We start from the raw sequence: 115343 nt of genomic DNA, 5'->3' as shown, positions 1-115343 counted from the left end.
TGTACTGATTGTTTCCTCAACAAGCGCTTTCGGAAGCAATGATATAGTTGATATTATCCCGTTGACAGATACCGGCAGCAATTATGAGGTATGGTATGATTTCGACGGTACTAAATTTTTCAGCTTTGGAGTTTCCAACCAATTTGACAACAAATACAGACTTGACAACCAAACCGGAGATTTTGTACTGGGAGAAAAAAACATTAACCTCAACTCCGGTTTTACCGTATCAGGTTGGGTTAGACACACCAGCGGAGGCGGAACTGTTTTGGCAAAAAGCGGTGCCTACCAGTTCTATATCAACGGCTCCAATAAATTCGTAGGAAACTGGAATGGCGGAGATAGAATTACAAGTACAACTTCTGTCAATAACGGAAAATGGCATTATGTAGCCGTTGCTTTCAACAGTGGCACTGCCAGCCTTTATATTGACGGCGTGTTGGATGCTACCGCAACAGGTCAGCCAACTCCTGTGTCTAATACAGCTAATTTTTCTATTGGTGCAATGTGGTCCAACAAATCAGCAATCTCCAGTGTATTTTCAGGTGATATCGATGAAATCAGGATTTGGAACAGCGCTTTGACAGCTGCTCAGATTCGTTATATCATGAATCAGGAAATTGAAAAAAATGGTACGAATACGTATGGAAAAGCCATTCCTAACACCATTACCAAAAACGATATTGCAAGCATTCCGTGGAATAATCTTCAGGCTTATTATGACCTGAATACTTTTTACGGTACATCCATAAAAGACAAATCCGATAATAATCGTTGGGCAAGAATCAAATACCTTACAGTAGACAAGAATATTGTAGCTACACAAACGGCTCCACTTCCTTATGTTTCTGCAACAGACGGAGCATGGGCAACCACAACAACCTGGACGAACGGTAATGTACAGGAACTTCCTAATAATGTTTCCATAGTGAATGCCGGCATTCCGGTAGATTGGAATATTGTACAGACATCACACAATGTTACTTCCGTAGGCAATAAAACCTTATTGGGACTCAATGTTAGCAGCAATACATTAAGCGCCCAAAACGACACTAAGATAGAGGTATCTCATTACCTAAAAGTAAACGGAAAAATTGACCTTGTAGGAAAATCACAGCTGATACAGACATTAAACAGTGACCTTGACCCTACCAGTTCAGGAACTCTGGAAAGAGACCAACAAGGCACCAGCAATAAATACAATTACAATTACTGGTGTTCGCCGGTGAGTACTCAAAATGCGACGACAAATAATATCGGATATACCATAAATGGTGTATTGAGAGATGGTACAACAAGCACACCACAAACCATTATGTGGACCTCCGGTACTGACGGAGCTCCGGGTTCGCCTATCACTTTGAGCAGTAAATGGCTTTATAAATTCCAAAGCGCCTCAAACAATTATGCCAACTGGATTTATGTAGGCCATACCGGAGGATTACTGGCCGCACAGGGCTTCACAATGAAAGGAAGCGGAGCTGCTACTCCAACACAGAACTATACTTTTGTGGGCAAGCCTAACAATGGAAGAATCCAGTACAACATAGGTCCAAACTTACTGAACCTGACCGGAAATCCATATCCATCCGCGCTGGATGCCACTGCATTTATTAATGACAACCTGGCTACTACAACCGGAACACTCTATTTTTGGGACCATTTTGGCGGTGAAACCCATGTATTGTTATCCTATTTAGGAGGTTATGCGGCAAGAAATCTCATTGGCGGTGTTGTAGCGATGTCACAGCCGGAACTTCAGGATGTAGGTCCGGGTACCAAAATCCCGAACAGATATATACCTGTTGGACAAGGATTCTTTGTAACTTCAAGTAACATTGGTGGCGATATGGTGTTTAACAACAACCAAAGACAATTCGTTAAGGAAGATAATGCCAGTTCAAACCTGATGTTTAGAAACCAGGCGGGCACTATTCCAAATGCCAGTCATTTTGAAAAAAATTCGGAAGATTTGGAAGAAGAACAGGATGATTTCATCAAAATACGATTAGGATACAATTCCAGAAACAATTACCACAGACAGGTTCTTTTAGGTTTTATGAACGAACTTGCCAGCAGTGAAATTGAACCGGGCTATGATGCCATCCACATTGACAATCAGGTTAACGACATGTATTTTGTCCATAACGGCACTAAACTGGTCATTCAGGGTGACGGTTATTTTGATGTCAACAATATCTATCCTGTAGCAGTAAAAGCAGACGTGGCAGGAAATGTAAAATTCATGCTTGACAAAGTAGAAAATCTGGACGAAAACCAGGGTATTTATATTTTTGACAACATGACCGGAATCTATCACAACATCAGGAACAATGCCTTTGAAATCAATCTTGATGCGGGATTGCACGACCGAAGATTTTCGCTACGATTCTCACCACGTGAAAACTTAGGGATTGAAAACCCGACCCTGGAACAAGGAGTTGATATTGCCTTTACAAGCAACAACAATACGTTACACATCAAAAACAAATTATTGGATACTACGGTAACTTCAGTTACTGCATATACAATATTAGGTCAAAGCCTTACCACATGGAATGTGGAAAATCAAACACAGCAAAACATCCAGGTTCCGGTTTCAGGTTTAAGCGCCGGAGCTTATATTGTCAAAATAATCACTACAGATGGTGAGCTAAGCAAAAAAATCATCGTAAAATAATTATAATAATGGGGATTATAATTATTTAGGTTGGTTTAATAAAAAAGTCCCGGGTTTCCGGGACTTTTTTTATTGGTATTTTAATTATTGTAACATCTTTTTCAGGCCTTCAAAATCTAAAGTGTGTTTCTCACCCGTTATTAAATCTTTTACACTGTAGCTTCCGGTTGCAATTTCATTAGAACCTGCCATTACAGCAAAAGAAATCTGGCGTTTTTCGGCATATTTGAACTGCTTGTCTAATTTCGCCTTGTCAGGATACAATTCTACTTTTATGCCTTCATTTCTTAATCTTGTAATGGCCTGCATCGCATAAAAAGCTTCGGCCTCTCCATAGTTAAAAAAGATGGCTTTGGAAGTAGCCGTAACCGTTTGTGGAAAAAGCCCCAATTCTTCCAATACGAGATAGATTCTGTCAAGTCCGAAAGAAATCCCGACACCACTCACATTTTTCAATCCGAAGATTCCGGTCAGGTCATCATACCTGCCACCACCACCAATAGAACCCATGGCAACGGTTTTTGGAGCAGCTACTTCAAAAATAGCTCCTGTATAATAGTTCAATCCACGAGCGAGTGTAACATCCAAATCCAGATTTGATTTTTTCAAGCCTAACTTAGTCACCGTATCACAAATAAATTGCAACTCCGCTACTCCTTTTTTCCCTTCTTCAGACGACTGCAAAAGTTCTGAAAGCTTCTCAATCTTTTCTGCAATTGTTCCGGTAAACTGAAACAAAGGCTGGACCTTTTCGATAGCTTCGGGCGAAATTCCTTTTGCAAGCATTTCTTTTTTCACGCCCTCTTCGCCAATTTTATCCAGCTTATCCAAAGCCACGGTAAAATCAATAAGTTTATCGCTTGCACCAATAACTTCTGCAATACCGGACAAAACTTTTCTGTTGTTAATTTTTATGGTAACACCTTCCAGACCTAATTCGGTAAAAACTGCATCATACAACTGTACCAATTCCACTTCCTGCCATAAAGAAGTCGAACCAACCACATCGGCATCACATTGGTAAAATTCCCTGAAACGTCCTTTTTGCGGATTATCGGCTCTCCAAACAGGCTGAATCTGATACCTCTTAAACGGAAATTCTATCTCCGCCTGATGCTGTACAACATATCTGGCAAAAGGCACTGTCAGGTCATAACGCAATGCTTTTTCTGATAATGAATTGGAAAATTTGGCAAGATTATTTGCCTCCAAAGCTGCTAAATCCGCTTTTCTGACCTTATCGCCAGAATTTAAAATCTTAAAAATCAAACGGTCGCCTTCTTCTCCGTATTTTCCCATAAGGGTTTCAGAATTTTCAAAAGACGGCGTTTCAATAGGCTGATAGCCATATCGTTCAAAATTGGTTTTTATAATCTGGATAATATACTGTCGCTTCGAGACCTCGATTGGTGAAAAATCTCTGGTCCCTTTTGGAATTCCCGGTTTGGCCATTTTTTAGACTTCTTATATTGTAATTTAAACTTATGCAAATATCTTATTTTTATTTGGGATTTGGGAAAATAGAATCGGGTTTCAACTTCCCTCCCCGACTTTCGACTTTCAACCTTCCACTTTCAACCTTCGACTTTCGACTTTGGACTTACAACTTTCAACCTTCGACCAACAACTTTCGACTTTCAACTTGCAACTTTCGACTTAAAATTCATACTTTAGAGCCATAAAACGGAGACATGTTCAAACTGCTGAAAGAAAACGTGCATATCGCCATGGGTTCCATCCGAACCCAATTATTGCGTACCATCCTGACGGTACTTATTATAGCTATCGGAATCACGGCTTTGGTTGGAATCCTTACATTAGTATCTGCTTTGGAGAATACCATTAGCGGTAATTTTTCCTCTATGGGTTCCAATACGTTTTCCATGAGCCAATATGATTCATCGGCTCAAATCAACAGGAATAACAATACAGAAAAAGTCAACCCGATTATAAGTTATCCGCAGGCAAAAGCATTTCAGGAAAAATATTCCTATCCTTTTACTACAACCTCTTTGTCTTTTACGGCAACCTCAACTGCTGAAATCAAGTTTGAAAATAAAAAGACTGACCCGGATATTTCCGTTTTGGGTGTAGATGAAAATTTCCTGGTGAATTCAGGACTGGAGACACAAACCGGAAGAAATTTTACCGGTTTTGATATTCAAAACAACAATTATGTATGCATTGTGGGTTCCGATTTTTTAAAAGGAATTCTAAAAGACGTCAATCCAATTGATAAAGTACTTTCCATTCGGGGGGCTAAATTCAAGGTAATTGGAGTACTTAAAGAAAAAGGCTCCACCTTTGGAAACAGCCAGGATTTGCGCGTATTGATTCCAACCCAGATTGCACGTTCCCTGTTTACGGCACCCAACATCAATTATGACCTTAAAGTACTTGTAGGAAAAAAAGAATTATTGGATTCGGCTGTTGATGATGCCATTATTACCATGCGTAGAGTACGTAAACTGAATCCGGTTGAAGAGAATAATTTTGGAGTTACCAGAAGCGACGAACTTTTAGAAATGCTACGCTCCCAAACAGAAATTATGGGCTATGCCGCCTGGATTATTGGCATCATTACCATTTTTGGTTCCTCTATTGCCCTGATGAACATCATGATTGTTTCTGTGACTGAAAGAACGCGTGAAATTGGCGTTCGGAAAGCACTTGGAGCAAAACGTTCCACCATCGCCTTCCAGTTTTTCACAGAAAGTCTTGTTATTGGGCAAATTGGAGGTTTTGTTGGAATTTTTCTGGGAGTACTGATTGGCTATTTAATTTCTCTCGGTCTGAACTTTGAATTTGTTGCTCCGTGGATGGCAATCATCGCTGCTGTAATTATCAGCTTTATCGTCGCCTTATTCTCCGGACTCTACCCTGCCATTAAAGCAGCCTATCTGGACCCGATAGAAGCTTTAAGATACGAATAACAGTCTATTTTCTTCCGAAAATCATCCTGTCATTACCATAAATATCTTTTCTTAATTCGATTTCGTTAAAGTTTTTCGCTTCTAACAAATCAATCATTTCAGTCCCCAGGTATTGATTAATTTCAAAATACAGCGTTCCGTTTTCTTTTAGGTTGTTCTGTGCCAGTTCAGAAATCTTTCTGTAAAAAAGCAAGGCATCATCATCTTCCACAAACAAAGCCAGATGGGGTTCATACTCCAAAACATTTTTTTTGATTTCGTCCTTTTCAAGGTTTCTCACATAAGGCGGATTGGAAACAATAAGGTCAAAATTCTGTTCCAAATCTTCTGTTTTTAGTATATCCCTTTGCATAAAAACAACATTGACTTCATTAGTAAAGGCATTCTTTTTTGCCGTTTCTAAAGCTTTTTCAGAAACATCAATGGCAAAAACTTCAGCATCGGGAAGATTTTTCGCCAGTGAAATCGCTATACAGCCACTACCTGTTCCTATATCCAGAATTTTGATTTTTCCTTTGAATTCGTTCTTTTTGACAATCCATTCCACCAATTCTTCGGTTTCCGGCCTTGGTATTAATGTATTTTCATTGACTTCAAATTCGAGTCCGTAGAAATGGGCCTTACCCAAAATATATTGTATCGGAATTTCTTTTTCGAGCTTTTCCAAAACCAGATCCCACCTGCTTACTTCCTGGTCTGTAAAAACAAAATCAGGTTGCAACGCCAGGTCAATACGTTTCATTTGGTAAAAATCTTCTAAGAGGATATAGAAAAAACTTTCTGCTTCAAGCACATCATACAGAGGTGCCAGCTTTTGTATAAAACGATTCCGGTAATCTTTGGCTAACATTTTTGATTGGTTTTTGCAGATTTAGCAATCGAACTGGATAGCAATTTCAGCAACTTTTTTGACATTGCTTCCGGGTTCGGCTTTGGAAGAAAGGAACAAAATTACTCTTTCCTCTTCATAATCCCTATTGGCACCAAAAATAAAATCCAATTTGCCATCGCGGTCAATATCGCCTGCAAAAAGTAATTCAACAAAAGTATCATTAAAAGAAGGTTCCTGTAAAAGTAGCTTTTCGGGAGTATTTTTCGTGGAAATATACAATTTGTAGTTTTTCACATTCTGAAAAAGCTCTTCTTTCCCGTCATCATTAATCACTTTTTCAGATGCCAGCACTTCTCCTTCTCCTCTCAAAACATATTCCGTGCCATTAAAAGTAAGTGTTATTTTTTTGTTTGGCCAAATCTTATTCCTGTCCATTTTCAATGATTTGATTTCCCCTGATTTTAATTCCGGCAAGTCAATAAAAAGAAGCGTTTTTGTAGCAGAGTTGATAATTCTGGTAGAATCGCCTGCACATTCGTCATAGCCGTTTTCTATCTTAAAATCAGCTTTTCCCAGATAAAACCTGCCATTCTTCTCATACAAATCTGCCCAGTTTTTAGTCAAGGAAGTGGCCGGATTTTCATTCTCCCAGGTGCGATAACTTGTAGCCCTTAAAATATCAAAATCGTTTTTGAAATCAGCTTCATCAGCAGGCATCTCCACCGGAGTTTCTTTTTCTACCACCGGAACATTAACCGTATCAACGGTTTTTTCCTGTTCTACCACTTCTGCTTTCTTACAGGAAAACAATATAAAAAAGACGAAAAAAGGGAATAGTATTCTTTTCATTTTTCAGATTCTGGATTTCAAGCCCTAAAAATTTTAGCTTATTTTTGTTCCGTGAAGATACACGAAAAATACATATTACGATGCATTGAGCTTGCCAAAAACGGACTTGGAACAACTTATCCGAATCCTTTGGTAGGGAGCGTTATCGTATATGACAATAAAATCATAGGCGAAGGCTGGCACAAAAAAGCCGGAGAACCCCATGCCGAAGTCAATGCGGTCAATTCTGTAAAAGACAAATCACTGCTCGAAAAAGCAACCATTTACGTCAGCCTGGAACCCTGTAGCCATTTTGGAAAAACGCCTCCTTGTTGCGACCTGATTATACAGCAAAAGATCCCTAATATTGTCATAGGAACAATTGACCCTTTTGCAAAAGTATCCGGAAACGGAATCAGGAAACTCGAAGAAGCCGGCAGGAACGTAACGATTGGCATTTTGGAAAAGGAATGCAACGAACTGAACAAGCGTTTCTTTACATTTCACCAAAAGAAAAGGCCCTATATTATTTTAAAATGGGCTGAAAGCGCTGACGGTTTTTTAAGTCCGGACACCCGGGACGAACAAAAACCGGTATGGATTACCAATACCTATTCCCGACAATTAGTCCATAAATGGCGAACCGAAGAACAGGCCATTTTAGCAGGAACACAAACTGTATTGGACGATAATCCGAAGTTAAATTCCCGCGATTGGAAAGGCAATAACCCTATCCGAATTGTATTGGACAGAACCGGAAAAATCCCAAATCACTATGCCGTCAAAGACAATACGTCCAAAACGGTTATCATTACAGAACAGGAAAAAACGACAAATTCTGAAAATATTATTTTTGAAAATACTATCTTTGATAGTAGCCTCCCCGATTCTATTTTGAAAATTTTGCACAAGAACGATATTCAGTCCGTGATTATCGAAGGCGGCAAAATGACATTGCAAACTTTTATAGATGCAGGACTTTGGGATGAAGCCAGAGTCTTTAAAGGAGCCATTTCATTGGTTTCAGGAACGGCGGCTCCAAAATTTAAAGGAGAATTGATAGACAGGAAAAACATCCTGAATGACGAACTTTTAATTTTCAAAAGCCATGATTAATACAATAATTTTCGATTTTGGAGATATTTTTATCAATCTGGATTTCGAAGCCATGCAAAAGGCGTTGAAATCATTGGGATTAAAAGAGTGGACAGAAGAACTGGACAAATTGAACTATAAATTCGAAAAGGGAAACATCAAAGAAGAAGCTTTCCTGAAAGGAATCCAAAGCCATATTCCTAATGCTTCGCTGGAAGAAATCAAAAATGCCTGGAGCAAAGTGCTTTTGGATTTTCCCTTATACCGATTGGAATTTCTCCAAAAGCTCTCGCACAATTACCGTTTATTTTTGCTAAGCAATACCGATTCCATCCATGTGGAGCAATTTGAACATATTGTTGGCGAATCGTTCAGCCGGGATTTTTACCAATGCTTCGAGAAAGTTTATTTTTCGTTTGAAATCGGACAGCGCAAACCGGAACCGGAAGCCTTTAACTATATTATCAACAAACACGAATTATCACCCAAACGCACTTTATTTGTTGACGACCGGAAAGACAATACAGATGTTGCCGAAAGCCTCGGGTTTCAGGTATGGAACTTAAAAGTTGGCGAAGAAGATGTTGTAGATATGTTCGACAAAAAAATTATTTCATTATAAATCTTGGAAGTAAAAGATACTTACAGAACGCTTGATTTTCCTTCGGAAGAAGTCTTATACAAAGAAAAAAACAGCAAATTTTTCGGTTATGCATTCCCGATTTCCTCTGAAGAGGAAGCCAAAGAAATCCTGGACAGCCTGCGCAAGCAGCATCACTCTGCCAGACATTGGTGTTATGCGTTCCAGATTGGAACAGAAAAAATACATTTCAGGGCTAACGATGACGGCGAACCCAGCAATAGTGCCGGCATGCCCATTTACGGACAAATTCAATCGTTTGAAATCACAAACGTACTGGTTGTGGTTGTTCGTTATTTTGGAGGAATCAAATTGGGCGTTGGCGGATTGATTGTTGCCTACAGGGCTGCGGCACAAATGGCGCTGGAAGCTTCAGAAATTGTAGAAAAAACGATTGACATTCATTACCTGATTTCTTTTGACTACAAAAACATGAATAAGGTAATGCGGGTCATCAAGGAAAAAAATCTGGATATCGTTTCACAAAAAATGGAAATGAGCTGCGAGATTGAAATAAAAACCCGAAAAAAAAATGCCGAAATGGTATTCGACATTTTTTCTAATTTATATGAAATCGGCATCAAATTGAAAGAATAAATACCGATTTGATATTATTCTTCCTCAAGCGCTAAAAGCTTCTCAACAATATAGTCCGGAGGAAGTGTTGGACGTCCGGTTTTCATGTCAACAAATACTAACACCGAATTACCGATTGTTAATAACTCATTCTTTTCATTATAAATTTCGTAGTCGAATTCTATCTTGACAGACGTCTGGCTTTTAAAGATCGTTTTTACCCGAATCAGGTCGTCATATCGAGCCGGTTTTTTATAGTTCATAGAAAGTGAAACTACGGGAAGCATAATTCCGTTTTCTTCCATCCATTTATAAGAAACCCCTAGATTTCTGAGCCATTCCACACGCCCCATCTCAAAATATTGGGCATAATTTCCATGATAAACAACCCCCATTTGGTCCGTTTCAGCATAACGAACTCTTACTTTAAACTCATATTCCCGCATACCTTTTTTTGTAATTTAAATTTAAGGTTAAGTCAATGTATTTTTACTGTGTACTTACAACAATATTTTTACAAAATCAACATGTAATTAATTTTTTTTTACAGATTTTTGTCACATATTTGTTCTCCCAAAGAAGTTACGAAAGAGGCTCTTTTTCTTTTGTAGGAATAACTTTAAAAACATAATAATTTATCAGGATAATATGAACAAAACTGCGCAATCGGTATGGGAAAACTGTCTCTCTTTTATAAAGGACAACATTCAAGATCAGGCATACAAAACTTGGTTTGAACCTATTAAATCGGTTGAGCTAACAGACAATGCTTTATACATCCAGGTTCCTAGTAAATTCTTCTATGAATGGTTGGAGGAACACTATGTTAAATTATTAAAAGTTGCGTTGACAAAAGAACTTGGAAAAAACGCAAAGTTACTCTATAAAATTAAAATGGAAAACACTTATGGCAATAAACAACCGTTTACGGAACAATTGCCTAGTGCGCACCGCCAACCTGTAAAAGCACAGGATGTTGATGTTCCGTTACAAAATAAAAATCCTGAACTGAAGAATCCTTTTGTTATTCCGGGAATCAGGAACGTCAAAATCGAATCCCAGCTGAATGCCAATTATAGTTTTGACAACTTTCTGGAAGGTGATTCCAACCGATTGGCCCGTTCAGCAGGTATGGCCGTTGCCAATAAACCAGGCGGTACTTCCTTTAATCCTTTGTTGATTTTTGGCGGCGTTGGTTTGGGTAAAACCCACCTGGCACACGCAATAGGTGTCGAAATAAAAGACAAATACCCTGAAAAAACCGTACTATATATTTCTGCCGAAATATTCACGCAGCAGTATATTGATTCCGTAAAGAAAAATACGCGTAACGATTTCATCCATTTTTACCAATTAATAGATGTACTTATTATTGACGACGTACAGTTCTTATCCGGAAAAACAGGAACACAGGATGTATTTTTCCATATATTCAATTACCTGCACCAAAACGGAAAACAGGTAATCCTTACTTCTGACAAGGCTCCTGTTGATATGCAGGATATTGAGCAAAGATTGCTTTCCCGTTTTAAATGGGGACTTTCTGCAGAATTGCATCAGCCGGATTACGAAACAAGAATTTCCATCTTAAAGAACATCCTTTATCGTGATGGAGTTGAAGTTCCGGAAGAAATCATAGAATATGTTGCCCGAAACATCAAGACAAACGTACGCGAACTCGAAGGAGCTATCATTTCATTGATTGCACAATCTTCTTTCAACAAAAAAGAAGTAACCCTGGATCTTGCCAAGCAGATTGTAGAAAAATTCGTGAAAAACGTAAAACGCGAAATCTCAATCGACTATATCCAAAAAGTCGTGTCGGATTATTTCCAGCTAGATTTGGATATGCTTCAATCAAAAACAAGAAAGCGACATGTGGTACAGGCAAGACAGCTGGCCATGTTCTTTGCTAAAAAATACACCAAAGCTTCTTTGGCCAATATTGGCTCACAAATTGGAGACCGTGACCACGCAACCGTGCTTCACGCGTGCAAAACTGTTGACAACCTGGTTTCAACAGACAAGCAGTTCAAAAAATTTGTAGACGATATCAACAAGAAATTATCTTTATAAGAATCCGGAAACTTCCCGAAGCCTGAATTCTGATAACTGACATCTTTTAAAATTATGCCCGTAAAAATATTGATGGTCTGTCTCGGAAACATCTGCCGTTCACCATTGGCAGAAGGAATCCTGCAGTCCAAACTTCCGCGTGACAGGTTTGTTGTAGATTCTGCAGGTACCGGTGACTGGCATATAGGCAGGCAACCCGATTCCCGATCGATAGCCATAGCCAAATCAAACGGACTCGATATTTCAAGACAAAGAGGAAGACTGTTTACCGCCACAGATTTTGAGACCAACGATTATATTTTTGTAATGGACAATTCCAATTATAAGGATGTGATGCGTTTGGCTCCGAATGCAGAAGCAAAATCAAAAGTCAGCCTGATTCTTAACGAACTTTTCCCGGGTGAAAATGTAGATGTTCCGGATCCTTATTTTGGATTGGAAGACGGATTTTCAAATGTTTATGGAATGTTGGACGAAGTTTGTGAAATCATAGCCGATAAACTCAAAGCAAAACACCAATGAAAGTCTTAGGAAAACTATACCTGATTCCGACCACGCTTGGCGAAAGCGACCCGATGGACGTATTGCCGCAAACCGTGAAAAGAGCCATTGATTTCATTGACTACTATATTGTCGAAAACGAAAAAACAGCCCGAAAATCCATAAAAGCTATACACCCTGAAAAAAAACAGCCGGATTTAAAAATAAGCCTGCTTAACAAACATACTGACAGTCGCGAATACGAACAGATGATTAAACCCTGCCTGCAAGGAATTAATGTAGGATTAATGTCTGAAGCCGGATGTCCCGGAGTTGCAGACCCGGGTGCTGTAATCGTCAAGATTGCACATGAAAGAGGAATTCAGGTTGTGCCGTTAGTAGGCCCTTCCTCCATCCTATTGGCTCTTATGGGTTCGGGAATGAACGGACAGAGCTTTGCCTTTAACGGCTATCTCCCTATTGACAAGTCAGAAAAAAAATCGGCTTTAAAAAGCCTGGAAAAACTGTCGTACGACAAAAACCAGTCACAGCTTTTTATAGAAACACCTTACAGAAATAACAAACTTCTGGAAGACCTGCTCCAGACATTGCAAGGCAACACCTTATTATGCATTGCGTGCGATATTACGTTACCTACTGAGTACATTAGGACCCTGAGGGTAGCCGACTGGAAAAAGACAAAAACAGACCTGCATAACAGACCTTGCATTTTTATCATCCACAAAATCAATTAGAAAATTATTAGCATAAAAAAAGGAAGACTTTCGTCTTCCTTTTTTATTTTCTGTAAGCTTTTAATTCAGCTTCACCTTTGCATTCATATTAGGAATGATATGCGAAGTGTCATAGCCACCAAACAGCTTAAAATAACTCTTCATTGAGGTACCAAAACCATCTTTAAATTTGCGTTTGCCATTGCTGTGCAGATAATTCTTTACAGAACCGGCCCCACCTAAATGTGCCGCTGCCAGAATTCCGGATTCGGTAATTTTCACACCATTGATAATCTTTCCTTCAAATTTTTCAATTTCAGCAGACAATTGTGCCTTGTTGATGGACAATAGCGCCTTGAAAGCTTTTTCCTGAAGTCTCGGATTGTTTAAGAATTCGCTTCGGCTTTTAATCCCGATAGAACGCAGAGCCGACATACCAAACTGGTATTTGCCCATGTATCCAAAAGGATTCACTAATTTGTATTGGCCTTGAGATTCTCGGATAGCTATGGCTTGTTTAAAGCCGGTGTACGATTTCCCGGTGTAAGGGAGTTCCAGGTTGACATATTGGCTTTCATCCAGTGTAGGAACGGTGCTAATGATTTCTTCATCATCCCCTACATAAAACCAAGAGTCTTTTTCAGATTCTTTAGAGGTAAACCCTAATGTAATGAACGCAACGGACAGTATCAGTCCGCCAAAAAAATAATACTTTCTTAACATAAATTTGATTTCTCAAGCGCTGTCACCATCTTGAAATTTCTACGCGGCAAATATACAACAAATAATATTAATCTGAAAATCAGCCTGTTAATGTTTTCTAAAAATAGATAAAGTGCCACTTTATACCGCCTAACTCCCTGAATTCTATAGTTGGTGCAGGAATTTTTACAGAATTAAAAACAGAGAAAAGCGTCTTTAAAAAATGTGAATTGGTATTAATTTTTGTCAAATCAACGTCAAGACTAAGATAAAATTGGCGCGTTCTTTCCTTTTCGGGTAGGAAAATCGTATTGACCAATTCGTCATTTGCCGTAATCATTCCTTCGCCTCCATAGCCAACAGCCACATTGAGCCATTTTGGGATTTTTGATTCCTTAAAAAAAGAATGGATATTGGCTGAAAGCCAGTAGGTCTGGCCGTTATAATCTTTTAGAATTTCTTCAGAAAAAGAAGCGCCCAACACTTCCGGTCTTGCCTTGGCATAAGGAGTCCTGTGAAAAGAAAACTTAGGAACAATTCGCTGTTCGTTCCAAAGCAGTTCCTGCGACACATATAACAAAGTTCCCGAGGCATTTGCCGCAGCATCACCCCAGGAAAATCCCCATTCAGAAGAATAGCCGTCAAGGACTTCCACGGCGGTCAGGAAAACAAAACCTGTGGTGGCTCCGTAAATTAGCTGGTCCTTTTTTGAAACCCCACTCCAGTTCAGAAGTTCTGCCCCAAAACGGCCAATATGATAAGAAGAATAGACATGCCCGGCTTTGTCCATCTGAAGCCAGGAAGCATTGTCATTTTTGAAATGGAAGCCGGATTTGTCGTAATCATTGTACCACAATTGGCTCAATCCGACTAAGGCTCCGGTTATGGCTACACCTTCCGAAATAACAACGGCATTTCTTCGCGGTATATTTAAACTATCAGATGGCCTGAGAAAATCCTGAAATTGATTTTGCGCCAGGCCATCTGTAAATAGCAGCAAGAATAAAAAATATAATGCGCTATGATATTTCAAAACTATCTTTTGATTCCTTGTTTGTTCACCCAGGCTACATATTTCTGACGGTTTACCTCATGCTGAGCAGGTGTCACTGCAAATTCATGATAACCAAAATTAGTAACGCTTGCACAGAAATAGATGTAATTGTGTTTTTCCGGATTCAATACGGCATCAATTGCTGACACGTCAGGCATAGCAATAGGTCCTGGAGGCAACCCAAAATTTCGGTAGGTATTGTATGGCGATACCGTTTCAAGGTCTTTATACAAAACTCTTTTTATGACACGGTTAAAATCATTGGCTTCTTTTTTCACGGCATAGATAACCGTAGGGTCCGCTTCCAGTTTTATTCCTGATTTTAATCGGTTTAGGTAAACACCCGCTACTCTTGGTCTTTCGTCTGTCTTTACCGTTTCCTTATGCACGATTGATGCCAAAGTAGAAACTTCCAATGGTGTAAGATTTTGGGCTTCAGCTTTTGCCTTTCTTTCATCATTCCAGAAAGCACGGTATTCTTTTGCCATCCTGTCACGGAATTTCTCTGCAGAAGTATTCCAGAAAAATTCATACGAATTAGGGATAAACATACTCAGTACATTTTCTTCCGTAAATCCGTTTTCATCCAAAAATGCCTTGTCTGTAAAAGCTTTCATCAGAGAAGTACTGTCCGCTTCAATCTGCGAACCGATTCTTCCCGCAAAATCCTCCAGTCTTTCCTGGTTATTGAATGCCAGTTTTACCGGAAGGCTTATACGTAACGAATTGATGATATCATTATTATTCATTCCTTTTTTCAAAAGAAATTTACCCGGTTTTACATTAGTAATGTATGATTTCTTTTCTGCAACCATCCTGAAGTTATCCAGATTTTCAACATAGGGTGCTACAATTTTTTCTGCAGTTTCATAATTTGCATCTGTCGGAATATAGACATACACCTCTTTTTCTGAGAAATTGGTATTGGCAGAAAAGATTTTTCTGTACAACATATAACCATAGACAGATAATGCCAGCACTAAAAGCACTGAAAATATGGCAACGATTTTTTTAATTTTCACGTAATACTTTTTTTTAAGATTGTTGATTGATTAGCTGAAACATCGCTTCGTCTTTATAAACGCCATCGATGAGATTCCATTGTTTTTTTATTCCAATTTTTTCAAAGCCAAAATTAGTAAAAAGAGCTATACTTGCTTCATTCTCCGGATTGATATTTGCGAAAAGCTGTTTTAAATTTAACTGGCGAAAAGAATATTGGATAAGCAGTTCCAATGCCTGCGAGCCTATGCCCTGATTCCGATTCCCTTCGTTTTTGATTACAACCCCTATTCCGGCACGATTGTTCCTTGGGTCGTATTCAAAAAGGTCAATCAGTCCGACAGCCTCGAATGTATCATTTTTGCAAATAGCCAAACGCAGTTGTTTGGCTTCATAAATATCCTGATGGGCATTTTCGAGATACTGACGGATAAGAAACCTACTATAAGGAGTCTGCGTATTGCTGAATTCCCATATCGATTCATCGTTCTCAACGGCGAAAACAAATTCAAGGTCTTCGGGTTCGAGAGCTCTCAGATAGATGGTTTTTCCTTGCAGCGTTATCATCAGGAGTTTTTATTAAATTGTAATATTTCCGCCAAAGACAAAAGTGGCAGGCCCTTTTAAGAAAACGTCTGTATATTTTCCGCCTTCTGGAACAAAGGAAACTTCAAGTTTACCGCCTTCAACATTTAGCTGGATTTTATCTGAATTTGTTTTGCCCAAAGCATGCATCGCAATGGCTACCGCAGTTGCACCGGTTCCGCAGGAAAGTGTCTCATCTTCTACTCCTCTTTCATAAGTGCGTACTGAAAAAGTGTCAGCTGATTCCTGATTTACAAAATTAACATTACTTCCCGCCTGTCCGTATAATGCTCCATATCGAATTGCAGCACCCTTCCCTTTAACGTCAAAATGTTTTAAATCTTCTACCAGCTCCACATGATGCGGTGAACCCGTATTTAGAAATACATAACCTTCTTCTATTTTCACCTCATCTACATCTTTCATCTGCAACGAAACTGTTCCATCTTCAAAGACAGTAGCATGGTGCAATCCGTCTGTGGCTACAAACGTAGTTTCATCGCCAATAACACCAAGTCGCTTTGCGAAAGCAACAAGACAACGCCCTCCGTTTCCGCACATAGAACTCTCATTGCCGTCTGAATTATAATAGACCATTCTGAAATCTGTCGAATTGTCATTTTCAAGCAAAATCAATCCATCGGCACCAATCCCGAAACGCCTGTCACACAGACTTTCCACCAATTTGGTATTGTTTTTGGAAAATAATCCCTGACGATTATCAATCATGATGAAATCGTTTCCGGTTCCTTGATATTTATAGAAGTTGAGTTGCATTTTTTGTTTGTTTATTAACCCTGGCAGGGTGTTGAAACACCCTGCCAGGGTAGAAAATTAATCAGAACAAAAATAGGAATATTTAATGAAAAGTTAATCATTGTTAATCGGGAGTTAAACTTAAAATCATGGCACAATTTTCAATATATATTTACGATTAAATAACTTAATTACAAATACTATGAAACGATTTTCCGGTTTATTCTTAGTGTCCCTATTAAGTGGCGCAACCACTTTGGGCGCTTACAAGCTGTTTATTGAAAATGACGGCTTATTTTCTGACAATCAAAAATCAGTTGTGACAACTGCCCCCGTTAACTATACGAAAAATGTAGGATTGGGCGCAGAAGCAGTTGATTTCACCGCGGCAGCGGATAATGCAGTACATACTGTAGTCCACGTTAAAAATCTTTCTTACAGAACCATCAGCAATCCGATGCTGGAATATTTTTACGGCTATAAAGGAGGCCAGCAACAGGCACAGGTAGGAACCGGTTCCGGGGTTATCATTTCTGAAGACGGCTATATTGTTACCAATAACCACGTAATACAGGATGCATCTGAATTGGAAGTGACCCTGAACAACAAAGAAACCTATAAAGCAAAATTGGTAGGAACCGATTCCAAAATGGACATTGCCCTACTTAAAATTGATACCGGTAAAAAACTTCCCTATGCCATTTTTGGAGATTCAGACAATGTGAAAGTGGGTGAATGGGTACTTGCAGTAGGAAACCCATACAATCTGACCTCAACAGTTACGGCAGGTATTATTTCTGCAAAAGCCAGAAATCTGGACCAAAGAGGCATTCAGTCTTTTATCCAGACTGACGCGGCTGTAAATCCTGGAAACAGCGGAGGAGCCTTAGTCAATACAAGAGGTGAACTGATTGGAATCAATACTATGATTTCTTCAATGACCGGTTCTTATGTAGGATATTCTTTTGCAGTTCCTTCTAACATTACGCGAAAAATCATCGAAGATATTATGGAATACGGAAATGTACAGCGTGGTGTCTTTGGTGTGGAAGGTTATGAATTGAACAGCACTATCACAAAAGATATGGGGCTTTCTACCTCTCAAGGTTACTATGTAAAGAAAGTGGTTAAAAATTCCGGTGCTGCCAAGGCAGGAATACAGGAAGGCGATATCCTTATTAAATTAGACAACACCAATATTTCAAGTTATGTTGACCTGTCCAGCTACGTAAATACCAAACGTCCAAATGATGTGGTAAAGGCAACATTTATCAGAAACGGAAAAGCAATGCAGGTGCCGGTAACCATAACCAAAAACGAATTTGTCAATGCAGAACTCAACGGAATTATTTTTGAAAACCTTGACGCTTCCGATAAAAAACGATTCAACATTGACTATGGAGTAAAGGTAAAAGACATTACTAATAAACATTTCATGCGTTACTATAATGCTTTGAAAGGAAACATTCTTATAGGTATTAACGATGCCAAGGCTGTCGATACCGAAACAGTCGCAAATATTCTCAACGAAAAACTCTCAAACGAATCAGTGGTCGAACTGACCATGATTAACAAGCAAGGCGTACTGGTGAAATTTTTTGTTGAAGTAAATTAAATTTTGACAATTTATTATCCCGAACATGCAAGTATGCCTTAAAATATTTGCCACAGAAAGCCAGTTATCACAACTGGCTTTTTTTATGTAAATTTTTTTAATAAAATACTTTACGAAAACGTTTGAAATCTATACTTTTGCGCCATCAAAATATGCACAACACACTAAACTACATTTTTTTACATTATGACAAAGACCGCATTATACGAAAAAGAGCTTTCTTTTCAGGCAGACAGAAGAAGAGCTGGCGTAGAATTCATTAAAATCATTAGTGATTTATGGTATGACAAGTCTATTGAATTGGTTCTTTTCAAAAATCAGCTAATCAACACGAATGTAAGCGACATTATCAATCTTCACGAATATGCCGGAGAATTTGTCGGAAAACCTATTAATGTTTTTGACTCTGTTGAAATTGCACGTGCCATCTTATCTTTAGACCTTCCTCCTGCGAAATTGGATATTGGTAAACTAACTTACGAATACCATCTGGAGGACAACAAATACAATGATGCGAAGGCTTTTGTTATTGACAAATTGAAAAACGCAAAAGATTTTCCAAACAACAAGCCGAAAGATGTTGTATTATACGGTTTTGGGCGTATTGGAAGACTACTCGCACGTGAATTGATGTCTAAGACAGGAAAAGGAACACAGTTGCGATTGAGAGCGATTGTGGTTCGTGAAAAAAATGATGCTACAAGCTTAGAGAAAAGAGCTTCTCTTTTGAGATATGACTCTATTCATGGTGACTTCCAGGGTTCTGTTGCTGCAGACCCGGAAAACAATTCCCTGATTATTAACGGAACTACTGTTCACGTTATTACGGCAGGAAGCCCGGAAGAAATCGATTATACAACTTATGGAATTTCTGATGCCCTGGTAATAGACAATACAGGTGCTTTCACAACACAGGAAGCTTTGGCCAGACACCTGAAATCAAACGGTGTTGATAAAGTTTTACTTACGGCTCCAGGAAAAGGCGTTCCAAACATCGTTCATGGTGTTAACCACAACGAATACAATCCGGACGAAGTAAACATCTTCTCTGCCGCATCCTGTACTACAAATGCTATTACTCCAATCTTAAAGGCAGTTGAAGATACTTTAGGCGTTGTAAAAGGACATTTGGAAACTATCCATGCCTATACAAACGACCAGAATCTGGTTGATAACATGCATAAAAAATACCGTCGTGGCAGAGCCGCTGCCTTAAACATGGTTATTACTGAAACAGGCGCCGGAAGTGCAGTTGCAAAAGCATTGCCTAGCCTTGCCGGAAAACTGACTTCCAATGCTATCCGCGTTCCTGTTCCAAACGGTTCGCTTGTAGTGTTGAATCTTGAAGTAAACAAAGAAACATCTGTTGAAGAAATCAACAATATTATGAAGCATTATGCTTTGGAAGGAGAACTTGTTGAGCAGATTAAATATTCGCTTAATAACGAACTTGTTTCTTCTGACATTGTAGGAACTTCTGCTCCATCAATTTATGACAGTAACGCAACCATAGTTTCTGCCGATGGAAAAAATATCGTTCTCTACATCTGGTATGATAACGAATATGGCTATAGCCACCAGGTAATTCGCTTAGCGAAATACATCTCTAAAGTAAGAAGGTATTCTTACTATTAGTAGTTTTTTGAATTTTAATTTTGGTAAAAAATCCGTCATAGCAATAAGGCGGATTTTTTTATTTACATAATTCACGAAATGAAACTTATTAAATATTAACATTCTCATTTTGCGATTTAATGTATTGTTTTATAACTTTGATAGTACCCAAATCTAAAATGTTATGAAATCAATACTACTCCATCTCATGATGCTACTGCCAGTACTTGGATTTTCGCAGGTAGGAATAGGCACAACCGACCCAACTGCTATGTTAGACGTCAACGGTAATTTCAGGTTACGAAGCACTACCAGCAATACGCGTGCAACGGCTGCAAAAGACTCTATACTTGTAGTAGATGCTATGGGCAATGCACAAAGAATATCATCGAAAAGTGTTATTGAAAGTCACCTTAAGACTTTTATCAAAGGTGGATTTGCATCAGGCAGTCCGGCATTAATCAATATAAGTATTTTAGCAAATGCATACACTACAATACCTTTCAATACAATAGAATTTGATACCAATAACGAATACAACACTACAACCAATACCTTTACTGCAAAACAGCCCGGAATCTATTCCGTATATGCTGCTATTAAAGCCAGTCCGGGTCTTGTAGCTGCCGGAGATTTTGGCCTGGCTATATTTAAAAACGGCGTCGTCAATGTAAGGGAAAGCTATATGAATGTGCAGCTGCTGGGAATAAACATCAATCCGCCTAACCGATCCATACAGACCTTAATGCAGCTGAATACTGGCGATACAGTGACCTTCAGAGGTTTTAGCGGAGGAGTTCTTACCGTGGGAATATTATCTGGCGGCGAAGAATCCTATTTTACTATTCATCAGGTAAGATAAAGAAGCTATATTAAAAATGGTTAAATTTGTGAGACAATGATTTTTAAACTTCACAAATGCACCCAGAACACAACTACAAACTGACTGTCCGCTGGACCGGAAACAATGGTACAGGAACATCCGGTTACAGGGCTTACGAAAGAAGCCATGTAATTCTTATTGACAACAAAGTCGAGATAAAAGGTTCGTCTGACCCTGTTTTTCATGGCGATAAAACCGTTCATAACCCCGAAGATCTTTTGCTGGCTTCACTTTCTGCCTGCCACATGATGTCATATCTGCATGTATGCGTCAATGCAGGAATAGTCGTAACCGATTATGAAGACAATGCTACCGGAAAAATGACCGTGAACAATGATGGTTCAGGACATTTTACGGAAGTCACTTTAAATCCAATAGTGACAGTTAGCGACTCTTCCATGCTGGAAAAAGCAAATGAGTTGCACAAAATGGCCAACAAGCTTTGTTTTATTGCCAATTCGGTCAATTTTCCGGTAAAACATATTCCTCAGAGCAAAATATAAACAGGCTAATCAAAAATATGGCAAAGTCAAAACTTAGCGAACAAGAACAAGTCACTGAATACATTCAAAAACTTGACCCTTCAATTTCCGAAACGATTACATTTTTAAGACAAGTTATTCTTGCAATCAATAATGAGATAAGCGAACATATCAAATGGAATTCTCCCAGTTTTTATTATTCGGGTGAAATGAAACCTTTTGACCCTAAAGAATACAAAAGGGATATCCTGGTTATGAATATCCGCCCCGGCAAGCCAATTTTACTTGTTTTTCCAACCGGAATCAAAATAACTGACACTTCTGGGCTATTGGAAGGCAATTATTCTGATAGCAGAAAAATAGCCACGATAAAAAATTTGGAGGAAGCAAAAAGCAGGCAAAAGGATCTAGAGAATGCAATCAGAAACTGGATGGACCAGATAGAAAAATAAAAAACTCCCGATAAATCGGGAGTTTTTTTTATAAATGATTGGCTATGAATTAAGCCTTTCCTGCTGCTGCAATCAGGTTTAATGCAGAACCGGCAACAAACCATCCAATCTGCCCTTCGTTATATGTATGGTTTGCCAGGATTGTTTCTGTTGTTCCGTTATCGTGGAAAATCTCAATAGTAAGTGGTTTTCCCGGAGCAAATTCTTTCAGGTCTACGAAATTGAAAGTATCGTTTTCCTGGATTTTATCGTAATCTGCTTCATTTGCAAATGTAAGTGCCAACATCCCTTGTTTTTTCAGGTTAGTTTCGTGAATACGTGCAAATGATTTTACCAATACTGCTTTTACTCCAAGGAAGCGAGGTTCCATTGCAGCGTGCTCACGGGAAGAACCTTCACCATAGTTATGGTCACCCACAACAATAGTAGGAACTCCTGCCGCTTTGTATTCTCTTTGAACCGCAGGAACTGAATCGTATTTTCCATTCATTTGGTTCTTCACAGAATTTGTTTTTTGGTTAAAGGCATTCACCGCACCAATAAGCATATTGTTTGAAATATTATCCAAGTGTCCGCGGAAACGCAACCATGGACCTGCCATAGAGATATGGTCTGTCGTACATTTTCCGAAAGCTTTGATTAGCAATTTAGCACCCATGATATTTTCTCCATTCCATGGCTCAAAAGGAGCTAATAACTGCAATCTTTCTGAAGTTGGGCTAACAATAACCTGAACTCCTGAACCGTCTTCAGATGGTGCCTGAAAGCCAGGGTCTTCTGCATCAAATCCTTTTGGAGGCAGTTCGTTCCCTGTTGGCTCGTCAAGCATTACTTCCTGACCGTCTTCATTGATTAATTTATCTGTTATAGGGTTGAATCCTAAATCACCGGCAATAGCCAAAGCTGTCACCAATTCCGGAGAACCTACGAAAGCCAAAGTATTTGGGTTACCATCCGCACGTTTTGAGAAGTTACGGTTGAAAGAGTGAACGATAGTATTTCTTTCTTCTTTTTCAGCTCCTTCTCTATCCCACATTCCAATACATGGTCCGCAAGCGTTAGCAAAAACAGTCGCACCGATTTTATCAAACGTATCGATAAAACCATCTCTTTCGATTGTATAGCGAACCACTTCAGAACCCGGAGTAATGGTAAATTGTGCTTTGGTTTTTAAATTTTTATCGGCTACCTGTTTTGCCAAAGAAGCAGCACGTGAAATATCTTCGTAAGAAGAGTTCGTACAAGAACCTATCAAACCTACCTGAATTTCCAAAGGCCAGTTGTTTTTGATAGCCTCTTCTTTCATTTTAGAAATTGGCGTAGCCAAATCCGGAGTGAAAGGACCATTCAAATGCGGCTCTAATTCAGAAAGGTTGATTTCGATTACCTGATCAAAATATTGTTCCGGATTAGCATATACTTCAGCATCACCTGTAAGATATGGCGCTACTTTATCTGCAGCTTCTGCCACATCCGGTCTTCCGGTAGAAATCAGGTAACGGCGCATTGAATCGTCATAACCAAAAGTTGAAGTAGTGGCTCCGATTTCTGCTCCCATGTTACAGATTGTACCTTTTCCGGTACAAGACATAGCGGTAGCACCTTCACCAAAATATTCAACAATAGCTCCGGTTCCTCCTTTTACAGTAAGGATTCCGGCTACTTTCAGGATTACGTCTTTTGGAGCTGTCCAACCAGACAATTTTCCTGTCAATTTAACACCAATCAGTTTTGGAAATTTCAATTCCCAGGCCATACCCGACATTACGTCTACAGCATCAGCACCACCAACACCAATGGCAAGCATTCCTAAACCACCGGCGTTCACCGTGTGAGAATCCGTACCAATCATCATACCTCCAGGGAAAGCATAATTTTCAAGAACTACCTGGTGGATAATACCTGCACCCGGTTTCCAGAAACCAATTCCGTACTTGTCAGAAACTGATGAAAGGAAATCAAAAACTTCATTGCTTTGTGTTTTTGCTCTGGCCAAATCGGTTGCAGCATCCACTTTCGCCTGGATCAAGTGATCACAGTGAACCGTTGTAGGAACGGCTACCTTATTTTTTCCGGCGTGCATAAACTGCAATAATGCCATCTGTGCCGTAGCATCCTGGCAAGCCACTCTGTCCGGGGCAAAATCAACATAATCTTTTCCTCTGGTGAAAGCCTTAGAAGGCATTCCTTCCCAAAGGTGTGAGTATAAAATCTTTTCTGAAAGCGTTAATGGACGACCAACCAATTGACGTGCCTTATCAACACGCTCTGCCATTGTTCCATACGCTTTTTTAATCATTTCAATATCAAAAGCCATAATCAGTAATTAGTCTATTTTATTTATATTTTAGTTTGTTTCTTTGCAATGCAAATTTACTCATTTCCCTCCATATTTGAAAGATTTTTAAAAAAAGCGGTGTTTCGAAACATTATTATTCCCAAAATCTGATTTTTAATGATTATTATTAAATTATAATTAAAAACCAATTAATTTTTTCCGTTTTTGTTAATTTAAAATCTTTTTTTTGTCAAATTCGAAATTTAGGCCAACCTAAAGAGCACCCTATAAATTAAGAATGTTTCTAAATTACAGACAGAGCATGAAAAAGGCGAAAAAATGCTTCGTAAAAATGTTATTTTTTTGACTTTTCTCTCAGGTCCATCATCGGCTTTTCATACCAAACATAGAGCCCATAACTGAAAAATATTGTGAGCAGCAGATAGACAATAGTAAATATATGTTTTTGCAACATCGGATAGTTTTCAATATCAGTAAAATATTTCATTAACTGTAAGATCACACTGTAATGCAGCAGGTATACAGAATAGGAAATCAGGCTTATAAAGACAATCGGATTTTTCAATTTTGATTTTTCCGATTTCCAACCCGATAAAAAAGGCAGAAAAAATGCGATAGAAATAGAGACGACAGGAAGGTAAACAATATAGAGAAACCTGTTCAGGCCTTCTTCTGTAAAAGGTATTTTTCCAAATCCGAAAAAGATAAACAGGAAACAGAAAATGCCTGCGATTAAAAAAAATGATTTGCCTTTTTGCCAGAAGTTATTGTGACAGCAATATATCCAACTTGCCAGTACACCATAAAAAATCGCATCTAAACGGTATATCACTACCGCTTTCAACGACAGATTCCAGTCGTTCAGATTGGCATGAACCGTGTTTTGATAGCAAAAGATTTTTGCCAACAAAAAAAACACCAATAACACAACCAAAAGGATTATAAAGAATTTGGATTTGTTTTTAGACGCAACAAAAGGTGTTATTAGTAATAAAAGCAATGGCAGTACAACATAAGCCCATTCTTCTACGGCAAGACTCCAGGATTCCGGAAAGAAAGCAGGCATGGCGCCGCTAAAATTCTGGACAAAAAAGAAATACTTCCACAGCGACTCTATTTTGTAACCGATAACAGATGCTATGAGTATATTGACAAGCAGAATCAGAAAATAATTCGGAAATGTTCTAAACCATCTTCTTTTTAAAAAATCCCTGACCCGTGAAAAAGAAAAGTCATCCTTGAGATACGACTGCAAAAGAATTCTTCCGATAAGAAAACCACTGAGAACGAAGAAAATTTCAACCCCTAAAAACCCGAAAAGTTTTAAAAGTTGCGCAATAAAGCTGTTGCTTTCAGGATAAATCCAAAGGCAATGCGAACTGAGAACCATAAGTATGGCTACAGCCCTCATGAGGTCCAAACCGAAAATGCGTTGCGGATTGTTGAGTTCTTGCTTTAGCAATGTGTTTGTATTTCTGTCAAATATAGAAATACAATTCGTGAATAGTTTCTACAGAATATAAATTTTAATGACTATCGAGTAGTTTATACCAAATAAAAGAATAGTGGAGTTAGCCACAGATTAAAATAATTAGACAGATTTAAAGAATCCATATAAAATAAAAGTAAACCCGAAAAGGCTCACTTTCATAATTTTTTTTTGATAAGACTTAATACTTTTGTGACTCTGCGCCTTTGTGAGCAATTATTTCACGCAGAGTCGCAAAACATGACAAGCTATAAAATCTACATATAAGAATCTTTTGGTGTAAAGTTCCTGATAATCAATTAAATTTTACAACTTACATTAATTTCTGGATAATCATTTCTTCCGAAATTCCTTCCGCATCTGCTTTGTAGTTCTTGATAATCCTGTGACGGAGAATGCCCGTTGCAACTGCTTTTACATCTTCAATATCCGGGGAAAATTTACCATTAAAAGCAGCATGTGCTTTTGCAGCCAATATCAGGTTTTGAGAAGCTCTGGGTCCTGCTCCCCAGTCTAAATAGTTTTTCACGTAATCATTTGATAACGCATTATCCGGACGTGTTTTACTTACCAACGTCACGGCATATTCAATTACATTATCTGCTACCGGAATACGGCGAATAAGGTGTTGGAAATCGATAATTTCCTGTGCTGTGAAAAGCGGATTTATTTTTTCTGTCTGATCTGTCGTTGTACTTTTCACAACCTGTACTTCTTCAGAAAATGACGGATAGTCTAATTTAATAGCAAACATAAAACGGTCAAGCTGGGCTTCCGGAAGCGGATAGGTTCCTTCCTGCTCAATTGGGTTTTGGGTTGCCAATACGAAATAAGGCAGGGATAATTTATAATGCTGTCCGGCTATTGTTACCGCCCTTTCCTGCATGGCTTCCAAAAGTGCTGCCTGTGTTTTAGGCGGTGTCCTGTTAATCTCATCTGCCAAAATGATATTTGAGAAAATAGGCCCTTTTATAAATTTAAACTGACGGCTTTCATCAAGAATTTCACTACCAAGAATATCAGAAGGCATCAAATCCGGCGTAAACTGAATACGTTTGAAATCCAAACCAAGAGCCTGAGAAATCGTATTGACCATCAGCGTTTTTGCCAATCCGGGAACTCCAACCAAAAGGGCATGCCCTCCTGAAAAGATGCTCAACAAGATCTGGTCAACCACTACTTCCTGTCCAACAATTATTTTTGAGATTTCTTTTTTAAGCTCTATTCTTTTCTGAACCAGATTCTGTATTGCAGCTACGTCTGACATTCTATAATTGTTTGGTTATTAAAATTCGATTCGGTTAAATGTGTCTGATTATTTTTTAAGCCAGTTGTTTACAAAAACGCAATCTCTGTACTCGCCATTAATCTTGATGTATGTTTCCTTGATTTTTTCATCTGTCCATTTGCTGATAGCTTTGATTTGTTTTTCTTTCAAAGCCAAATCTTTAATTTTCAGATAATCCTGCGCATAGTCTGCTGTATGGGCATCATAACGTTTTGTAACGGTAATCAGCTTGAATGTCTTACGTCCCAACCTGTCTTCGTCAACCATTGGTTGTGATACCTGACCTTCATTAAGATCTGAAATCTGTACATATAATGACGGATCCATTTTAGTCAGGTCAAAACGAGGATCAAGCGTTTGAGGATTAATCAATACACCTCCATTGGCTCTTGTTTCTTTTTCATCAGAAGAATTTCTTGCGGCATCAGCAAATGAAATTTCGCCGTTAACAATTTTATTTCTGATTCCAATAATCTTGTCTTTGGCTTCCTGCATGGCTTCCTCAGATATTTTCGGAATCAGCAATATGTGTCTTAGGTCAACATCCTGTCCGCGAATTTTTTCAACCAGAATAATATGCCATCCGTATTCTGTCTGAAAAGGTTCTGAAATTTGTCCTTCTTCAAGACTAAAAGCTCTTTCCTTAAATTCTTTTACCAGATTTGTTTTTCTGTTGACACGCATAAAACCTCCATTAGATTTTGTGCCCTCATCTTTACTGTACAACACCGCCTTACTAAAAAAGCTACCATTACCGGCCATTACATCATTCCTGAATTCATTCAGCTTGTCAATTACTTTCTGACGTTCTTCTTTGGTAACTTCCGGATTGATTACAATTTGGGATACTTCTACTTCCGCACCAATCTGTGGCAATTCTTCTTTAGGAAATTTTCTAAAGAATGTCCTTACTTCTTCCGGAGTAATTTCAACATTTTCAATGATTTTATTTCTCATTTCCGAAGTCAGCTTACCCATTTTCAAGATATCAAAGAAATAGGTTCTGAATTCTTCCTCGTTTGGCCTGTTGTAAATCTTTAATAATTTTTCCATCGAACCGGCACGCTCTACAAAAGCATCGATTCTTTCCTGCATCATACTATTGATTTCAGCATCTGTCACAACAATACTGTCCTGAACAGCCTGGTGTGCATAGAGTTTATCTTCCAGCAATTTTCCAAGCAACTGACATCTTGTAATATCTTTTACAGGGTTACCCTGGTTTGCAATTTCAATATAGGCAATATCGATATCAGAGTCTAAAATCACATAATCTCCCACAACGCCAATCACTCCATCAATCTTCTGTTTCTGGCTTACAGGCTTCGGAACGACCTTTTTTACAGTATCGTTCTGAATGATTTCCTGTGCATTTACGGCATTAAAAAATGCTGCAAAGCCAAAAATCAGACAGGCATTCTTAATTATAGATTTCATACTTCTCATTTTTAATGGCATCATCAGTAATGTCTTTTTCAATTTTTTTTATTAATTCTAATTTTCTTTTGTTTAAAATCACCTGTTCCAGTGTCGGCTTTATATATTCGTATGGGCTCACTTGATTTTTATCCAAAACGTTTGTGACTTTCACAAGATATACTTCTAAAGAATCCTGTTTTTCTATTGCTTTCCCTGCAGCAATATATTGCGACCTGTTGTCTGGAGTAATGAAAGGCAGTTTACGATACACCTGATTCATTTCAACCCAGACAGAATCATTCAACACAAAACTTTTGAACTGCATTCCATAAGTATCCCAAAATTTCCTGTCTGATTTTCTGTAGTCAAAAAATTTGCTTTTTATGGTTTGAAATTTCGGGTGGTCTTTTGGCAATTGTATATAACGCAGTTTTACCAAAGTTCCGTCTGTCTTGAAATTTTCCTTATTCTGTTTATAATATTCTTTTAGCTCTGCTTCAGTAATTGTTGTGTCTACTGTAGTCTTTACTAATTCTTCCAAATAACCTTTTGTATAAAGATCAATTTTATACTGCCTGATAAGTCCATTATATTCTGCCTGCTTGTCAGCACTCAAATTAAGCTCTGCCGCATTCATCATCAATTTCTGTGATGCCCAACGGTCGATGAAATTCCTGACAATTACTATACTGTCTTCTTTTGAAGTTCCCGGCGGCACCAGGTCCTTAATTTCATCCTTAAACAAGTATGAGTCATTTACTCTGGCAATGGCTTGTGGTTTTGCTTCCGGTTTGGTATTACATGAAGCAAAAAACGACAGCAATCCTATGACTGCATACTTCTTCATTTACGACTTTATCTGCTTTTTCACCTTTTCAAAAGCAGGCTGGTTAACATCTACCTTGAATTCCTGTTTCAAATCACTAACCCATTTTTCTTCAAGATATTGTTGGTAATCGTTCACAACTTTTCCTTTTGCCTCTTCCAATGTTTTTGGACCAGCTTCAAGATGCTTGTTTATTTTGACAACAAAATAATACTCACCATCTTTTATAATTCCGGAAACACCGTCTTTCTTTTCAAGGCCTTTTGGCAGAGCATCACTGTTTTCTTCAAATATTCCGGCATTTGACATTACCTCAACTTTGCCGTTCTGGTTGAATTTTTCCTTGATAAATTCAGCTGATTTTCCTTGTTTCAACAATTTTTGTGCTTTTTTAGCCATATCCATTTTTGTTGAAGAAAGAATCAGTGCATCTACCCTATTCCCCCAACGGTAATTATTTTTTCTGGCTTCATAAAAATTCTGCAAACCAATCGTATCCGTTTTTGCCTTTTCCCAGATTTCTTTTTCCATCAGGTCAAAAAGCAACAGTCCGTCACGGTATTCTTCCATCACAGCAGCAAAATCAGGGAATTCATTTTCAAGATTGTTATTGTACAACTCATTGACTTTCGCATCTACATACTCCTGGTATTTTTTCTCTACCAGTTTACTGATTGGTCTGATTGTGTTTTCACCTCTTTGTTGTGCAACCAAATATTTAAGAAATTCATCTCCTGATATTGTCTTCTTATCTATTGTAACCAGGTTTCCTTCAAAAGGCTTCATGTTTTCCGGAAGTTTCCAGTCACCCGTATAGAATTTATCATTTACTGTTTTTGAAATTGCAGCAAACAGCTTGTCATTTCTTTTTATTGAGTATTTCTTTTTCAGCTTTTCAGTCAGTGAATTTGTAATCAGTCGTGAACGCTCGTCTTTTCTGATTTTACCATCCAGTTCTGACTGCATTTCCTGCGCTGTTTTAAGCGGATGTTTTTCGATTAGCTTAATGATGTGCCATCCAAAATTACTTTCTACCGGAGCTGAATAATCGTTCGGGTTTTTCAATGCGAATGCTGCGTCTTCAAATTCTTCAGAACTTAATTGTCCTGAACCAAAACGATTCAGCACTCCACCTTTTGAAGCCGACGATTTGTCTTGAGAAAATTGCTTGGCAAGGCTTTCGAAGTTTTCGCCCTGCTGTAGTTTTTTATAGATATCCTGAATTGTAGCCTTTGCTTTTTCTGCTTCTTCAGGGTTTTGGTTGTTTGGTTTTAAAATCATGATATGGGCAACTGTAAGTTCGCCACGGTTATCTCTGATGTCTTCCACTTTTATTATGTGGTAACCAAAACGGGTTCTCACAATTTTTGATATGTGCCCTTTTTGAGTTTTGTAGGCTGCAGATTCAAATGGATATACCATTCTGAAAGCTGAAAAATAACCTAACTCTCCTTTATTTTCTTTCGCTGAAGGATCTTCGGAATATTTAACAGCCAGGTCACCAAAGTTTTCACCTTTCAAGGCTTTTTCCCTAACCTCAACTGCTTTTTTATAGGCTTTAAGAGTATCTTCCGGCGAAGCATTCTCATCTACCATAAACAAGATGTGGGCTGCCTTGATTTCTTTCTGTGACCTTTGGTAGGCTTCTTCGATTAATTCCTGTGTAACCTTGGAATCCGTAAGATAATTTTTTGAAAGTTGGTTTCTGTATGACTTTAATTCCGCCTGATAGGCCTGTCCGTTTTGAAGTCCCAGCTTATTGGCTTTATTAATTTTCAACTTATAACCTACAAATAAGTCCAGATATTGATTTAAATCTTTTTGGGATTCGTCTTTTACCAAATCAATATTTTTATTGTAAACCCTTGCAAATTCGTCGGTATAATAAGGCTTACCGTCAATTGTAAATAAAACTTCCTTATTGTTATTTTGAGCAAAACTCGTAAAACTTGCGGAAAGCAGTACTCCGAAGAACAATTGTTTTAATTTCATTATGTAAATTCTATAAGTTGGGAATTAATTTAACGCCTGAATAGCAATCAACAAAAGTAACAATTCAAACGCATTAAACAAGTACGGGCCTTACTATTAACAAAAATTTATTAACAAATTATTAGCGATATTTTCATGTATTGGGACGCCGTATTTATAAAAAAGCATAACTCCGGTTTCTTGTTATTATTATACGCTGATTATTTGTTGAATAAATAGTATTTTTGCAATCCATTTTTATACAGGATATGAGTTTTCAAAAAGAAATAGAAAGAAGAAGAACTTTTGGGATTATTTCGCATCCCGATGCCGGAAAAACAACACTGACTGAAAAATTACTTTTGTTTGGAGGAGCGATTCAGGAAGCCGGAGCCGTAAAAAACAATAAAATTAAGAAAGGTGCCACTTCCGACTTTATGGAAATTGAGCGCCAGAGAGGAATTTCGGTTTCGACCTCGGTTTTGGCTTTCAACTATAAGGATAAAAAAATCAATATTCTCGATACGCCGGGACACAAGGATTTTGCGGAAGACACTTATAGAACGCTTACTGCAGTTGACAGTGTTATTGTTGTTATTGACGTGGCAAAAGGGGTTGAGGAACAGACAGAGAAATTAGTTGCTGTTTGCCGAATGAGAAATATCCCGATGATTGTTTTCATCAACAAATTAGACCGCGAAGGAAAAGATGCTTTCGACCTGATGGACGAAGTGGAGCAAAAATTAGGATTGACGGTTACTCCGTTGAGTTTCCCAATTGGAATGGGGTATGATTTTCAGGGAATCTATAACCTGTGGGAGAAAAACATCAATCTTTTTAGTGGCGACAGCCGTAAAAACATTGAAGAAACCATTGCTTTTTCTGATGTCCAGAATCCTGAACTGGAAAAAATCATCGGCCAAAAACCGGCAGATAAACTGCGTGAGGAACTGGAACTGATTGAAGAAGTTTATCCAAGCTTTAACAGGGAGGCCTATCTTGAAGGAAAACTACAGCCTGTATTTTTTGGTTCTGCCCTGAATAACTTCGGAGTTCGTGAGCTTTTGGATTGCTTTATAGAAATTGCACCTTCGCCAAGACCGAAAGAATCAGAAACAAGATTGGTTGACCCTTACGAAAGTAAAATGTCGGGATTTGTATTTAAAATACACGCCAATATGGACCCAAAACACAGGGACAGACTGGCTTTTGTCAAAATCGTATCGGGTACTTTTGAAAGAAACAAGCCTTATTTGCATGTACGCCAGAATAAAACTTTAAAATTCTCAAGTCCGAATGCTTTCTTTGCCGAGAAAAAAGAAATTGTCGATATCTCTTATCCGGGTGACATTGTAGGTCTGCACGATACCGGGAATTTTAAAATTGGTGACACCTTAACGGAAGGCGAATTGATGAGCTTTAAGGGAATTCCTAGTTTTTCGCCGGAACATTTCCGTTATATCAACAATGCCGATCCGTTGAAATCGAAACAGCTTGAAAAAGGAATTGACCAGCTGATGGATGAAGGTGTAGCCCAGCTTTTCACTTTGGAAATGAACAACAGAAAAGTAATCGGGACCGTGGGAGCTTTGCAGTATGAAGTTATCCAATACAGATTGGAGCATGAATACGGGGCTAAATGTTCGTATGAAAACTTTCCGGTACATAAAGCATGCTGGGTAAAACCTGATGATGCCCGAAATGAAGAGTTTAAGGAGTTCAAACGTATCAAGCAAAAGTTTTTGGCCCATGACAAATACGGGCAATTGGTATTTCTTGCCGATTCTGATTTTACTATCCAGATGACACAAAACAAATACCCAACCGTGAAATTGTTTTTTACTTCAGAATTTGATTAATCCAAAAACATCAATAAAAAAAGGCTGTACAATGTACAGCCTTTTTGTTTTTGAGCTTCTAACAATTAAGCCTTTTTCGCTTTTCCTTTAATAAAAGTGTAACCTAAAACCACTCCTGCCAAAAGCATTGGCACGATATAATCGTTGATTGGCGCTGGCGTTACATCCTCATCCTCTGGTGCTTCAGTTGGATCTTGTGCGAAAGATGCCGTGCTTAGGAATAACAAAAGCAACAGGCTCGATATTTTTGTTGTAATTGAGTTTTTCATATCTGACGGGGTAATATTAGTAAACAATTTTTTTGTTGGCAGTTCCATTTTCAGCCGTAGTAATTTTCACTACCAAAACCTGGTTTGCAATAGGAAGATTCGCTATTACTGCTGATGAAGCGTCGATATTATTTTTGGTATAAATCAGACGGCCGCTCATATCGTAAAGCTCAATGTTTTCCATAACATAGTTTCCGGAATTGATAACCAAAGAACCGTTTTGTTTGTATGCTACAATATTATTAGAAGAAATTGTAGGCACTTTAACACCAAGTGCTGCTCTGTAAACTATCTCAAAACGATTGTTAAACACTCCTGTTTCAGACGCAAATGAATAAGCACCTGATTTAAGATTATGAAGTTGTCCTGTCGTATTATCTTTTAAGAAAACTTCCTGGCTGCCCGCAAAAAGTCCATCAACATGATCAATTGCAATAGTATAGTTTCCTGCAACATCTGTTTTAAAGCTCATTGGAACCACATCATCAGATGTAAAAGGAAGACTTCTTCCCTGAATTGCAAATTCCTTGTTTTCGATATAAGAAGTGAATGCGATGGCACTATCATTAAAGTAGCTACCTTCAATACCATAATCAACACCTGAAGTAGCACCTGTCATATAACCTAATAAAGTCTGACCTACAACCTCTGTTCCGTTAGAAAGATTCAACCATATTCTGTGTCTTTCTACTTCGGTTGTATTTGCATTTCTAAAAAATGCACCTCCGGTAGTTGCTGAACGAAGCGCATTGCTAAAATTCAATGTATTTTGAGTCGCTCCCGATTTCACTTTTACGAAGAATCCTTGTCCGGCATTGATTACACCATTTGGGTTAAGAGCTGCTGCTTCCGGCTGGGCACTTGTTACTCCCATTCCTGTTGAAGTAGCGTAACCGCTACCTGAAGCTCCGTTTCTTTTTCTCCAGAACCAGATTGTTCCGTCAATTGCATCTGAGTTAGAAGAAAACAATTGAGCAATTGAAATTGCAGATGGATACGGGTTTCCAACAAGATTGAAACCTGTATTTGCATTTGAAAGTGCCACGTTTACACTTTGGTTATATGGAACACCTGTAAATTCTGCATTGATAACAGTTCCAGGATTACCTGCAACATAAGCCGGATGTGAGTCCGGAGTTCTGATCAGGTATCCTTTTCCTGATTCAAAATTATAAGACCCTTCACTTTGCGTTGGAAAAACAGCTTCGTAATCACCATTTGTACCCGTAGCAGTGTTGTATGTATAAAACCTGTTGGAAAGCGTTGCTGAAGAAAAACCTTTCAGATTTTGCCCGATTAATGGAGACGACCATAAAGTGTAGTCAAAACGGTATAACGGATTACTGTTTCTTTTTACCTTGATTGATCCTGTATTGGCTACAGCATTTGTCTGAATCAGATTCGCATTATTCTCTACAATAAAGTTGCTTGAAGCCGCATTGTTTACAATTGCATTTTCAACAGTTACCGAAGTTCCTGATGCCACTGTAAATATTCCTGAATTTACCGTAAGCGATTTAGCTGTAAATGCCCCTTGTGGCGCAGCTGCACCCGTAGAGTAATTTCCTGCTATAATAGCGTCAAGGGAAGATGTTGGTGTTCCGTTTGACCAGGCCGTTCCATCCCAGGTTGTTGAAGTTGGAGCAGTACCAATAGATGCCGGAACCGCATTATAGACAACCACATCGTCAACAAAAATATTTGCAGCATTGGAAGTACTACTAATCCCTATAAATGTTGTACTGTTAACATTAGATCCGCTAGACAGTCCACCCAAGGCAATATCGTTACCAATTAAAACCCCGTCAATATACAAATCATGTTTTTGAACGGCTACACTCGCAGGTGAACCATTATATGTATAATTAATTACACCACTGGATTTATTGTTACCAATAATCTCAACCGTATGAACATCCAGTTGCGTCAAAGAAGTCACAGTTAGTCCTGTAGTGACCCAGTTAGAACCTTGTCTTGAAGTGATACTTACATTCCCTGCTCCATTATATGTAAATCGAATACCCATACATACTGCAGCACTACTTAAATCATTCGCATCAGAATACATCGAACCAGATCCTTGATAAAAGGACCAGCTTCCTGTAGCAGCTGCGGCAGTAGCAGTAGAATTCCCAAATATCACTTTAAAAGAAGTATAAAACTCCGTGCTTCCGGCATATCCTACCATAGGAGAAAATTTTGCAACTGAACCTGAACTAGATGCCGTTCCTCTTACATAACTTCCATCAGTCCCTAAAGGATTTGTTCCATTCAACAGACTAATTGGAGCATTAGGTGCTGTCGCCCCTCCTCTTACCCAAGTAGTTCCGGAAGTTGGATTAGGTATAATACCTGTAGATCCTGTTTGTGATGTGTGGTTTGCTGTTCCAGTACCAAAGTTTTGAACTGAAGTTTGCCCCCATACTCCATTAAAAAATAATCCAAACACCAAAACCATCAGTGTCCGTAAGGATGTAAATAGTAAAGTTTTTTTCATTATAAATTTGTTTTTCACAAAGTTAAGAATTCGTTAATAAAATATTAAACAAACGCATTATCTTTTTGTTAAGAATTAACATTTTATGTTATTCATCGAAACTAATTGTGTTTTAAACGATAACAAAAAATATTTTTAACAATAAAATTCTTTATAGAAATTTAAAAATTTACTTTTCAATAACTTTTTTACAACAAAAAAGCCTCCCGAAGGAGGCTTTTCATTTTACCAATAAAAATTGATTATTGATTCTTCAATAGTTTAACCATCTTAGACTTGTTACCTGCAGATACTTCTAACAAATAAGATCCTGCCGGCAAATGAGACATATCAATCTGTGTTTCATTTGCATTTACTGATTTAGTAATCAGCTGCTGACCTACCATATTGTAAAGCTTAAGACCTGTTATGGCTTCGCTGTAAGATACAGTTAAAATATTGTTTACTGGGTTTGGATAGTACTTAAAGTTCGTATTGTCGAAACCGTCTACTTTAAGTGCCGTACCAGCCTGTATTGCTACTCTTTGAATACTTTCGCAACCACCTACTGTTTGTGAAGCATAGTAAGTAGTTCCAGAAACTATTGGAGTTGTAGCTGGCAATACGTTTCCAGCTGCACTTGAGTCATACCAGATAATTCCAGTACCATTCACAGTCAAACTTGCCAATGTTGCACCAGCAGGGAAATCTTGTGGAGAAGTAGCTGTTGGAGCTGGAGTAACCGTTACAGTTACATTTAACGTTTGAGTTGTAGCACATTGTCCTGCAGTTGGCGTAAACACATAAGCTCCACTAGCCGTATTACTGATTGTTGCAGGACTCCATGTTCCTGTAACTCCATTTGGAGAAGTTGTTGCCAATGTTGGAGCTGTTGAGCCCTGACAAATATCTGCAATTGGTGCAAAGTTAGGAACAGTCTGTGGAGTAATAACCACATTCAACGTTTGGGTTGTAGCACATTGCCCGGCAGTTGGTGTGAAAACATAACTTCCGTTTGCACTCATATTAACCGTTGCAGGAGACCATGTTCCTGTAATTCCGTTTGGAGAAGTCGTAGCAAGTATTGGAGCCGTAGATGACTGACAAATTGTTCCAATTTCAGCAAAGTTAGGAGTAACAGTTGGCGTAACAGTTACCAAAGTACTGTCTGTTGAAGAACAGGTTCCAATAGTAGCAGTGGCTGTATATGTTGTGTTACCAACAGGTTTCACATATATTCTTCCTGCTGCACTACCGGCTACGTATGGAATTGTACCTGCTGCGTCAGTAAACAAGTCACCTGTTCCAGTTGATGTCCAGGTAATTGCAGGAGCAATTATTTCAAACGTAACATCATTTCTAGAGCTATAAGTAAAACTTGAAGTTCCAACAAATGCATCTATTGCTGTACCAGTCACATTATCTGCTCTATAGAAAATAGTACTTACAAAAGTTGTAGGGCTATGTTTAGCCGTGTTATAAGTAGTACTATTACCTCCGTTATTATTGCTATAGTTCATTTCAATAATTAAGTTATCAGTACCGTTCCAGGTAAAAGGAGCGTCTAACACAAAATTATTCAAGCCTACAACCGGAGTATAGTTAGCAGCAGCCTTAACCGTTGTCATACCCGCCTCCCATGAAGTAGCTGTAGCAAAACTTGCTGTAGCAGAGTTTTTCATTTTTACAACAAGATTGTTAAGTGCATAAGTAGTATTGGCTGTAGCTAAATCTAATTTTATAGCACTAATCTGCGTATTAGGAATAAAGCCTAAAGCCGTCAATTCAGCTGCAGTATAAATCCACTGTTGTTTTGTACCACCATAATATGCCTGGAATGGATTTGGACCTAATGTTGCATTAGTAGCGTTAGTACCTGAAGTAGCAGCTCCCGTTCCGGAAACAAGAGTTGGTGAGGTAGGCACACCTGACACTGTCAATTGCTGTACACTTCCGGCGCAAACTGCAGGCGCATCAGGCGTCACAGTAATTGCAGGAGGAGTTGTATTTACAGTAACGTTCACTGTTGCGGTATTAGAACATCCACTTGTAGTGTTGGTTGCAGTAAGCGTGTATGCAGTAGTTGCCGAAGAAGTGAATGTCCATCCTGAACCAGCATTTCCGGAAACACCTGTAGAAGGCGACCATACATACGTATCATAATCTGAAGCACCAGCAGTAATTGTTACAGCTGTAGTAGCAACACCTCCACAAACCGCGGCCGGGTTTCCACTCAATGTAAGAGCCGGAGCAGTTGTTACTGTAGCAACAACAGGAACTCTTGGCGAAGAACAGATTGACTGTCCGTTAATTATAAATTTAGGTCTGAAATTAGTTGTACCGCTTACATCCGTTTCAGCTAACATCGCTGCAGGAGTAACACTATCTCTCTGTCTGTAAGCCGATGCTACGAATCCTACATCATCTACTTTCAAAGAACTATTTGAAGAAGTTGTAGCGCTTGGAACACTACTCCATGAAATAGTAACAAGAATGTTAGAACTACCGTCCCAGTTAAACACTGAAGATGAACCTGCACCTGTTCCAAAAGCTAATGTATTCACTGTGTTAGCTACTGGTGTAAATCCACCATTGGTTCCGGTTCCAGCGTATACTTGCACCAATCCTGAGTTAATAAAAGTAGTTGTAGGAGCTGTCGTTGCTGTTGTATTTGCCAATTGTACAGTAAATCCTTGGTAAGCCTGACCTGAAGTTGTAGGTTCAAATCCTAAACTAGTAAAGTTAGACGTTCCTGAAAATCCAGCGGCAATCAATTCAGAAGCTCTGATAATATACTGAGTCTTGGTTCCTCCCCAGCTTCCAGGGAAGAAAGATTGTCCTGCAGTAGTTGAATTTGTTGCTCCGGCTCCTAATGTATTAGCTGCAGGAGGAGTAGACACTTCAGCAGCAACATAATAGGTTGTTGTTGCAGAAATAGATGGAGTTGTAAAGGTATTTCCTGTAGCTACCGGAGCACCTCCAGCAGCAGCTGCATACCAATTGATAGTAGCACCTGCACTTGGTGTAGCTGCTAGCTGAACAGTTCCCGTACCACAACGTGTAGCCGGCGTATTTGTCGCTACCTGATGTGTGAAAACAATATGCACAGGAGTTGAAGTTCCTGTAGCTGGTCCCGCAGAACATGTCACTACGCACTCATAATATGTAGCTACCGTTGGCACTACAGTCAATGTAGGCGTGGTTGCCCCGACAATGTCGTTATAAACAGTTCCGTCTGTAGAACTTTTCCATTGATACGTAACACCTGAACCAGAAATTGCATTTTGCAGACTTAATGCTACAGAAGCACCAGCGCAAATTGTAGTAGCAGAAGCTACAGTATTTCCTGGATTTGGAGTACCACTACAAGCATTAGAATCTGCAAAAGAAACATAGCCTGTGAAATTAGCGGCAGAAATAGGCAGATTGGACTGAGTAGTATTAGGAGCTCCCGCCGTTCCAGCTGCATAAGTGGCAACGCTACCAAAAGCATTTGTGTAAACACCTGCGGGAGTTAACGCCTGAACAGGGATACTTGTGCTCACAATTGAAGCATCTCCCAATCTTACATTCATATCAGTAATTGTACCTGACATTAAAGGAATTTCCCATCTTCTTGTTGCAGACAAATTAAGTAAGCTTACGTCTGCTGTACCTGTATTAGAATCAAAAGCTTCTGCTTTAAAGTTAGAAACCGCAGTAGTAGCCGGAGCTAACCAAATTGGCGCATAAGCAGCTTTTCCTACAGGGAAATATTGGTAAGTAGTATTTGAGTTACCGCTGATTATAGTTCTGGCCAACGGACCATTTACATAAGCTGTTGCACTTCCTCCTGTTAATGTTCCACCAGCAGTAGCTGTCCCTAACGTTAATAAATTAACGTTAGTCGTATTAACTTTTCCGCTTGTAAGCGTTAATGTACCACTAATAGAAAGAGGAACATCTAAAGTTAAACCAGTTGCACTAGAATTATTAACTGTCAAAGAGGTCAAGTTGGCAGTAGTAGTCGTTGCTGAATTTCTGAAAACACCTGCTCCGGAAATAGTCTGAGCATTTGTAGAAACTACAGCAGCGCCATTATAATCATTGATACTTAAAGTACTTCCTGCTGTTAGAGTACCATTATTAATAAGGTTTCCAGCTAAATGGTGTGTACTTCCCATTTGATAATCACCGGAAATAATATTCAGATTACCTTTAATTGGCACAGTAGAAGTTGTTCTCACAAATCTGTTTGTCCCGATAGTCCCAGCATCTACAGTAACATTTCCTAAACCGTAAATAAAACTTCCCGGGAAAAGGTATACATAAAATCCGTTACTTCCTGTAGTACTACTATCATTAGATATACCATCTCCAAATTTGAAAGTATGGTTAGCTCCAGCTGAATTATATGCACCACCTTGTGAAATTCTCAACGAATAGGTTGAAGTACTTGAACTTTGAGGAGGATCGACAATAGTAATCGTACCACCTGTAAGACTTAGGTTAGCTACAGCATTTGCAGTAATATTCAAGATATTTGTTCCAGAAGCCACAGAGTTAGCAGCATTTCCGCCATCATTACCGTCAATATTGATATTTCCACCACTTTGATTGAAAGTAGATCCTCCATTATGAACCATGTTACCGAAAACATTTACAGTTCCCGATGTAACAGTCATAACCCCATTATTTGCAAAAGTACGGTTATTTGCTCCTGCAGCAGAAAGGTTAATTGTACCTCCTCCAACAGTAAGCGTAGCGCTTGCTCCATTTGTGATACCTGTAGTACTTGCTCCTGTAACACTTAAGCTACCGCCAGTAACACTCATTATGTTGTTATTTGTAACAGTACCTGAAGCTGCCAAAATACCACCTGAAATATTTACGGTACCGCTATTTGTAAGGCTTGTAAAATTAAGACTTCCGGTTGCCGCATTCAAAGTACCTCCTGTTGCTACGGTCAAACCTGTAATAGTATTTGTTCCGTCTAAAGCTACAGTCGTGTTATTTGCTATTGTTACAACATCAGTAGCACCTGGCACTGCATTCTTATTCCATGTAGCTGGCGTAGTCCAGTTTCCATTAGCAACAGAAATAAATGGAATATCAGAAGATGCAACACCTACATATAAAGGAGCAGACAATAAATCAGTCTGAGATACTGTAATTCTTTGCGCTCCTGGAGTTGTTGTACCATTTTGGTGCGCTCCTCCTATTGCCGCATTAGCAAACATAACTCTTGCATTTCCATTCACTAATGCAGGAAATGCATTTTGCGCGAATAAAACCACAGTATATGAGCTTGAACTAATAGGTGTTCCTTCATTTGAAACTACCCAGTTTCCATTATATCTTTCGTTTACGGTATAAGCTCCGTCTGCAACGGTCAAACCTGAAGTAATACCAGAAGCATCATTATATATTACTGCCAATTCACCGGCTACAGCACCTGTTGCGTTGGTTCTCGTAATGTACATTGCTCTACTGTCACCAGCAGCATTGATAAACGGATATCTACTTGCCGTTCCTGTAGGATCTGATCCCGCAGAAATACCTGTTCCTGTTGCAGCAGCCGTCCACCATCTTGAAAACTTAGCTCCTGACAAGAATCCTGTACCTACTGGTGCAGTCAAAGTATTACCAGCAGCAGCATTACCAAAAGTCATTTTATTTGTACCCAAATTAATTCTGGCTCCTGTAAGGTTTAGGTTATAAGCCACCTTTACATTATTGATAAGCCAATTAATGTTTGGTGTGGCCGTTGCAGTATTGCTGAACGTCAGGTTTCTGATAACACCTGTATTAAATGTTCCAGAACCATTCACCGTTTGCACAGCCGTTCCACTTAATGTTAAGTTACCAGCTGTAGTTGCACCGACGGACACATCAATCACACCATTGTTAGTAATATTTCCGGCAACAGTCAATGTTTTTCCTGTAGTTCCGTTAAAAACGTTTACAACCCCACCTGATGCTACTGTTAGATTATTGCCTACCGTAAAATTGGTTGGTGTAGTTCCATAAGCTAAAGTTCCTTCAACGGAAAGATTGTTTATAGACAAACCGGTTGCATCAACCGTTACTGTTGTTCCTGCAGAAACTACCGCATTGTCAAAAGAATTCGGAACGCTTCCTGCATCCCAGGTTGCCGCTGAATTCCAGTTTCCTGTTGTAATAGATGTAAAAGTGCCCGGAGGATTTGTTGCCTGAACAGCATCTAAGTTTGTACTTTTACCTCCTTCACTAATGGCATAAATACGCCATGAGTAGGTAGTACTTGGAGTTAATCCAGTTGCATTGTAGGTAGTAGTTCCTACGTTTACAGTACCTGCCAGTGTATAAGTAGCACCCCCATCAGAAGATCTTAAAATTATATATTTTACTACATCAATATTAGGGGAAGATTCAGCCCAATTCAATGTCATATTGCCTCCTCCAACATTTGAAAAAGATAAAAATGTAGGCGGTGGAATAACAGTAGCTAGTGCATTCCCCGGATTTCCCGGAGGTATAAACTGATAAACTCTTCTGCTTCCATCAGCAGCTGAATCCAGATTGGCAATAGCTCCTAAAGCGGCTACAGCCGGATTGGCAGCATATGGATTCGTTACAGAAACAGTATTACCGGCATATAAAACCGAAGCAAAAGCACCTGTTGCAGACCCTGTATAGAAACCAATAGAAGGGGATTTGTTTCCGGCACCAACATCTACAGCCGACATACTTCCGTAAACATATTCTACATTACCTTTTTCATAAAGTCGTATCTGCCATGTTGAATTTCCTGACATTGCCGAACTTGTATAGAAAAGCTGCATATTAACGAACTCTACAACCAAAACTCGGTTAGGTGCCGTACCTGATACTTTATAATGAACTTTTCCTGAAGTCTGACCTGTTCTTAAATCAGCATTAAAAGCTGAAAGTCTTGGAGAAGTGGCCGAACCTCCATTTATGCTATAAGTATTGGTTGGCGCAGCTGTTGATCCCAATTGCAAGATTCCGTCTTCCTGAACCGAAAACTGGGTAAACCTGTTTCCCATAAAATGAAAGTCGAATCCAATATTGGTAACAGCCGAAACGGCTGCGTCAAGACCAGCACCTACCAGCTGTGTGGTTCCTGTACTCATATCAACGGCTCCGCCATTCATATCAAGTGCCAGTGAACCTGTAGTGGAAGTGGCAAACGTGTAATTTGCCGAGTTCTGGGCCCAAACTGAATGATTCATAGCCATCAACATGACTATCAAAAACAAGCTAATCCAAGAAGGCCTAGCTCCGCGAGAAATAGAATCAGGCCGGGGGTCAGCCAAATTCCCAATCCCTTTTCTGAGTTTAGAGGTTTTTCTAAAACTCGAAAGAGTGTAATAATTCATCATAGTTTAAGTAAATTGATTAAAAATAAAGTAAGAACATCTGTTAATTGAATCCCACATTATAGGACAGAACAAAAGACCCTCAAAGAAATTGATAAATTCCTTAAAATATCTTCCGTAATTTGCATAAAAAAATGCGATTCAAACAACGCGGAAAATTAATATAATATTTAACACAAAATTAATATTTAAAGAAAAAATTTATGAACAGCAATAAAACTACCAGACATAAGCAACAAAAAACCTTTTTTTAAACACTTTTAGCAACGAAATTAACCATTAACACTATTGCAACAAATGCATAACTTTTAGAGAAGTTTTACCGATTTTATTATTTAAAAAATTATTTAGACAATTTTTTCTTACAAAAAAACTCTAACCTTTTATCCAAGACATAAAAAAGCCCTCCATCGCTAATTTGAAAAAGGAAGAAGAGCATTACTTATTTAAAATCTTTATTCTTGATGGTCTAACCAAAAAGACCTGCGCAACTCAATAAAAGTAAAACCATAAACACAAAAAATCTGACAATGGAATTGCCTGACAGCATTGTATCATCATTACGACCAACAGCATTCGATTCTTTATACAAAATCTTCATCCCAAATAAATTTAATACATTAACTTCTAATCTTAGGGGAAATTAGCTGGCGTGTGGTAGTATTTGCAGTATTTGTAATGAAATTTTAATTCTCAGATAAACTTAGAGAAACTGTTACCGAAAAAAAAATAAACCCGATAAAGTTCAATAAAAAACGTTGAAGTAGTATTTGTTTTAATAAGAAAAGCAATAAATCCCTCTAAATCAAGGCGACTTATATATCCATCATAGCGTATATTATTTATACTACACATAATGATAGAATTTACATGCAAATTTACATTCTATTCTTTTGTGTAGTTCATATTATTTTTTTTCATATTAAGTTTGAAAAAATAGAAACAAATATAGTCCATTAATCAATCTAGACTTTCAATATCTTAATTCTATAATAGTAAAGAAATTATATTTGAAAAAACATATACATATACTACTGGAGTAACTCGAAAATCCTTAAAAGAGTAGAGATTATTTTTTATTTATATACTATGAGAAATTTTTTTTTATCAGCCAGTACAATTATTTTTTTAACTACAACTTTATTCTTTACATCATGTAGTGAGGAGAACGAGAATTCAGAAATGAAGTCAAAAAACGAACTCAACGATACTTCTTCACAACATTTCAGAACATCTTCAAGTAACTTTAACACTCTCAAAAATCGTCAATCAGTTGAAAAATTATCTCGTGATTTTGTAAATATTGAAAACACTATTCTTAAAATCCAAAAACCTGCAATCGAATTCATAAAAAGTAAAGGCGTTGATATTTCAAACATTGACAATCTTATTGCATTTTATGAAAGTTGTGAAGAGTGTAATGATAAATATCGTGATGCAATAATACCTTTATTAAAAGATTTAAGCCGTGCAAATGATGATAAAGTTTTAGATATACTTGTAAAGTACTCATATAATATTGACAAATTAAATTTAGATGAAGTTGATAAAAATAATTTAAAATTTATGGTAAATTCAATGATTGTAGGAACAAATAACAGCCTACTAATTAATAGCGGCTATGAAAATTTACCTATAATTTTTAGAGATAACCAATATATAACTTTTGGTTTCTGGGATTGCTTAAGACAAACCGGAGGCAAAGCAATTGGAAGAGGATTGGCAACGGGTATGATAACAGGATGTATAGGAGGAGCCATTGCAGGCGGCACTGTTGGCACAGTAACTGTCCCTGTACTCGGTACGGCAACTGGCGCTGTTGGCGGTTGCATATTTGGCGGAGCTGCTGGAGCTGTAACTGGTGCCGTAACTGGAGCAATATGGGCAGCTGTTGATTGCATTTAATAATTTGTATCATGAAAAACAAAATAAAGTTTCCTTTATTTATTTTTATTTCAGTAGTATTCTTTTTAGTAATGAATGGTAAACTTACTTACCAATATTCGGACTTAAATAATTTCAAATTATATTTAAAATTCTTAGTAAGTTTATTATTTGGCTATATTTTAATTTATCATTTATTCATCTTTAAACAAGAGTAAGCGAAAAAGTAGTTAGTAGAAATGGTCTTTCAACAAAATTCATTCAGGACTGCTTCATCTTGAAAGTTGATTTTGGAACTAAAAACTAACATTATACAAAAATCATTTAGGCAATAACATACCGCTTTCCCTTTAAAGAGTTAACTTTTACAAAATAAAAAAGCCTCCTGAAATTCAGGAGGCTTTTTTTGTTTATGCTTGTCCGGCAGGACCAAAATTTAGAGGAATTGGAGGTTGTTCCGTATCTTTTATTTCGCCATGGGCGCTTTCATAACGGTGGATATTCTCTCCTATAGCCTTTAATAATCTTTTGGCATGCTGCGGTGTCAAAACGATTCTAGATTTCACTTTTGCCTTTGGAATTCCCGGCATGATGCTTACGAAATCCAATACAAATTCTGAAGCTGAATGGTTAATGATAGCCAAATTGGAATAAATTCCTTCGGCCGTTTTTTCATCCAATTCAATATTAATCTGACCTTGTGGTTGTTTTGAATCGCTCATATCTTAATAATTATATTCTTCTTTTGCAGCCATTAGCTCATTGTATTCTTCTTTAGAACCTACAATTACATTATCGTAATCTCTCATACCTGTACCAGCAGGGATTCTGTGTCCAACGATAACATTTTCTTTAAGTCCTTCAAGCATGTCTACTTTTCCAGCAACAGCAGCTTCGTTCAATACTTTAGTTGTTTCCTGGAACGATGCTGCAGAGATGAATGATTTAGTCTGCAACGAAGCTCTGGTAATACCCTGTAACACCGGAGTTGCAGTAGCCGTGATAACGTCTCTTGCTACAACCTGATTCTTATCCGTACGCTTCAATAGTGAGTTTTCGTCACGTAATTGGCGAGGAGAAACGATCTGTCCCGGTTTAAGGTTTTCAGAATCACCAGCATCTTCTACTACTTTCATACCATACAACTTATCATTTTCATAGATAAAGTCTTTAGTATGGATAAGTTGATCTTCAAGGAACAATGTATCTCCCGGATCCTGAACCTGAACTTTACGCATCATCTGGCGGATTACAACTTCAAAGTGCTTGTCGTTGATTTTTACCCCTTGCAGACGGTAAACTTCCTGAATTTCATTTACAAGATATTGCTGTACTGCTGATGGTCCCTGAATTCTCAAGATATCGTCAGGAGTAATTGCTCCGTCAGACAATGGCATACCTGCTTTTACGAAGTCGTTTTCCTGTACAAGAATCTGGCTGGAAAGTTTTACAAGATATTTCTTGATTTCGCCAAATTTAGACTCGATTACGATTTCACGGTTACCTCTCTTGATCTTACCAAATGAAACAACACCGTCAATTTCAGAAACAACAGCCGGGTTCGAAGGATTACGAGCTTCTAACAACTCGGTAATTCTTGGAAGACCTCCGGTGATATCTCCTGCTTTTGAAGAACGACGTGGTATTTTTACTAAAACTTTACCTGCTTTAATCTTCTCACCGTTTTCAACCATCAGGTGGGCACCCACCGGCAAGTTGTAAGAACGGATCAATTCGCCGTCTTTACCGTAAATTAATAAAGTAGGAATCAATTTCTTGTTTCTTCCTTCAGAAATTACTTTCTCCTGGAAACCTGTCTGCTCGTCGATTTCAACCTGGTATGACTGTCCTTGCTCTAAATCTTCATAGGCTACTTTACCTGTGAATTCAGAGATGATAACCCCGTTATATGGATCCCATTTACAGATAGTCGTTCCTTTTTCAACAACGTCACCATCTTTAACAAAGATGCTTGAACCGTAAGGAATGTTATGTGTATTAAGAACAATACCTGTCTTAACATCTATCAATTTTAATTCTGTTGAACGAGAAATCACAATATCAGTAGTATTTCCTTCAAGATCTTCTCCTTTAACAGTTTTAAGATCTTCGATTTCAAGACGACCGCTGAATTTTGTAGTGATGCTTGATTCTTCAGAAAGACCTCCAGCAACCCCTCCAACGTGGAATGTACGAAGCGTTAACTGTGTACCTGGCTCACCAATTGACTGTGCTGCAATTACACCAACAGCCTCACCCTTTTGGGTCATTTTTCCGGTTGCCAAGTTTCTTCCGTAACATTTAGCACAAATTCCTTTGTCTGCTTCACATGTTAATGGCGAACGAACTTCCACTTTTTCAATTGGCGATTCGTCAATCAATTTAACAACAGCTTCTGTAATTTGTTCACCAGCTGCAACCAAAACTTCGCTGGTAAGCGGGTTGATTACATCTTGTAAAGCTACACGTCCTAAGATTCTTTCTCCAAGAGTTTCAACAATCTCTTCATTTTTTTTCAATGCTCCTACTTCAACACCTCTCAACGTACCGCAATCTTCTGTGTTTACGATAACGTCCTGAGAAACGTCGTGTAATCTTCTTGTCAAGTAACCCGCATCCGCCGTTTTCAAAGCGGTATCCGCAAGACCTTTACGAGCACCGTGAGTAGAGATAAAGTACTCAAGGATGGAAAGACCTTCTTTAAAGTTAGACAAAATCGGGTTCTCGATAATTTCACCACCACCGGCAGTCGATTTTTTAGGCTTAGCCATCAATCCACGCATACCGGTCAGCTGACGAATCTGCTCTTTAGAACCCCTCGCCCCAGAGTCAAGCATCATATACACAGAGTTGAATCCTTGCTGATCTTCTCTAATGTTTTTCATTGCTAATTCTGTAAGCAAAGCATTGGTTGAAGTCCACACGTCAATAACCTGGTTGTAACGTTCGTTATTGGTGATAAGACCCATGTTATAGTTCATTGAGATACCTTCTACCTGTTCGTTGGCATCATCAATTAATGATTGTTTTTGATCTGGAATTTTGATATCTCCCAAGCTGAATGACAGACCTCCGCGGAAGGCGAATCTGTAACCCATATCTTTCATATTATCAAGGAAGGCAGCAGTTGTAGGTACATCTGTTACACTTAAAATTCCACCAATAATATCTCTTAACGATTTTTTGGTCAATACCTGGTTGATATATCCGGCTGCTTCAGGAACTACTTCGTTGAAAAGTACACGTCCTGCAGTAGTCTGGATGATTTTATAAACCAATTCTCCATTTTCATTGAAATCTTTAGCTCTGATTTTCACTCGGGCGTTTAATTCCAATCTTCCTTCATTCAAGGCAATGTTTACTTCTTCAGCAGAGTAGAATGTCAATCCTTCACCCAAAATTTTGTGATCTGGAGTAGACAAACGCTCTTTGGTCATGTAGTACAGACCCAAAACCATGTCCTGAGAAGGTACCGTAATTGGAGCACCGTTAGCAGGGTTCAAGATATTGTGAGAAGCCAACATCAACAATTGAGCTTCCAGGATAGCCTCTGGCCCAAGTGGCAAGTGAACTGCCATCTGGTCACCATCGAAATCCGCGTTAAATGCCGTACAAACCAATGGGTGAAGCTGAATTGCTTTTCCTTCGATTAGTTTTGGCTGGAACGCCTGGATACCCAATCTGTGCAATGTAGGAGCACGGTTCAGTAATACAGGGTGTCCTTTAATTACATTTTCAAGGATATCCCATACTACCGGTTCTTTTTTATCAATAATCTTCTTGGCAGATTTTACTGTTTTTACAATTCCTCTTTCAATCAGCTTGCGGATTACGAAAGGTTTGTAAAGTTCAGCTGCCATATCTTTTGGAAGACCGCATTCAAATAATTTCAATTCAGGTCCAACGACAATTACCGAACGGGCAGAATAATCCACACGTTTACCCAAAAGGTTTTGACGGAAACGTCCCTGCTTACCTTTCAAGGAATCAGAAAGTGATTTTAATGGTCTGTTAGATTCTGTTTTTACAGCAGAAGCTTTTCTTGTGTTATCGAATAACGAGTCAACAGATTCCTGCAACATACGTTTTTCGTTACGAAGGATTACTTCCGGAGCTTTAATTTCCATCAAACGCTTCAAACGGTTGTTACGGATGATTACTCTTCTGTACAAATCGTTCAAATCTGACGTTGCGAAACGACCACCATCAAGCGGCACCAACGGACGCAATTCTGGCGGGATAACCGGAACTACTTTCATGATCATCCATTCCGGACGGTTCTCACGGTTTTCGTTAGACTCACGGAATGATTCAACAACCTGAAGTCTCTTTAAAGCTTCAGTCTTACGTTGCTTAGAGGTTTCGTTGTTTGCAGAGTGTCTTAATTCGTATGACAATTCATCCAAATCAATTCTTGCCAACAAGTCCATGATACATTCAGCACCCATTTTGGCGATGAATTTGTTTGGATCGTTGTCATCTAAATATTGGTTTTCCATTGGAAGCGTATCTAAAATATTTAGATACTCTTCTTCTGTCAGGAAGTCCAATCTATGTAATGAATCTCCATCAGGACCTTTAGCGATACCTGGCTGGATTACTACATATCTTTCGTAGTAAATGATCATATCCAGTTTTTTAGACGGAAGTCCAAGGATATAACCAATTTTGTTTGGAAGTGAACGGAAATACCAGATGTGAGCAATTGGCACCACCAAATTGATGTGACCTACTCTATCTCTACGTACTTTCTTTTCAGTAACTTCCACACCACAACGGTCACAAACGATACCTTTGTAGCGGATTCTTTTATATTTACCACAAGCACATTCGAAATCTTTTACAGGACCGAAAATTCGTTCGCAGAAAAGACCGTCACGCTCTGGTTTGTGGGTTCTATAGTTGATAGTTTCCGGCTTCAAAACCTCACCTCTTGACTCAGCCAAGATAGATTCTGGAGAAGCTAATCCTATCGAAATTTTGTCAAACCTTTTAATTTGGTTTTTATCTTTATTTCTGTTCATCATAGTCTTTACTATTGATATTGTGATATTGAAAACCTTTTATTTGCTTAAAGCCCGGAGTTTAGGATGGATATCCTAAACTCCGGAACTAAAAACTATTCCTCTAATCTGATGTCTAATCCAAGACCTTTCAATTCGTGCATCAATACGTTGAACGATTCTGGTAATCCTGGTTCTGGCATAGTTTCACCCTTAACGATAGCTTCGTAAGTTTTAGCTCTACCAATAACGTCATCTGATTTAACAGTCAAAATTTCTCTAAGCGTGCTTGATGCACCGTAAGCTTCAAGAGCCCAAACCTCCATCTCTCCAAAACGCTGACCTCCGAATTGTGCTTTACCTCCAAGAGGCTGCTGAGTGATCAACGAGTATGGTCCGATAGAACGTGCGTGCATCTTGTCATCAACCATGTGTCCAAGTTTCAGCATATAGATAACTCCGACAGTTGCTGGCTGGTGGAAACGCTCACCTGTTCCTCCATCATAAAGGTAAGTATGTCCGAATCTTGGAATTCCGGCTTCGTCAGTCAATTTATTGATTTCATCCAAAGAAGCACCGTCGAAGATTGGAGTAGCGAATTTTCTACCCAATTTTTGTCCGGCCCATCCCAGTACTGTTTCATAAATCTGACCGATGTTCATACGTGAAGGTACCCCAAGTGGGTTCAATACGATATCAACTGGTGTTCCGTCTTCCAGGAAAGGCATATCTTCGTGACGAACGATTCTGGCAACAATACCTTTGTTACCGTGACGTCCTGCCATCTTATCCCCTACTTTCAGCTTACGTTTTTTAGCAATGTACACTTTTGCCAATTTCAAGATTCCGGCTGGTAACTCATCTCCAACAGTAATCGTGAATTTCTCTCTACGCAATGCACCCTGAAGATCGTTTAGCTTAATCTTATAGTTGTGGATCAAGTCGTTAACCATTTTATTGGTTTCGTCATCAGCAACCCACTGTCCTTTGCTTAAGTGTGCGAAATCTTCAACAGCATTTAACATTTTTTGAGTGTATTTCTTACCTTTTGGCAATACTTCTTCACCCAAATCATTCATAACTCCTTGCGAAGTTTTTCCGTTTACGATATTGAAAAGTTTGTCAACAAGCTTGTCTTTTAATTCAACAAATTTGGTTTCAAATTCCATTTCAAGAGCGGCCAAATCATCTTTGTCTTTACCTCTCTTACGTTTATCTTTTACCGCTCTCGCGAATAATTTTTTATCAAGAACCACACCGTGTAATGAAGGAGAAGCTTTCAATGAAGCATCTTTTACATCACCAGCCTTATCACCAAAGATTGCTCTTAAAAGTTTTTCTTCCGGTGTTGGGTCTGATTCTCCTTTTGGAGTGATTTTTCCAATCAGGATGTCGCCAGGTTTTACTTCGGCTCCAATTCTGATCATACCATTTTCATCTAAATCTTTGGTAGCTTCTTCTGAAACGTTTGGAATATCGTTCGTTAATTCTTCGTTACCCAGTTTAGTATCTCTAACCTCCAATGAATAATCATCGATATGGATAGAGGTGAAAATGTCATCACGAACCACTTTTTCAGAGATTACGATTGCATCCTCGAAGTTGTACCCTTTCCAAGGCATGAACGCTACTTTAAGGTTTCTACCTAAAGCAAGCTCACCATTTTGAGTTGCATAACCTTCTGAAAGCACCTGTCCTTTAACAACTCTGTCTCCTTTTCTTACGATAGGCTTCAGGTTGATTGAAGTACTCTGGTTGGTTTTTCTGAATTTGATCAAATTATAAGTTTTTTCATCCGGGTCAAAACTTACCATTCTTTCTTCATCAGTTCTGTCATATTTAATAGTGATGATATTAGCATCAACATATTCTACTGTTCCGTCACCTTCTGCATTAATCAAAACTCTGGAATCAGACGCTACCTGTCTTTCAAGACCTGTACCCACGATTGGAGCTTCCGGTCTTAATAAAGGAACCGCCTGACGCATCATGTTTGATCCCATCAACGCACGGTTCGCATCATCATGCTCCAGGAAAGGAATCAAAGATGCAGAAATCGAAGCAATCTGGTTTGGCGCAACGTCTGTATAGTGAACAACATTTGGTTCTACAACCGGGAAATCACCTTCTTCACGGGCAATTACCTTATCGGCAGTAATCTGTCCATCATCATTCATTTCGATGTTGGCCTGAGCAATCATCTTACCTTCTTCTTCCTCAGCACTCAAATAAACCGGTTCAGAAACCAAATCTACTTTTCCATCAGTCACCTTACGATAAGGAGTTTCGATGAATCCCATTCCGTTTACTTTTGCGTAAACCCCAAGAGAAGAAATCAAACCGATGTTTGGTCCTTCCGGTGTTTCAATAGGACATAAACGTCCGTAGTGCGTATAGTGAACGTCACGAACCTCGAAACCTGCTCTTTCTCTCGAAAGACCACCAGGTCCAAGGGCAGACAATCTTCTTTTGTGTGTAATCTCTGCCAATGGGTTTGTTTGGTCCATGAACTGAGATAACTGGTTTGTTCCAAAGAAAGAGTTGATAACTGATGATAATGTTTTGGCATTGATCAAGTCAATTGGTGTAAACACCTCGTTATCTCTAACGTTCATTCTCTCACGAATGGTTCTTGCCATACGAGCCAAACCAACACCGAATTGAGCTGAAAGCTGCTCGCCTACAGTTCTAACACGACGGTTTGACAAGTGATCGATATCATCAATCTCTGCTTTAGAGTTGATCAATTCGATCAGGTATTTAACGATAGTGATGATATCTTCTTTGGTCAAAACCTGTTTGTCCATAGGGATATCAAGATCTAATTTTTTGTTCATTCTGTAACGACCTACTTCACCTAAGTTGTAACGTTGGTCTGAGAAGAACAATTTATCAATAATGCCACGAGCCGTTTCTTCATCAGGCGGTTCTGCATTACGCAACTGACGGTAGATGTGCTCAACAGCTTCTTTTTCAGAGTTTGTCGGGTCTTTTTGCAAAGTGTTGTGGATGATAGCATAATCTCCCTGATTTGCATCTTCCTTATGCAATAAGATTGTTTTTACGTTGGCATCAATGATTTCTTCAACATTATCTTTATCGATAACTGTATCACGATCAAGGATGATTTCGTTACGCTCAATAGATACAACTTCTCCTGTATCCTCATCTACGAAATCTTCATGCCACGTATTCAAAACACGTGCAGCCAATCTTCGGCCAATGTATTTTTTAAGTCCTGTTTTTGATACCTTGATTTCTTCTGCAAGGTCAAAAATTTCAAGAATGTCTTTATCTCTTTCGAAACCAATCGCTCTGAACAGAGTTGTAACTGGTAATTTTTTCTTTCTATCGATATAAGCATACATTACGCTGTTGATATCGGTAGCAAATTCTATCCAGGAACCTTTAAAAGGAATTACTCTGGCAGAATATAATTTGGTTCCATTTGCGTGAAACGATTGTCCAAAGAAAACACCTGGTGATCTGTGTAATTGGGAAACAACAACACGTTCAGCACCATTGATAACAAATGTACCACTTGGCGTCATATAAGGAATTGTTCCAAGATAAACATCCTGTACAATAGTTTCAAAATCTTCGTGCTCTGGATCTGTACAATATAGCTTTAGCCTGGCTTTTAAAGGAACGCTATAAGTAAGTCCTCTTTCTATACATTCTTGAATGGTATAACGTGGTGGATCAACAAAGTAATCTAGGAATTCCAATACAAATTGATTTCTTGTATCTGTGATTGGAAAGTTCTCCATGAAGGTATTGTAAAGCCCTTCGTTGCCTCTTTCGTCAGATTTAGTTTCCAGTTGGAAAAAATCCTTAAAAGATTTTACCTGAATATCCAGGAAATCCGGATACTGAGGAATATTTTTTGTCGAGGCAAAATTCAATCTTTCAGTCTGATTTGTTATCATCAATGGACAAAATTTTGATTAAAAAAAAGTAGTTTTTTGTGTAAAACACTGTTTAATTATACTTTTCTTTTTGTAATCAATACATCTTGAAAAATAAAACAGGATAATCCGGTTTGATTTTTTGTCTTCGTATTGATCAAAAACTTTTTCGTATTTTAAACTATTATTATAATAAAACTTGATATAATTTTATTATACGAAAAATGGTTTAGGCCATTGGACGTCTCTGTCCAAGGCCTAAACCTAGTTATTGTAACTTAGTAAGCTTATTTAAGCTCAACTACAGCTCCAGCTTCTTCTAAAGATTTTTTAAGACCTTCAGCCTCGTCTTTAGAAACACCTTCTTTAACGTTTGCAGGAGCAGCGTCAACTAAGTCTTTAGCTTCTTTAAGACCTAAACCTGTAAGTTCTTTTACAGCTTTAACAACAGCTAATTTAGAAGCACCAGCATCTTTCAATACTACAGTGAATTCTGTTTGCTCTTCAGCAGCTGCACCAGCATCACCACCACCAGAAACTACAACAGCAGCTGCAGCTGGTTCGATACCGTACTCTTCTTTTAATATTGTTGCTAAATCGTTAACTTCTTTTACAGTCAAGTTAACTAATTGTTCTGCGAATTGTTTCAAATCTGCCATTTTTTCTATCGTTTAAATGATTTTTTAAATATAATTTATTTGTGCGTACTGATTAAGACTCAGCTCCTTCTTCGCTAGCGAATTGGTTCTTAAGAGCAGAAATAACTCTTTGAGCCGGAGACTGAAGTAATCCGATGATTTCTCCGATAACTTCTTCCTTAGATTTAAGTGAAGCAAGAGAATCTAAAAGGTTATCTCCAATGTAAATTTCATTGTTGATGAATGCCCCTTTAAAAACTGGCTTATCAGATTTTTTACGGAATTCTTTAATGATTTTTGCAGGAGCGTTAGCTACGTCTGCAATGAATATAGAAGTGTTTCCTTTCAAAACTCCTGGTAGTTCACCGTAGTTGTTTTCAGAAGCTTCCATAGCTTTTTCAAGCAATGTGTTCTTAACAACTTCCAGTTTGATACCCGCTTTGAAACAAGCTCTTCTTAAACTTGAAGTAGTTTCTGCATTTAGTCCAGAAATATCTGCTACATAAACAATATTTGTACCAGCTAACTGTGCAGTTAAATCTCCAATCGCGATTGATTTTTCTTCTCTAGTCATACTAAAAATTTTTAACTACCAATTATACCGCTTTAGGATCTAAAGCAATAGCAGGACTCATTGTTGCTGAGATGTGGATACTCTTAATGTAAGTACCTTTCGCTGCAGTTGGTTTCATTTTGATTAATGTTTGAATAATTTCATGCGCGTTTTCTGAGATTTGCTCAGCACCGAAAGAAACTCTTCCGATTCCTGCATGAACGATACCAGTCTTGTCAACTTTAAAGTCGATTTTACCTGATTTTACTTCCTGAACTGCTTTTGCAACATCCATAGTAACTGTTCCTGTCTTAGGGTTTGGCATAAGACCTCTTGGTCCTAAGATTCTTCCTAATGGTCCTAGTTTACCCATTACAGCCGGCATAGTGATGATTACATCAACATCTGTCCAACCATCTTTGATTTTTTGCAAATAGTCGTCTAAACCTACGTGGTCTGCACCAGCAGCTTTAGCTTCAGCTTCTTTATCTGGAGTAACCAATGCCAAAACTCTAACATCTTTTCCAGTTCCGTGAGGCAATGTTACTACACCTCTAACCATTTGATTTGCTTTTCTTGGATCTACACCCAATTTAACAGCGATATCAACAGACTCATCAAATTTTGCAGAAGCAACTGTCTTGATTAATGCAGAAGCATCTTTCAAAGAATACAGCTTGTTTTTCTCAATTTTTGATGCAGCTTCTTTTTGTTTTTTTGTCAATTTTGCCATGTCTTTTCTTAATTAGAAGGAGCGTCTCCCGTTACAGTTATACCCATAGATCTAGCTGTTCCAGCAATCATGCTCATAGCAGACTCAATTGTGAACGCGTTCAAATCAGCCATCTTGTCCTCAGCGATAGCTCTAATCTGATCCATAGTAACTTTCGCTACTTTTTTACGATTAGGCTCTCCAGAACCAGACTTCAATTTTGCAGCCTCTAATAGTTGAATAGCAGCAGGTGGTGTTTTTACAACGAAGTCGAAAGACTTATCTTTGTAAACAGTAATTTGTACTGGTAACACTTTGCCAGGCTTATCTTGTGTTCTAGCATTAAATTGCTTACAGAACTCCATGATGTTAACCCCAGCAGCACCCAGAGCAGGTCCAACCGGTGGCGATGGATTCGCGGCACCTCCCTTAACTTGTAGTTTAACTACTTTACTAATCTCTTTAGCCATTGTTTAAAAAATTTAACGCATCATCTTGGAAGCGATAGATGCGGTTTTTACTATATGTGTAACAAAAATTATACTTTTTCAACTTGCATAAAACTCAATTCTAATGGCGTCTTTCTACCGAAAATTTTCACCATTACCTCAAGCTTACGCTTTTCTTCATTGATTTTCTCAACAGTCCCGTTGAAACCATTGAAAGGACCATCAACAACCTTAATTGTTTCTCCAACAGTAAAAGGAATAGCATGATTGTCTGTCTTAACAGCCAACTCATCTACTTTTCCTAACATCCTGTTTACCTCAGATTGTCTTAAAGGCACAGGGTCACCCCCTTTAACTTCCCCTAAGAAACCAATAACACTAGTAATAGACTTGATAATATGAGGTATTTCGCCAACAAGATTAGCCTCAATCATTACATAACCAGGAAAATAGACTTTGTCTTTGCTGATTTTTTTCCCATCTCTTACCTGCACTACTTTTTCAGTAGGTACAAGCACCTGAGAAATATAATCAGCCATTCCCAATCTGTTGATTTCAGTTTCGATATAAGCTTTGACTTTGTTTTCCTGTCCGCTTACCGCTCTGACCACATACCATTTTTTCACATTATTATCCGCCATCTCAAAAAATTAACCTTTTATCAAATTAAAGAAACCAGCTAATGCTTTTGCGAAAACAACGTCTACTCCCCATGTTGCCAAGGCGAATATTACAGAGAAAACAGCAACTACAATTGTCAAGCGCTGTACTTCTGCCCATTCCGGCCAAGTAACATTATTTTTTAATTCACCGAAAGCTTCGGTTATGTAATTAACAACTTTTGTCATTGTAATTTATTTTTGCACGGGCGGAGGGATTCGAACCCCCATCAACGGTTTTGGAGACCGCTATTCTACCCTTGAACTACGCCCGTTTATTAAAAACCAGCAGAGCAACCCAGAGGCTCTCTGCTGGCTATTTATTTAATAGATAATTAGTCTAAAATTTCAGTTACCTGACCAGCACCAACTGTTCTACCACCCTCACGGATAGCGAAACGCAAACCTACGTTCATTGCAATTGGGCTCAACAAGCTAACTTCGATAGTCAAGTTATCACCTGGCATTACCATCTCTACACCTGCTGGTAAAGCAATAACACCTGTTACGTCAGTTGTACGTACGTAGAACTGTGGACGGTAGTTATTGTGGAATGGCGTGTGACGACCACCTTCTTCTTTTTTCAAGATATAAACCTCAGCTTTGAATTTAGCGTGTGGCTTAACTGATCCTGGCTTAATAATAACCATACCTCTTTTGATATCAGCTTTATCAATACCTCTCAACAACAAACCTACGTTATCTCCAGCTTCACCTCTGTCAAGGATTTTACGGAACATCTCAACTCCAGTAATTGTAGAAGTCAATTTGTCAGCTCCCATACCGATGATTTCAACAGCATCTCCTGTGTTTGCAACTCCAGTTTCGATACGACCTGTAGCAACAGTTCCACGACCTGTAATTGTAAATACGTCTTCAACTGGCATCAAGAATGGCTTAGCAACGTCACGAACCGGCTCTTCAATCCAGTTGTCAACAGCTTCCATCAATTCCATAATTTTAGGAACCCATGTAGCATCTCCGTTCAATCCACCCAAAGCAGAACCTTGGATAACTGGACCATTATCTCCATCATATTCGTAGAAAGACAACAAGTCTCTGATTTCCATTTCAACTAGCTCTAACAACTCAGCATCATCAACCATATCCACTTTGTTCATGAATACAACGATTCTAGGAATACCTACCTGGCGACCTAAAAGGATGTGCTCACGAGTTTGCGGCATTGGTCCGTCAGTAGCAGCTACAACCAAGATAGCACCGTCCATCTGAGCAGCACCAGTAACCATGTTCTTTACGTAATCCGCGTGACCTGGACAGTCAACGTGTGCGTAGTGACGGTTAGCAGTTTCGTACTCAACGTGTGATGTATTGATCGTAATACCTCTTTCTTTTTCTTCAGGAGCATTATCAATCTGATCGAAAGATTTTGCAGCTGTTTTAGAAAAACCAGCTTCTGCCATTACTTTAGTAATCGCAGCAGTCAATGTAGTTTTTCCGTGATCTACGTGTCCAATTGTACCTATATTTAAGTGCGGTTTGGAACGGTTAAAATTCTCCTTTGCCATTTTACTTAATTTTAATCTTAGTTATATATTAGTGTTCAAATTCTTACTTACTTGAGCCAATGACGGGATTTGAACCCGTGACCTCTTCCTTACCAAGGAAGCACTCTACCCCTGAGCTACACCGGCAGGGAATCCCGATTAGGATTTTCTGATTTAAGATTTTTGATTTAAGACACAAATCTTAAATCCTAACCCACAAATCATTTTTTTGTGGGGAGAGCAGGATTCGAACCTGCGAAGGTTTCCCAACGGATTTACAGTCCGTCCTCGTTGGCCGCTTGAGTATCTCCCCTAACCATTTTGTTTTCAATCTAATAAAAGAACTGAGCCGATAGAGGGACTCGAACCCACGACCTGCTGATTACAAATCAGCTGCTCTAGCCAGCTGAGCTACACCGGCAAACTCAATAAAAAAAGTCCGCTATTTCTAACGGACTGCAAATGTATATCATTTTGTTTCTTAATCAAAATATTTTTGAAAAAAAATTATATTATATATGTGTTCTTATCTTTTCTTTTCGTTTCACCAACAACCTCTCTAAAGCTTCAGACGAAAGTTCTACTCCTTCCTCAAATGTTTTACATTGTTTTTTGACAATAAACTCATCTCCGGGAACATGGATTTTTATCTCCACTATCTTATTTTCCTTATCACTCGTTTTTTCCACCTTCAAAAAAACATCTGACGAAACCACTCTGTCATAGTACTTTTCTAACTTATCCAATCTGGCCTGAATGAATGCTACAAGCTTTCCGTCAACATTAAAGTTAACTGCATGAACGTTTACCTTCATAATAATAAAATTTTACATGGTTGAACATTTTTGAATTATTTCTGATTCCGGGGATGTGCATCTCCGTAAACCTTTTTCAGCTCAGCCAAGCTGCTGTGGGTATATATTTGAGTGGATGCCAAACTGGAATGTCCTAATAATTCTTTTACTGAGTTTAAATCTGCCCCGTTATTCAGCATATGAGTCGCAAAGGTATGTCGCAAGACATGAGGACTCTTTTTTACTTTCTCCGAGACATTACTAAAGTACATATTTATTAGTCGATAAACAAGCGAATCGTTTAATTTAACTCCTTTTAACGTAAGAAAGAAAAACTCTCCATCTTTAATCTCTTCCAGACCAGCCCTTTCAGACAAATACAAGCGTATTTGCTCCTGTATCACGGGTAGCATCGGAAGAATCCTCTCTTTATTTCTTTTCCCCAAAACCTTCAGAACACCTTTCGACAAATCTACGTTGGCTACCTTAAGCCCAATCAGTTCCGCCCGACGTATTCCTGTCGTATAAAACAAATCTATAACAAGCTTGTCACGCATTCCTTCAAAACCTTCCGGATAGACAATATAATTTAACACATTATCTAATTCTTTTTCAGAGAAAGGGATTTGTAGTTTTTTTGGCGTTTTTAACGCCTTGTGTTTCAGCAACGGACTTACCTGAATCCGCTTTATTTTCAAAAGGAATTTATAAAATGATTTCAGGGAAGAAATTTTCCTGTTAACCGACGTATTTGAGATACCGGCATCGACCAGGGAAACAATCCAGCTTCGGATCTGACTGTAATTCACATCCTCCAGACTGTCCTGATCAAAATCCTGCTTTAAAAAAGCCTCAAAATCAGACAAATCATTACTGTAGGCCGTAACCGTATGAAGGGAATATTTTTTCTCTTTTTGAAGATAATCCTTAAATGATTCTTTATTATCAAGCATAAAAAAACCGTTAGCATCAAAGGTATTAAACTTTCATGACTAACGGTTTTATCTTAAAGAAAATTAATATTAATTTTCTAATTGATCTCTAAGGCTTTGGATGTAACCAGCTTTTTGGATTTGAGCTCTTCTGACAACAGACGGCTTTATGAAAGCCTGACGTGCTCTTAATTGACGAACTGTTCCAGTTTTATCAAATTTTCTCTTATAGCGCTTTAATGCTCTATCGATATTTTCTCCGTCTTTAATTGGTATAATTAACATAAGTATGACACCTCCTCTCATTAAGGCTGCAAACTTATAAAATAATTATGAATTAAGAATTATAAATTGGAAATTTATTTTACCGCCGGTTTATAATTCTGCTTGTCGATTATTATTTTCGATAAAATTTCTTTTAAAATTTCTGAGGTTCCACCACCAATCGGACCTAAACGACTATCTCTTAACAAACGCGCCAGAGGATATTCTTCCATATATCCATAACCTCCTAACATTTGCAAACAGCTATAGATTGTTTCATCAGCCACCTTCGTAGATTTCAATTTGGCCATCGAGGCCTCTTTCACCACATATTCTTTTTGGTTTAGCCTGGCAACTGTGGCATAGTTAAATATTTTGCAGTGTTCCACATCTGTCGCATGTTCAACAATAGTGTGTCTTAACGCCTGAAATTTGTCTATCGTTTTTCCAAACGCCTCACGTTCCGACATATATCCTATAGTATATTCAATGGCATACTCAGCTCTCGCATGCGCATTAATTGCCATAATCAATCGTTCGAGTGCAAAATGCTGCATAATGTAAGGAAAACCTTTTCCTTCTTCTCCCATAAGATTCTCTTCGGGAATTTCAACATTATCAAATGCAATTTCGGCAGTATCTGAAGCTCTCCATCCTAATTTATCCAGTTTTGTAGTGGCTATTCCTTTTAGATTAGAATCCACCAAAAACATACTTATACCCTTATTGCCCAATTCCGGACTTGTTTTGGCTGCTACTACATAATAATCTGCATAGACACCGTTTGTGATAAAAGTTTTTGAGCCATTAATAACATATTTATTACCCTGCTTAACTGCTGTTGTGCGCATTCCGGCAACATCACTTCCTCCAAAAGGCTCTGTAATACACAATGCCCCTATTTTATCTCCTGAAATACTCGTAGCTAAATAATCCTGTTTGATTCTCTCGTCGCCTTCTGCATTTAAGTGTGTCATTGCCAAATAAGCATGAGCCCACATTGCTGCTGCAAAGCCCGAAGATTTAATTTTTTGAAGTTCCTCTAAAAAGACCACAGTATAAAATAAATCCAAATTCATCCCTCCGTAAGCTTCAGGATAATTGATTCCGAAGAAACCCATTTCGCCAAATTTTTTCCAAATAAAACGCTCTATTGTTCCTGTTTTTTCCCATTTTTCAATATGCGGGACCACTTCTTTTTGTAAAAAATCTTGTAGGCTCTTTCTAAATAATTCGTGTTCTTCGGTAAAGTATGTTGAATTCATATATATAATTAAGGGTATTTTATGTCATTTTTTTAGAATTCCAAATATAAAGCAATTATTTTTATTTTTTCAACAGGAAAACCTTTAACTTTTGTTAAATCCTCAATAGTTAAAACCCCATTATTCATGCTTCTGTAAGTGACTATTTCCTTACTAACCGGATATCTAAAATACGGGAATTGAGACAGTTCTTTTACAGATGCATCATTTATTTTTATTTTCTTAATTTCCGGCAGTGATCCAACATAAAATTGCACATTTAGCTTTTCGATAACTTCCGGCGATAATCCCCATATGTCACTCATCTGCTCCATGCTGACAAAACCTCCCAGCAAATCTTTTTGCTTCAAAATCCGTTCCGACAAACCCGGTCCGATTCCATATATTTTCATCAGGTCTTCCTGGGTCGCTTTATTGATATCGATAAGTGCTATTTTCTCTTTCTTAAACGCAGGCTGTTTTTCTTGTGAAAAATCATTCTTCTTATTTTTAACCCAATCCGGAAATTTGAAATACGGAGAAATGACATTTAACAATGAATCGGAAATTTTTGTGACTGTCTGAAATTCTTGTGCAGAATTTACATATTTATTTGCCTTTCTGAATTCCAGAAGCCTGTCTATTTCAATGGTAGACATCCCTAATTTATAGCCTTTATAATCTGTAATGAAATTAGGGTTAAAAGGATACATTTCCGGTTTACGGCTTGTCTTTGCAATTTTCAGGGAATCAATTTCTGTTTGAAGAGAAAGCCACTCTTGTTTTTCAACAGAGACGTCTTCCTTAATTGTCACATCAATAAAATAAGCCGTTAACTGTATTATCAGTATAATCATGAGTAGTACAAAAATACCCATGCGTTGTTTGGAATCAAACCTGAAGAAAGATTTGTTTATTGGCATATATAAGAAATTGGTTGGCGTAGAAAAAAGAAATGGTGTAAATAAAGAATTTACAAATCAAAAACGGAACTCCGTTTTGTATAGACAAGGTCTTTTAACCTGACCAGAAAGGCAAGTGTGAGATAAACCCCAAACCAGAGACCTACAGTAAAAAAGGAAATATAGATAAAAAACAATCGGACACTGGAAGCCCTCATCCCGAGCCTGTCTGCCAAACGGGACGATACTTCAAAGCCGTGCTTTTCAAAAAAGTGCCTGATGTTTGTTATAAACGACATATCATTGGAAAGTTCAAAAGTAAGCATTTTCCATTTTTTTAATACTACTATTTTCAGTTTTTCATCAGTTCGAGCCCGATTCCACATTCCAGGCAGCGTTTCTTGTTACAATATTCATTTTTGAGCTGTAATAAGGCCTGCGTTTCATAGGCATTGTTCGCAACAATCCCAAAATCGCGGAACTTATCGATAATTATGTTTTTCTCTGCCGGAATTTCAGAAAGCAATTGTACAATCTCCTCAGAAATATCATTACCTACATAAGCAGCGTAAGCAAATTTTAGCGGAACGACGGTATTAATCAGTAATAAATCAATAAAAGTATTCGTAAGCTTTTTCTCTTTTCTGTGGCTTTGCCTGTCAAACTGGTAATGTTCGCTCCAATAGTCAGAAGCAGACACATTAAAGATTTTATAAAACTCTGCAAGCGATTTGCTTTCTATGACTTCCGAAAATAAATTTGGCTTTGAATGATACAGATTGGCCAATTGTGAAAGTCTGATCGTCGGAAAATTACTTGGGCGGAGTCTAAAAAACTGTACCGGTTCAACATATATTCTCTTCAAAAGATGCTTATTTCTTAAATAATCCCATCGTCCTTTCAAATCCTGAAAATAAACATCTTCATTTTCATTATTAAGCAATCCAGACCGACCATAAAATAAGGCTTCCAAATTTTTAACCTCAAAGCTTTCCTTTCTGATTTTCTGAAAAGGAATGGAAAGTGCCATCTTTAAAAAGGTTTCTCCATTATTGTTTAATCCGAAGTTTTTCGCCAAAAGGCAAAACAACAAAGCTTCCCAATCATTTAAGGTCTCTGAAAATGTATTCCATATCAATCGTGATTTTTTTTCAAGCCTTTCAAAAAACAGCCGTTCTTTCCAATTATCCAGCACAAAACTATCTACCGAGGCAATCTGTTTTTCACAAAAAAGCCAGGTTTTATCCAGCATTAGCAATTCGTAATTCTCCAACATTTTTCCAGAAACAAATTTACTCAGTTCCAAAACGGCAAGTTCCGTGTTGTCTTTTCTGAAAACTTCTGTATCATGTTCCCATACAACATGAAGAATCACATTGTCATAATTAGGATCAGTTTCATGGTTATGCAAATACCAGTCTGATGACTTACGATGTATTTCAACATTTCCGGCCCATTTTTGGGCACCTATAACAATCTGGGCATTAAAAAAATCTGGCCCGGCTTTCTGAAGATAGAGCCCTGAACTGATAATAGTGAGTTTTTCTCCCTGAGTAGTGTATAATCGGGCAAGATCAAACTTTTTGAACTGCCAGAGAAAATGCAGAAAATCTTCTTTCATCTGTATGGATCTTAAAATTATTATTAGGCGTGTATTACTCAAAAGATTAACTAATGTAGCAAATATTATTTAACAAACAAATCTATCTTTGCGATACTAACTATTATATGAACCATGAAACACTACTTCTTAATCATTTTTGCTTTTTTTACGATTGCTTCTACGGCTCAAAAAAACAACAAGGCCTATAAAATAACCTATTCCAGAACTTCAAACGGAAAAACAATCGAAGGCCAGGATCCTGTTTTGGTATTTTCGGATGCCAATGAATCTATCATTACTTCTGAAAACAATATTACCGGCAAAGCCGAATATCCTTTTGAAGAGACTTTTATTACCCAAAATTCTAATGTCATTCAACTTGCACGTCTTTCTGCCTCAAGAAAAATTTTTACTGTTGACAGCTTGTCTCTGGCAAAACAAACCTTTGAAATTGGAAATGAAACCCGCACTATTTTAGGATACAAGTGTAAAAAGGCAAAGACGATTATCAACTCAAATACTATTGAGCTTTGGTTTACGAATGATCTTAATATTAAAGGTGCACCAAGCATTTTAGGACAGAAATTAGGTTTGGTACTCGAAATGAACCGTAACAACAATTACATTATTACTGCAACAAAAATTGAAAAAATCAAATCGATACCAACCAGCTTACTTACATTCAAAAGTAACTTTTCAGCTATTGACGCTTTAACCTATCGCGACCTGCTGTGGAAAAGCCGATTTATTACCATTCCGGTTTTTGAAAACGAAGTCATTAATTTTTCCGATGCCTCAAAATCAAACGACAGCATTCTCAGATTTGCCAACGGGACGATTATCCTGAAAAAAATAAAGTTTCCTGAAATCAAATCGGGCAGCCAGGTATTTGTTGACTTGAAAGAACAATCCAACGGAGATGCGTATGACAGGACCGGAACCGTTTTTGCCATTCCTGCCAAAGAAAAATTTTCTTTTATGGAAGGACTTAAAAATGGAGCCAAGACACTTCCTGTCTATGAGAATGGAAATGGAAAACAATATCAGGGCGTAATAAAAACAGGCGAGTTTTCGCCACTATTAGAATTAATGCGATTCTTTACTCCTTTTGGCATCAAACAGTATGGACACATACAGCTAAAAGACAAGACCTGGCACGAAAGTGTACCTTATCGTCAGGATATTTCAGAACTGTATTCTGCCTTGAGCAATCAGGAAGTTTATATAGGAACTTTTATTGGGAATTATGATAAAGGCGGGCATAAGATAAGCCTTAACATTACAATTCATGGAGAAGAGAAACAATCTCCTAAAGACAGCTTTGTATTGCCGCTTTTCAACACGACCAACATTATGGAGATGGCCGGCCAGGAATATGCAACAATGTTCAATAATGAAAAAGGACTGGTTGTAGATTTCGTTTTGGAAAAAGATGTAAAAAATGCCAAACTCCGTTATATTACAACCGGACATGGAGGATGGGAAAATGGAGATGAGTTTGTTCCAAAGAAAAACACGATTCTATTGGATGGAAAAGAAGCATTTGGGTTTATTCCCTGGCGAATGGATTGCGGTTCTTATCGTCTTTTTAATCCGGCATCAGGCAACTTCAACAACGGATTATCTTCGTCCGACTATAGCCGTTCCAACTGGTGCCCTGGAACAGTAACCAACCCTATGTTAATCGAATTAGGCGACCTTAAAGCAGGCAGGCATTCTATTCAGGTAAAAATTCCTCAAGGTCCTAATGAAGGAGGCGGTTTTAGTTCCTGGAATGTTTCCGGAATCTTAATTGGTGATTAATCACTATTTTCAATAAAAAAAGCCTAACATTTGTTAGGCTTTTTATTTGTCTGAACTATTATTTTATAGAACCAATAATATCGTATTTGGTAATAATATGGTGTTTGCCGTTACCCAAATCAACCAGTACTGCCTGATTGTCTTTGCTGAACAATTTAGAAACTTCTTCTATTGAAGTTCCCGATTTCACAATCGGATAAGGCTTGCCCATAACTTCCTTAATTGGTTTATCGGCTACATTTTTATCTGAAACATAGCTTTGGAATAAATCCGTTTCATCAACCGATCCTACAAAACCATTGATATCGATTACAGGAATTTGTGAAATTTTATATTTACGCATTCTTTCAATGGCATGAGAAACCAATTCTTCTGTACGGACTACCACCAACGGTTTATCTATATGATCTTTGATTACGTCTTCCGCTTTTGTAATTTCTTCATCAAGGAATCCTCTTTCGCGCATCCAGTCGTCATTGAACATTTTACCCACATAACGGCTTCCTGAATCATGGAAAAGAACCACAACGACATCTTCCGGCTTGAAATGTTCTTTTAACTGCAACACACCTTTTATAGCTGAACCGGCAGAATTACCAACAAAAATCCCTTCTTCCAAGGCAATTTTTCTTGTATAAACTGCTGCATCTTTATCGGTTACTTTTGTAAAACCATCTATTAGTGAGAAATCAACATTCTTTGGAAGGATGTCCTCACCTATACCCTCAGTTATATAAGAGTAAATTTCATTTTCATCAAAAATTCCGGTTTCATGGTATTTTTTAAATACAGAACCGTAGGTATCAACACCCCAAATTTTAATATTAGGATTTTTTTCTTTCAGGAATTTTGCGACTCCGGAAATAGTTCCACCTGTCCCTACACCCACAACAAAATGCGTGATTTTTCCATCCGTCTGTTCCCAGATTTCCGGACCGGTTTGCTCATAGTGAGCTAAAGAGTTAGACGGATTGTCATATTGGTTGACATACCATGAGTTTGGCGTTTCTTCCGCCAGTCTCTTGGAAACTGAATAATAAGAACGTGGGTCGGTTGGTTCAACATCTGTCGGACAAACCACAACCCGTGCCCCAACCGCACGAAGAATATCCATTTTTTCTTTGGATTGCTTATCAGAAATTACGCAAATCAGCTTATATCCTTTTACAATAGCGCCTAAAGCCAAACCCATTCCCGTATTACCGGAGGTACCTTCAATAATAGTCCCACCTGGTTTTAGTCGTCCGTCAGCTTCGGCGTCTTCAATCATCTTTACCGCCATTCTATCCTTAACCGAATTGCCGGGATTGAAGGTTTCTACTTTTGCCAAAACCAAAGCATCTACCTCTTTAGTGACTTTATTTAGTTTTACTAAGGGCGTATTCCCTATAGTTTCTAATATATTATTTGCGTATTTCATGTATAATTCGTGATTTTTTTAAGCTACAAAGATAGGAACTACAAAATTAATTACGAATTAAGAAGTATAAATTATACGCCTTCTGAGTTGCGATATAAAATCTTAAGAGAAGAAATTCCAAACCAATCCGAAACGCACGATAAAATCACGGTATGGATAATTAGGCGCCGAATAATAATTTTTATCCATAAAACCCGAATTGAAATGCTCTGCTTTCAGATAGACTCTTGTATTACGAATCTTAGCATTTACAAAAAAGTCAAATGTTGGGAAGCCACCTATTTCTCTTTTGGTTTGGATATAGAAGTCACCTATAACCGGATTGTAATCATTTGCATAATATTTCGAGAAATAACTGAATGTTACACCTGTCTGTAAAAACATTGCTTTCTTGAAAACATGGGTAGAATAATAAAGCGTATTTCTTGTAACCAATTGCGGAACATTTATAATGTCATCGTCCTGGGCTACTTTTTGGTAAAGGACAGTATTGTCAAGTGCCCATTTTCTGAACTTAAATTCTTTAGACACTTTTAGCGACAAATAATTAATTGCTTTTGAGTATTGTGCCGGTTTGATTGTTAATGTGTCCTGGGAGGTGCTTTCATTAAAAAAGTACAAATGATTTTTCAAGTTTGACACCTGTAATGATGCATTTGCCCATTGCGTATTTGCATTTACGTTCAGGCTATTTATCTTTTCATTTTCAAAATTATTAGCCCAATTATAATCTATATAGCTACTTTGAAAAAGATTATATATATGATCCGGAACCTTACTCAGATTCTGGTATTGGAAATGTATATTGTTTTTTTCATCAAATTTGTAAGACAGGTTCGCATCTAGCGTAGACATTTTCTGTTCGGAAATTGAGCTTGAAAATAAAAACCTTCCATTCCAATTGTTTTTTTGATAAGTGTATTGCCCACCAACTACATTAAATTTATCGGATAACAGATTCCCAATGGTATATGTTGGGCTTTCTATAATTATACGGTTATAGAAATAATTGTATCTGAAATCTTCAATAAAAAACTGGAACTGCCCTAATGTACTGTTTTCATAAGTCGCCCCAACTTTATTATACATCCTGTTATAACGGGTTTTGTCATTTATGTTACTTGATCTGTAGGAACTTCCAAATCTGGACATTCTGATTGTTCCTTGTGCCGGTGTAGTGATTGATGTAACGATTGTTGGCTGCGTGTATTCAAAAAACTTATTTTCGTAATTGAACTGGTGGTCTACATAAAGGTTGTTGGTACTCTTATTGGCGTTGATTCTAAAATGATGGTCTACAAAATAACGATTCCCTTTAAGGATTGAAGTAGCATCTAAAAAATACACATCCAGCCTTGCCCTGTTGTCAAATTCACTATCGCCACCTTCAAAGTCTTCCAGATTTACAATACCTCCATTTTCTCCATTGGTGAGATCCTGGCCTGTAAAATGTGCTTTTAAGAAATATCTTTCATTTAAGGTATTATAACTGGTCATAAACTTGAAATTCCCGTTACTTGAAAGCTGATTTACATATTTTCCAAGCGAACGCAAACCTCTGTATCCAATTGAAAAGTTTAACCTTTCAGACGTATTCAGGGTAATAAAAGCATCTATCATCTGGCCTTGCTCCATAACAGTTTTAAAATAAAGGTCTGTCATTGGCGTAGCAACATTATAGTATTTTATATCGTCTACTTCTAGATAATTAAAATGTTTTCCTGCGAATCCAAATCCCGGATAGGCTGTCGTTTTGTTATAGCTATAATCAAGCGTATTAAAAGTCTGTCCTTCGTTGGCAAAAGGGAGTAGCCCAAAATTATCCTTCCGTAGATAATTGAATTTATACTCTTTCTGTATGGTTAAGGAAGTATCAACATAGGTAGTATCATGCTGCAGAGTGATAATCTTGTACATATCAATTGTAGCAATAGTGTCATTTTTGGCAGGTTCTGTTAATTGAACCTTTTTTTCTTTGCCCGCAGCAATATTCCCTTTTGTTTGAGGGTCTTTTGTTTGCGCAAAGACAAAAAGTGGTAATAAAAATAGCGCTACATAAAAAAACTTTGCCATTCAGATACAATTTGAGCAAAGATACTTTTTTTAAGCAAAATAAAAACATAAAAAAACCCGCTTTAAAAGCGGGTTTTGTATATACTTCAAGGATTTATTGCTTGATGAATTTTTTGGTAACTGTTTTATCTTCACTTGCAAATTTTGCAAAGTAAACTCCTGATTGAAGTCTTGAAACATCAATAGAGTTTGATGACAAATCTTTACTTGAAATAACCTGTTTTCCTGTCACATCATAAATTGAAACATCAGACAAAACAATTGAATTTGTAACAGCAAAATTCAAACTGTTAGCTACAGGGTTTGGATAAATTGATATTGCATCATCAATCTTAGCCGTTTCTTTTGTGCTCAACACCTGAGAACCTGAAACAATCAATGAAAAATTTTGTGAACCTCCGGTTAATGAACCTTTATGAGTCACCACTATATTATATGTTCCACCAGGATTATCAACCTGTACTTTTTCAAAGTTGTCTCTAAAGTTATCCTGAGTTCTTGATGGTTCACCGCCAAGATTCCCAGGGTTTAATGTCCATGGAAAATAAGTAGTATTATCCGTTTTTACCACTCTTACATCTAAATCATTAACAAGATACGATCCGCTTGGATCATTTACTCCAGAATTCGCAGTTCCTGGCCTATCTGTCCAGGAAATAGAAACAAATAATGGATCGGTACCATTTGCAGTAATAGTTTTTGTATATGATTGACCATTATTTAAAGTCAACTCCTCCATAATTGCCGCACCAGTATTTTTATTTGTAATTAATGTTGCAGCTTTTTCAGCATTTAATAATCCCCAACCATATTCATAGTCCGGACCAACATAGTAGCCTGCTTCATCAGCTGTATGCAATAGCAAACCTTTTAGAGTTGCCGCTAGCATATAGTTATTATAAATATTATGATAATGCTGCTGCATTAATAATGCTGCTCCTGCAACTGCAGGTGAAGCCATAGAAGTTCCACTCAAAAGACCAAAATCTGTATCAGAAGTAGCAAGGGTAGATCTTACGTTTACTCCTTTAGCAACAATTTCTGGTTTAATCCTTCCGTCGTCTGTAGGCCCCCAACTACTAAATTGAGACATTACAACACTTTCCGGACTTGTATAATTACTCACCTGATTTACTGCTCCCACTGTCAAAAAGTTTTTCCCATTTTGCATTCCTCTTACCAAATTATAACCACCTTTTTCTTGTAAATAGGGCCCAATTAACGCATCGTTAAAATCGTTTCTATCATTCCCAGCTGCAGTAACCCCAAGATAGTAAGGAGCATTAAAAGCAATTTGATCGAATGATCTGGCTCTAGAATCATATGCACCAAATACCCAACGGGCATTTTGCCCAATCCAATAAGAGTGATTAGAAACAAGCATTCCCTCTGCGGCCTCATTAGCCATTTCTGAATAATCATTATTCCAATCATAACTATCAGCTGATGCATCAAAAGCAATACCTCTTAAAGTTGCTGTAAGTCCTTGAGCAACAATGGTACCAGTAACGTGTGTAGCATGATTATCAAATTCAGCTCCATCTATCACATTCACTTTGTTGTTTGGAAATTCCACATGGGTATATCTGGCACCACCACCATCCCAAACAAATCCTTTCATTCCTTGTCCTTGCACATTCAATCCTAAAGAACCTCCTGAATACAATCTATTAGTACGAATAGTTGATGACGAACCTGCGTTAGATGTCTCATAATAAAGCACTTCTTTCCCATCCAAGACATCGTATATTTCTTTTTTGGTAAATTCATCCTTTACAATTCTGGATGCCTTTGGGTTTTTTGACAAATAATCATTTATTCTTTCCTGACGTTCAAGATATTCGGCTTGAAACTGTTCTTTCAACAGCATCAATTCAGAGACATTAGTATTTTCTATTACGCTCTTCAGCTTTTCTTTCGATTGAGAAAAAAGCATTCCGGAACAAAAAACACTAACTAAAACATAAAAATATTTCATAGTAAGTAATTTAAAGAAAGTCAAAAATAAATAAAAAAGCCGATATACTAGTTTTAATATAAAATTTAACATTCATGATAAAAAAAGCCGTTATAAGAAAAACTTATAACGGCTTTTGTTTTAGATAAATAAAATTATTGCTTTATAAATACCTCTTGCTGCGCTCCCCAGCCACCAACACCAGGAACATAATAATCGATCCACAGCGTTATTCTACCAGTACAAGCGTCAATTTCTGAAACTTGAGTTGGAGAAGAGGACATTCTTGCCTTGATATCAGGACCTCCTTGATAAAGAACACCTGTTCTACGATCAGGGAAAGTAACTTTATTGTTCTCATCAAAAGTTATAACAAAATCACCATCAGGACCTTCAAAGAAGTCAAGAATCGTTAAGGTATTAGGGGTAGGACCAGCTACTATCTCATTAGTTGCAGGACCATCTAACCACCATGTTTGGCTATCATAAAGACCAACTATGTCATCTACAACTATAGGACAAAATTCGTACACAAAGATAGTTAATATTTCGCTATCAGAACTTTCATTTGCTCCTAAGCCAGATAGCTTAAGAACAACCTTTTTAACTGTAGCATCTACCAAACCATTGTCAGTTCCTGTCACTCTAAGAGTCCCAAAACGCTGATTTGCAGGAATAGTAAAGGTTGAAGGAATGCTATAGGTACGTGTATCAGCATCTGAAATATCTTCCAAAACTGTAACAGTATAAGTTCTGTCAACATTTGACACATTACTAGATGCAAATTTAACATCCAACTCAGTACTTGCATCTCTTGGTACACGTAAGTTGTAAACATCATTTTCAAAACCTACAAAGGCCTGCTTGTCACTATACGTAACCGCATCTGGATCTGAACAACTAATAAAAGATGCTACAGAAATTAATAGGATAAAAAGTTTTTTCATAACAATAAATTAATAATTAGGGTTTTGCACAATTGTTGGATTTGCAGAAATTTCCGATCTTGGAATTGGCAGAGTAAATCTGTAATCACTAGCTGGCAAAGAAGTAGGAGCACTAAAAGTAAAAGCATCATCAGCTAATCTATTAATACCAACATTAATTTCATTACCTATTCGTTTAATATCTAAATATCTATGCCCTTCAAAAGCTAATTCTTTTCTTCTTTCCAATAAAATATCGGTTAAAGCTTCATTCAGGTTAGTATACGTAGGCAACGGATTAGAACCAGAGATTCTTGCCGCTCTCAATTGCTGAATATCAGTAGCTGCACCTAGATAATCCGAATTTCTAGCTTTACATTCAGCAAGAATTAATTTCACTTCAGAAGCTCTGAATAATTTAACATCATTGATCCCGTCTCCATCATTACTACCCATATATTTAGTAATTGGAATTTCACCTCTACCTACATCATTAGAACCTCCAAAATTAACAGTTTTTCTAATATCAGCATTCGAATATAAGTTATACAATTGAAGTGAACCATAAAACAAAGGATCAATTGGAGTACCGCTATCATTATAGTTAAAATAATACAACGATGCTAGTTGATTATTACGCAAAACTCTTGACAACTTAAAAATAGATTCTCCATTCGCATCAGTAACACCATACATTTGAGGGTAAATAGTTCTATTGGAAAGTGGAGTTGATGCCATCAATGTAGTTGCCAAAGTTTGAGCTGTAGGATAATCACCTTCAAGCAATGCAAGTTTACATCTGATGAAATCAATGGCAATAGGTCTCAAATACATTACTGTATTATATGCAGCAATATCAGCAGGAGGAGCAGTTTCACCTGGAAGAGTAAGATTAGCTACCAACAAAGCTCTTGCATCTGTTAAATCTTGCTTAATAAAATCACGGATTTCTCCAACAGTGTTTCTTGGAAACACATCAAAAGTATTTGCAGGAACAAAATCCATTTTAATAACAGATGGACTAGCTGCATTTTTATAGTCAACAGTAAAATACTGGAACAAATCAAAATGACATAAAGCTCTTAATGCCAATAAGTTACCCTTAGCATGATCTGCTCTTCTTTTTTCAGCAGTAGTAAAATTAGGATACAATCTATCATAAGCTCTTAATACTCTGTTGATTCTGTTTATAGTAGCATATCTGTTCCCCCATACTGACTCAGGCATATCTGAGTTTGGCTGCATAAGAAAATTATACTCCTCAGAACCTTGTCCGTTATTGCTCTTCCCTTTTCTTATGTTATCAGTAAACAAATCATTGAAGATAATAGCGTCTCCTCCAAAATCAGGCCCATAAGCAGCATAAGCTCCATTCAAACCCGATATCAAATGCTGAAGGGTAGTAAAAGCCTCCGGATCTTCCAGTTCATTATCTTGTCTAATATCATATGCATCAGAGCATGAGAATAGCATCAAGAAAAAAATTGGTAATAATAATATCGATTTTTTCATATTCTTTTTTTTTTAAAAATTAATTGATGTTCCAAAAGTAAAGATTTTTGGAGTTGGATACTGACCTCTATCAGTAGATCTAAAGTTAGATTCAGGATCCCAACCTCTCCATGAAGAGAAAGTAACGATATTTTCAGCCTGAATAAAGAAACCAAGACCTTTCAAGAAGGTTCTGCTCAATTGATCAGAAGTAAAGTTGTAGCTTAACTTGATGTTTCTCAATCTTAGATAAGAAGCATCTTCCAGATATCTGTCAGTACTGTTAATGTAATCAATTTCATTATATCCATGACCAACTCTTGGAATTGAAGTAATATCTCCAGGAGACTGCCATGCATTAAGCATTGTTACAGATCTGTTACCACTATCCAATGAACCTGGTGTTCCATCTTCTAATGTTCCTAAATCTAGGTTGTTTCTGTAGATATCAGCAACAAAACTCCATTGAGTATATAATGTAAACCCTTTGTAGCTAACATTTGTATTGAAACCTCCTTGCCAAACAGGATATTGAGATTTTCCTGTAAATACTCTGTTAGCATCAGTTATCGTTTCAGTCAGACCACCATCAACAGTATGAAATAATGGGTTACCATTTGCAGGGTTAACACCTGCATATTTTACAACATAGAAAGAACCGATAGACTCACCTACTCCAAGAGCAGTAGAACCTCCTCCATATACCAAACCATTAGTAGATGGTGGCAATTCAGTAATTTTATTTTTGTTATAAGACGCATTACCTCCTACAGAGATATCCCAATCTTGGCTTTTGAAGATATTATAGTTCAAAGTTAATTCAACCCCTTTATTTTCCATTCCTCCAATGTTTGTACTGATACCAGTAGCACCTTGTACTGCAGATATTGGAGAGCTTTGATAAAGTTTAGTAGTCTCTTTCTTGTAAACATCTAAGCTACCGTTTAATTTATTCTGCCATAGTCCGAAATCCAAACCAATGTTAGTTTGCTTAATTTCTTCCCATTGAACTGTTGGGTTTTCCAATTGTGACAAAACAGTAGATGGCGTACCATTATAACCTGTTCCTACAGCATACAATGTACGTGGCAAACTCAAAGCATCATATTGAGTATTACTTACTCTTTGGTTACCTGAAGTTCCATATGAACCTCTTAACTTCAACATATTAAAAGCAGATCCATCCATAAAGCTTTCCTGATCGATATTCCATCTTCCTGCAACAGACCAGAAAGTTCCCCATCTGTTATCATCAACAAATCTAAAAGTGGCATCCCTTCTTACGTTAGCACTAATTCCGTACTTTTCAGAATAGTCATAATCAACTTGTCCAAAATAAGAGAACAAACCTTCTTCTGACTTAAATGACCCAAGAGCAGTTGGAATATACGGAGGCAATGTCTGATATGACTCAATAGTAGTTGACGGAATAAAAGCCGCTGAAGTACCAGTTAACCTTGGATCCAATCCTCTCTTTTGGAAATTAAATCCATTATAATGAGCTTTGTAATATTCAGTATACAAACCAACGTTTAATGAATGTTTGTCATTAAATACTTTATTATACTTTAAATAAGTAGTATTATTAAATCTAAAGTCTCTTGTAGATGATTCTTCATGTATACCACCATACTGAGCACGAGCACTTACCTGGAAAGGCCCTAATAAACTCAAAGGATCAAGAATTTCTTTAGTATTGAATGCCGAATAATCAACACCCATGTTAATTCCCGCTGAGAAATTATCGTTGAATTTATAATCAGCATTGAAGTTAGCCAAAATCTTAAGTTCGTCTTCAATATCAGAATTCATTCTAGAAGAATTCAACAACACCAAAGGAGCATTTTGCACTGAAAGAGCAGCAACATCACGATAAGGCAATACTTCATTAGGATTAATATAAGGTAAACCTCTGATAGCAGCCGTAAAAGGCGCAAAGAAAATAGCGTTAGAACCAGCTCCATCTATACCTGAACTTCTGGAGAAGTTAACATTAATATTTGATGTATAAGTAAACTTCTCGTTATCAGATTTTCCGTTGAAATTATTTCTAAAGTTAAATCTTTTAAAGTTCGTATTGATAAAAATACCATCCTGATCCATAAATCCAAGAGATGTAAAACTTCTTGTATTTTTAGAACCAGTTGAGAACGAAATATCATGTTGTTGAGTAACACCGGTTCTAAAGAATACATCTCTCCAGTCAGTATCAGCATAAGCTACAGCTGCAGCGATCTCAGCATCAGTCATACCTGCACCATAACCATCATTGTATTTTCTCTGAAATTCCAATAATTGTCTGGTATTCATCACATCAATATTAAATTTCTGAAGCTCTGTTATACCATATTGTCCACGATATTTAACCTCAAGACTTTGTCCGAATTTAGCATTTTTAGTATTGATAACAATAACACCATTAGCACCTCTGTTACCATAAATAGATGTAGCAGCAGCATCTTTCAAAACCGCAATAGATGTAATATCATTTTGGTTAATTGATCTGAATCCATCCTCATCAACAGGCATACCGTCAACAATAAATAAAGGCTCAATGTTTCCATTGATAGAACCAATACCCCTTAGGATAATTGTACTATCAGCTCCAGGCTGACCACTACCAGTACCAATATTCAAACCAGCAACCATACCTTGTAAGTTTTGAATCACAGAAGCATTCGATCTCTCTTCAACTTCATCCATACTTACAAAATTTACTGCCGCCAAACTCTTAGGTCTCTTGGTATTTGTATACCCAGTAACAATTACCTCATTAAGCATCTCGTCACCTTCTTGCATAGCCATATTTACTACGCTTGAAGCTCCAATAGTTGCCGTTGAAGTTTTATAACCTACAAAACTAAACTGCAAAACCTCACCCTGACTTGCCGAGATGGAATATTTACCATCAAAATCAGTCTGTGTTCCACGAGCTGTTCCTTTAACTACAACATTAACACCTGGCAATGGCAAGCCCTGACCATCGGTAATTGTACCAGAAATAGTTTTCTCCTGTGCGAAGGAAAACTGCATTGAAAACGCTAGTAAAAGCGCAAAAATCCATTTGAACTTAGATCTCATATTTAAATTTATTTGAGTTAGTTATCTTGCAAACTTCTTAATAATTTCTTAAATAAACAAATATTACTTCGGAATAATATTTTTATTAACGCTAAAGAAGCCCAATATTTCTGATTTATGCAGATATCCTTCATATTAGATACACAAAATTCAAAAGGTTGCGTCATTTTTTATATTTTTGCTAAAATTCCGAAATGTTAATGTTACTTAATAGTTACTCCAATTTAAACTTTGAATGCGGAACAGACGAGGCGGGACGCGGCTGTCTTGCCGGACCTGTAACTGCCGCCGCATTAATTCTGCCCGAAGATTTTCTTAATGAATTATTAAATGATTCCAAGCAATTGTCAGAAAAAAACAGAGATTTCCTGAGACCTATTATTGAAGAAAATGCCCTATGTTATTCCGTTACCCATATTGAGCCGGGAATTATTGATGAGATAAATATCCTGAACGCCTCAATCCATGCCATGCAGGAATGTATAAAAAAGCTGAATCCTATACCTAATTATATTATAGTAGACGGCAATCGTTTCAAACCCATAGCCAACATACCGCATAGCTGCATCATCAAAGGTGATAGTAAATACCTGAGTATCGCCGCCGCTTCTATTTTAGCAAAAACATACCGGGATGAGTACATGAATCAGATTCACGAAGAATTTCCAATGTATAATTGGAAACAAAATAAAGGCTACCCAACTAAAGAACACAGGGAAGCCATAAAGAAACATGGCACGACCAAATACCACAGGATGTCGTTCCGTTTATTGCCAGAGCAGTTAGAAATCGAATTTTAAACCATCGCAGCTTTAAAAGTAACAAACTGCGATTCGAAGAGTTCCGTGAAGTATTTTTTTATTTTTTCTTTCACCTCTTCCATATCTATTTCTTCCATGCCAAGCTCTACATTTAAGGATGTCACCGATTTGCCCCGGATGCCACACGGAATAATATTATCAAAATACCCCAGGTCAGCATTTACATTCAAGGCAAAACCATGCATGGTAACCCAACGGGAAGCCCGCACTCCTAAGGCACATATTTTTCTTGCAAAAGGCGTTCCTACCCCCAACCAGACACCGGTTTCCCCTTCGCTTCGGGTTGCAGTAAGCCCATAATCTGCCAAAACACGAATAAAAATCTCTTCCAGAAAACGGAGGTACTTGTGAATATCTGTAAAAAAGTTTTCCAAATCTAAAATCGGATAACCTACAATCTGACCAGGCCCATGATAAGTAATATCACCTCCCCTGTTTATTTTATAAAAAGTGGCTCCTTTACTCTCCAATTCTTTCTCACTCAAAAGCAGGTTGTTAAAATCACCGCTTTTCCCTAGTGTATAGACATGCGGATGTTCTACAAAAAGAAAATAATTTGGAGTATTCAGTTCCAGCCCTTCCCTTCTGTTTTTTATTTTTAAATCAAGAATATCTTTAAAAAGGCTTTCCTGATATTCCCAGGTATCTTTATAGTCTTTCCGGCCCAAATCCAGAAGCTGAATCTCTTTATTCATAACACAAACTTTATCAATACAAAGATACTAACTTAAGTACCACAATTTACACAGGCGAAAACACAGACAACCCATTAATGCAATCGTTAAATATTAACAAATTAAATATATTAAATTTATTTTATTTAAATTTACACATATACATTCGTAAATAATAACTTCTAAAACAACATTATTATGAATTGGAAAACTACTTTTAAAAATCAAAAAAAACAATTTACCCGTATTAGATTTCACAATATGAAGTTTATTTTCGGAATTCTTTTTTGTTCGTTAGGATTTCAGGCACATTCTCAATACTGCCAGCCAGTATTGGACTGCACCGATGACGATTTAATCCTAAATGTTTCAATAGGAACATTGACCAATGCCAGCACATGTGGCAGTAACGGATATAGTAATTTTACAGCATTGGCAGCACCTAACCTTAATATGGGATCCTCTTATCCTATTTCAGTGACTGTTGGAGATGGATGGTCAAACGAATCCGTAAGCGTATGGATTGATTATAACGGAAACAACTCTTTTGAAGCTTCTGAATTCACATACATCGGCACGGGAAGCGGCAGCGTTGTAACCGGAAACATCACGATTCCAACAACAACTACAGTCGGAAATAAAAGAATGAGAGTTCGTGTAGCGGCAGTTGGCGCAGCAGCAGCTACAGATGACCAGGCTTGTGATGAAGATTCTGAATATGGGGAAACAGAAGATTACACTGTCAATATCCAGCCTGCCTTAGGAATTGATGAAATAAAAAATCAGAACAAACTGGTTGTATCAAACTCAAATAGCCTTTTAAACATCAACAGTTCCAATAGCTTAATAGACAGTGTTGAACTTTATGACCTTACCGGCAAATTAATTTACCATAAGACCAACATCAACAACAGTTCTTCCAGTTTAGACAGTTCGGTATTTGGCAATCAAATTTTAGTGCTAAAAATACTGACTTCAGACCAGGTTGTGCATATTAAAAAAATAGCCAACTAAACAGGCTGAAATTCTACCTTTAAAAAGGCTGCCATTTAAATGGCAGCCTTTTTTTCATCTTTTCATTTTTTTGATTTTCTGACATACCAACTTTTAATTATCTTTGCACCCTTAAAATTAACACTATATGCAACTTTCAGAACAAGAAATCATCAGAAGAGAAAAGTTGGGCAGACTGAGAGAACTCGGTATTAACCCATATCCGGCTAATTTGTTTCCAGTGACGCACACTTCGAAACAGGTCAAGGACACTTTTGAGGAAGGAAAGAAGGTGATTGTTGCAGGTCGTGTGATGAGCACACGAATTCAGGGAAAAGCTTCATTCGCATCCTTACAGGACAGCGAAGGACGCATTCAGATTTATGTAAATCGTGACGAATTATGTCCCGGCGAAGATAAAACTCTTTATAACGAAGTTTTTAAAAAATTGGTTGATTTAGGCGATTTTATAGGCGTTGAAGGAACCTTGTTCACCACACAGGTAGGCGAAAAATCAATACTTGTGACCAATTTTTCCCTGTTAAGTAAAACACTCCGCCCATTGCCATTACCAAAAATAGACGCTGAAGGCAACCTTCACGATGGTTTCACAGATCCGGAATTGCGCTACCGTCAACGTTATGTTGACCTGGTTGTAAATCCGCAAGTAAAAGAAGTTTTCGTAAAAAGAACAAAACTGTTCAACGCCATGCGTAACTTTTTCAATGCGGCAGGATATATGGAAGTAGAAACTCCTATCTTACAATCTATACCGGGAGGGGCTGCAGCAAGACCATTCATCACGCATCATAATTCTTTAGACATTCCTTTATACATGAGAATAGCTAATGAATTGTATTTGAAAAGATTGATCGTAGGCGGTTTTGACGGTGTATATGAATTTTCAAAAAACTTCAGAAATGAAGGAATGGACAGAACTCACAATCCTGAGTTTACTGCTATGGAAATTTATGTAGCCTACAAGGACTATAATTGGATGATGGAATTCACAGAAAATCTTTTGGAGCATTGTGCGGTAGCAGTAAACGGAACCCCTGAAGCAACATTTGGCGAACACAAAGTAAGCTTCAAAGCCCCCTACGCCCGTTTGACAATGACAGATGCCATTAAAAAATATACGGGTTTTGATATTTCCGGAAAATCAGAAAAAGAAATTTTCGAAGCTGCGCGTTCTATGGGAATTGCAGTTGATGAAACTATGGGTAAAGGAAAGTTAATTGATGAAATTTTTGGAGAAAAATGCGAAGGAAACTTTATCCAGCCAACTTTCATTACCGATTATCCAAAAGAAATGAGTCCGCTTTGCAAAGAACACCGTGACAATCCGGAACTTACGGAACGTTTTGAACTGATGGTCTGCGGAAAAGAAGTGGCGAATGCTTATTCCGAATTGAACGACCCTATCGATCAAAGAGAGCGATTCGAGGCACAATTGAAATTGTCTGAACGAGGTGATGACGAAGCCACGCAGTTTATCGACTATGATTTCCTTAGAGCTTTAGAATACGGAATGCCTCCTACATCAGGATTAGGAATAGGAATGGACAGATTGATAATGTTCCTAACCAACAACGCTTCTATTCAGGAAGTACTATTCTTTCCACAGATGCGTCCTGAGAAAAAAACTGTAGAAGTTGAGCTTACAGCAGAAGAAAAAGGAATTATTGAAATCCTGAAAACTAATGAAAATGCCATGCCTTTAAACCTGTTAAAAGTCAAAGCAGATTTGAGTGGCAAAAAATGGGATGCTTCTATGAAATCGCTGGCAAAACATGCTTTAACAAAAGTATCTATTGAGGGTGAAGACAAAATAGTCCACTATATCGGATAATATGGCTTGACACAATATTCAAAAAGACTGTTCCCTTGGACAGTCTTTTTTTTATTACCAGAATCGTAATAACTTTGAAAAGCAGCAAAACCTGTTAAAAAATTACATAACCATCAATTTTACAATTATATTTCTTTGATTTTATTTTTAAATGATTTAGATTTGGTTTCTTAAACCTAATCAAATCAGCTATTATGAAAAAAATACTTGCTATTCTTGCCTTTTTCCTTGCATTCTCAATTGGAGCAATTGCACAAGAATCTCAAAAAGACGCTTATGCATCTGCCCAAGCGGATTTTGCTGCACTAAACGCAGTAATACCTATATCTAAGAAAATAGAAAAAGACATCAAGGAAACGCTTTATGATAAACATAAATTTTTAATCTCACGAACTGATGTGACCGCAGAACAAAAAGCTCAGCTTTCTACAGAAATTGAGACAAAATTAGCTGAGATATTATCTCCTGAACAATTCAGAAAGTTAAAAGCAAACCAACAACTCTTTAAAAAATTAACTCAATAATTTTTTAGAATTATATACAAAAAAAACCGCCCTATGGCGGTTTTTTTATTTTAAATCCTAAATAAATACAAAAAATACAACTGGAGATTAAACCTTTCTTTCCTACTTCGGTCTTATTATTAAACTAAAAATTTAAAAAAGAAAAGATTATGAAAAAAATGTTTGTATTTGCAGTATTGATGATAGGAATGGCATCATTTGCACAAGAAAAACCAGTTGTCAAAAAAATGGACAGAACTAAAATGGAAAGGTTAACACCGGAACAGCGTAATGAACAGCACTTGAAAAAACTGACTACAGATCTTGGACTAAACGAATCCCAACAAAAACAAATGGCTGCGTTACTTTCTGAACAGTCTGCAAAAAGAGAGGCTAAAAAAGCAGAAAGAGAAAAATTAATGCAGGCAAAACGTACGGAAAGAAATGAAGAAATGAAAGCTTTCGACACTAAGGTTAAAGCTATTCTAACTCCGGACCAATCTAAAAAATGGGACGAAATGAAAGCTGAAAAACGTGAAAAGGGAAAAGAAAAAGTTCAGGAAAGAAGAAAAAGAGCTGAAAAAAAGTAAGTAAATATTGAATGTTTTTTGAAATTATCGTATTTTGGCTTCAAATTTGATATACTATTATCAAAACAAATTCATTTTAATCATGAAAAAATTTATTGCTATTCTATCGGTATTTTTTGCATTCACGATTGCTTCATTTGCCCAGACAAGTCCTGCTGATCTTGCAAAAAAAGATGTTGCTTCCTTATCCGAAGCAGTAACATTAAGCGAGCAGAATAAAGCCACTTTTCTGGAACTTTTCAAAAAGAAACATGAAGCGCTATCGAAGCCAGGACTTACTGATGACAAGAAAAAAGTAATTTACAAATCGATTGATGCTAAATTGAGAGGTACTTTAAGTGCGGAACAGATGGCAAAAATCGACAGCAATCCTGAATTATTAAAACAACTGACTCAGAATTAATCTTCTGAGATTCAATAAAAAAAGGCTTTCCAATTGGAAAGCCTTTTGTATTTAGAATTGTTTCGATACTTTATCGACAGCATTTATTGTGAAATCTAAATCTTCATAAGTCAGTGCATCTGTAATGAACCAGGTTTCATAAGCCGATGGCGCTATATAAACTCCTTCCTGTAACAGACCATGGAAGAATTTCTTGAAATATTCATTATCGCCTTTTGAAGCCGATTGCAAATCCGTCACCGGATTTTCATCAAAATGTACCGAAATCATTGAACCTACCCGGTTAATTGTATAAGCAATGCTATTGGCAGTTAATTTTTCTCTTATCCCTTTTTCCAAATAAGCTGTTTTTTCATCCAATCTTTTAAAAACATCGGCATCAGCATTCAGAGCTTTCAGCATTTCAAGACCTGCTGCCATCGCCAGAGGATTTCCGGACAAAGTTCCGGCCTGATACACAGGTCCTACAGGCGCCAGATAATTCATAATTTCATTTCTTGCAGCAAATGCTCCCACAGGAAGTCCGCCACCTATCACTTTCCCAAAAGTGACAATATCGGCTTTGATGCCAAAAAGCTCTTGCGCCCCTCCTTTTGCAAGGCGAAACCCTGTCATGACTTCATCAAAAACCAACAGTGCACCATTTTCATCACAAAGACTTCTTAAAGCCTTTAAAAAGCCCTCATTTGGAGGAATACAACCCATATTTCCTGCTACAGGTTCAATAATTATAGCTGCAATTTCATTTTTATTAGCATTGAACAAATCAGCCACATTTTGAATATCGTTGTATCTGGCCAACAAAGTATCTTTAGCTGTTCCCTGTGTTACTCCCGGACTGTTTGGCGCTCCAAAAGTAATGGCTCCGCTACCGGCCTGGATTAAAAACGAATCGGAATGTCCGTGATAACAACCAGAGAATTTGATAATCTTATCTCTCTTTGTATAACCTCTTGCTAAACGTATGGCACTCATACAGGCCTCTGTCCCGGAATTTACAAACCGGATTTTATCAATATTCGGAACCATAGAAACTGCTAATTCCGCAATTTCTGTTTCCAAAGCAGTAGGCATACCAAAAGAAGTTCCCAACTTTGCCCTTTCAATTACAGCATTGACAACCGGATCATAGGCATGTCCTAAAATCATTGGTCCCCAGGAATTGATATAATCTATCAATCTGTTTCCGTCTTCATCATACAGATAGGCTCCTTTAGCAGATTTTACAAAAATTGGTGTGCCACCAACAGCTTTAAACGCACGAACCGGAGAATTGACTCCTCCGGGAATTACTTTTTCAGCCTGAGCAAAAAGCTGGCTGCTTCTTTGATATAACATACTTTTAATTAACAACCCTGGCAGGGTTTGGAACCCTGCCAGGGTTAAGATTAAATTATTTTACTTTTATAAATTGTCCAATCGAAATGGCATTGTCAGAAAGATTATTCAATCTTTTCAAATCGTCAACAGTAGTATTGAATTTTTTTGAAATCGAATATAAGGTATCTCCTTTTGTCACTTCATAAAAACCTTCCGTATTGCCCGGCCTCGTATTCACGGCTACCGGTTGACTTTTCTGGATAGGCGTAAACTCTACACCTAAAACCTCAGCATCATATTGATGCAAATTGTATCGTTCAATATAGCTGATTAACTTATCCGGATATTTTGGGTCTGTTGCATATCCCGCAGCTTTTAACCCTTTTGCCCAGCCCTGATAATCTCCTTTTTCTAACTTAAAAAGGCTGGCATAACGGCTTCTTCCCGTCAAAAACTCTGCATGGTCCCTATACGATTCAGCCGGGTCATTATATTTCCTGAAACATTCCTGTTCGGCATCATCATCATGACGGACACTTTCTCCGGTCCATCCTGTATGGCATTTGATTCCGAAATGGTTGTTTGCTGTTTTGCTCAAAGTTCCGGAACCAGCGCCCGATTCCAAAATTCCTTGCGCCAGAATAATACTTGCAGGTATACCATACTGTTTCATGTTTCCTTTTGCAATGTCTTTGTATTGCAAAACATAACTGTTTACCACATCGCTATATACGATTGTCTTTGAAGTTGATTCGATAACTTCTGTAGTACGACCTGAGCCAGCACCGGATTTGGTAGTTGATACTGTTCTTCCGGTGTGAGTTTTTCTTGCTGCTACCTCTCTTTTCGGCTTATAAGCCGCTTTTTTTGTCGTAGCTACCTTTGACTTTGAAGAACCGCAACTAGCCAGCGTTGCAATTGTCAATAGAAAGAAGATTTTTTTAAACATTGATATTTATTTTGGGTAATTGTTTATTCTCTAATACTGTGTTCATCCCCTGGATACCTTGCAATCCGCCTGTGTGGATTATCAAGATTTTCGACTTGTCGGGAAAATAATTTTTCTCAATCAAATCGGCAACACCAAAGACAAGCTTTCCAGTATAAACGGGGTCTAACGGAACATTATTATCCTGATAAAAATTATTTATAAATTCAATCAGTTCTAAATTGACTTTTCCATAACCGCCGAAATGATAGTCAGCAATCAGCTCCCAATTTTCATTTAAGGCAAATTTACGAATTTCTTTTTTTAGGAAATCCCCTTTTAACGCCGGAAATCCTAAAACTTTCTGATGCGGCAATGCCGAATTAATGATTCCCGAAATCGTACCTCCCGTTCCCACTGCACAACAGATATAATCAAATTGCGAATCATCAACAGTCAATATTTCTTCACAACCCTTAACCGCCAACTCATTTGTTCCCCCTTCCGGAATAAGATAAAAATTACCAAACCTGCGTCTTAATTCCTCCTCAAATTCCGGACTTTGCTTATCCGAATATTGCGCCCTTGAAATGAACTCAAATTGCATGCCGTTTTCCTGAGCAAATTTCAGGGTTGGGTTGTCTTCGATCTTCTCTCTCAATTCATCACCCCTGATTATCCCAATGGTTTTAAAATTATTTTCTTTTCCTGCAAAGGCAACAGCTGCGATATGGTTCGAAAAAGCACCACCAAAAGTCAACAACACAGAATATCCATCTTCTTTAGCTTTTAGCAGGTTATATTTGAGCTTTCTATATTTATTTCCGGAAACAAACGGATGAATAAGGTCTTCCCTTTTTATGAAAACATCAACAGTATTCTTGTTTAAAACAAACTGTTTTTTTACCTCAATCATATATTCATTAGATTAGAACACAAAAATCCGAAAGAAATATTGGAAATTAAAAGATTAAAACCATTTCTAGCGATTTTATACAAAAAAAGCCTTTGGAATGTCCAAAGGCTTTTCTCAGATTATCAAAAACATCATTCTTTGACAATCTTCATATTTTTAACTGTCCCTTCAACATTTGCCTTCAAGATATAGTTCCCGGCAGACAATCCCGATACATCTACCTGAGCATCGGCGGCCTCAATTGGCTTAGCTAAAACCTGTTGCCCAATCAAATTATAAATTGCTATGTCGGAGATTTTCTGGTTGTATGACAAATTCAGCGTTTCCTTTACAGGGTTTGGATAAGCAGTAATCTGCTTTTCATTAAATTCTTCAACACTCAAAGGTGGTGTTACGGTAAAATCGGTTACACTGAATGCAAGGTTGTTAGGTGTTGACCAAATTCCCACTGCAAAATAAATGGTCTGATTGGCCTCTAAAGCCGTAGCTGTAACAGTCATTGTTGTTCCCAACGTTGGAGCATATCGCCAATCCCGACAGCCATCTAAAACTGTTCCATTACAACCCGTAAAAGCCATAAGACCAATGTAATTGATATTGGTTACGATTGTAAAAGAAACCGATTCGCCTGCCGCAGGACCGGTTGTATAAGAAAAAACATAATCATCACCAATAGAAGTAAAACAGTTGTGATGGTATTGTCCGGCAGTGCCACATAAAGTAGCCGCGGTAACCCAGGTACCCGGACTTCCGGCACCAGCTCCCGGCGTAGTTATTCCTGCTGCCGTATAGCCGTTTGTTAACTGGACAGCTCCTACACACGAAAGCTGCGAGTAGGCACAAGAAGAAATGAAAAGTAAAATGAGGGTAAAGTTTTTCATAATTTTCTGCGATTTTAAAAGTTAAGTAATTATTTAAATAAACATTAACCCCAAATTTAACAAATATCACAGAATAAACTAATTACATCACAAATACTTTCTAAAATCCCATACTTTCCTGTTTTTTAGATAATCCAAATCAAACTCCCGGGAATAGGCTTCCTTTTCAAAACTGATATTTCTGTAAGCTATGTTTTTATTTTTATACTGAATCAGCCTTATCATATATTCTACGGAATACCACAGAAAAAAAGGAATGATTAAAAATTCCAGCTGTTGGCGGATGTGAATCTTTTCATGATTGACCAATACCCTATTTTGCCTGTCTAAAGGATTTTTAAGAATGACAAACGGGAACAATGTTATGCCACGATAACCTTTAGGAATTAAATATCTGGAAACGATTAGAAACATTCATTATAAAGTTTATAAATTTGTATTTATGAATGAGCAAAATAATGAAAATAAATTAAAAGAAGGCGAAGATTTTTATTATACGCCCGAAGGTTACAAGTGCTTTACAGAAAAACACCATTTAAAAAGGGGTTACTGTTGCAAGAGCGGATGCCGGCACTGTCCTTACGGGTTCGATAAAAAAACAGGGCTGAATAAAAAATAGGCAACCTTATTATCCTGCGAAAAAACGAATTTGAATCAAATATACTAACGGGCCAAAAGACAGCCCTGAAATTAACAACTAAAATGACTTTCCAAGAACAAATACAACAAGGCATTCCATCGGTTTTGCCGCAACCAAAGCCATACGAAACCGATATAAATCATGCACCAAAAAGAAAAGAAATTCTTTCTGCCGAAGAAAAAAAATTAGCTGTACGCAATGCCTTGCGTTATTTTGATGCGAAACATCATGAGGTTTTGGCCAAAGAATTCAGAGATGAATTGGAGACCTATGGCCGAATTTACATGTATCGTTTACGCCCGGACTACAGAATGTATGCCCGGCCGATTTCAGAATATCCGGGAAAATCAGAACAGGCAAAGGCGATTATGCTCATGATTCAAAACAACCTGGATTATGCTGTGGCGCAACATCCGCACGAATTAATTACGTATGGTGGTAATGGTGCCGTTTTTCAAAACTGGGCACAATACCTGCTAACTATGAAATACCTTTCTGAGATGACCGACGAGCAGACTTTGGTTATGTATTCCGGCCATCCGATGGGATTATTTCCATCTCACAAAGAAGCACCAAGGGTTGTTGTTACTAACGGAATGGTTATTCCTAATTATTCCAAACCGGATGATTGGGAAAAATTCAATGCTCTGGGAGTTTCACAATACGGACAAATGACGGCAGGAAGTTATATGTATATTGGCCCGCAAGGTATTGTTCACGGAACAACAATTACTGTTTTAAACGGATTCCGAAAAATAAAAAAATCACCTGGCGGACACCTTTTCGTCACTTCAGGATTAGGCGGAATGTCAGGAGCACAGCCAAAAGCCGGAAATATTGCGGGTTGTGTTACCGTTTGTGCAGAAGTCAATCCAAAAATCACCCACATACGCCATTCACAGGGATGGATTAATGAAATCATAGAAAATATTGACGAATTGGTTCCGAGAGTAAAAAAAGCCCTGGAAAATAAAGAAGTAGTTTCTATTGCCTATTTAGGAAATGTTGTGGATGTATGGGAGCGATTTGACCAGGAAAATCTGCATATCGATTTGGGTTCAGACCAGACTTCCTTACATAATCCATGGGCTGGCGGCTACTATCCTACCGGATATACTTTTGATGAATCGAATGAACTGATGGCCAATGACCCTGAAAAATTCAAAGCCGAAGTACAGAAAACATTACGCCGACATGCAGCCGCCATCAACAAACATACAGCCAAAGGAACTTATTTCTTTGACTACGGAAATGCTTTCCTTTTGGAAGCTTCGCGTGCAGGTGCAGATGTAATGGCCGAAAACGGTATTGATTTCAAATATCCAAGCTATGTACAGGATATTATGGGTCCAATGTGCTTTGATTACGGATTTGGACCTTTCCGTTGGGTTTGTACCTCAGGAAAACCTGAAGATTTGCAAAAAACTGATGAAATAGCTTCAAAAATATTGGAAGAAATGTCCAAAACAGCTCCGGTTGAAATCCAGCAGCAAATGCAGGATAATATCCAATGGATTAAAGGCGCTCAGGAAAACAAACTGGTCGTGGGTTCACAAGCCAGAATTCTTTATGCTGATGCCGAAGGAAGAATCAGGATTGCCGAAGCTTTTAACCAGGCAATTGCCAAAGGAGAAATTGGCTATGTGGTATTAGGGCGCGACCACCACGATGTTTCCGGAACAGATTCGCCTTACAGAGAAACTTCCAACATTTATGACGGTTCCCGATTTACTGCAGATATGGCTATCCATAACGTCATTGGCGATAGTTTCAGAGGCGCAACCTGGGTTTCGATCCATAATGGCGGTGGCGTTGGCTGGGGCGAGGTTATTAACGGTGGCTTTGGTATGGTTCTTGATGGTTCAAAGGAAGCTTCCAGACGCCTGGAATCTATGCTTTTCTGGGATGTAAACAATGGGATTTCCAGAAGAAGCTGGGCCAGAAATGACGGTGCCATTTTTGCTATAAAAAGGGCAATGGAAGTACAACCGTTATTAAAGGTTACGCTTCCAAATAAGGTAGACGAAAGCCTTTTGGATTTTTAAAATTTTCATTAAGCAATCATGAAAACGCTAAGCAGTATTTCATTAATGTTTATGAGCCTTGGGTTCTTTATTCTCGGGATGCTTTTTGAAAATGTACGATTAAAAATCGTTGTCCTGACAGCCGCTGCAATTGTAAGCATTGCTGCTGCAATAAAAAGTTTTCAGGAAAAGAAAAAGAACAAATAACTCATTCTCAATAAAATATTAAATAAATTGCTATGAAAACAATTAAATTATTACCCCTGCTCTTTCTTTTTGCACTGGTATCCTGCTCATCAGTGCAGGTTGCTACGGATTATGACAAAAATGTTGATTTTGCCAACTACAAATCATTTGCCTTTTTCAAATCAGGCATTGATAAAGTTGAAATTTCCGACCTTGACAAAAGAAGAATACTGAACGCAATTGATGCGGAACTAACTGCCAAAGGAATAACAAAAAGCGAAAATCCGGACCTTCTGGTTAATATTTTCACCAAGTCAAGACAGCAAGTTGATGTTAACCAATTCAATGCCGGATGGGGCTATGGTTGGGGATGGGGCTGGAACCCATGGATGTGGGGCGGCAGGTCTACTACCGTTTCTACTACAACAGAAGGAACCCTATATATAGACCTGATTGATGCCCGAAAAAAAGAACTGATTTGGCAAGGTGAAGGCGTAGGCGTACTGACGCAGAACATCAACAAAAAAGATGAGCGCATCAAGGAATTTGTCAAAAAAATCCTGGAGAAATATCCTCCCGGAAAGAAATAATAATACGATTTAAAAAACCGCAATTTCTTGCGGTTTTTTTATAGCCTGGTTTTCGATTATTCGCAACACCAGGTGTTCGACTATTTTTTAAATTTTTTAAGACATGTTTCTGCTAAAGATTTGTAATTTTACAAAAACTACAACGTTTGAAAACATGAATGCACCTTTTGAAAGCAACCCATTAATTGACAGACTTCCTGAACATTTAAAGCAATTTATAAAACCGCAGGATTATGAAGACTATACACCTATCAATCAGGCTGTATGGCGCTATGTAATGCGTAAAAATGTGGATTATCTTTCAAAAGTAGCACACAATTCATATTTGGACGGATTGAAAAAAACAGGTTTGGAAATAGAAAACATTCCAAACATGTATGGCATGAACCGCATCCTTAAAGAAATAGGATGGGCGGCTGTAGCTGTTGACGGATTTATCCCGCCAAATGCTTTTATGGAATTCCAGGCCTACAATGTTTTGGTAATTGCTTCCGACATCCGACAATTAGAACATATTGAATATACGCCTGCTCCGGATATTATCCACGAAGGTGCCGGCCATGCTCCCATTATTGCTAATCCGGAATATGCCGAATACCTGAGAAGGTTTGGCGAAATTGGCTGCAAGGCTATCTCATCTTCCAGAGATTATGAAATGTATGAAGCCATCCGACTGCTTTCTATCCTAAAAGAGGCAGAAGGAACACCGCAGGACGAAATCGACGCTATTGAAAAAAAGGTGGACGAACTTCAAAACGATATGGGTGAATTGTCTGAAATGGCACTTATCCGAAACCTGCATTGGTGGACAGTAGAATATGGATTGATTGGCGATATTAATAATCCGAAGATTTATGGCGCCGGTTTACTTTCTTCAATTGGAGAGAGCACCTGGTGTATGACCGATAATGTAAAAAAGATTCCTTATGATATTACGGCGGCTTTCCAAAGTTTTGATATTACAAAACCACAGCCGCAACTTTTTGTTACCCCGGATTTCGCACACCTGAGTCAGGTTTTGGAAGAATTTGCCAACACTATGGCCCTAAGAACCGGAGGACTTTCAGGTGTTCAAAAATTAATACAGTCAAAAGCTTTAGGCACGATTGAATTAAGTACAGGAATACAGATTTCCGGCGTATTTACCAACGTTATTGAAAGTGAAGGGAAACCTGTTTATGTACAAACCACGGGAGAAACTGCCCTATCTTACAGAGAAAAAGAACTGGTTGGGCATTCCACATCCTATCATTCAGAAGGCTTTGGCAGCCCAATTGGCAAACTCAAAGGAATCAATCTGGCTATTGAGGACATGAGTCCGAGAGATTTAAAAGCATACGGTATTTATGAAGGAGAACGTGTTACGCTTGAATTCCAGGGTGATATTACTGTTACGGGAGAAATTATTACCGGCACAAGAAATATTCAGGGAAAAATTATCCTGATTAGTTTTAAAGATTGTACAGTAACCCATAACGACACCGTCCTTTTCCAACCGGAATGGGGAATATATGATATGGCTGTAGGCAAAAAAGTAATTTCCGCTTTTTCCGGACCAGCCGATGTCAGAAGTTTTAATCTGGTTAACCATGTGCCTTCAAGCAAAACTATAAAGGCCAAAAAAAGTACGGAAAGAGAAGAGCTGGAAAGCCTTTACCTGAACGTCAGAAATATGCGTGAAGGGAAGACACCGTTTATGACTATTGAAAAAACCTTTGAAATACTAAAAGAAAACCATCCTAAGGATTGGCTTTTGGCGGTAGAAATTGCCGAATTACTCGACAAGAACCATCAAACCGATTTCTTACAGGAAGTGCTTATTTATCTCGAAAAACTAAAACAAACCCGTCCTGAAATAGCTCATTTAATTTCCGGTGGTTTGGAATTAATTTTTGAGAACGAAAGCGTTTAATCTATAAAAAAACAGGGAATCGATTGGCTAAAGCAACACTTTGTCAATCGATTCTTCATTTACAGTCTGCCCGTCATAGCGTAGGGTCCATCCCATTGAATTGGTCGTAATCAATATTTTGGAAAGCTCGCTAATCAGCCTGTTCTGGGCATTTGTCTTCAAAGATGATTTTTCTATTTTTTTAGCCAGATTGGCCTTTACAGACTTATTGATTTTATTGTAGTCATCGCCTGTAAAAGGATTCATACGGCTCTGATTAATATCATAGAACTTGATATCAGGATTTATTTTTATTTCTTCTTTGGGAATGTATTTGATTGTTATCGTTTTGTTTTTCTCATCAATATCATATTTCATCTGTCTCAGGTCATAAGACACAGTCACATCTGCATTTACAATAACCAATGCCTTCTTCTCAAAAGAAATCAGGTCCATTAAATATTTTTCCTGGTCTTTATAGGTAAGCACTTCGGCAAAATGTCCTTCTGTAACAATCAACTTGCCTACATTCACAATTCGTTCCTGAATAAGATTGGTGTCATATTCTATTGTGGAACGGTCATCTTTTTTGAATTCACAAAAACGAAAGGCTAAAATAACGGCTAATACTATTCCGGCTATGATGAGGATTCTTCGCATTTCTTTTTTCTATAAAGTTACAGAATTTTAATAATGTCCTGCAAAGATTTTGTTTATATCAACTTGTTGTTTTTGGCTTTTTCAATGGCTTCAATCTTGTTGTGCACCTGAAGCTTGCCATAAATATTTTCGATATGTTTTCTCACCGTGCCTGGTGAAAGAATAAGATTGTCTGCTATTACATTATAATTCAAACCTTTGCTCAGCTGTTCTAAAACTTCTATTTCGCGGGAGGTGAGCTTGACTTCTTCAACGCATTTCCGTTCAAATTCTATCGGATTCCGAAGCAGTTTTAATGTCTTTAGGGCAATTGAAGGATTCATTGCCGCACCACCATTCATGGTTTCCAAAATGCCCTGACACAAATCTTTTGGATTTACTTCTTTCAGCAAATAACCGTCTGCCCCAACCTTAATGGCATTAAAAATGTTTTCATCATTATCAAAAACAGTCAGCATGATAATTTTGATATGCGGATATTTGCTTTTTACACGTTCTGTTGCTTCTATACCGTCCATTTCGGGCATTTCTATATCCATCAATATCAAATCAATATTGTGGTTGGCTTCGAGTTTTTCAAGTAACTCTTTCCCATTGAGTGCCGTGAACCGGCATTGTAATTCGGTAAAAAAAGACAATTTTTCCAGAATGGTTTTCTGCAAAAAGTAATTGTCGTCTGCTATAGCTATCTTGATGGACATGGTTTTTGTGGATTAGGCGTTATTGGGAAGAAACAGTTTCATTGCCGTTCCTTCACCCGGTTTAGAATTAAGTTCAATTTCACCCCCGATTTCTTTGGCGCGTTTTCGGATATTATTGAGTCCGTTTCCTTCCTTATTCAGCCCGGGACTGAATCCTTTGCCGTTGTCTGTTACTTCTATGACCAGATTATCTTCATCTCCATCAATGGTTACTGCTATTTTTCCGGCTCCGGAATGTTTTATGGAATTGTTTATTGTTTCCTGAATAATCCTGTAAATATTCATTCCTTCTACAGATGTAAATGTCCTTTTACACAAACCGGCATCAGAATAAACAAATTGGAAATCAATTCCTATAGAAGAGATTTTGGCATTATCAATAAAGTTCGATATTCTTGATTTTAAATCCTCAAAGGTTATCTGGTTCATATTCATCGCCCAAATCGTATCCCGAAGTTCATAAATAGTTTCTTTGGTAAATTCGCTGATTCCCGCCAATCGGTTTTGCAGCCTCTCATCGTCAATCTGAAAGCCATATTTGAGATTGTCTATTGACGAAATAATAAAAGTCAGCTGTGCCCCAATAGTATCGTGCAGGTCTCTTGAAATCCGGAGCCTTTGTTCCTGTAATTTATTTTGGGTTTCGATTTTTAAAAGTGCATCTTTAAGTTCATTTTCTTTTTGAAGCTGTATGTTTTTTAGTTTCTGCCTGTTGAAAAACTGCCAACCTATTAAAACGGAAAGCAACAACAGAAAAACAACCGCCAGAATCATGAGGTTTTTACGTTCAATTTTTAACTCATTCTCTGCAATTCTCGCTCTTTGTATCAGGATTTCCCTTTCCTTTTTTTCCGTTTCATACTGGGTTTCCAACTCAAAAACGGCTTTGGTTTTTTCTTCTTCAAAAAGAGCGTCCCTGCCTTTGGAATAGGCACTTGACAGTTCGTAAGCTTTTAGATAGTTTCCAATACCCGCATAAGCATTGGCGAGATTTTTTAAAGCATTGACTTCCAGAGGAAATAATTTTGCCTTTTTTATATAGCCCAAAGCTTCTTCAGAAATGCGAATACTTTCCTTAAATTTTGATTGCTTGTTCAAACTTCTGGAATAGGCATTCGAAATATTCCCTATTTCATAATCATTTTTAAATTTTTTATGCAGGTTTATGGCCTGCAAATAAAACACTTCTGACTTATCGTATTCTTTCAGGCTATCGTAAGCAATTGCAATATTAGAAACCGGATAGGCCACATACCTATCATAACCCAGTTTTTGATAGCCTTCTTTTGCCAGTTCCGAATAGCGTATTGATTCTCTGAACTTTTTGAAATCAATCAGAACAGAACCTATATTTCCTGAGGTAGCCGCAAAACCAAATTCTGATTTGTTTCGGGCATAGATGGTGTTAGCTTTTTTATAATAGTCTAACGATTTTTCGTATTCTTTTTGGGTTTTATAAACGATTCCGATGTTTACATAGGTCATCGCTATTTTTTCACTGTCTTTTTTCCTTTCATATATTTTCAGGGCTTTGAAATAGTTTTCCAATGCTTCCTGAAATTTTCCCTGCTGGTCTAAACAAATCCCGATATTGTTGAAAGTGTCTGCCATTCCAATCCGGTCTTTCAATTTGACACGAATATCGAGGGCTTTTTTATGGTAAAAAAGTGCCGAATCCAGTTTGCTTCGAACTTCAAAATTTAAGGCAATACTGTTATAGCTAACCGAAATAAGACTGTCGTTTTTGATTTCCTGTGAAGTTCTTAACGCTTCCCGGGCATACAAAAGTGAATTTTCGGGATTGGAACTTGACAATTCATCCGAAAGCAGAATTAGCGATTTGGCTTTGGAAACACTGCTTTTAGAATAAATCTGTTTTTTTAAACTGTCAATTTTTGTCCTATTGGCTTGACTGAAACCGGAAATAGCTCCAAACAGAAGGAAAACTGCCAAAATAAATTTAGTTTTTAAGTGCATAGTCTCAAGATATAACAGACAAAAACAATTTGGGCTCTTTAAAAATACAAAAAATCTTGCCTCATTAAAAAAGTCCTTTCCAGGCGCACAAAACTATTTTCCCACTGCGGCCTGAAAAGGACAAGTCAACAACTTTTATTGTTGTGTTAGATTGTGAGTGCGGATTACTTTACAAGTCCGTATTTCCACTCTTAAATTCAAGACTTTTATTGAGCCGTCTGGATTTTAGCTTTGAATGTTCCTTCTGTAATCTCCACACTTTCTGTAGAATTTGAGACATTCTCTGGCGCAGTCGCTGAAAATGTTCCTTTTACATAAGTATCTGTCACTTCCGTAATTTCTACCAAACCATCACCTCGAACCGAAGTAAAAGTCTTGAACTGGCCTACTGTAGCTCCTGCTTTAAGATAATTAATATATCCCGCCATCAGGTTATTGTTTCCTGAAGTATAGCTTCCAACTCCGTTATAATTCATAACCTGAATCTGAATTGAGTTTCCACCATTATCGCTGCTTTGGATAACCAGAATGTTGTTTGTAATGACCGCCATCGGGTCAAAATAATTGGAATTGGAATAGTTGGCTCCATTCACTTTTGCTGTTAGCGAAAATCCTCCTGAATTTGATCCTCCACCGCTATCATCGCTACTGCATGAAAATAAGATTGTGGCCAAAAGACACATTGCTCCTAATGTTTTTAATGTTTTCATAGTTAAAAGTTTTAAGTTAGTTATTAAAATTTGTTTGATTTTAAAGGGATGCTATAGCTTTTATTTTATAATCTTCTTGGTGTCTTTTTGAAGTGAAAGCGTCAAGGCCGAAACATACATCTTAAAGGCACTAACCATTGACTGCGGACTAAATCCTCTTTCTGTCCAGAAATAGGCGATGTAGTTAATTGAATTGTTTTTTTCGATATAATAGCTCTTTACCAGAATAATGTCTGTATTTAGCAGATTCATCAATTCCAGGGCATCTTTTGAAGAAGTTCCGGCCACTAAAGAATAAGAACTGCTAAAACAAACATATCTTTTTGAAGGGTCGATATCAATAAAGACATCATACGTATCCTGCACCTTAATAAAGCCATCCTGAGTTTCCAGAACCTTGATATACGCATTTTCAAATGTTTGTTTTAAAAGTGCCGGAGTCAGATTTTCTGCCGGAACTAAATTTTGGGAGAAGGCTGTCGTTCCGAGAAAGAAAAGGAAAACGATAGCCATTTTTGAAAGTAAAGTTGTTGGTTTCATAATAAATTATTTTTTAGGTTTTAACATTCCAAAATTCTCTTTATTCCGGGCAAAAAAAAATACGGCATCTGCCGTATTCTTATAAAAATGAACCTATTACAGTCTCAAAAATCCATAAAAGGGTACTTCGATTTCAAAACCAATATCTTATTCTGAAGGTTTTCTAAAAACTTTTGGTGCTGTTCTGATTGCGGATTAAACGACCTGTGGCTCAGTCCCTTCTGAATACTGTCTATTTCCTGCATTATTGAAGAAGCATCTTCCGATATCCAGGTTTCTGCAAACCGTTTCCAGATGTAATCTATTGCCAATGAACCGGGATGAATCATGTCTTCTGCATAAAAGCGGTAATCGCGTAATTCGTCCATCATAATTTCATAGCTTGGAAAATAGGTGCTTTCTGTAGCATGGACTACCTCTTGAAGGCTCGAAATTAGATTGGCTTTGCTCCATTGGTTTTCCACAAAACCATCTTTGATGTGACGCACAGGAGAAACTGTAAAAATCAATTTTGTTTTCGGATTGAAAGTCGAAATGGTTCCGATAATTTCTAAAAGGCTTTCTTTAATCTGTACTACAGAAAGTAATTCTTTTTTAAACGCCGCCTGAGGCACTTTATGACAATTTGCTACGATGGCATCTGTTTCAATTTTCCGATAAACCCAGGAGGTTCCTAAAGTGATTATAACATGCGAACTTTCCAGTAAAGCATTGTGAAAATTCCCTATACCAGAATTAAGGTTCTCCAAAAACGTTGTCTTGTCTGCAAGGCTCAACTCAGAATGTACGTCAAATGAATGCCATCTTTCGTTATGATAAAAAACATCTTTTTCTGAGAACAGTTCCTGTCGGACCGCTTTGTGTATTATTTTCTGTAACGCCAACGGATGAAATAAGATTCCGAAAGGATTGGTCGTATTCTGAAATTTAAAATAATTCAGCTTGTTTCCCATGTTTTCGGCAAAGCAGGAACCCAATGAAACAACTTTCGAAGCATAATCGATTGAATGAGAGCTTTTGGGTATTGGTACAGGCGTAGCGAATTGCATTTGTTATAATTTTAGTTGCAAAGATAGGGAACTGTGGGTAGTTGATAGTGGGTAGTTAAAAAAAGCCGGCCTTGATAAGGCCGGGATTAAGTTTTTAGAGTACTGGGATGTAACGTCTGGGTGCTTCGCCTGACAAAACTTTGGCAATCTGGTTTGAAATTGCACCATCAATAAGTCGGTCGAGCCAGAAAAATTCTCCTGCCGAATTAATTTCAAGGAAATAATGTTCGTTTTCAGGAGTAACAATAATATCTACGGCACCATAGTTAATCTGGTAGATATCCATCATTTTCAATAATTTTTGTTTTATGGGTTCCGGCAAGTCATAAGGTTCCCACTGGTCCAGCAGTTCAACACCTTCACGACGCCAATCAATTTTAGCATTGTCCAACTTTTGGGAATCAACCGCAAAGGAAAAAACAGCATCACCCACAATGGTTATTCGTAACTCTTTCTGTTTTTCCAGTTTTTCCTGGAACTGCATCGGACAATATTGCAAGCTGTCAATCGCATCCAGATTGTCTTCGGTTATGACATTGGTAAATACAACATGTTCCACTCCTCCTCTGTCAATGGCAAAAGAGCTTTGCATTTTTGTAATTGCTCCTTTGGGATGTGAGAGTACAAATTTTTTAGCTTCGTCCGGATTGTTCGTTATGCAGGTTTCCGGAATTTTCAATCCAAGTGAAGAAGCAATTTTCATCTGTTCTTCTTTGCTGTCCAACCTCCTGTATTGGCTGAATTTGCCTATCTGGAAACAATTCATACTTTCCAGCATTCCAAAAAGCGTGGTTCTTATTTCTCCGTGCGCAGAAGACAAATATTCCCCTTCCAAGACGCTGCTCAAGCCGCTTCCCAGATTATGGCTACGCCTGTACCACAAAGCTGCAATGTCGTGTAGAGACTCCCTTTCACCGTTGTGGTCAAGATAGACTTTCCATTGCCCGTCTTCAAAACAACTTGTCAATCCGTAATGCAGCGGATATAAATCGACATTAAAACGTATGGCCCGGGCATTATATTTTTTTAGCTGTTGCGAAACAGTTTCTATAGATTCGTTATCATGGGTATGTGTAATTATCAGTACTTTTTTCATAGAATTTTGGGAGTTTAATTGATTAGGGAAAGGAACCGCTACTCTAACCTCGCGACTAATTTTTCGGCTATGGTTTCCCCAATAGGATAGCTTAAATCTCTTTGCAGCATTCCCCATTCACCCTGAGGATTTACCTCCAGAAAAATATAGCGCCCGTCCTGATGGCGAATCATGTCAATAGCGCCAAAAAAGAGTCCCATCTGTTCCATCATTTTTGAAAGCGAAGTTGCAACCGGGTCTGGAAGTTTATAAGATTCCCATTTAAAATAAATATCGGTTGCAATACGCCAGTCTGTTTTGCCGCGTTCTGACTGTCCGGCATTTATTTTTCCGGCAAAAAATTCGCCATCAACATAAATTATGCGGAGTTCATAGGCCTTCGGAATCATTTCCTGAAAAATCATGGGACAGTAAATCAGAGTAGCAAGGCCTGCCAGATTAGGTTCTGTTATCTGTGTAGTAGGGAAAAAAGGTGTATTACCCAACATACTTCGGGAAAGCGTACCATGAAGCTTGGCTATCATCTGTTTGTTGCATTCCTCATAGAAAAACGCTTTTACCTGTTCCTGATTGTTTGTAAAAAGACTTTTGGGTATCTCAATGCCATTTTGTGCGGCAACAGATAATTGTCCGAACTTGTTATTACTTATTTCATGGTCTTTTGCCATTGGATTAAACCAGGGAACATCACGTAGCGATTCAAAAAAGATATTTTGCATGGTGTAATATTCCTGAAGATAGATTTCTTTAAAATCATCATCGAGTTCGTCAGGAGCTTCTGCCTGCCAAAGTTTTCGGTACCAAACAGCTTCCACTGCATTGGCATCAATGACACGGTCATCAATTTGGATTTGGACAGTATTCTTATTATCGGAAAGCGAATAATCAAAAGATAGTTTGGACGAAAAAAGGTCACTATTCATTCTATAGGCCTCCTTACCCAGTTCTTTCAGCCTTTTCATCACTATATCTATCGTATAGAGATCATTGCTGTGCGTCAGACAAAGTATCATTAATTAGGAATTATTTAAATAAAAAAAGCCCAAGCATATCCCTCTTGAGCAAAAAAAAGCAACAGTATTTACATACAGAAACACTGTTGCTTTCATCAAATCTTAAAGCTCGACTCCTTCTTCATCACTATCAGACGGATATTTCATCGTCTGATAAAGATCTTTGACTCTGCTTGTGATTACCTGGCCCGGGCCATCTTCACCATCTGATGGGAATTTCATAGTTACTGCATCAGTTCCACCATTAATTTGTTCCATTTCCTTTTCAGGAACCTGGCTTTCCAAAAAGTTGGCAAAGAAAGGCTTTTTCAATTTTTTGTCATTTTCCATGATAATAAATTTGGGATTAATACTATGTTTTTCTTTTTCAGTCCTAAGATAGGAAAATAACCCAAACAATCTTAATTTATAGTATTGAAAATCAAAATTTTAACATCATTAGTTCGCATTCAGCGAATACAACACAGGTAAGAAATCGCTCACACGCCTTTATTTGACTGGCTTTAGCAGAAAAAAAAATTGTTTGAAAAATCAGATCTGTGCCTATTGTATTTTCCTGAAATTGTTTCCGATATTGAAAACCGATATGACAGCTGTCCTGTTTCGCCCTCAACATTGTCTAATTTACAACCTCTCACTTCCATAGCTTCAGTCTACCTTTGTAAAAGGCAAAAACAAAATCAATCATTTTAAAAAAACAAACAATGAACAATTCAAACCAAACAATTACCGTAGAAACTACTGTAAAAGCACCTATTTCCAAAGTATGGCAAAGCTTTACAGAACCACAACACACCATGAACTGGAGTTTTGCATCTGAAGATTGGCACGCTCCTGAAGCAGAAAACGATTTGAGAATCGGAGGAAAATTCAGAACAAAGATGGCGGCTAAAGACGGCAGTATGGCATTTGATTTCGAAGGCGAATACACCCAGGTCGAGAATCATAAAAAAATAGAATATGTAATGGGTGATGGTCGTCGCGTAAGTGTTAGTTTCGAAGATTCCGGTGATACCGTAAAAGTAACGGAAACTTTCGACCCTGAAAATACGCACCCTATCGAATTCCAAAAAGCAGGATGGCAAGCCATCATGGATAATTTCAAAAAATATACAGAGACACTGTAAATCATTACACAACTAAAAAACAACAGTTATGGCAAAAGAATTTTGGATAAATCTTCCGGCAAAAGACCTTGGCAAAACCAGAGCTTTCTTTAAAGCAATTGACTTTAGGGAAAATTCACAATTTAGCGAAAACCCTACAATGGCTTCGTTTTTTGTGGGAGACAAGAATGTAGTGGTTAATTTCTTCCCTGAGGCGCTTTTTAAGAGCTTTAGCGGCAACGAAATTGCAGACACGGCAAAAGGTACCGAAACCCTGTTTTCAATCGATGCACAATCTCCTAATGAGGTTGATGAACTGGCTAACAAAGCCGTGGCCGCCGGAGCAGTACTTTATGCCCAACCGGGTGAAAAAGACGGTTGGATGTATGGCTGCGGATTCAGTGACCCGGATGGCCACCGCTGGAACGTTCTTTTTATGGATTTCAGCAAAATGCCACAACAATAATAATTCCTCTTAAAAACAAAAAACCACAACATACTGTTGTGGTTTTTTTATGAATTTTTAAAATTTGTTACTTTATAAAATCTTTTGCTTTTTCAAGCGCTTCTCTGATTCCGTCTGTATTTTTTCCTCCTGCTGTTGCAAAGAAAGGCTGACCACCGCCACCACCTTGGATGTATTTTCCAAGTTCACGAACAACTTGTCCGGCATTCAGGTTTCTTTCTGCTACCAATTCTTTAGAAATATAACATGTCAGCATTGGCTTTCCTTCTTCGGCTGTAGCCAAAACCAGGAAAAGATTAGTACCAAGACTACCCAATTCATAAGCCAGGTCTTTCGCTCCTTCCGGATTCAGGTCAACTTGTTTAGCTAAAAATTTCAGGCCATTGATTTCCTCGATTTCTGAAACCAATTCGCCTTTTAGATTTTTTGCTTTTTCTTTCAGCAAAGCCTCCACCTGTTTTTTCAATTTGGCATTTTCCTCCTGTAAAGAAACAACCGCTTTTAATGAATCCTGTGGATTTTTCAAAGCTTCTTTTATTTCTTTCAATGCATTTTCCTGAGAAGCAAAAAACTCTTTTGCACCTTCATTTGTGATGGCTTCAATACGTCGTATTCCGGCAGCCACCGCTCCTTCACTTACAATTTTAAAATACCAGATGTCTGCCGTATTGCCAACGTGGATTCCTCCGCAAAGTTCCATACTGTCGCCAAATTTTATGGCACGTACCGTATCGCCGTATTTTTCTCCGAATAATGCCATAGCACCTTCTTCGATTGCCTGTTTGAACGGAATATTTCTTCTTTCAATCAACGGAAGCTGTTCCTGGATTTTTGCATTTACAAAAGTTTCTACTTCCTTCAATTCTTCGTCGGTTACTTTTGCAAAATGAGAAAAGTCAAAACGAAGATGGTTAGGCGCTACCAACGAACCTTTTTGCTCTACGTGTGTTCCTAAAACATGTCTCAGGGCTTGGTGCAACAAGTGCGTAGCCGAGTGATTGCTTGCCGATTCGCTTCGCAGTTTGGTATTGACCAATGCCATGAATTTTCCTTGCGGATTTTCAGGCAATTCTTTTGCAAAATGCAATATCAGGTTGTTTTCTTTTTTGGTATCGATAATCTCGATGGCCTGGTTTGGCGTGAACAATGTTCCTTTGTCACCTACCTGACCTCCGCCTTCCGGATAAAATGGCGTAGCATCTAAAACAATCTGGTACAGCTTACCGTCTTTTTTAGAATCTACTTTTCTATATCGTGTTATTCTTACTTCTTTTTCTACCTCATCATATCCTACAAAAGTTTCAATGTTTCCTTCCACCAAAACAGTCCAGTCGTCTGTTGAAGTTTCTGATGCGGCACGGGAACGGTCTTTCTGTTTTTGCAATTCGGTATCAAATTCTTTTTCGTTATAGGACATTCCTTTTTCTTTCAGAATCAATGCGGTCAAATCTTTTGGGAAACCAAAAGTGTCATACAGTTCAAAAGCTTTTGCTCCCGAAACCTCATTCCCTTTTGTTTCTTTGACAACATTTTCAAGCAGCTGCAATCCCTGGTCCAGTGTTCGCAAGAAAGAAGCTTCTTCTTCCTTGATTACATTGGTAACCAGATTCTGCTGTGTTTTGATTTCCGGAAAAAACTCTCCCATCTGGTTTGCCAAAACAGCAACCAATTTATAAATAAACGGTTCTTTCGTATTCAGGAAAGTAAATCCGTAACGGATAGCGCGACGCAAAATCCTTCTGATAACATAACCCGCACCTGTGTTGGAAGGCAACTGACCGTCTGCGATAGCAAAAGCTACGGCACGAACGTGGTCTACAACAACGCGAATTGCAATATTGGTTTTATTCTGTTCTTCGCTTATATCTTTAACCTCGTTTGAAGTATATTTTTTCCCGGTGATGGATTCAACTTCTCGAATGAGCGGTGTAAATACATCTGTGTCATAATTGGACTGTACGCCTTGCAAAGCCATGCACAAGCGCTCAAATCCCATACCGGTATCCACATGCTTAGCCGGTAGTTTTTCAAGAGAACCATCAGCCTTACGGTTGAATTCCATAAAAACGTTATTCCAGATTTCTACAACCTGCGGATGGTCGTTATTGACCAGGCTCTTTCCGGAAACCTTTGCCTTTTCTTCTTCACTGCGCAAATCGACATGGATTTCTGAACACGGCCCGCATGGTCCCTGTTCTCCCATTTCCCAGAAATTGTCTTTTTTATTTCCAAGTATAATACGGTCTTCATCAACCAACGTTTTCCAGATGTCCCAGGCTTCCTGGTCAAACGGTACATTTTCAGCCGGATTACCTTCAAAAACAGAAACGTACAGGTTTTCTTTTGGAATTTTGTAGACTTCTGTCAGCAGTTGCCAGGCCCAATTAATCGCTTCTTTTTTGAAATAATCGCCAAAACTCCAGTTCCCCAACATTTCAAACATGGTGTGGTGGTAGGTATCAAAACCTACATCTTCCAAATCGTTATGTTTACCGGAAACGCGAAGGCATTTTTGGGTATCGGCAATTCTTTTACTTTTTGGCGTGGCGTTACCCAAAAAATATTCCTTGAACTGGGCCATCCCAGAATTATTAAACATCAAGGTTGGGTCGTCTTTTAAAACGATAGGCGCTGAAGGCACAATTAAATGCCCACGCTCCTCAAAAAATTGTAAAAATTGCTTTCTGATATCCTGTGATTTCATCTGAAATATTAGTTTATGGTCTTGGAGTAAATTTCTTTATTCTAAAAATAATAAGACGAACCTATGAAACATTTTTTAAATTTGTTCGTATAACATTTATACAATTGAAAATAATAATCAATTGTTGTTATCAGTAAACTTTTAAAACTAATTAGTTTACCGCTAATAAAGCTGCAAAAATAGCATATTTTAAAATATGAAGAAGGTAAAATATTATTACGATACCGAAAATTTAGCTTACCGGAAAATCAAACCCAAAAAAGGACAAAAACTAGGCGTAATCGCCTTATTTTTATTAGCTTCGGCATTGTTCGGATTTTTATGCTTCGTGATATTAATCAATACACCGTTCTTTGAAACTCCCAAGGACAGACTTCAGGCTCGTGAGATTGAAAACATGAAAATCAATTATGCTATCCTGAACAAAAAAATGGACCAGATTGATGAAGTTTTGGAAAACGTTGCGGAACGTGACAATAATTTGTATCGTGTTTACTTCAACTCCTCACCTATTCCTGAAGAACAGCGAAAGGCGGGTTTTGGCGGCGTGAACCGATACAAGGCACTGGAAGGCTATAACAATTCCGAACTGGTTGTCAGTACGACAAAACGCGTGGATATTATATCCAAAGAATTGGTTATCCAATCCAAATCTTTAGACGAAATCCTAAAGCTGGCAAAAGAAAAAGAAAAACTACTGACAGCAATTCCTGCCATTCAGCCAGTCAAAAATGAGCAATTGAAGCAGATGGCATCCGGATTCGGTTACCGTAGCGACCCGTTTACCAAAATCAGGAAATTCCACGCAGGAATGGACTTTTCTGCCAAAACCGGAACTCCTATTTATGCAACCGGTGACGGTGTAGTAGAACGGGCAGACAACACGGCATCCGGTTATGGAAACCATATCGTAATTCGGCACGGATTTGGATATGAAACATTGTATGGGCATTTAAGCAAATATAAAGTAAGAGCCGGGCAAAGAGTAAAACGGGGTGATGTGATTGGCTATGTAGGAAGTACAGGGCGTTCCGAGGCACCACACCTGCATTATGAAGTCCATAAAAACGGAGAAGTCGTAAACCCATTGAATTATTATTACGGAAATATTTCGGCAGCAGAGTTTGCGGCCATATCAAAATTAGCTAACCAGGAAAACCAATCTTTAGATTAATGCATTTAGACTTATCGCCGGATAAAAGATATTACAGCATTGGCGAACTAGCCAAAGCTTTTGACGTGAATGCTTCGCTCATCCGATTTTGGGACAAGGAATTCGATATCCTGAAACCTAAAAAGAATGCGAAAGGCAACCGTATGTTTACGCCCGAAGACGTAAAAAATCTCCAGTTAATTTATCATCTGGTCAAAGAACGAGGCTTTACCCTTGAAGGTGCCAAAACGCATTTAAAGGAAGGCCAGAAAAAGACTTTGGATAAATTTGAAATCATCAGCAAGCTTGAATCCATAAAAGCCCAGCTGACAAGCATTAAAAATGAATTATAGCATACGCTTAAAAAGAAAACAAATCAATAAATAATAAACTCTAAAAACAAAAGCAAAATGAAAAAATGGTTAATTATAGGTGGTATTTTACTCATCCTTGTTATTTGGTCTGTAAGTTCGTATAACGGTTTAGTTGGTGTTGAAGCCGATGCAAAAACAGCTTGGTCGAAGGTTGAGAGTTCATATCAAAGAAGAAACGATTTGATTCAAAACCTTGTCAACACCGTGCAAGGTGCCGCAGATTTCGAAAAATCAACATTAACTGAAGTAACCGAAGCTCGTGCTAAAGCCACCAGCATTAACATCGACCCATCCAAAGCTACTCCAGAACAATTAGCTCAATTTCAAGAAGCTCAAAATGGAGTTATGGGCGCTTTCAGTAAACTATTGGTATCTGTAGAAAGATATCCAGACCTAAAAGCTACTCAAAACTTTAGAGATTTACAATCTCAAATTGAAGGAACAGAAAATCGTATTAATGTTGAAAGAGATCGTTACAACGATGCTGTTAATATATATGACATTAAGATGAAGAAATTCCCAACCGTTATTTTCGCAAAACTTTTTGGCTTCAACGAAATGTCGCGATTTAAAGCAGACGCAGGAGCAGAAAAAACTCCAAAAGTACAATTTGACTTTAAAAAATAAATCATGTCAATGACAGAATATTTTCTTACCCAAGAGGAAGAACAAGAAATTATCAAAGCTATTTCACAGGCTGAAAAAAACACTTCTGGAGAGATAAGAGTCCACATTGAAAATCATACTGAAAAACCTCCGCTCGAAAGAGCTCAGGAGGTTTTTCATATTTTGGAAATGAACAATACAACCCATAGGAATGGCGTATTGTTTTATGTAGGAGTTTCTGACCATACATTTGCTATTATTGGAGATGAAGGAATTAACAAAGTTGTTGAAAATGATTTTTGGGACTGTACAAAAGATACTGTGATTGACTTGTTTAAAGAAAAAAGATTTAAAGAGGGATTAGTAGCCGGAATTTTAAAAGCCGGCGAACGATTACAAAAGTTTTTCCCTTTTGAAAATGACGATACAAACGAATTATCTAACGAAATATCTAGAGGATAATGATAAATTTTTTTTACATCAAAAATATTCGTTTTTTCTTATTTACCGCAATCTTACTTTTTAGTTTTCAAGGGTTCGCCCAAAGTTTTGAGATACCTAAAAAGCCTAATTTTATTCATCCAATAATGGACTTGGACAACACCAAGACCTTGACACAAAACGAAACTAATCAAATCTATCAAAAACTTAAAAATTATTCAGATTCCACTTCAACGGAAGTGTTGATTATTATCGTCAAAACAACTCATGGTGAAGACATTGCCAGATACGCAACAGATTTAGGTCATAAATGGCAAATCGGACAAAAAGGAAAAGATAATGGTATTATCCTTCTAATTGCAAAAGATGATAAAAAAATAAATATTTCTACTGGTTATGGAACCGAGCATCTAATGACAGATGCCTTGTCAAGAAGGGTTATTGATGAAGTAATAACCCCTGAATTTAGACAAAATAATTTTTATGCTGGCATAGACAAAGGAACAACCGCTATAATGCAAATTATGAGCGGTGAATATAAAAATAATAAAAAAGCAGGAGAATCTTCAAATGGAGGATTAATTGTTTTCATTATTATTTTCATAATAATCTTGATTATAATTTCAAAAAACAGAGGTAATCGAGGAGGTGGCTCAGGAAGATTTTCCGGTCCAGATTTAGCCGACATAATCATTTTAAGCAGCTTAGGAAGAAATTCTGGCAGCGGTGGTTTCGGAGGCTTTGGAGGTGGAGGTTCTGGTGGTTTCGGAGGTTTCGGCGGCGGCGGCGGTTTTGGCGGCGGCGGCGCTTCTGGCGGATGGTAATCAATAAAAAAGGAAAGACTCCTAAATAGCAGTTTTTCCTTTTTTATTGATATCGTTTTGAAAGTCTGCCTTTCGCCTTAGCGTCTTTCAATCTTTACACCCTTTCTATGTGAACTATTTCTCGCAAAGACACAAAGGCGCTAAGCACGATTTTAGTAGACTAAAGTCTGAATCGCGTGCGCAGGAATTGTGACTTCCGATTCTGAATTACCTACAAACAGCTTGTATTTTATTTCACCATCCGATTGGTTCATCACTACGGTTACCATTTCTCCGTTTGTATTCAGGAATGTTGTGCTTAGCAATTGGCTTCTGCTGGCTGCCGTGCTCACTCTTTTAGCTTCCGGACGGATAAACTTTGAAAAATGTCCTATGTAATAATACGATGGCGTGTAAATTAACTTACCTGCCGTTAAATCTCCGTGAATTGGTGCAAAACAGAAGTTAGACACGTGGTTTGGCCCGCCTTTTTCATCGAGAAGAATGTTCCAATCTGTCCAGGCAACGGTTCCGTTATTGAAATCGTTAATCATGTTGATTCCGTAGCGTTCTGCATTTGCCCAAAACTGATAACGTGCCGGATTAAATGCCTCGATACAGCCTTCCGTAAACATCAGTTTCTTGTCAGGAAAAGAATCGGCTACCAATTTTACATTATCAAACATCGGTTTTCCGCCATTCCAGGTTTCATACCAATGGAAACCCATTCCCCAGGCATATTTTGAAGCTTCAGGGTCAGAATAGATTGTATTGGCACGTTGCACCATCAGGTCTCTGTTATGATCCCATACTACTATTTTTTTGTTTTCCAGCCCGTTCTTTTGCATAGTAGGACCTAAGTATTTTTTCAGGAAATCTCTTTCTTCTTCGGCAGTAAAAATACAGGACTCCCACGTTTGGGTTGCCATCGGTTCGTTTTGTACCGTGATTCCCCAAATTGGAATACCTTCTTTTTCATAGGCCTGGATGAATTTCACATAATAATTCGCCCAAGGCTGGTAAAATTCAGGAGCTAATTTTCCACCTTTCAGTATGCTTTTAGTGTCCTTCATAAACGCAGGAGGACTCCACGGGCTTGCATACAAAGTCATTTCTTTGCCAGCCGTTTTCATTGCATCTTTGATAAGCGGGATTCTGTATTTTTTGTCGTGGTCGATTGAAAAGGATTTTAGTTCCTTATCATTTTCATTGACATAAGTATAACTCTCACTACTAAAATCAGAGCTATGGATGGTGGTTCGGATTAAAGAATAGCCTATTCCTTTTTCCCTGCTGTAATACGCATCCAGAAATTCTTTTTGCTGTTGTTTTGAAAGTTTGGCAAAAACTTCGGCACTTGCATCCGTAATGGCTCCGCCTATTCCCATGAAGGTTTGGAATTGCTTATCCGGGTTTACGAAAACCGAAACTTCGTTTTCCAAAGGTTGTTTTGCCGGCCTGAACTCAGAACCCGAAGTTGGGCTGAGTCTTAAACTGGTATTCTCTGCCGTGGTGAATACCTTGATTTTTTTTCCGCTTGCTACAAATGGCTTGTTTTTAGAATCCTGAGCGAATCCGGCAAAACAAGCCATTACTAACAATGCGCTTACTACATTTTTTTTCATTGAATATTTAATTTGGTCTGCTAATTTACCAAATAGAATATTAAATCTTCTTAAAATGAATGCTCTTAAAAGCTAAAACTATTCCCTTCTTTTTTCTTTCCGCCAAATTTTTCAATCTTATATGTGAGTGAAAACATAGCATATCTTTTCAATACCGTGTTCTGGATATCTTCAATAGATTCCGGATTGATGTATCTTACGGCACTCTGGTTTTGGTTCAGCACGTCATATACCTTGACTTTAAGTAACAGTTTATCTTCCATAAAATTATACCCTAAACTTGTATTCAAAAGGTAGAAATCCTTTTTATAGCCGTCAGAAATATTAGAATTGTAAGTATATCCAAAATCGTTTCCGAAAACAAAATGCTTTGGCCAATGGCTTGTTGTCTGTATTTTAAAATTATGCGTAAAATTAGACGAACTACTCACTGAATAATTTTCATAGTTGGTCTTATTCCATGTATAAGTATAAGATGGTTCTATGGTTAGCAGTTCTCCGTAGTCCCATGCTATTCTGACTTGAGGACTCAAACCCAACCCTCTTGCTTCATATAATGCATTATTGGTCAATCCTTTATTTAGGTTATAGTTGGCATTTGCTCCTATATCAAATCTAAAAGTATGCTGTTCCCTTTTTATAGACTTGCTCCAGCTTGCTCCGCCATAGCTATTATAGGTATCGTTGATGTTTTGATAATCAGCTCTGTTGATTAAGTCAACCGGATTAAAAACTCTTGAAAAAACAATCTGCTGTTCGTAATAATTAAACCCTGCATATAAGTAAAACCCGGACTTAGAGGCATAATCATAATTATTATAGTTCAGGTGAAGGCTATGGTTTTTTGTAGGATTCAGGTCCGGATTTCCAGAAATCTGAAATAAAGGATTGGTCAGGTCAGCCACAGGAAGTATTTGTGCTGCTGTTGGCAATTGCACATCGAAATTATAATACATATAAAACGATTTTGACTTTGACAGCCTGTAATTAAACCAGGCATTTGCTGACGGGTATACATAATTTTTATCCACATGAGTGGTAGTACCGTCATACTGCGAGGTATTTTCCATACGGATAACTTTTGTACCCAGAGTCATGCCTCCTGAATACTTACTTTTTCTCACATTAAAGGAAGCCCCAGGATTAAATGTCCTTGTTTTTGACATGAGACCATACGAGAGCAGGTTATTAAATTCCGAATACTGTCCTGACGATGCATTTTGATTGAATGTTGATTTAGTATTGTCATAATCTTTCCATTCATACGATCCTCTGATTGTTATACTCAACGAATCGGTTATGGGTTCTGAATATCCAATTCGTGTATAATATGTATTGTCTTTTTCATCATCATACACTCTTTGGCGACGAATATCTTCTGTCCTGTCCGGGTCCTGGAAGAAATAGGTTTCAGAGTTTGTTATATTGTCTTTATCGTTACTCTTATTTGTGTTATTAAAAGTGAAACCAAAATTCCTTCCTTTTCTCTTGAATTTTTTATGAAGGTATAACTCATTTCCAAAAGTGGAGGAAGCATTATTTGATTTTGATGAATTGGTACTTTCGTTTACCAATCCTAAATCATTTGTAGAGGACTGTTCTGAAAAGTTTTTCGACTCCGAATTGTTTTTTACCAAACTTGGACGAACCGATAATGTCAACGACGGGTTAATCTTATATTCAAGTTCCAGATTAAAATTATGCCCATCGCTTGTTCTTCTTGTCGTCCCTGACGATTCCGTGATAAAAGAACTGTTGGTACCGTTTTCGGATGTCAGGAAGTTTTCGGTACGGCTACGCGTATCATTGTCCGTTTTGGAATTGGTATAAAAATAACTTCCGTTAGGCTCCAGTTTTTTGAACCATTCGTCTGCAAAGTTAAGCCCAATCATGCTCGACTGCGTAATCCCTTCATTTCCGCCAAAGTTCATGCCGTCTATACCAAAAGAACCGTTACTGTTACTATAAAAATTCCGTCCTCCACCCATGGCATCGAAAATCTCATCCATAGAAAACCCTACAGAATTGATATTGTTGGATGAGGCGAGAATACTTATTTTTTGCTTGTCCTTGAAATAATTTACCAGACCGCTGGATTCATACCGCTTGTCTGTACCGTATCCTCCTGTAAATTTCCCAAACAATCCTTTATTCTTATCTTCCTGTATGGTGATATTAATACTTTTATTATCGGAACTTGCCGCATCGCCAGAGAGTTTTTCTTCTTTTGTTTTTGTATCTGAAACCTGAATCTTATCTACGATTTCAGAAGGCAGGTTCTTTATGGCTACCTTCCCATCTTTCCCGAAAAATGATTTCCCATTGACAAGAATCTCATTGACTTCCTTTCCGTTTACCTTTATCTTTCCGTCTTTGTCTATTTCAACGCCCGGCAATTGCTTCAGTAGTGCCTCGACGTTAGAATCAGGACGCACTTTAAAAGAAGATGCATTGAATTCGAGTGTATCATTTTTGATTCGGATAGGCGGTGCTTCGCTTACAATCTCTACTTCTCCTAAAGTTGTAACTGCATCCGAAATAAAAATTTCTCCCATGTCTATATCTGACGTCAATTTAGGAAATTCTTTTTCCCAGGTCTGATATCCCAATGACGCTACTTTTACAATGAATGGCTGGTTTAATTTCTTAACCGAAATGGAAAAGTTTCCGTTTTTATTCGAAATGGTGTAATCAATAACAGTTGAATCTTTTGCTGCTGTAATGTAGATGGTAGCTGATTCCAGAGGCAGATTTACCTCTTTACTGACTGCTTTTCCTTTAATGGTAAATGAATTTTGTCCAAACGCTGCGCACGATAAAAGGACGAAGAGAACTGGGAGGAGGGTTCTTAGCATTAAAATGTACTTTTAGTTATAGTTTGTAAGAAAATAAAACTGCGAATTACAACTTTTATTATGGAAAGAAATAATTTCTTACAGAATTTTTAACAAATCATTAAAAAAACGAAAAAACGCGGCTATAACAAAAAAAAGTTTATAGTACCATTACTTAATAAAAAGGGATTGCGAAAGCAATCCCTTTCTTCTCTTTATATGAAATATTATTTTTCTCTGATGTAAATATCAATCGGAACTCCGGAAAAGTCCCAGTTTTCACGGATTTTGTTTTCGAGAAAACGCTTATACGGTTCTTTTACATACTGTGGCAAGTTGGCAAAAAACACAAACTGCGGCGTTGGTGTTGGCAACTGCATGCAGAATTTGATTTTCACATATTTCCCTTTTAAAGCCGGCGGAGGATAGTTTTCGATAATCTTGAGCATGTGGTCGTTAAATTTCGACGTAGCAATTCGCTGCTTTCTGTTCTCGAATACTTTTACCGTTTCTTCCAAAGCCTTTAGCAAACGCTGCTTGGTTAAGGCCGAAGTAAAAATGATTGGCACGTCAGTAAAAGGCATCAATTCCTTGCGGATTTTAGCTTCGTATTCTTTGGTTGTCATGGTATCTTTTTCAACCAAATCCCATTTGTTAACCAGAATAACGATTCCTTTTCTGTTTTTTTCTGCCAGCCAGAAAATATTCTGGTCCTGACCTTCAAAGCCTCTGGTTGCATCAATTATAAGAATACATACGTCTGCATGCTCTATCGCACGAACCGAACGCATGACAGAATAAAACTCAAGGTCTTCTTTTACTTTTGCCTTACGACGGATTCCAGCCGTATCGACAAGGTTAAATTCAAAACCAAAACGGTCGAATTTGGTATCAATAGCATCACGGGTAGTTCCCGCAATATCGGTTACAATATATCTTTCTTTTCCAATCAGTGCATTGATAAAACTGGATTTACCCGCATTTGGACGTCCTACCACTGCAAAACGAGGCAATTCCAATTCTTCTTTTGTAGGTTCCGGCTTTTCAGGGAAAGCTTCAATCAGGGCATCTAATAACTCCCCTGTTCCGCTTCCGGAAATACTGGCAAATGTGTAGTAATCTCCCAAACCTAAGTTATAGAACTCGACCGCGTCTTTTTCACGCATGGCATTGTCAACCTTATTCACCGCCAATAAAACCGGTTTGGTGACTTTACGCAATAATTTTGCAACGGCTTCGTCCATTGGCGTGATGCCCTCTTCTACGTCAACGACAAAGATGATAACATCAGCTTCATCAATAGCCAGTTCTACCTGTTTTCTGATTTCGCCTTCAAAAACGTCATCTGAACCACGAACATAACCACCGGTATCAATTACCGAAAATTCCTTTCCATTCCATTCACTTTTGCCGTAATTCCTGTCACGGGTCACACCCGAAACTGAATCCACGATAGCTTCTCTTCTTTGAATCAACCTATTAAAAAGTGTTGACTTTCCTACATTTGGCCTTCCAACAATGGCAACGATATTGTTCATACTGTTTTTAAAATATTTTGCAAAGGTACGGTTTTTGTTTCAAGTAAAAAGCGGAAAGTTCAGGCCTTATCGTTTCGTGCCATTTCTAACCTTAAATCTTTAACGACAATTTAGCATTTTCAGCAAAATAAAAATAATCGTTTTGCTGTTATAGGAATTATTATGGAACTTGATAAAAACATACAACTTCGTCCCAAATTCGAGCAGTTTTCGCCTAAGACAATTGGCGAGATAAAGTCTACGTATGAAAAAATTAAAACTTTTGCATCGGAAGATTTTAAGTTTCGAAATGCCGGAAACCACATCTGGCTAGGGGTTGGAATGTTCCGAAGAGAGTTCTGGTCGCCTTCGCTACACATTGAACTAGATTCTTATGAAGACGGCAGAACTTATGTGAAAGGAATTTTTGGCCCTGACCCAATCTTATGGTTTATTTTTCTGGCAATGCATTTTATTGTAGGCGGACTGTTTATCGTTTTCGGAATAATTGCCTATTCCAAATGGACGCTTTCGCAATCTAACAGTTTTGACCTCTTTATGATGTCTGTTCTTTCTATTATCTGGCTGCTATTGTATTTTGTAGCCCGGATCCACAGAAAGAAAGGAGCCGCCCAAATGCGCGAACTCTTTTCATTAGCCCACAGGATTATTGCCTGATTATTTGTTGTTATAGCCAAATCTTCTCAATTGGTAAGCATTGCTTCTCCAATCTTTGTTTACTTTTACAAAAAGCTCGATATGAATTTGCTTTCCGAAGAATTTCTCCAGGTCTTCACGTGACTGAACGCCCACTTTTTTTAGTGCCAATCCTTTGTGACCGATGATAATTCCTTTTTGGGTGTCGCGTTCTACCATGATAACAGAACGGATACGGATGATGTCTTCATCTTCTAAAAACTCTTCCGTTTCGATTTCTACAGAATAAGGAATTTCTTTTTCGTAGTTCATCAGAATTTTTTCACGGATAATCTCATTGACAAAAAAACGTTCCGGTTTGTCTGTCAAGGCATCTTTAGGATAAAATGGCGGCGATTCCGGTAAAAGTTCTATGATTCTGGCAAATACTTCTTTTACGTTGAAATTTTCCAGGGCAGAAATCGGATACAGTTCAGCATTCGGAACTTTTTCTTTCCAAAGTGCCATCTGCTCTTCCAATTGTTCCTGGTTTGATTTGTCTATTTTGTTTAAAAGCAGCAATACGGGAATCTTGGCATGAATAATCTTATTGAAAAAGGCTTCATCTTTCAGTTCTTTTTCTCCCACCTCAACCATATAGATTAATACGTCTGCATCTTCAAAAGCCGATTTGACGAAATCCATCATGGACGATTGCAGTTCATAGGCAGGTTTGATGATTCCCGGTGTATCTGAAAGTACAACCTGAAAATCTTCCCCATTCACAATTCCCAAAATCCTATGACGTGTGGTTTGCGCTTTTGATGTAATGATTGACAGGCGCTCGCCTACAAATGCATTCATCAATGTAGATTTACCTACGTTCGGATTTCCAATAATATTTACAAAACCTGCTTTATGTGACATCTCAAAAATAATTTATGCTGCAAAGGTAGTCATATCACCCCAATACAGGAAATAAAACATTTTTCATAAAAAAGCTTGTTATTTAAGATAATCGTTGTAAATTTGCACCCGAA

96 protein-coding genes and 4 tRNA genes (1 of these 100 cut by a window edge) are annotated in these 115343 nt (G+C 37.9%); 35 read left to right on the top strand and 65 right to left on the bottom strand.

Annotated elements, in window-relative coordinates:
- Positions 1-2680, top strand: the 3' portion of a protein-coding gene (locus ASG38_RS08950) for a LamG-like jellyroll fold domain-containing protein (protein WP_056069429.1). 1964 nt of this gene lie to the left of the window's left edge; the window shows 2680 of its 4644 coding nt (coding positions 1965-4644); the start codon falls outside the window, past its left edge; its stop codon occupies positions 2678-2680.
- An 84-nt stretch (positions 2681-2764) separates the two neighbouring features.
- Here the strand turns inward: ASG38_RS08950 and hisS are convergent, their stop codons facing one another.
- The gene (hisS, locus tag ASG38_RS08945) at positions 2765-4132 is read right to left on the bottom strand and encodes a histidine--tRNA ligase (protein WP_056069425.1); all 1368 of its coding nucleotides are present in this window, start codon (positions 4130-4132) and stop codon (positions 2765-2767) included.
- Positions 4133-4371: 239 nt separating this feature from the next.
- Between hisS and ASG38_RS08940 the strand changes: the two genes are divergently transcribed.
- Positions 4372-5613 (top strand): ABC transporter permease, encoded by a 1242-nt coding sequence (locus ASG38_RS08940; protein WP_056069422.1) that lies wholly within the window; start codon positions 4372-4374, stop codon positions 5611-5613.
- A 4-nt stretch (positions 5614-5617) separates the two neighbouring features.
- On the opposite strand, the gene prmC is transcribed toward ASG38_RS08940, so the two are convergent.
- Positions 5618-6463 carry a peptide chain release factor N(5)-glutamine methyltransferase gene (gene prmC / locus ASG38_RS08935; RefSeq protein WP_056069419.1) on the bottom strand — a complete coding sequence of 282 codons (846 nt, stop codon included), beginning with the start codon at positions 6461-6463 and terminating at the stop codon, positions 5618-5620.
- Between the two features lie 21 nt (positions 6464-6484).
- Positions 6485-7294: a hypothetical protein gene (locus ASG38_RS08930; RefSeq protein ID WP_056069416.1), complete on the bottom strand. Its 810-nt coding sequence runs from the start codon at positions 7292-7294 to the stop codon at positions 6485-6487.
- Between the two features lie 51 nt (positions 7295-7345).
- On the opposite strand from ASG38_RS08930, the gene ribD reads away from it, so the two are divergent.
- Genes ribD through ASG38_RS08915 form a run of 3 tightly spaced genes read left to right on the top strand, consistent with a single transcriptional unit; the run spans position 7346 to position 9605 of the window.
- The gene (ribD, locus tag ASG38_RS08925; protein ID WP_056069412.1) at positions 7346-8389 is read left to right on the top strand and encodes a bifunctional diaminohydroxyphosphoribosylaminopyrimidine deaminase/5-amino-6-(5-phosphoribosylamino)uracil reductase RibD; all 1044 of its coding nucleotides are present in this window, start codon (positions 7346-7348) and stop codon (positions 8387-8389) included.
- The gene (locus tag ASG38_RS08920; RefSeq protein WP_056069409.1) at positions 8382-8990 is read left to right on the top strand and encodes an HAD family phosphatase; all 609 of its coding nucleotides are present in this window, start codon (positions 8382-8384) and stop codon (positions 8988-8990) included. Before ribD ends, ASG38_RS08920 begins: the two co-directional genes overlap by 8 nt.
- A gap of 3 nt (positions 8991-8993) precedes the next feature.
- Positions 8994-9605: a YigZ family protein gene (locus tag ASG38_RS08915; protein WP_056069406.1), complete on the top strand. Its 612-nt coding sequence runs from the start codon at positions 8994-8996 to the stop codon at positions 9603-9605.
- A gap of 14 nt (positions 9606-9619) precedes the next feature.
- On the opposite strand, the gene ASG38_RS08910 is transcribed toward ASG38_RS08915, so the two are convergent.
- Entirely contained in the window at positions 9620-10030 is a 411-nt protein-coding gene (locus tag ASG38_RS08910) for a thioesterase family protein (RefSeq protein WP_056069402.1), read from the bottom strand.
- Between the two features lie 202 nt (positions 10031-10232).
- On the opposite strand from ASG38_RS08910, the gene dnaA reads away from it, so the two are divergent.
- The 3 genes from dnaA to ASG38_RS08895 are packed head-to-tail and all read left to right on the top strand — an operon-like array spanning position 10233 to position 12895.
- Entirely contained in the window at positions 10233-11660 is a 1428-nt protein-coding gene (gene dnaA, locus ASG38_RS08905; protein WP_056069399.1) for a chromosomal replication initiator protein DnaA, read from the top strand.
- Positions 11661-11714: 54 nt separating this feature from the next.
- Positions 11715-12182, top strand: coding sequence for a low molecular weight protein-tyrosine-phosphatase (locus ASG38_RS08900; RefSeq protein ID WP_056069396.1), 468 nt, complete (start codon positions 11715-11717; stop codon positions 12180-12182).
- Complete coding sequence (locus tag ASG38_RS08895) at positions 12179-12895, top strand: SAM-dependent methyltransferase (protein WP_056069394.1); 717 nt, start codon at positions 12179-12181, stop codon at positions 12893-12895. The genes ASG38_RS08900 and ASG38_RS08895 overlap by 4 nt, the downstream gene beginning before the upstream one ends.
- Before the next feature lie 60 nt (positions 12896-12955).
- On the opposite strand, the gene ASG38_RS08890 is transcribed toward ASG38_RS08895, so the two are convergent.
- From ASG38_RS08890 to dapF, 5 genes are all read right to left on the bottom strand, one after another.
- On the bottom strand, positions 12956-13597 hold the full coding sequence (locus tag ASG38_RS08890; protein WP_056069389.1) for a hypothetical protein: 642 nt from the start codon (positions 13595-13597) through the stop codon (positions 12956-12958).
- A gap of 97 nt (positions 13598-13694) precedes the next feature.
- The gene (locus ASG38_RS08885) at positions 13695-14576 is read right to left on the bottom strand and encodes a DUF2279 domain-containing protein (protein WP_056069386.1); all 882 of its coding nucleotides are present in this window, start codon (positions 14574-14576) and stop codon (positions 13695-13697) included.
- A 35-nt stretch (positions 14577-14611) separates the two neighbouring features.
- Positions 14612-15652, bottom strand: coding sequence for an endolytic transglycosylase MltG (gene mltG / locus ASG38_RS08880; RefSeq protein ID WP_056069383.1), 1041 nt, complete (start codon positions 15650-15652; stop codon positions 14612-14614).
- A gap of 13 nt (positions 15653-15665) precedes the next feature.
- On the bottom strand, positions 15666-16199 hold the full coding sequence (locus ASG38_RS08875; RefSeq protein WP_056069380.1) for a GNAT family N-acetyltransferase: 534 nt from the start codon (positions 16197-16199) through the stop codon (positions 15666-15668).
- A 12-nt stretch (positions 16200-16211) separates the two neighbouring features.
- The gene (gene dapF, locus ASG38_RS08870; RefSeq protein WP_056069377.1) at positions 16212-16994 is read right to left on the bottom strand and encodes a diaminopimelate epimerase; all 783 of its coding nucleotides are present in this window, start codon (positions 16992-16994) and stop codon (positions 16212-16214) included.
- A 181-nt stretch (positions 16995-17175) separates the two neighbouring features.
- On the opposite strand from dapF, the gene ASG38_RS08865 reads away from it, so the two are divergent.
- From ASG38_RS08865 to ASG38_RS08845, 5 genes are all read left to right on the top strand, one after another.
- A complete protein-coding gene (locus ASG38_RS08865) occupies positions 17176-18588 on the top strand; it encodes a S1C family serine protease (RefSeq protein ID WP_056069374.1) in 1413 nt (470 codons plus the stop codon).
- Between the two features lie 186 nt (positions 18589-18774).
- Positions 18775-20223, top strand: a complete 1449-nt coding sequence (locus ASG38_RS08860; protein WP_056069371.1) for a glyceraldehyde-3-phosphate dehydrogenase — start codon at positions 18775-18777, stop codon at positions 20221-20223.
- A 163-nt stretch (positions 20224-20386) separates the two neighbouring features.
- A complete protein-coding gene (locus ASG38_RS08855; protein WP_121366397.1) occupies positions 20387-21064 on the top strand; it encodes a hypothetical protein in 678 nt (225 codons plus the stop codon).
- A gap of 56 nt (positions 21065-21120) precedes the next feature.
- On the top strand, positions 21121-21588 hold the full coding sequence (locus tag ASG38_RS08850; RefSeq protein WP_056069365.1) for an OsmC family protein: 468 nt from the start codon (positions 21121-21123) through the stop codon (positions 21586-21588).
- Positions 21589-21605: 17 nt separating this feature from the next.
- The gene (locus ASG38_RS08845; RefSeq protein ID WP_056069362.1) at positions 21606-22019 is read left to right on the top strand and encodes a DUF1801 domain-containing protein; all 414 of its coding nucleotides are present in this window, start codon (positions 21606-21608) and stop codon (positions 22017-22019) included.
- Positions 22020-22068: 49 nt separating this feature from the next.
- On the opposite strand, the gene ASG38_RS08840 is transcribed toward ASG38_RS08845, so the two are convergent.
- The 6 genes from ASG38_RS08840 to ASG38_RS08815 all read right to left on the bottom strand — a co-directional run bounded on the left by ASG38_RS08840 (position 22069) and on the right by ASG38_RS08815 (position 31332).
- A complete protein-coding gene (locus ASG38_RS08840) occupies positions 22069-24336 on the bottom strand; it encodes an aconitate hydratase (protein WP_056069359.1) in 2268 nt (755 codons plus the stop codon).
- A gap of 316 nt (positions 24337-24652) precedes the next feature.
- Entirely contained in the window at positions 24653-25780 is a 1128-nt protein-coding gene (locus tag ASG38_RS08835; protein ID WP_157486130.1) for an acyltransferase, read from the bottom strand.
- A gap of 340 nt (positions 25781-26120) precedes the next feature.
- Positions 26121-27074: a MoxR family ATPase gene (locus tag ASG38_RS08830; protein ID WP_056069354.1), complete on the bottom strand. Its 954-nt coding sequence runs from the start codon at positions 27072-27074 to the stop codon at positions 26121-26123.
- 48 nt (positions 27075-27122) lie between these two features.
- On the bottom strand, positions 27123-28553 hold the full coding sequence (locus ASG38_RS08825) for a peptidylprolyl isomerase (protein ID WP_056069351.1): 1431 nt from the start codon (positions 28551-28553) through the stop codon (positions 27123-27125).
- A complete protein-coding gene (locus tag ASG38_RS08820) occupies positions 28516-29361 on the bottom strand; it encodes a hypothetical protein (protein ID WP_056069348.1) in 846 nt (281 codons plus the stop codon). The genes ASG38_RS08825 and ASG38_RS08820 overlap by 38 nt, the downstream gene beginning before the upstream one ends.
- Positions 29362-31332: a peptidylprolyl isomerase gene (locus ASG38_RS08815; protein ID WP_056069344.1), complete on the bottom strand. Its 1971-nt coding sequence runs from the start codon at positions 31330-31332 to the stop codon at positions 29362-29364.
- A 248-nt stretch (positions 31333-31580) separates the two neighbouring features.
- Between ASG38_RS08815 and ASG38_RS08810 the strand changes: the two genes are divergently transcribed.
- On the top strand, positions 31581-33170 hold the full coding sequence (locus ASG38_RS08810) for a peptide chain release factor 3 (RefSeq protein ID WP_056069343.1): 1590 nt from the start codon (positions 31581-31583) through the stop codon (positions 33168-33170).
- Between the two features lie 65 nt (positions 33171-33235).
- On the opposite strand, the gene ASG38_RS08805 is transcribed toward ASG38_RS08810, so the two are convergent.
- From ASG38_RS08805 to ASG38_RS08795, 3 genes are all read right to left on the bottom strand, one after another.
- The gene (locus ASG38_RS08805; protein WP_157486129.1) at positions 33236-33439 is read right to left on the bottom strand and encodes a hypothetical protein; all 204 of its coding nucleotides are present in this window, start codon (positions 33437-33439) and stop codon (positions 33236-33238) included.
- Positions 33440-33455: 16 nt separating this feature from the next.
- On the bottom strand, positions 33456-35936 hold the full coding sequence (locus ASG38_RS08800; protein ID WP_056069337.1) for a T9SS sorting signal type C domain-containing protein: 2481 nt from the start codon (positions 35934-35936) through the stop codon (positions 33456-33458).
- 242 nt (positions 35937-36178) lie between these two features.
- A complete protein-coding gene (locus ASG38_RS08795; protein ID WP_162239683.1) occupies positions 36179-43129 on the bottom strand; it encodes a T9SS type A sorting domain-containing protein in 6951 nt (2316 codons plus the stop codon).
- A gap of 1236 nt (positions 43130-44365) precedes the next feature.
- Between ASG38_RS08795 and ASG38_RS08790 the strand changes: the two genes are divergently transcribed.
- The gene (locus ASG38_RS08790; RefSeq protein WP_056069332.1) at positions 44366-45181 is read left to right on the top strand and encodes a hypothetical protein; all 816 of its coding nucleotides are present in this window, start codon (positions 44366-44368) and stop codon (positions 45179-45181) included.
- Positions 45182-45570: 389 nt separating this feature from the next.
- On the opposite strand, the gene ASG38_RS08780 is transcribed toward ASG38_RS08790, so the two are convergent.
- The 21 genes from ASG38_RS08780 to ASG38_RS08680 form a co-directional block, all read right to left on the bottom strand.
- Positions 45571-45882, bottom strand: a complete 312-nt coding sequence (locus tag ASG38_RS08780) for a DUF3467 domain-containing protein (RefSeq protein WP_056069326.1) — start codon at positions 45880-45882, stop codon at positions 45571-45573.
- 3 nt (positions 45883-45885) lie between these two features.
- The gene (gene rpoC, locus ASG38_RS08775) at positions 45886-50187 is read right to left on the bottom strand and encodes a DNA-directed RNA polymerase subunit beta' (protein WP_056069319.1); all 4302 of its coding nucleotides are present in this window, start codon (positions 50185-50187) and stop codon (positions 45886-45888) included.
- Between the two features lie 92 nt (positions 50188-50279).
- Complete coding sequence (gene rpoB, locus ASG38_RS08770) at positions 50280-54092, bottom strand: DNA-directed RNA polymerase subunit beta (protein ID WP_056069315.1); 3813 nt, start codon at positions 54090-54092, stop codon at positions 50280-50282.
- A 266-nt stretch (positions 54093-54358) separates the two neighbouring features.
- The gene (gene rplL / locus ASG38_RS08765) at positions 54359-54730 is read right to left on the bottom strand and encodes a 50S ribosomal protein L7/L12 (RefSeq protein ID WP_056069312.1); all 372 of its coding nucleotides are present in this window, start codon (positions 54728-54730) and stop codon (positions 54359-54361) included.
- Between the two features lie 52 nt (positions 54731-54782).
- Complete coding sequence (rplJ, locus tag ASG38_RS08760) at positions 54783-55283, bottom strand: 50S ribosomal protein L10 (protein WP_056069310.1); 501 nt, start codon at positions 55281-55283, stop codon at positions 54783-54785.
- 22 nt (positions 55284-55305) lie between these two features.
- The gene (gene rplA / locus ASG38_RS08755) at positions 55306-55995 is read right to left on the bottom strand and encodes a 50S ribosomal protein L1 (RefSeq protein ID WP_056069306.1); all 690 of its coding nucleotides are present in this window, start codon (positions 55993-55995) and stop codon (positions 55306-55308) included.
- Between the two features lie 8 nt (positions 55996-56003).
- Positions 56004-56444 carry a 50S ribosomal protein L11 gene (gene rplK / locus ASG38_RS08750; protein WP_056069304.1) on the bottom strand — a complete coding sequence of 147 codons (441 nt, stop codon included), beginning with the start codon at positions 56442-56444 and terminating at the stop codon, positions 56004-56006.
- 68 nt (positions 56445-56512) lie between these two features.
- On the bottom strand, positions 56513-57064 hold the full coding sequence (gene nusG, locus ASG38_RS08745) for a transcription termination/antitermination protein NusG (RefSeq protein ID WP_056069301.1): 552 nt from the start codon (positions 57062-57064) through the stop codon (positions 56513-56515).
- Positions 57065-57073: 9 nt separating this feature from the next.
- Positions 57074-57271: a preprotein translocase subunit SecE gene (gene secE, locus ASG38_RS08740; protein ID WP_056069298.1), complete on the bottom strand. Its 198-nt coding sequence runs from the start codon at positions 57269-57271 to the stop codon at positions 57074-57076.
- Positions 57272-57286: 15 nt separating this feature from the next.
- Positions 57287-57357, bottom strand: a tRNA-Trp gene (locus tag ASG38_RS08735).
- Positions 57358-57417: 60 nt separating this feature from the next.
- Positions 57418-58611 (bottom strand): elongation factor Tu, encoded by a 1194-nt coding sequence (gene tuf, locus ASG38_RS08730; RefSeq protein WP_056069295.1) that lies wholly within the window; start codon positions 58609-58611, stop codon positions 57418-57420.
- Positions 58612-58665: 54 nt separating this feature from the next.
- Positions 58666-58737, bottom strand: a tRNA-Thr gene (locus tag ASG38_RS08725).
- Between the two features lie 85 nt (positions 58738-58822).
- Positions 58823-58903: transfer RNA gene (locus ASG38_RS08720), tRNA-Tyr, on the bottom strand.
- 34 nt (positions 58904-58937) lie between these two features.
- A tRNA-Thr gene (locus ASG38_RS08715) sits at positions 58938-59011 on the bottom strand.
- Between the two features lie 91 nt (positions 59012-59102).
- A complete protein-coding gene (hpf, locus tag ASG38_RS08710) occupies positions 59103-59405 on the bottom strand; it encodes a ribosome hibernation-promoting factor, HPF/YfiA family (protein WP_056069292.1) in 303 nt (100 codons plus the stop codon).
- 35 nt (positions 59406-59440) lie between these two features.
- Positions 59441-60337, bottom strand: coding sequence for a tyrosine-type recombinase/integrase (locus tag ASG38_RS08705; protein ID WP_056069289.1), 897 nt, complete (start codon positions 60335-60337; stop codon positions 59441-59443).
- A 69-nt stretch (positions 60338-60406) separates the two neighbouring features.
- Entirely contained in the window at positions 60407-60601 is a 195-nt protein-coding gene (gene rpsU, locus ASG38_RS08700) for a 30S ribosomal protein S21 (protein ID WP_056071364.1), read from the bottom strand.
- Between the two features lie 74 nt (positions 60602-60675).
- Complete coding sequence (locus tag ASG38_RS08695; RefSeq protein ID WP_056069287.1) at positions 60676-61845, bottom strand: acyl-CoA dehydrogenase family protein; 1170 nt, start codon at positions 61843-61845, stop codon at positions 60676-60678.
- A 32-nt stretch (positions 61846-61877) separates the two neighbouring features.
- Positions 61878-62747 carry a helix-hairpin-helix domain-containing protein gene (locus tag ASG38_RS08690; protein ID WP_056069283.1) on the bottom strand — a complete coding sequence of 290 codons (870 nt, stop codon included), beginning with the start codon at positions 62745-62747 and terminating at the stop codon, positions 61878-61880.
- A 50-nt stretch (positions 62748-62797) separates the two neighbouring features.
- Positions 62798-63025 carry a hypothetical protein gene (locus ASG38_RS08685; protein ID WP_056071361.1) on the bottom strand — a complete coding sequence of 76 codons (228 nt, stop codon included), beginning with the start codon at positions 63023-63025 and terminating at the stop codon, positions 62798-62800.
- Between the two features lie 53 nt (positions 63026-63078).
- Positions 63079-64347, bottom strand: a complete 1269-nt coding sequence (locus tag ASG38_RS08680) for a DUF2851 family protein (protein WP_056069280.1) — start codon at positions 64345-64347, stop codon at positions 63079-63081.
- A 114-nt stretch (positions 64348-64461) separates the two neighbouring features.
- Between ASG38_RS08680 and ASG38_RS08675 the strand changes: the two genes are divergently transcribed.
- Complete coding sequence (locus ASG38_RS08675) at positions 64462-66132, top strand: GLPGLI family protein (RefSeq protein WP_056069276.1); 1671 nt, start codon at positions 64462-64464, stop codon at positions 66130-66132.
- A 58-nt stretch (positions 66133-66190) separates the two neighbouring features.
- On the opposite strand, the gene ASG38_RS08670 is transcribed toward ASG38_RS08675, so the two are convergent.
- The 6 genes from ASG38_RS08670 to ASG38_RS08645 all read right to left on the bottom strand — a co-directional run bounded on the left by ASG38_RS08670 (position 66191) and on the right by ASG38_RS08645 (position 77080).
- On the bottom strand, positions 66191-67552 hold the full coding sequence (locus ASG38_RS08670; protein ID WP_056069274.1) for a pyridoxal-phosphate dependent enzyme: 1362 nt from the start codon (positions 67550-67552) through the stop codon (positions 66191-66193).
- 102 nt (positions 67553-67654) lie between these two features.
- On the bottom strand, positions 67655-69625 hold the full coding sequence (locus ASG38_RS08665; RefSeq protein ID WP_056069271.1) for a putative porin: 1971 nt from the start codon (positions 69623-69625) through the stop codon (positions 67655-67657).
- Between the two features lie 94 nt (positions 69626-69719).
- On the bottom strand, positions 69720-71603 hold the full coding sequence (locus tag ASG38_RS08660; protein WP_056069268.1) for a S8 family serine peptidase: 1884 nt from the start codon (positions 71601-71603) through the stop codon (positions 69720-69722).
- 134 nt (positions 71604-71737) lie between these two features.
- A complete protein-coding gene (locus tag ASG38_RS08655; protein ID WP_056069265.1) occupies positions 71738-72529 on the bottom strand; it encodes a hypothetical protein in 792 nt (263 codons plus the stop codon).
- A 9-nt stretch (positions 72530-72538) separates the two neighbouring features.
- Positions 72539-74020 carry a RagB/SusD family nutrient uptake outer membrane protein gene (locus ASG38_RS08650; RefSeq protein WP_056069262.1) on the bottom strand — a complete coding sequence of 494 codons (1482 nt, stop codon included), beginning with the start codon at positions 74018-74020 and terminating at the stop codon, positions 72539-72541.
- A gap of 12 nt (positions 74021-74032) precedes the next feature.
- Positions 74033-77080 (bottom strand): TonB-dependent receptor, encoded by a 3048-nt coding sequence (locus ASG38_RS08645; RefSeq protein WP_056069259.1) that lies wholly within the window; start codon positions 77078-77080, stop codon positions 74033-74035.
- A gap of 200 nt (positions 77081-77280) precedes the next feature.
- On the opposite strand from ASG38_RS08645, the gene ASG38_RS08640 reads away from it, so the two are divergent.
- A complete protein-coding gene (locus ASG38_RS08640; RefSeq protein WP_056069256.1) occupies positions 77281-77880 on the top strand; it encodes a ribonuclease HII in 600 nt (199 codons plus the stop codon).
- Here ASG38_RS08640 and lipB read toward each other — a convergent pair.
- Entirely contained in the window at positions 77877-78596 is a 720-nt protein-coding gene (gene lipB, locus ASG38_RS08635; RefSeq protein WP_056069253.1) for a lipoyl(octanoyl) transferase LipB, read from the bottom strand. The genes ASG38_RS08640 and lipB overlap by 4 nt on opposite strands.
- Before the next feature lie 240 nt (positions 78597-78836).
- Here lipB and ASG38_RS08630 point away from each other — a divergent pair, with 240 nt between their 5' ends.
- From ASG38_RS08630 to ASG38_RS08610, 5 genes are all read left to right on the top strand, one after another.
- Positions 78837-79589, top strand: a complete 753-nt coding sequence (locus ASG38_RS08630) for a GEVED domain-containing protein (RefSeq protein WP_157486127.1) — start codon at positions 78837-78839, stop codon at positions 79587-79589.
- Positions 79590-79716: 127 nt separating this feature from the next.
- Positions 79717-81420: a lysine--tRNA ligase gene (gene lysS / locus ASG38_RS08625; protein ID WP_056069248.1), complete on the top strand. Its 1704-nt coding sequence runs from the start codon at positions 79717-79719 to the stop codon at positions 81418-81420.
- A 194-nt stretch (positions 81421-81614) separates the two neighbouring features.
- Complete coding sequence (locus ASG38_RS08620) at positions 81615-81944, top strand: hypothetical protein (protein WP_056069245.1); 330 nt, start codon at positions 81615-81617, stop codon at positions 81942-81944.
- Between the two features lie 149 nt (positions 81945-82093).
- A complete protein-coding gene (locus tag ASG38_RS08615; protein WP_056069241.1) occupies positions 82094-82513 on the top strand; it encodes a hypothetical protein in 420 nt (139 codons plus the stop codon).
- An 82-nt stretch (positions 82514-82595) separates the two neighbouring features.
- The gene (locus tag ASG38_RS08610; protein ID WP_056069238.1) at positions 82596-82916 is read left to right on the top strand and encodes a hypothetical protein; all 321 of its coding nucleotides are present in this window, start codon (positions 82596-82598) and stop codon (positions 82914-82916) included.
- A gap of 51 nt (positions 82917-82967) precedes the next feature.
- Here the strand turns inward: ASG38_RS08610 and hemL are convergent, their stop codons facing one another.
- From hemL to ASG38_RS08585, 5 genes are all read right to left on the bottom strand, one after another.
- The gene (gene hemL / locus ASG38_RS08605; protein ID WP_056069236.1) at positions 82968-84254 is read right to left on the bottom strand and encodes a glutamate-1-semialdehyde 2,1-aminomutase; all 1287 of its coding nucleotides are present in this window, start codon (positions 84252-84254) and stop codon (positions 82968-82970) included.
- Positions 84255-84309: 55 nt separating this feature from the next.
- Complete coding sequence (locus ASG38_RS08600) at positions 84310-85185, bottom strand: glucosaminidase domain-containing protein (protein WP_056069232.1); 876 nt, start codon at positions 85183-85185, stop codon at positions 84310-84312.
- Entirely contained in the window at positions 85178-86080 is a 903-nt protein-coding gene (locus ASG38_RS08595) for a 1-aminocyclopropane-1-carboxylate deaminase/D-cysteine desulfhydrase (protein WP_056069229.1), read from the bottom strand. The genes ASG38_RS08600 and ASG38_RS08595 overlap by 8 nt, the downstream gene beginning before the upstream one ends.
- A 131-nt stretch (positions 86081-86211) precedes the next feature.
- A complete protein-coding gene (locus tag ASG38_RS08590; RefSeq protein ID WP_056069226.1) occupies positions 86212-86961 on the bottom strand; it encodes a T9SS type A sorting domain-containing protein in 750 nt (249 codons plus the stop codon).
- A gap of 87 nt (positions 86962-87048) precedes the next feature.
- A complete protein-coding gene (locus tag ASG38_RS08585) occupies positions 87049-87375 on the bottom strand; it encodes a hypothetical protein (RefSeq protein WP_056069223.1) in 327 nt (108 codons plus the stop codon).
- Between the two features lie 28 nt (positions 87376-87403).
- Here ASG38_RS08585 and ASG38_RS18005 point away from each other — a divergent pair, with 28 nt between their 5' ends.
- The 5 genes from ASG38_RS18005 (at position 87404) to ASG38_RS08570 (ending at position 92313) form a co-directional block, all read left to right on the top strand.
- The gene (locus ASG38_RS18005; protein ID WP_162239682.1) at positions 87404-87580 is read left to right on the top strand and encodes a DUF5522 domain-containing protein; all 177 of its coding nucleotides are present in this window, start codon (positions 87404-87406) and stop codon (positions 87578-87580) included.
- 83 nt (positions 87581-87663) lie between these two features.
- On the top strand, positions 87664-89646 hold the full coding sequence (locus tag ASG38_RS08580; RefSeq protein ID WP_056069220.1) for a urocanate hydratase: 1983 nt from the start codon (positions 87664-87666) through the stop codon (positions 89644-89646).
- Between the two features lie 18 nt (positions 89647-89664).
- A complete protein-coding gene (locus ASG38_RS17680) occupies positions 89665-89832 on the top strand; it encodes a hypothetical protein (RefSeq protein WP_157486125.1) in 168 nt (55 codons plus the stop codon).
- A 32-nt stretch (positions 89833-89864) separates the two neighbouring features.
- Positions 89865-90401: a DUF4136 domain-containing protein gene (locus ASG38_RS08575; RefSeq protein ID WP_056069217.1), complete on the top strand. Its 537-nt coding sequence runs from the start codon at positions 89865-89867 to the stop codon at positions 90399-90401.
- A 154-nt stretch (positions 90402-90555) separates the two neighbouring features.
- Complete coding sequence (locus tag ASG38_RS08570) at positions 90556-92313, top strand: aromatic amino acid hydroxylase (RefSeq protein ID WP_056071358.1); 1758 nt, start codon at positions 90556-90558, stop codon at positions 92311-92313.
- A gap of 27 nt (positions 92314-92340) precedes the next feature.
- Here the strand turns inward: ASG38_RS08570 and ASG38_RS08565 are convergent, their stop codons facing one another.
- From ASG38_RS08565 to ASG38_RS08525, 9 genes are all read right to left on the bottom strand, one after another.
- Positions 92341-92952, bottom strand: a complete 612-nt coding sequence (locus ASG38_RS08565) for a DUF4230 domain-containing protein (RefSeq protein WP_056069215.1) — start codon at positions 92950-92952, stop codon at positions 92341-92343.
- A 53-nt stretch (positions 92953-93005) separates the two neighbouring features.
- Positions 93006-93653 (bottom strand): response regulator transcription factor, encoded by a 648-nt coding sequence (locus tag ASG38_RS08560; RefSeq protein WP_056069212.1) that lies wholly within the window; start codon positions 93651-93653, stop codon positions 93006-93008.
- A 12-nt stretch (positions 93654-93665) separates the two neighbouring features.
- Positions 93666-95606, bottom strand: coding sequence for a sensor histidine kinase (locus ASG38_RS08555; RefSeq protein WP_162239681.1), 1941 nt, complete (start codon positions 95604-95606; stop codon positions 93666-93668).
- A gap of 230 nt (positions 95607-95836) precedes the next feature.
- On the bottom strand, positions 95837-96340 hold the full coding sequence (locus ASG38_RS08550) for a hypothetical protein (RefSeq protein ID WP_056069207.1): 504 nt from the start codon (positions 96338-96340) through the stop codon (positions 95837-95839).
- 60 nt (positions 96341-96400) lie between these two features.
- Positions 96401-96880 carry a YbjN domain-containing protein gene (locus tag ASG38_RS08545; RefSeq protein ID WP_056069204.1) on the bottom strand — a complete coding sequence of 160 codons (480 nt, stop codon included), beginning with the start codon at positions 96878-96880 and terminating at the stop codon, positions 96401-96403.
- Between the two features lie 104 nt (positions 96881-96984).
- Positions 96985-97929, bottom strand: coding sequence for a GSCFA domain-containing protein (locus tag ASG38_RS08540; protein ID WP_056069201.1), 945 nt, complete (start codon positions 97927-97929; stop codon positions 96985-96987).
- Between the two features lie 94 nt (positions 97930-98023).
- Positions 98024-99025 carry an MvdC/MvdD family ATP grasp protein gene (locus tag ASG38_RS08535; RefSeq protein WP_056069198.1) on the bottom strand — a complete coding sequence of 334 codons (1002 nt, stop codon included), beginning with the start codon at positions 99023-99025 and terminating at the stop codon, positions 98024-98026.
- Positions 99026-99063: 38 nt separating this feature from the next.
- The gene (locus ASG38_RS08530; RefSeq protein ID WP_157486123.1) at positions 99064-100038 is read right to left on the bottom strand and encodes an MvdC/MvdD family ATP grasp protein; all 975 of its coding nucleotides are present in this window, start codon (positions 100036-100038) and stop codon (positions 99064-99066) included.
- A 102-nt stretch (positions 100039-100140) separates the two neighbouring features.
- Complete coding sequence (locus ASG38_RS08525; protein WP_082482215.1) at positions 100141-100368, bottom strand: microviridin/marinostatin family tricyclic proteinase inhibitor; 228 nt, start codon at positions 100366-100368, stop codon at positions 100141-100143.
- A gap of 374 nt (positions 100369-100742) precedes the next feature.
- Between ASG38_RS08525 and ASG38_RS08520 the strand changes: the two genes are divergently transcribed.
- Together ASG38_RS08520 and ASG38_RS08515 are read left to right on the top strand one after the other, a co-directional pair.
- A complete protein-coding gene (locus ASG38_RS08520; RefSeq protein WP_056069189.1) occupies positions 100743-101165 on the top strand; it encodes an SRPBCC family protein in 423 nt (140 codons plus the stop codon).
- A gap of 28 nt (positions 101166-101193) precedes the next feature.
- Positions 101194-101610 (top strand): VOC family protein, encoded by a 417-nt coding sequence (locus tag ASG38_RS08515; protein ID WP_056069186.1) that lies wholly within the window; start codon positions 101194-101196, stop codon positions 101608-101610.
- Between the two features lie 67 nt (positions 101611-101677).
- Here ASG38_RS08515 and alaS read toward each other — a convergent pair whose 3' ends face one another.
- Entirely contained in the window at positions 101678-104314 is a 2637-nt protein-coding gene (gene alaS, locus ASG38_RS08510; protein ID WP_056069183.1) for an alanine--tRNA ligase, read from the bottom strand.
- A gap of 196 nt (positions 104315-104510) precedes the next feature.
- Here alaS and ASG38_RS08505 point away from each other — a divergent pair, with 196 nt between their 5' ends.
- The 5 genes from ASG38_RS08505 to ASG38_RS08485 are packed head-to-tail and all read left to right on the top strand — an operon-like array spanning position 104511 to position 107712.
- The gene (locus tag ASG38_RS08505) at positions 104511-105488 is read left to right on the top strand and encodes a M23 family metallopeptidase (protein ID WP_056069180.1); all 978 of its coding nucleotides are present in this window, start codon (positions 104511-104513) and stop codon (positions 105486-105488) included.
- Positions 105488-105820: a MerR family transcriptional regulator gene (locus ASG38_RS08500; RefSeq protein ID WP_056069177.1), complete on the top strand. Its 333-nt coding sequence runs from the start codon at positions 105488-105490 to the stop codon at positions 105818-105820. Before ASG38_RS08505 ends, ASG38_RS08500 begins: the two co-directional genes overlap by 1 nt.
- 57 nt (positions 105821-105877) lie before the next feature.
- Complete coding sequence (locus tag ASG38_RS08495; protein ID WP_056069174.1) at positions 105878-106468, top strand: LemA family protein; 591 nt, start codon at positions 105878-105880, stop codon at positions 106466-106468.
- A gap of 3 nt (positions 106469-106471) precedes the next feature.
- Positions 106472-106909, top strand: coding sequence for a TPM domain-containing protein (locus ASG38_RS08490; RefSeq protein ID WP_056069170.1), 438 nt, complete (start codon positions 106472-106474; stop codon positions 106907-106909).
- Positions 106909-107712 carry a YgcG family protein gene (locus tag ASG38_RS08485; protein ID WP_157486120.1) on the top strand — a complete coding sequence of 268 codons (804 nt, stop codon included), beginning with the start codon at positions 106909-106911 and terminating at the stop codon, positions 107710-107712. Before ASG38_RS08490 ends, ASG38_RS08485 begins: the two co-directional genes overlap by 1 nt.
- Before the next feature lie 152 nt (positions 107713-107864).
- On the opposite strand, the gene ASG38_RS08480 is transcribed toward ASG38_RS08485, so the two are convergent.
- From ASG38_RS08480 to der, 3 genes are all read right to left on the bottom strand, one after another.
- Positions 107865-109316, bottom strand: coding sequence for a glycoside hydrolase family 30 beta sandwich domain-containing protein (locus ASG38_RS08480; protein ID WP_056069165.1), 1452 nt, complete (start codon positions 109314-109316; stop codon positions 107865-107867).
- Positions 109317-109381: 65 nt separating this feature from the next.
- Positions 109382-112171 (bottom strand): outer membrane beta-barrel protein, encoded by a 2790-nt coding sequence (locus tag ASG38_RS08475; RefSeq protein WP_056069162.1) that lies wholly within the window; start codon positions 112169-112171, stop codon positions 109382-109384.
- Between the two features lie 206 nt (positions 112172-112377).
- Positions 112378-113688 (bottom strand): ribosome biogenesis GTPase Der, encoded by a 1311-nt coding sequence (gene der, locus ASG38_RS08470; RefSeq protein WP_056069159.1) that lies wholly within the window; start codon positions 113686-113688, stop codon positions 112378-112380.
- A 162-nt stretch (positions 113689-113850) separates the two neighbouring features.
- Between der and ASG38_RS08465 the strand changes: the two genes are divergently transcribed.
- Complete coding sequence (locus tag ASG38_RS08465) at positions 113851-114345, top strand: hypothetical protein (RefSeq protein ID WP_056069156.1); 495 nt, start codon at positions 113851-113853, stop codon at positions 114343-114345.
- Here the strand turns inward: ASG38_RS08465 and era are convergent, their stop codons facing one another.
- Positions 114346-115230, bottom strand: a complete 885-nt coding sequence (gene era / locus ASG38_RS08460) for a GTPase Era (RefSeq protein ID WP_056069153.1) — start codon at positions 115228-115230, stop codon at positions 114346-114348.
- Positions 115231-115343: the final 113 nt, after the last annotated feature.

Origin of the sequence: Flavobacterium sp. Leaf359 (assembly GCF_001423985.1) — a bacterium.
Lineage (GTDB): Bacteria > Bacteroidota > Bacteroidia > Flavobacteriales > Flavobacteriaceae > Flavobacterium > Flavobacterium lindanitolerans.
The sequence above is the reverse complement of the archived record's forward strand: the minus strand, read 5'-3'. Positions and strand labels throughout refer to the sequence as shown.

What these genes read in the sequence shown, in the direction of transcription:
- hisS (WP_056069425.1), bottom strand. Translation starts at nt 4,132, where the DNA reads ATGGCCAAACCGGGAATTCCAAAAGGGACCAGAGATTTTTCACCAATC.
- ASG38_RS08940 (WP_056069422.1), top strand. Translation starts at nt 4,372, where the DNA reads ATGTTCAAACTGCTGAAAGAAAACGTGCATATCGCCATGGGTTCCATC.
- prmC (WP_056069419.1), bottom strand. Translation starts at nt 6,463, where the DNA reads ATGTTAGCCAAAGATTACCGGAATCGTTTTATACAAAAGCTGGCACCT.
- ASG38_RS08930 (WP_056069416.1), bottom strand. Translation starts at nt 7,294, where the DNA reads ATGAAAAGAATACTATTCCCTTTTTTCGTCTTTTTTATATTGTTTTCC.
- ASG38_RS08920 (WP_056069409.1), top strand. Translation starts at nt 8,382, where the DNA reads ATGATTAATACAATAATTTTCGATTTTGGAGATATTTTTATCAATCTG.
- ASG38_RS08910 (WP_056069402.1), bottom strand. Translation starts at nt 10,030, where the DNA reads ATGCGGGAATATGAGTTTAAAGTAAGAGTTCGTTATGCTGAAACGGAC.
- dnaA (WP_056069399.1), top strand. Translation starts at nt 10,233, where the DNA reads ATGAACAAAACTGCGCAATCGGTATGGGAAAACTGTCTCTCTTTTATA.
- ASG38_RS08900 (WP_056069396.1), top strand. Translation starts at nt 11,715, where the DNA reads ATGCCCGTAAAAATATTGATGGTCTGTCTCGGAAACATCTGCCGTTCA.
- ASG38_RS08895 (WP_056069394.1), top strand. Translation starts at nt 12,179, where the DNA reads ATGAAAGTCTTAGGAAAACTATACCTGATTCCGACCACGCTTGGCGAA.
- ASG38_RS08890 (WP_056069389.1), bottom strand. Translation starts at nt 13,597, where the DNA reads ATGTTAAGAAAGTATTATTTTTTTGGCGGACTGATACTGTCCGTTGCG.
- ASG38_RS08875 (WP_056069380.1), bottom strand. Translation starts at nt 16,199, where the DNA reads ATGATAACGCTGCAAGGAAAAACCATCTATCTGAGAGCTCTCGAACCC.
- dapF (WP_056069377.1), bottom strand. Translation starts at nt 16,994, where the DNA reads ATGCAACTCAACTTCTATAAATATCAAGGAACCGGAAACGATTTCATC.
- ASG38_RS08865 (WP_056069374.1), top strand. Translation starts at nt 17,176, where the DNA reads ATGAAACGATTTTCCGGTTTATTCTTAGTGTCCCTATTAAGTGGCGCA.
- ASG38_RS08860 (WP_056069371.1), top strand. Translation starts at nt 18,775, where the DNA reads ATGACAAAGACCGCATTATACGAAAAAGAGCTTTCTTTTCAGGCAGAC.
- ASG38_RS08855 (WP_121366397.1), top strand. Translation starts at nt 20,387, where the DNA reads ATGAAATCAATACTACTCCATCTCATGATGCTACTGCCAGTACTTGGA.
- ASG38_RS08850 (WP_056069365.1), top strand. Translation starts at nt 21,121, where the DNA reads ATGCACCCAGAACACAACTACAAACTGACTGTCCGCTGGACCGGAAAC.
- ASG38_RS08845 (WP_056069362.1), top strand. Translation starts at nt 21,606, where the DNA reads ATGGCAAAGTCAAAACTTAGCGAACAAGAACAAGTCACTGAATACATT.
- ASG38_RS08840 (WP_056069359.1), bottom strand. Translation starts at nt 24,336, where the DNA reads ATGGCTTTTGATATTGAAATGATTAAAAAAGCGTATGGAACAATGGCA.
- ASG38_RS08830 (WP_056069354.1), bottom strand. Translation starts at nt 27,074, where the DNA reads ATGTCAGACGTAGCTGCAATACAGAATCTGGTTCAGAAAAGAATAGAG.
- ASG38_RS08825 (WP_056069351.1), bottom strand. Translation starts at nt 28,553, where the DNA reads ATGCCATTAAAAATGAGAAGTATGAAATCTATAATTAAGAATGCCTGT.
- ASG38_RS08820 (WP_056069348.1), bottom strand. Translation starts at nt 29,361, where the DNA reads ATGAAGAAGTATGCAGTCATAGGATTGCTGTCGTTTTTTGCTTCATGT.
- ASG38_RS08815 (WP_056069344.1), bottom strand. Translation starts at nt 31,332, where the DNA reads ATGAAATTAAAACAATTGTTCTTCGGAGTACTGCTTTCCGCAAGTTTT.
- ASG38_RS08810 (WP_056069343.1), top strand. Translation starts at nt 31,581, where the DNA reads ATGAGTTTTCAAAAAGAAATAGAAAGAAGAAGAACTTTTGGGATTATT.
- ASG38_RS08805 (WP_157486129.1), bottom strand. Translation starts at nt 33,439, where the DNA reads ATGAAAAACTCAATTACAACAAAAATATCGAGCCTGTTGCTTTTGTTA.
- ASG38_RS08800 (WP_056069337.1), bottom strand. Translation starts at nt 35,936, where the DNA reads ATGAAAAAAACTTTACTATTTACATCCTTACGGACACTGATGGTTTTG.
- ASG38_RS08795 (WP_162239683.1), bottom strand. Translation starts at nt 43,129, where the DNA reads ATGAATCATTCAGTTTGGGCCCAGAACTCGGCAAATTACACGTTTGCC.
- ASG38_RS08790 (WP_056069332.1), top strand. Translation starts at nt 44,366, where the DNA reads ATGAGAAATTTTTTTTTATCAGCCAGTACAATTATTTTTTTAACTACA.
- ASG38_RS08780 (WP_056069326.1), bottom strand. Translation starts at nt 45,882, where the DNA reads ATGAGCGATTCAAAACAACCACAAGGTCAGATTAATATTGAATTGGAT.
- rpoC (WP_056069319.1), bottom strand. Translation starts at nt 50,187, where the DNA reads ATGATGAACAGAAATAAAGATAAAAACCAAATTAAAAGGTTTGACAAA.
- rpoB (WP_056069315.1), bottom strand. Translation starts at nt 54,092, where the DNA reads ATGATAACAAATCAGACTGAAAGATTGAATTTTGCCTCGACAAAAAAT.
- rplL (WP_056069312.1), bottom strand. Translation starts at nt 54,730, where the DNA reads ATGGCAGATTTGAAACAATTCGCAGAACAATTAGTTAACTTGACTGTA.
- rplJ (WP_056069310.1), bottom strand. Translation starts at nt 55,283, where the DNA reads ATGACTAGAGAAGAAAAATCAATCGCGATTGGAGATTTAACTGCACAG.
- rplA (WP_056069306.1), bottom strand. Translation starts at nt 55,995, where the DNA reads ATGGCAAAATTGACAAAAAAACAAAAAGAAGCTGCATCAAAAATTGAG.
- rplK (WP_056069304.1), bottom strand. Translation starts at nt 56,444, where the DNA reads ATGGCTAAAGAGATTAGTAAAGTAGTTAAACTACAAGTTAAGGGAGGT.
- nusG (WP_056069301.1), bottom strand. Translation starts at nt 57,064, where the DNA reads ATGGCGGATAATAATGTGAAAAAATGGTATGTGGTCAGAGCGGTAAGC.
- secE (WP_056069298.1), bottom strand. Translation starts at nt 57,271, where the DNA reads ATGACAAAAGTTGTTAATTACATAACCGAAGCTTTCGGTGAATTAAAA.
- tuf (WP_056069295.1), bottom strand. Translation starts at nt 58,611, where the DNA reads ATGGCAAAGGAGAATTTTAACCGTTCCAAACCGCACTTAAATATAGGT.
- hpf (WP_056069292.1), bottom strand. Translation starts at nt 59,405, where the DNA reads ATGAAGGTAAACGTTCATGCAGTTAACTTTAATGTTGACGGAAAGCTT.
- ASG38_RS08705 (WP_056069289.1), bottom strand. Translation starts at nt 60,337, where the DNA reads ATGCTTGATAATAAAGAATCATTTAAGGATTATCTTCAAAAAGAGAAA.
- rpsU (WP_056071364.1), bottom strand. Translation starts at nt 60,601, where the DNA reads ATGTTAATTATACCAATTAAAGACGGAGAAAATATCGATAGAGCATTA.
- ASG38_RS08695 (WP_056069287.1), bottom strand. Translation starts at nt 61,845, where the DNA reads ATGAATTCAACATACTTTACCGAAGAACACGAATTATTTAGAAAGAGC.
- ASG38_RS08690 (WP_056069283.1), bottom strand. Translation starts at nt 62,747, where the DNA reads ATGCCAATAAACAAATCTTTCTTCAGGTTTGATTCCAAACAACGCATG.
- ASG38_RS08685 (WP_056071361.1), bottom strand. Translation starts at nt 63,025, where the DNA reads ATGTCGTTTATAACAAACATCAGGCACTTTTTTGAAAAGCACGGCTTT.
- ASG38_RS08680 (WP_056069280.1), bottom strand. Translation starts at nt 64,347, where the DNA reads ATGAAAGAAGATTTTCTGCATTTTCTCTGGCAGTTCAAAAAGTTTGAT.
- ASG38_RS08675 (WP_056069276.1), top strand. Translation starts at nt 64,462, where the DNA reads ATGAAACACTACTTCTTAATCATTTTTGCTTTTTTTACGATTGCTTCT.
- ASG38_RS08670 (WP_056069274.1), bottom strand. Translation starts at nt 67,552, where the DNA reads ATGAAATACGCAAATAATATATTAGAAACTATAGGGAATACGCCCTTA.
- ASG38_RS08665 (WP_056069271.1), bottom strand. Translation starts at nt 69,625, where the DNA reads ATGGCAAAGTTTTTTTATGTAGCGCTATTTTTATTACCACTTTTTGTC.
- ASG38_RS08660 (WP_056069268.1), bottom strand. Translation starts at nt 71,603, where the DNA reads ATGAAATATTTTTATGTTTTAGTTAGTGTTTTTTGTTCCGGAATGCTT.
- ASG38_RS08655 (WP_056069265.1), bottom strand. Translation starts at nt 72,529, where the DNA reads ATGAAAAAACTTTTTATCCTATTAATTTCTGTAGCATCTTTTATTAGT.
- ASG38_RS08650 (WP_056069262.1), bottom strand. Translation starts at nt 74,020, where the DNA reads ATGAAAAAATCGATATTATTATTACCAATTTTTTTCTTGATGCTATTC.
- ASG38_RS08645 (WP_056069259.1), bottom strand. Translation starts at nt 77,080, where the DNA reads ATGAGATCTAAGTTCAAATGGATTTTTGCGCTTTTACTAGCGTTTTCA.
- ASG38_RS08640 (WP_056069256.1), top strand. Translation starts at nt 77,281, where the DNA reads ATGTTACTTAATAGTTACTCCAATTTAAACTTTGAATGCGGAACAGAC.
- lipB (WP_056069253.1), bottom strand. Translation starts at nt 78,596, where the DNA reads ATGAATAAAGAGATTCAGCTTCTGGATTTGGGCCGGAAAGACTATAAA.
- ASG38_RS08630 (WP_157486127.1), top strand. Translation starts at nt 78,837, where the DNA reads ATGAAGTTTATTTTCGGAATTCTTTTTTGTTCGTTAGGATTTCAGGCA.
- lysS (WP_056069248.1), top strand. Translation starts at nt 79,717, where the DNA reads ATGCAACTTTCAGAACAAGAAATCATCAGAAGAGAAAAGTTGGGCAGA.
- ASG38_RS08620 (WP_056069245.1), top strand. Translation starts at nt 81,615, where the DNA reads ATGAAAAAAATACTTGCTATTCTTGCCTTTTTCCTTGCATTCTCAATT.
- ASG38_RS08615 (WP_056069241.1), top strand. Translation starts at nt 82,094, where the DNA reads ATGAAAAAAATGTTTGTATTTGCAGTATTGATGATAGGAATGGCATCA.
- ASG38_RS08610 (WP_056069238.1), top strand. Translation starts at nt 82,596, where the DNA reads ATGAAAAAATTTATTGCTATTCTATCGGTATTTTTTGCATTCACGATT.
- hemL (WP_056069236.1), bottom strand. Translation starts at nt 84,254, where the DNA reads ATGTTATATCAAAGAAGCAGCCAGCTTTTTGCTCAGGCTGAAAAAGTA.
- ASG38_RS08600 (WP_056069232.1), bottom strand. Translation starts at nt 85,185, where the DNA reads ATGTTTAAAAAAATCTTCTTTCTATTGACAATTGCAACGCTGGCTAGT.
- ASG38_RS08595 (WP_056069229.1), bottom strand. Translation starts at nt 86,080, where the DNA reads ATGATTGAGGTAAAAAAACAGTTTGTTTTAAACAAGAATACTGTTGAT.
- ASG38_RS08590 (WP_056069226.1), bottom strand. Translation starts at nt 86,961, where the DNA reads ATGAAAAACTTTACCCTCATTTTACTTTTCATTTCTTCTTGTGCCTAC.
- ASG38_RS08585 (WP_056069223.1), bottom strand. Translation starts at nt 87,375, where the DNA reads ATGTTTCTAATCGTTTCCAGATATTTAATTCCTAAAGGTTATCGTGGC.
- ASG38_RS18005 (WP_162239682.1), top strand. Translation starts at nt 87,404, where the DNA reads ATGAATGAGCAAAATAATGAAAATAAATTAAAAGAAGGCGAAGATTTT.
- ASG38_RS08580 (WP_056069220.1), top strand. Translation starts at nt 87,664, where the DNA reads ATGACTTTCCAAGAACAAATACAACAAGGCATTCCATCGGTTTTGCCG.
- ASG38_RS17680 (WP_157486125.1), top strand. Translation starts at nt 89,665, where the DNA reads ATGAAAACGCTAAGCAGTATTTCATTAATGTTTATGAGCCTTGGGTTC.
- ASG38_RS08575 (WP_056069217.1), top strand. Translation starts at nt 89,865, where the DNA reads ATGAAAACAATTAAATTATTACCCCTGCTCTTTCTTTTTGCACTGGTA.
- ASG38_RS08570 (WP_056071358.1), top strand. Translation starts at nt 90,556, where the DNA reads ATGAATGCACCTTTTGAAAGCAACCCATTAATTGACAGACTTCCTGAA.
- ASG38_RS08565 (WP_056069215.1), bottom strand. Translation starts at nt 92,952, where the DNA reads ATGCGAAGAATCCTCATCATAGCCGGAATAGTATTAGCCGTTATTTTA.
- ASG38_RS08560 (WP_056069212.1), bottom strand. Translation starts at nt 93,653, where the DNA reads ATGTCCATCAAGATAGCTATAGCAGACGACAATTACTTTTTGCAGAAA.
- ASG38_RS08550 (WP_056069207.1), bottom strand. Translation starts at nt 96,340, where the DNA reads ATGAAAACATTAAAAACATTAGGAGCAATGTGTCTTTTGGCCACAATC.
- ASG38_RS08545 (WP_056069204.1), bottom strand. Translation starts at nt 96,880, where the DNA reads ATGAAACCAACAACTTTACTTTCAAAAATGGCTATCGTTTTCCTTTTC.
- ASG38_RS08540 (WP_056069201.1), bottom strand. Translation starts at nt 97,929, where the DNA reads ATGCAATTCGCTACGCCTGTACCAATACCCAAAAGCTCTCATTCAATC.
- ASG38_RS08535 (WP_056069198.1), bottom strand. Translation starts at nt 99,025, where the DNA reads ATGAAAAAAGTACTGATAATTACACATACCCATGATAACGAATCTATA.
- ASG38_RS08530 (WP_157486123.1), bottom strand. Translation starts at nt 100,038, where the DNA reads ATGATACTTTGTCTGACGCACAGCAATGATCTCTATACGATAGATATA.
- ASG38_RS08525 (WP_082482215.1), bottom strand. Translation starts at nt 100,368, where the DNA reads ATGGAAAATGACAAAAAATTGAAAAAGCCTTTCTTTGCCAACTTTTTG.
- ASG38_RS08520 (WP_056069189.1), top strand. Translation starts at nt 100,743, where the DNA reads ATGAACAATTCAAACCAAACAATTACCGTAGAAACTACTGTAAAAGCA.
- ASG38_RS08515 (WP_056069186.1), top strand. Translation starts at nt 101,194, where the DNA reads ATGGCAAAAGAATTTTGGATAAATCTTCCGGCAAAAGACCTTGGCAAA.
- alaS (WP_056069183.1), bottom strand. Translation starts at nt 104,314, where the DNA reads ATGAAATCACAGGATATCAGAAAGCAATTTTTACAATTTTTTGAGGAG.
- ASG38_RS08505 (WP_056069180.1), top strand. Translation starts at nt 104,511, where the DNA reads ATGAAGAAGGTAAAATATTATTACGATACCGAAAATTTAGCTTACCGG.
- ASG38_RS08500 (WP_056069177.1), top strand. Translation starts at nt 105,488, where the DNA reads ATGCATTTAGACTTATCGCCGGATAAAAGATATTACAGCATTGGCGAA.
- ASG38_RS08495 (WP_056069174.1), top strand. Translation starts at nt 105,878, where the DNA reads ATGAAAAAATGGTTAATTATAGGTGGTATTTTACTCATCCTTGTTATT.
- ASG38_RS08490 (WP_056069170.1), top strand. Translation starts at nt 106,472, where the DNA reads ATGTCAATGACAGAATATTTTCTTACCCAAGAGGAAGAACAAGAAATT.
- ASG38_RS08485 (WP_157486120.1), top strand. Translation starts at nt 106,909, where the DNA reads ATGATAAATTTTTTTTACATCAAAAATATTCGTTTTTTCTTATTTACC.
- ASG38_RS08480 (WP_056069165.1), bottom strand. Translation starts at nt 109,316, where the DNA reads ATGAAAAAAAATGTAGTAAGCGCATTGTTAGTAATGGCTTGTTTTGCC.
- ASG38_RS08475 (WP_056069162.1), bottom strand. Translation starts at nt 112,171, where the DNA reads ATGCTAAGAACCCTCCTCCCAGTTCTCTTCGTCCTTTTATCGTGCGCA.
- der (WP_056069159.1), bottom strand. Translation starts at nt 113,688, where the DNA reads ATGAACAATATCGTTGCCATTGTTGGAAGGCCAAATGTAGGAAAGTCA.
- ASG38_RS08465 (WP_056069156.1), top strand. Translation starts at nt 113,851, where the DNA reads ATGGAACTTGATAAAAACATACAACTTCGTCCCAAATTCGAGCAGTTT.
- era (WP_056069153.1), bottom strand. Translation starts at nt 115,230, where the DNA reads ATGTCACATAAAGCAGGTTTTGTAAATATTATTGGAAATCCGAACGTA.